99 protein-coding genes and 5 pseudogenes (1 of these 104 only partly in view) are annotated in these 113,904 nt (G+C 71.3%); 59 read left to right on the top strand and 45 right to left on the bottom strand.

Annotation, left to right across the window (positions count from 1 at the left end):
* Nucleotides 1-626, top strand: partial view of a GNAT family N-acetyltransferase gene (locus tag AB0D85_RS35620; RefSeq protein WP_362329391.1) — the 3' portion only. 229 nt of this gene lie to the left of the window's left edge; only the last 626 of its 855 coding nucleotides appear in the window; its start codon lies off the left edge, out of view; the stop codon is at nt 624-626.
* A 50-nt stretch (nt 627-676) separates the two neighbouring features.
* Nucleotides 677-1,465: a GNAT family N-acetyltransferase gene (locus AB0D85_RS35615; protein WP_362329388.1), complete on the top strand. Its 789-nt coding sequence runs from the start codon at nt 677-679 to the stop codon at nt 1,463-1,465.
* 14 nt (nt 1,466-1,479) lie between these two features.
* Here the strand turns inward: AB0D85_RS35615 and AB0D85_RS35610 are convergent, their stop codons facing one another.
* Nucleotides 1,480-1,743, bottom strand: coding sequence for a GlsB/YeaQ/YmgE family stress response membrane protein (locus AB0D85_RS35610; RefSeq protein WP_362329385.1), 264 nt, complete (start codon nt 1,741-1,743; stop codon nt 1,480-1,482).
* A 217-nt stretch (nt 1,744-1,960) separates the two neighbouring features.
* On the opposite strand from AB0D85_RS35610, the gene AB0D85_RS35605 reads away from it, so the two are divergent.
* Nucleotides 1,961-3,412 (top strand): hydrolase, encoded by a 1,452-nt coding sequence (locus tag AB0D85_RS35605; RefSeq protein WP_362329382.1) that lies wholly within the window; start codon nt 1,961-1,963, stop codon nt 3,410-3,412.
* A gap of 42 nt (nt 3,413-3,454) precedes the next feature.
* Here AB0D85_RS35605 and AB0D85_RS35600 read toward each other — a convergent pair whose 3' ends face one another.
* On the bottom strand, nt 3,455-6,193 hold the full coding sequence (locus AB0D85_RS35600; RefSeq protein ID WP_362329379.1) for a sugar-binding domain-containing protein: 2,739 nt from the start codon (nt 6,191-6,193) through the stop codon (nt 3,455-3,457).
* A 123-nt stretch (nt 6,194-6,316) separates the two neighbouring features.
* A complete protein-coding gene (locus tag AB0D85_RS35595) occupies nt 6,317-7,504 on the bottom strand; it encodes an ROK family transcriptional regulator (RefSeq protein ID WP_362329376.1) in 1,188 nt (395 codons plus the stop codon).
* A gap of 140 nt (nt 7,505-7,644) precedes the next feature.
* On the opposite strand from AB0D85_RS35595, the gene AB0D85_RS35590 reads away from it, so the two are divergent.
* The 3 genes from AB0D85_RS35590 (at nt 7,645) to AB0D85_RS35580 (ending at nt 10,571) form a co-directional block, all read left to right on the top strand.
* Nucleotides 7,645-9,114 carry an APC family permease gene (locus AB0D85_RS35590; protein WP_362329373.1) on the top strand — a complete coding sequence of 490 codons (1,470 nt, stop codon included), beginning with the start codon at nt 7,645-7,647 and terminating at the stop codon, nt 9,112-9,114.
* Between the two features lie 62 nt (nt 9,115-9,176).
* Complete coding sequence (locus AB0D85_RS35585) at nt 9,177-9,689, top strand: GNAT family N-acetyltransferase (protein ID WP_362329370.1); 513 nt, start codon at nt 9,177-9,179, stop codon at nt 9,687-9,689.
* Between the two features lie 114 nt (nt 9,690-9,803).
* Nucleotides 9,804-10,571 carry a metalloregulator ArsR/SmtB family transcription factor gene (locus AB0D85_RS35580; RefSeq protein WP_362329367.1) on the top strand — a complete coding sequence of 256 codons (768 nt, stop codon included), beginning with the start codon at nt 9,804-9,806 and terminating at the stop codon, nt 10,569-10,571.
* Nucleotides 10,572-10,642: 71 nt separating this feature from the next.
* On the opposite strand, the gene AB0D85_RS35575 is transcribed toward AB0D85_RS35580, so the two are convergent.
* Complete coding sequence (locus AB0D85_RS35575) at nt 10,643-11,083, bottom strand: SPW repeat protein (RefSeq protein ID WP_362329364.1); 441 nt, start codon at nt 11,081-11,083, stop codon at nt 10,643-10,645.
* 120 nt (nt 11,084-11,203) lie between these two features.
* Nucleotides 11,204-12,577 (bottom strand): deoxyribodipyrimidine photo-lyase, encoded by a 1,374-nt coding sequence (locus AB0D85_RS35570; protein WP_362329361.1) that lies wholly within the window; start codon nt 12,575-12,577, stop codon nt 11,204-11,206.
* Between the two features lie 153 nt (nt 12,578-12,730).
* Between AB0D85_RS35570 and AB0D85_RS35565 the strand changes: the two genes are divergently transcribed.
* Nucleotides 12,731-12,898, top strand: a complete 168-nt coding sequence (locus AB0D85_RS35565) for a hypothetical protein (protein ID WP_362329358.1) — start codon at nt 12,731-12,733, stop codon at nt 12,896-12,898.
* Nucleotides 12,899-12,918: 20 nt separating this feature from the next.
* Here AB0D85_RS35565 and AB0D85_RS35560 read toward each other — a convergent pair whose 3' ends face one another.
* Entirely contained in the window at nt 12,919-15,342 is a 2,424-nt protein-coding gene (locus AB0D85_RS35560) for a SpoIIE family protein phosphatase (RefSeq protein ID WP_362329355.1), read from the bottom strand.
* 245 nt (nt 15,343-15,587) lie between these two features.
* Between AB0D85_RS35560 and AB0D85_RS35555 the strand changes: the two genes are divergently transcribed.
* From AB0D85_RS35555 to AB0D85_RS35535, 5 genes are all read left to right on the top strand, one after another.
* Nucleotides 15,588-16,700: an S-(hydroxymethyl)mycothiol dehydrogenase gene (locus AB0D85_RS35555; RefSeq protein ID WP_362329352.1), complete on the top strand. Its 1,113-nt coding sequence runs from the start codon at nt 15,588-15,590 to the stop codon at nt 16,698-16,700.
* On the top strand, nt 16,697-17,332 hold the full coding sequence (locus AB0D85_RS35550) for an MBL fold metallo-hydrolase (protein ID WP_362329349.1): 636 nt from the start codon (nt 16,697-16,699) through the stop codon (nt 17,330-17,332). Before AB0D85_RS35555 ends, AB0D85_RS35550 begins: the two co-directional genes overlap by 4 nt.
* A 254-nt stretch (nt 17,333-17,586) precedes the next feature.
* On the top strand, nt 17,587-17,949 hold the full coding sequence (locus AB0D85_RS35545) for a bifunctional 3-phenylpropionate/cinnamic acid dioxygenase ferredoxin subunit (protein ID WP_362329346.1): 363 nt from the start codon (nt 17,587-17,589) through the stop codon (nt 17,947-17,949).
* Nucleotides 17,946-19,109 carry an FAD-dependent oxidoreductase gene (locus AB0D85_RS35540; RefSeq protein WP_362329344.1) on the top strand — a complete coding sequence of 388 codons (1,164 nt, stop codon included), beginning with the start codon at nt 17,946-17,948 and terminating at the stop codon, nt 19,107-19,109. Before AB0D85_RS35545 ends, AB0D85_RS35540 begins: the two co-directional genes overlap by 4 nt.
* Before the next feature lie 52 nt (nt 19,110-19,161).
* The gene (locus AB0D85_RS35535; RefSeq protein WP_362329341.1) at nt 19,162-20,295 is read left to right on the top strand and encodes an aromatic ring-hydroxylating dioxygenase subunit alpha; all 1,134 of its coding nucleotides are present in this window, start codon (nt 19,162-19,164) and stop codon (nt 20,293-20,295) included.
* A gap of 71 nt (nt 20,296-20,366) precedes the next feature.
* Here AB0D85_RS35535 and AB0D85_RS35530 read toward each other — a convergent pair whose 3' ends face one another.
* Entirely contained in the window at nt 20,367-21,164 is a 798-nt protein-coding gene (locus AB0D85_RS35530; RefSeq protein ID WP_362329338.1) for an IclR family transcriptional regulator, read from the bottom strand.
* 150 nt (nt 21,165-21,314) lie between these two features.
* On the opposite strand from AB0D85_RS35530, the gene betA reads away from it, so the two are divergent.
* The 8 genes from betA to AB0D85_RS35490 all read left to right on the top strand — a co-directional run bounded on the left by betA (nt 21,315) and on the right by AB0D85_RS35490 (nt 33,138).
* Nucleotides 21,315-22,985, top strand: a complete 1,671-nt coding sequence (gene betA / locus AB0D85_RS35525) for a choline dehydrogenase (RefSeq protein WP_362329334.1) — start codon at nt 21,315-21,317, stop codon at nt 22,983-22,985.
* Nucleotides 22,986-22,988: 3 nt separating this feature from the next.
* Nucleotides 22,989-23,879: a 5,10-methylenetetrahydrofolate reductase gene (locus tag AB0D85_RS35520; RefSeq protein WP_362329332.1), complete on the top strand. Its 891-nt coding sequence runs from the start codon at nt 22,989-22,991 to the stop codon at nt 23,877-23,879.
* A gap of 86 nt (nt 23,880-23,965) precedes the next feature.
* Nucleotides 23,966-25,435 carry an aldehyde dehydrogenase family protein gene (locus AB0D85_RS35515; RefSeq protein ID WP_362329329.1) on the top strand — a complete coding sequence of 490 codons (1,470 nt, stop codon included), beginning with the start codon at nt 23,966-23,968 and terminating at the stop codon, nt 25,433-25,435.
* A gap of 19 nt (nt 25,436-25,454) precedes the next feature.
* A complete protein-coding gene (locus tag AB0D85_RS35510; protein ID WP_362329326.1) occupies nt 25,455-26,546 on the top strand; it encodes a glycine betaine/L-proline ABC transporter ATP-binding protein in 1,092 nt (363 codons plus the stop codon).
* Entirely contained in the window at nt 26,546-28,522 is a 1,977-nt protein-coding gene (locus AB0D85_RS35505; protein WP_362329323.1) for an ABC transporter permease subunit, read from the top strand. Before AB0D85_RS35510 ends, AB0D85_RS35505 begins: the two co-directional genes overlap by 1 nt.
* 13 nt (nt 28,523-28,535) lie before the next feature.
* On the top strand, nt 28,536-29,501 hold the full coding sequence (locus AB0D85_RS35500) for an ABC transporter substrate-binding protein (RefSeq protein WP_362329320.1): 966 nt from the start codon (nt 28,536-28,538) through the stop codon (nt 29,499-29,501).
* Nucleotides 29,502-29,719: 218 nt separating this feature from the next.
* Nucleotides 29,720-32,158 carry an FAD-dependent oxidoreductase gene (locus AB0D85_RS35495; RefSeq protein ID WP_362329317.1) on the top strand — a complete coding sequence of 813 codons (2,439 nt, stop codon included), beginning with the start codon at nt 29,720-29,722 and terminating at the stop codon, nt 32,156-32,158.
* 119 nt (nt 32,159-32,277) lie between these two features.
* Nucleotides 32,278-33,138 carry a bifunctional methylenetetrahydrofolate dehydrogenase/methenyltetrahydrofolate cyclohydrolase gene (locus AB0D85_RS35490; protein WP_362329314.1) on the top strand — a complete coding sequence of 287 codons (861 nt, stop codon included), beginning with the start codon at nt 32,278-32,280 and terminating at the stop codon, nt 33,136-33,138.
* A 31-nt stretch (nt 33,139-33,169) separates the two neighbouring features.
* Here AB0D85_RS35490 and AB0D85_RS35485 read toward each other — a convergent pair whose 3' ends face one another.
* The 3 genes from AB0D85_RS35485 to AB0D85_RS35475 form a co-directional block, all read right to left on the bottom strand.
* The gene (locus AB0D85_RS35485; RefSeq protein ID WP_362329311.1) at nt 33,170-33,967 is read right to left on the bottom strand and encodes an IclR family transcriptional regulator; all 798 of its coding nucleotides are present in this window, start codon (nt 33,965-33,967) and stop codon (nt 33,170-33,172) included.
* 128 nt (nt 33,968-34,095) lie between these two features.
* On the bottom strand, nt 34,096-34,968 hold the full coding sequence (gene purU, locus AB0D85_RS35480; RefSeq protein ID WP_362329308.1) for a formyltetrahydrofolate deformylase: 873 nt from the start codon (nt 34,966-34,968) through the stop codon (nt 34,096-34,098).
* A 186-nt stretch (nt 34,969-35,154) separates the two neighbouring features.
* A complete protein-coding gene (locus tag AB0D85_RS35475) occupies nt 35,155-36,195 on the bottom strand; it encodes an acyl-CoA dehydrogenase family protein (RefSeq protein ID WP_362329305.1) in 1,041 nt (346 codons plus the stop codon).
* A 127-nt stretch (nt 36,196-36,322) separates the two neighbouring features.
* Between AB0D85_RS35475 and AB0D85_RS35470 the strand changes: the two genes are divergently transcribed.
* From AB0D85_RS35470 to AB0D85_RS35455, 4 genes are all read left to right on the top strand, one after another.
* Nucleotides 36,323-36,673: a YciI family protein gene (locus tag AB0D85_RS35470; protein ID WP_362329301.1), complete on the top strand. Its 351-nt coding sequence runs from the start codon at nt 36,323-36,325 to the stop codon at nt 36,671-36,673.
* On the top strand, nt 36,673-37,866 hold the full coding sequence (locus AB0D85_RS35465) for an RNA polymerase sigma factor (RefSeq protein WP_362329298.1): 1,194 nt from the start codon (nt 36,673-36,675) through the stop codon (nt 37,864-37,866). The genes AB0D85_RS35470 and AB0D85_RS35465 overlap by 1 nt, the downstream gene beginning before the upstream one ends.
* A gap of 115 nt (nt 37,867-37,981) precedes the next feature.
* Complete coding sequence (locus tag AB0D85_RS35460) at nt 37,982-39,328, top strand: aldehyde dehydrogenase family protein (protein ID WP_362329295.1); 1,347 nt, start codon at nt 37,982-37,984, stop codon at nt 39,326-39,328.
* A 166-nt stretch (nt 39,329-39,494) separates the two neighbouring features.
* Entirely contained in the window at nt 39,495-40,400 is a 906-nt protein-coding gene (locus AB0D85_RS35455) for an oxidoreductase (RefSeq protein ID WP_362329292.1), read from the top strand.
* Between the two features lie 9 nt (nt 40,401-40,409).
* On the opposite strand, the gene AB0D85_RS35450 is transcribed toward AB0D85_RS35455, so the two are convergent.
* Entirely contained in the window at nt 40,410-40,868 is a 459-nt protein-coding gene (locus tag AB0D85_RS35450; protein WP_362329289.1) for a pyridoxamine 5'-phosphate oxidase family protein, read from the bottom strand.
* Between the two features lie 204 nt (nt 40,869-41,072).
* Between AB0D85_RS35450 and AB0D85_RS35445 the strand changes: the two genes are divergently transcribed.
* The 4 genes from AB0D85_RS35445 (at nt 41,073) to AB0D85_RS35430 (ending at nt 44,033) form a co-directional block, all read left to right on the top strand.
* Entirely contained in the window at nt 41,073-41,453 is a 381-nt protein-coding gene (locus AB0D85_RS35445) for a BlaI/MecI/CopY family transcriptional regulator (RefSeq protein WP_362329286.1), read from the top strand.
* The gene (locus AB0D85_RS35440) at nt 41,453-42,382 is read left to right on the top strand and encodes a M56 family metallopeptidase (RefSeq protein WP_362329599.1); all 930 of its coding nucleotides are present in this window, start codon (nt 41,453-41,455) and stop codon (nt 42,380-42,382) included. The genes AB0D85_RS35445 and AB0D85_RS35440 overlap by 1 nt, the downstream gene beginning before the upstream one ends.
* Nucleotides 42,383-42,531: 149 nt before the next feature.
* Nucleotides 42,532-42,924 carry a VOC family protein gene (locus AB0D85_RS35435; protein ID WP_362329282.1) on the top strand — a complete coding sequence of 131 codons (393 nt, stop codon included), beginning with the start codon at nt 42,532-42,534 and terminating at the stop codon, nt 42,922-42,924.
* 38 nt (nt 42,925-42,962) lie between these two features.
* Nucleotides 42,963-44,033: an adenosine deaminase gene (locus tag AB0D85_RS35430; protein ID WP_362329279.1), complete on the top strand. Its 1,071-nt coding sequence runs from the start codon at nt 42,963-42,965 to the stop codon at nt 44,031-44,033.
* On the opposite strand, the gene AB0D85_RS35425 is transcribed toward AB0D85_RS35430, so the two are convergent.
* Both AB0D85_RS35425 and AB0D85_RS35420 read right to left on the bottom strand, forming a co-directional pair.
* The gene (locus tag AB0D85_RS35425; RefSeq protein WP_362329276.1) at nt 44,015-44,530 is read right to left on the bottom strand and encodes a DUF664 domain-containing protein; all 516 of its coding nucleotides are present in this window, start codon (nt 44,528-44,530) and stop codon (nt 44,015-44,017) included. The two genes, AB0D85_RS35430 and AB0D85_RS35425, sit on opposite strands and share 19 nt — an antisense overlap.
* Nucleotides 44,531-44,632: 102 nt before the next feature.
* The gene (locus AB0D85_RS35420) at nt 44,633-45,547 is read right to left on the bottom strand and encodes a LysR substrate-binding domain-containing protein (RefSeq protein ID WP_362329273.1); all 915 of its coding nucleotides are present in this window, start codon (nt 45,545-45,547) and stop codon (nt 44,633-44,635) included.
* A gap of 111 nt (nt 45,548-45,658) precedes the next feature.
* Between AB0D85_RS35420 and mgrA the strand changes: the two genes are divergently transcribed.
* Nucleotides 45,659-46,651, top strand: coding sequence for an L-glyceraldehyde 3-phosphate reductase (gene mgrA / locus AB0D85_RS35415; RefSeq protein ID WP_362329270.1), 993 nt, complete (start codon nt 45,659-45,661; stop codon nt 46,649-46,651).
* Nucleotides 46,652-46,777: 126 nt separating this feature from the next.
* On the opposite strand, the gene AB0D85_RS35410 is transcribed toward mgrA, so the two are convergent.
* Nucleotides 46,778-47,161 (bottom strand): nuclear transport factor 2 family protein, encoded by a 384-nt coding sequence (locus AB0D85_RS35410; RefSeq protein ID WP_362329267.1) that lies wholly within the window; start codon nt 47,159-47,161, stop codon nt 46,778-46,780.
* Nucleotides 47,162-47,472: 311 nt separating this feature from the next.
* On the opposite strand from AB0D85_RS35410, the gene AB0D85_RS35405 reads away from it, so the two are divergent.
* The 3 genes from AB0D85_RS35405 (at nt 47,473) to AB0D85_RS35395 (ending at nt 50,850) form a co-directional block, all read left to right on the top strand.
* Nucleotides 47,473-47,883: a hypothetical protein gene (locus AB0D85_RS35405; protein ID WP_362329264.1), complete on the top strand. Its 411-nt coding sequence runs from the start codon at nt 47,473-47,475 to the stop codon at nt 47,881-47,883.
* Nucleotides 47,884-47,953: 70 nt separating this feature from the next.
* Nucleotides 47,954-50,293, top strand: coding sequence for an FHA domain-containing protein (locus AB0D85_RS35400; RefSeq protein ID WP_362329261.1), 2,340 nt, complete (start codon nt 47,954-47,956; stop codon nt 50,291-50,293).
* Nucleotides 50,294-50,301: 8 nt separating this feature from the next.
* Entirely contained in the window at nt 50,302-50,850 is a 549-nt protein-coding gene (locus AB0D85_RS35395; RefSeq protein WP_362329258.1) for a hypothetical protein, read from the top strand.
* 244 nt (nt 50,851-51,094) lie between these two features.
* Here AB0D85_RS35395 and AB0D85_RS35390 read toward each other — a convergent pair whose 3' ends face one another.
* Nucleotides 51,095-52,384, bottom strand: coding sequence for a streptophobe family protein (locus tag AB0D85_RS35390; RefSeq protein ID WP_362329255.1), 1,290 nt, complete (start codon nt 52,382-52,384; stop codon nt 51,095-51,097).
* Nucleotides 52,385-52,539: 155 nt separating this feature from the next.
* On the opposite strand from AB0D85_RS35390, the pseudogene AB0D85_RS35385 reads away from it, so the two are divergent.
* Nucleotides 52,540-53,445 (top strand): annotated as a pseudogene (locus AB0D85_RS35385) (DUF6777 domain-containing protein); the annotation flags it as partial.
* A 721-nt stretch (nt 53,446-54,166) separates the two neighbouring features.
* Complete coding sequence (locus tag AB0D85_RS35380; protein ID WP_362329252.1) at nt 54,167-54,619, top strand: ATP-binding protein; 453 nt, start codon at nt 54,167-54,169, stop codon at nt 54,617-54,619.
* Nucleotides 54,620-54,723: 104 nt separating this feature from the next.
* Here the strand turns inward: AB0D85_RS35380 and AB0D85_RS35375 are convergent, their stop codons facing one another.
* Together AB0D85_RS35375 and AB0D85_RS35370 are read right to left on the bottom strand one after the other, a co-directional pair.
* Complete coding sequence (locus AB0D85_RS35375) at nt 54,724-55,611, bottom strand: RNA polymerase sigma factor SigF (RefSeq protein WP_362329249.1); 888 nt, start codon at nt 55,609-55,611, stop codon at nt 54,724-54,726.
* 225 nt (nt 55,612-55,836) lie between these two features.
* Nucleotides 55,837-56,649, bottom strand: coding sequence for a methyltransferase domain-containing protein (locus tag AB0D85_RS35370; RefSeq protein ID WP_362329247.1), 813 nt, complete (start codon nt 56,647-56,649; stop codon nt 55,837-55,839).
* A gap of 98 nt (nt 56,650-56,747) precedes the next feature.
* Here AB0D85_RS35370 and AB0D85_RS35365 point away from each other — a divergent pair, with 98 nt between their 5' ends.
* Entirely contained in the window at nt 56,748-57,074 is a 327-nt protein-coding gene (locus AB0D85_RS35365; protein ID WP_362329596.1) for a helix-turn-helix transcriptional regulator, read from the top strand.
* Nucleotides 57,075-57,081: 7 nt separating this feature from the next.
* Here the strand turns inward: AB0D85_RS35365 and AB0D85_RS35360 are convergent, their stop codons facing one another.
* A complete protein-coding gene (locus tag AB0D85_RS35360; protein ID WP_362329245.1) occupies nt 57,082-58,284 on the bottom strand; it encodes an epoxide hydrolase family protein in 1,203 nt (400 codons plus the stop codon).
* Between the two features lie 88 nt (nt 58,285-58,372).
* Between AB0D85_RS35360 and AB0D85_RS35355 the strand changes: the two genes are divergently transcribed.
* A complete protein-coding gene (locus tag AB0D85_RS35355; protein WP_362329243.1) occupies nt 58,373-58,855 on the top strand; it encodes a VOC family protein in 483 nt (160 codons plus the stop codon).
* A 60-nt stretch (nt 58,856-58,915) separates the two neighbouring features.
* On the opposite strand, the gene AB0D85_RS35350 is transcribed toward AB0D85_RS35355, so the two are convergent.
* The 4 genes from AB0D85_RS35350 to AB0D85_RS35335 all read right to left on the bottom strand — a co-directional run bounded on the left by AB0D85_RS35350 (nt 58,916) and on the right by AB0D85_RS35335 (nt 63,598).
* Nucleotides 58,916-59,800: a geranyl diphosphate 2-C-methyltransferase gene (locus AB0D85_RS35350; RefSeq protein WP_362329241.1), complete on the bottom strand. Its 885-nt coding sequence runs from the start codon at nt 59,798-59,800 to the stop codon at nt 58,916-58,918.
* 49 nt (nt 59,801-59,849) lie between these two features.
* On the bottom strand, nt 59,850-60,902 hold the full coding sequence (locus AB0D85_RS35345) for a family 2 encapsulin nanocompartment cargo protein terpene cyclase (protein WP_362329239.1): 1,053 nt from the start codon (nt 60,900-60,902) through the stop codon (nt 59,850-59,852).
* A 17-nt stretch (nt 60,903-60,919) separates the two neighbouring features.
* Nucleotides 60,920-62,362 (bottom strand): family 2B encapsulin nanocompartment shell protein, encoded by a 1,443-nt coding sequence (locus tag AB0D85_RS35340; protein WP_362329237.1) that lies wholly within the window; start codon nt 62,360-62,362, stop codon nt 60,920-60,922.
* A gap of 228 nt (nt 62,363-62,590) precedes the next feature.
* Complete coding sequence (locus AB0D85_RS35335; protein WP_362329593.1) at nt 62,591-63,598, bottom strand: zinc-binding alcohol dehydrogenase family protein; 1,008 nt, start codon at nt 63,596-63,598, stop codon at nt 62,591-62,593.
* 147 nt (nt 63,599-63,745) lie between these two features.
* Between AB0D85_RS35335 and AB0D85_RS35330 the strand changes: the two genes are divergently transcribed.
* Nucleotides 63,746-64,540: a VOC family protein gene (locus tag AB0D85_RS35330; RefSeq protein ID WP_362329235.1), complete on the top strand. Its 795-nt coding sequence runs from the start codon at nt 63,746-63,748 to the stop codon at nt 64,538-64,540.
* A 90-nt stretch (nt 64,541-64,630) separates the two neighbouring features.
* Nucleotides 64,631-65,350 carry a ribonuclease H gene (locus tag AB0D85_RS35325; protein WP_362329233.1) on the top strand — a complete coding sequence of 240 codons (720 nt, stop codon included), beginning with the start codon at nt 64,631-64,633 and terminating at the stop codon, nt 65,348-65,350.
* Nucleotides 65,351-65,360: 10 nt separating this feature from the next.
* Here AB0D85_RS35325 and AB0D85_RS35320 read toward each other — a convergent pair whose 3' ends face one another.
* Both AB0D85_RS35320 and AB0D85_RS35315 read right to left on the bottom strand, forming a co-directional pair.
* A complete protein-coding gene (locus tag AB0D85_RS35320; protein WP_362329231.1) occupies nt 65,361-66,182 on the bottom strand; it encodes a tyrosinase family protein in 822 nt (273 codons plus the stop codon).
* A gap of 35 nt (nt 66,183-66,217) precedes the next feature.
* A complete protein-coding gene (locus tag AB0D85_RS35315; RefSeq protein WP_362329229.1) occupies nt 66,218-66,619 on the bottom strand; it encodes a tyrosinase cofactor in 402 nt (133 codons plus the stop codon).
* Between the two features lie 343 nt (nt 66,620-66,962).
* Here AB0D85_RS35315 and AB0D85_RS35310 point away from each other — a divergent pair, with 343 nt between their 5' ends.
* The 3 genes from AB0D85_RS35310 to AB0D85_RS35300 all read left to right on the top strand — a co-directional run bounded on the left by AB0D85_RS35310 (nt 66,963) and on the right by AB0D85_RS35300 (nt 70,328).
* The gene (locus AB0D85_RS35310; protein ID WP_362329590.1) at nt 66,963-68,153 is read left to right on the top strand and encodes an FAD-dependent monooxygenase; all 1,191 of its coding nucleotides are present in this window, start codon (nt 66,963-66,965) and stop codon (nt 68,151-68,153) included.
* Nucleotides 68,154-68,250: 97 nt separating this feature from the next.
* On the top strand, nt 68,251-69,744 hold the full coding sequence (locus AB0D85_RS35305) for an MFS transporter (protein ID WP_362329227.1): 1,494 nt from the start codon (nt 68,251-68,253) through the stop codon (nt 69,742-69,744).
* Complete coding sequence (locus AB0D85_RS35300) at nt 69,741-70,328, top strand: TetR family transcriptional regulator (protein WP_362329225.1); 588 nt, start codon at nt 69,741-69,743, stop codon at nt 70,326-70,328. The genes AB0D85_RS35305 and AB0D85_RS35300 overlap by 4 nt, the downstream gene beginning before the upstream one ends.
* Before the next feature lie 34 nt (nt 70,329-70,362).
* On the opposite strand, the gene AB0D85_RS35295 is transcribed toward AB0D85_RS35300, so the two are convergent.
* Nucleotides 70,363-72,078, bottom strand: coding sequence for a cholesterol oxidase substrate-binding domain-containing protein (locus tag AB0D85_RS35295; protein WP_362329223.1), 1,716 nt, complete (start codon nt 72,076-72,078; stop codon nt 70,363-70,365).
* Nucleotides 72,079-72,217: 139 nt separating this feature from the next.
* Between AB0D85_RS35295 and AB0D85_RS35290 the strand changes: the two genes are divergently transcribed.
* Both AB0D85_RS35290 and AB0D85_RS35285 read left to right on the top strand, forming a co-directional pair.
* Nucleotides 72,218-73,201, top strand: a complete 984-nt coding sequence (locus tag AB0D85_RS35290) for an aldo/keto reductase (RefSeq protein WP_362329221.1) — start codon at nt 72,218-72,220, stop codon at nt 73,199-73,201.
* Between the two features lie 98 nt (nt 73,202-73,299).
* Nucleotides 73,300-73,785, top strand: coding sequence for a DUF6328 family protein (locus AB0D85_RS35285; protein ID WP_362329218.1), 486 nt, complete (start codon nt 73,300-73,302; stop codon nt 73,783-73,785).
* On the opposite strand, the gene AB0D85_RS35280 is transcribed toward AB0D85_RS35285, so the two are convergent.
* From AB0D85_RS35280 to AB0D85_RS35245, 8 genes are all read right to left on the bottom strand, one after another.
* Complete coding sequence (locus tag AB0D85_RS35280; RefSeq protein WP_362329216.1) at nt 73,770-74,438, bottom strand: DUF2238 domain-containing protein; 669 nt, start codon at nt 74,436-74,438, stop codon at nt 73,770-73,772. The genes AB0D85_RS35285 and AB0D85_RS35280 overlap by 16 nt on opposite strands.
* Before the next feature lie 68 nt (nt 74,439-74,506).
* Nucleotides 74,507-74,932 (bottom strand): SsgA family sporulation/cell division regulator, encoded by a 426-nt coding sequence (locus AB0D85_RS35275; protein WP_362329214.1) that lies wholly within the window; start codon nt 74,930-74,932, stop codon nt 74,507-74,509.
* Between the two features lie 63 nt (nt 74,933-74,995).
* Nucleotides 74,996-76,045: a hypothetical protein gene (locus tag AB0D85_RS35270; protein ID WP_362329212.1), complete on the bottom strand. Its 1,050-nt coding sequence runs from the start codon at nt 76,043-76,045 to the stop codon at nt 74,996-74,998.
* A 106-nt stretch (nt 76,046-76,151) separates the two neighbouring features.
* On the bottom strand, nt 76,152-77,765 hold the full coding sequence (locus AB0D85_RS35265; protein WP_362329211.1) for a serine/threonine-protein kinase: 1,614 nt from the start codon (nt 77,763-77,765) through the stop codon (nt 76,152-76,154).
* 199 nt (nt 77,766-77,964) lie between these two features.
* Complete coding sequence (locus tag AB0D85_RS35260) at nt 77,965-78,924, bottom strand: threonine/serine dehydratase (protein ID WP_362329210.1); 960 nt, start codon at nt 78,922-78,924, stop codon at nt 77,965-77,967.
* 86 nt (nt 78,925-79,010) lie between these two features.
* Nucleotides 79,011-79,688 (bottom strand): AIM24 family protein, encoded by a 678-nt coding sequence (locus AB0D85_RS35255; RefSeq protein WP_362329209.1) that lies wholly within the window; start codon nt 79,686-79,688, stop codon nt 79,011-79,013.
* 55 nt (nt 79,689-79,743) lie between these two features.
* Nucleotides 79,744-81,087, bottom strand: a complete 1,344-nt coding sequence (locus tag AB0D85_RS35250; RefSeq protein ID WP_362329207.1) for a CAP domain-containing protein — start codon at nt 81,085-81,087, stop codon at nt 79,744-79,746.
* Between the two features lie 105 nt (nt 81,088-81,192).
* Nucleotides 81,193-82,419: a serine hydrolase domain-containing protein gene (locus AB0D85_RS35245; protein ID WP_362329205.1), complete on the bottom strand. Its 1,227-nt coding sequence runs from the start codon at nt 82,417-82,419 to the stop codon at nt 81,193-81,195.
* Between the two features lie 310 nt (nt 82,420-82,729).
* Between AB0D85_RS35245 and AB0D85_RS35240 the strand changes: the two genes are divergently transcribed.
* Entirely contained in the window at nt 82,730-84,502 is a 1,773-nt protein-coding gene (locus AB0D85_RS35240) for a M4 family metallopeptidase (protein WP_362329203.1), read from the top strand.
* Between the two features lie 54 nt (nt 84,503-84,556).
* Here the strand turns inward: AB0D85_RS35240 and AB0D85_RS35235 are convergent, their stop codons facing one another.
* Nucleotides 84,557-85,300 carry a hypothetical protein gene (locus tag AB0D85_RS35235; protein ID WP_362329201.1) on the bottom strand — a complete coding sequence of 248 codons (744 nt, stop codon included), beginning with the start codon at nt 85,298-85,300 and terminating at the stop codon, nt 84,557-84,559.
* A gap of 158 nt (nt 85,301-85,458) precedes the next feature.
* Between AB0D85_RS35235 and AB0D85_RS35230 the strand changes: the two genes are divergently transcribed.
* The 4 genes from AB0D85_RS35230 (at nt 85,459) to AB0D85_RS35215 (ending at nt 92,165) form a co-directional block, all read left to right on the top strand.
* Complete coding sequence (locus AB0D85_RS35230; RefSeq protein ID WP_362329199.1) at nt 85,459-86,649, top strand: ROK family protein; 1,191 nt, start codon at nt 85,459-85,461, stop codon at nt 86,647-86,649.
* 31 nt (nt 86,650-86,680) lie between these two features.
* A complete protein-coding gene (locus AB0D85_RS35225) occupies nt 86,681-88,477 on the top strand; it encodes a CBM35 domain-containing protein (RefSeq protein ID WP_362329197.1) in 1,797 nt (598 codons plus the stop codon).
* 113 nt (nt 88,478-88,590) lie between these two features.
* Nucleotides 88,591-90,936 (top strand): glycoside hydrolase N-terminal domain-containing protein, encoded by a 2,346-nt coding sequence (locus tag AB0D85_RS35220; protein WP_362329195.1) that lies wholly within the window; start codon nt 88,591-88,593, stop codon nt 90,934-90,936.
* The gene (locus AB0D85_RS35215) at nt 90,933-92,165 is read left to right on the top strand and encodes an SGNH/GDSL hydrolase family protein (RefSeq protein ID WP_362329193.1); all 1,233 of its coding nucleotides are present in this window, start codon (nt 90,933-90,935) and stop codon (nt 92,163-92,165) included. The genes AB0D85_RS35220 and AB0D85_RS35215 overlap by 4 nt, the downstream gene beginning before the upstream one ends.
* Before the next feature lie 13 nt (nt 92,166-92,178).
* Here the strand turns inward: AB0D85_RS35215 and AB0D85_RS35210 are convergent, their stop codons facing one another.
* The 4 genes from AB0D85_RS35210 to AB0D85_RS35195 form a co-directional block, all read right to left on the bottom strand.
* Nucleotides 92,179-95,070, bottom strand: a complete 2,892-nt coding sequence (locus AB0D85_RS35210; RefSeq protein ID WP_362329191.1) for an AAA family ATPase — start codon at nt 95,068-95,070, stop codon at nt 92,179-92,181.
* Between the two features lie 138 nt (nt 95,071-95,208).
* On the bottom strand, nt 95,209-95,562 hold the full coding sequence (locus tag AB0D85_RS35205) for a UBP-type zinc finger domain-containing protein (RefSeq protein WP_362329189.1): 354 nt from the start codon (nt 95,560-95,562) through the stop codon (nt 95,209-95,211).
* Complete coding sequence (locus tag AB0D85_RS35200) at nt 95,559-97,031, bottom strand: ATP-binding protein (RefSeq protein WP_362329187.1); 1,473 nt, start codon at nt 97,029-97,031, stop codon at nt 95,559-95,561. The genes AB0D85_RS35205 and AB0D85_RS35200 overlap by 4 nt, the downstream gene beginning before the upstream one ends.
* On the bottom strand, nt 97,028-98,701 hold the full coding sequence (locus tag AB0D85_RS35195) for an FAD-dependent oxidoreductase (RefSeq protein WP_362329185.1): 1,674 nt from the start codon (nt 98,699-98,701) through the stop codon (nt 97,028-97,030). Before AB0D85_RS35195 ends, AB0D85_RS35200 begins: the two co-directional genes overlap by 4 nt.
* 44 nt (nt 98,702-98,745) lie before the next feature.
* Here AB0D85_RS35195 and AB0D85_RS35190 point away from each other — a divergent pair, with 44 nt between their 5' ends.
* Nucleotides 98,746-99,378, top strand: a complete 633-nt coding sequence (locus AB0D85_RS35190; protein ID WP_362329183.1) for a recombinase family protein — start codon at nt 98,746-98,748, stop codon at nt 99,376-99,378.
* A gap of 250 nt (nt 99,379-99,628) precedes the next feature.
* Here AB0D85_RS35190 and AB0D85_RS35185 read toward each other — a convergent pair.
* Together AB0D85_RS35185 and AB0D85_RS35180 are read right to left on the bottom strand one after the other, a co-directional pair.
* Nucleotides 99,629-100,668 (bottom strand): annotated as a pseudogene (locus AB0D85_RS35185) (Hsp70 family protein); the annotation flags it as partial.
* Nucleotides 100,655-101,293: pseudogene (locus AB0D85_RS35180) on the bottom strand (IS5 family transposase). The pseudogenes AB0D85_RS35180 and AB0D85_RS35185, both read right to left, overlap by 14 nt.
* 171 nt (nt 101,294-101,464) lie before the next feature.
* Between AB0D85_RS35180 and AB0D85_RS35175 the strand changes: the two are divergent.
* On the top strand, nt 101,465-101,872 hold the full coding sequence (locus tag AB0D85_RS35175; protein ID WP_362329181.1) for a hypothetical protein: 408 nt from the start codon (nt 101,465-101,467) through the stop codon (nt 101,870-101,872).
* Between the two features lie 681 nt (nt 101,873-102,553).
* Here AB0D85_RS35175 and AB0D85_RS35170 read toward each other — a convergent pair.
* The gene (locus AB0D85_RS35170; protein ID WP_362329179.1) at nt 102,554-103,447 is read right to left on the bottom strand and encodes a LysR family transcriptional regulator; all 894 of its coding nucleotides are present in this window, start codon (nt 103,445-103,447) and stop codon (nt 102,554-102,556) included.
* A 150-nt stretch (nt 103,448-103,597) separates the two neighbouring features.
* Between AB0D85_RS35170 and AB0D85_RS35165 the strand changes: the two genes are divergently transcribed.
* Both AB0D85_RS35165 and AB0D85_RS35160 read left to right on the top strand, forming a co-directional pair.
* Complete coding sequence (locus tag AB0D85_RS35165; RefSeq protein ID WP_362329177.1) at nt 103,598-104,887, top strand: nucleotide disphospho-sugar-binding domain-containing protein; 1,290 nt, start codon at nt 103,598-103,600, stop codon at nt 104,885-104,887.
* Between the two features lie 149 nt (nt 104,888-105,036).
* Nucleotides 105,037-105,681 carry a TMEM175 family protein gene (locus AB0D85_RS35160; protein WP_362329175.1) on the top strand — a complete coding sequence of 215 codons (645 nt, stop codon included), beginning with the start codon at nt 105,037-105,039 and terminating at the stop codon, nt 105,679-105,681.
* A 66-nt stretch (nt 105,682-105,747) separates the two neighbouring features.
* Here AB0D85_RS35160 and AB0D85_RS35155 read toward each other — a convergent pair whose 3' ends face one another.
* Nucleotides 105,748-106,404, bottom strand: coding sequence for a TetR/AcrR family transcriptional regulator (locus AB0D85_RS35155; RefSeq protein WP_362329173.1), 657 nt, complete (start codon nt 106,402-106,404; stop codon nt 105,748-105,750).
* A 121-nt stretch (nt 106,405-106,525) separates the two neighbouring features.
* Here AB0D85_RS35155 and AB0D85_RS35150 point away from each other — a divergent pair, with 121 nt between their 5' ends.
* The 5 genes and pseudogenes from AB0D85_RS35150 to AB0D85_RS35130 all read left to right on the top strand — a co-directional run bounded on the left by AB0D85_RS35150 (nt 106,526) and on the right by AB0D85_RS35130 (nt 109,728).
* Nucleotides 106,526-106,984: a cupin domain-containing protein gene (locus tag AB0D85_RS35150; RefSeq protein WP_362329171.1), complete on the top strand. Its 459-nt coding sequence runs from the start codon at nt 106,526-106,528 to the stop codon at nt 106,982-106,984.
* 147 nt (nt 106,985-107,131) lie between these two features.
* A complete protein-coding gene (locus tag AB0D85_RS35145; RefSeq protein WP_362329169.1) occupies nt 107,132-107,959 on the top strand; it encodes an alpha/beta hydrolase in 828 nt (275 codons plus the stop codon).
* 108 nt (nt 107,960-108,067) lie between these two features.
* Nucleotides 108,068-108,562 (top strand): cupin domain-containing protein, encoded by a 495-nt coding sequence (locus tag AB0D85_RS35140; RefSeq protein WP_362329167.1) that lies wholly within the window; start codon nt 108,068-108,070, stop codon nt 108,560-108,562.
* A gap of 101 nt (nt 108,563-108,663) precedes the next feature.
* A pseudogene (locus AB0D85_RS35135) lies at nt 108,664-109,265 on the top strand (alpha/beta hydrolase fold domain-containing protein).
* 286 nt (nt 109,266-109,551) lie between these two features.
* Complete coding sequence (locus AB0D85_RS35130; protein WP_362329165.1) at nt 109,552-109,728, top strand: hypothetical protein; 177 nt, start codon at nt 109,552-109,554, stop codon at nt 109,726-109,728.
* Between the two features lie 281 nt (nt 109,729-110,009).
* On the opposite strand, the gene AB0D85_RS35125 is transcribed toward AB0D85_RS35130, so the two are convergent.
* Genes AB0D85_RS35125 through AB0D85_RS35115 form a run of 3 tightly spaced genes read right to left on the bottom strand, consistent with a single transcriptional unit; the run spans nt 110,010 to nt 112,704 of the window.
* The gene (locus AB0D85_RS35125) at nt 110,010-111,242 is read right to left on the bottom strand and encodes a cytochrome P450 (protein ID WP_362329163.1); all 1,233 of its coding nucleotides are present in this window, start codon (nt 111,240-111,242) and stop codon (nt 110,010-110,012) included.
* 49 nt (nt 111,243-111,291) lie between these two features.
* Complete coding sequence (locus AB0D85_RS35120; RefSeq protein ID WP_362329161.1) at nt 111,292-111,486, bottom strand: ferredoxin; 195 nt, start codon at nt 111,484-111,486, stop codon at nt 111,292-111,294.
* Between the two features lie 18 nt (nt 111,487-111,504).
* Nucleotides 111,505-112,704, bottom strand: coding sequence for an FAD-dependent oxidoreductase (locus AB0D85_RS35115; RefSeq protein WP_362329159.1), 1,200 nt, complete (start codon nt 112,702-112,704; stop codon nt 111,505-111,507).
* A 261-nt stretch (nt 112,705-112,965) separates the two neighbouring features.
* On the opposite strand from AB0D85_RS35115, the gene AB0D85_RS35110 reads away from it, so the two are divergent.
* Complete coding sequence (locus AB0D85_RS35110; RefSeq protein ID WP_362329157.1) at nt 112,966-113,106, top strand: hypothetical protein; 141 nt, start codon at nt 112,966-112,968, stop codon at nt 113,104-113,106.
* A 446-nt stretch (nt 113,107-113,552) separates the two neighbouring features.
* A pseudogene (locus AB0D85_RS35105) lies at nt 113,553-113,696 on the top strand (ABC transporter substrate-binding protein); the annotation flags it as partial.
* Nucleotides 113,697-113,904: the final 208 nt, after the last annotated feature.

Below are 113,904 nucleotides of genomic sequence, written 5' to 3'. Positions count from 1 at the left end.
ACCTGGTCCGCCCCGACCTGCGCGGCCGCGGCCACGGTCTCACCACCTGGAAGACCGCCCTCGCCCACGCGGGCGACCGCACCGTCGGCCTGGACGGCGTGGTGGCCCAGCAGGACAACTACCGCCAGTCCGGCTTCGAACTCGCCCACCGCACCGTCCGGTTCATGGGCGAGGCCCCCGCCGCCGAAGCTCCTGGCCGGGTCCGCCCCGCCCGCGCCGCCGACCTGGCGGCCCTCACGGCGTACGACAGCGCCTGCTGCCCGGCCGACCGGCCGCGCTTCCTCGCCGCATGGCTCACCGCTCCCGGTCACCGGGCGATCGTCCGCCACGACGGCGACCGCCTCACCGGCTACGGCGTGCTCCGCCCCGGCCGCGACAGCCTGCGCATCGGCCCCCTCTTCGCCGACACCGCCGAGGACGCCCAGGCCCTCTTCGCCGCCCTGACCGCCGAGGCGGCCGGCGGCCAGGTCGCCATCGACGTGCCCGAGACCAGCGCGGCGGGCATCGCCCTCGCCGAAGAGGCCGGATTCACGGCCTCGTTCGAGACCGCCCGCATGTACACGGGCCCGGTCCGCGACCACGCCCGCGAGCGGGTCTTCGGGGTCACGACACTCGAACTCGGCTGACCCCGGGTAAATGCGTTGCCGCCGTGGGGCCGGGATGCTGAAGTGCGGGGATGGATCACCAAGCAGTGCTCGCCCTGTACGACCGTGAGATGCGCGAGGGCGCCCGCCCCGACGGCCCCGGCGCCCGGATCGAACGCGTCGGTGGGGTGGTGCGACAGAGCGCGGACGCCGAAGGAGGGTGGAACGGGGTCCTCTGGTCGGACCTCGACGAGACGACCGCGGATCGCGCGATCGCCGAGCAGATCGACTTCTTCGAGCGGCAGGGACGCGAGTTCGAGTGGAAGGTCTACGGCCATGACCGGCCCGCGGACCTCGGCACGCGGCTCGTCGCGGCCGGGCTGCGGCCGGAGCCGGAGGAGACGCTGATGGTCGCCGAGGTCGCCGGACTGCAGTTGGACGCCGAACTCCCGGACGGCGTACAGGTGGTGCCCGCCACGGACGCGGCGGGCGTCGACCTCGTGGTGGACGTGCACGAGAAGGCCTTCGGCACGGACGGTTCGCAGCTGCGGCACCGGCTGCTGGGGCAGCTGGCCGAGCGGTCCGCCACCGTCGTCGCGGTCGTGGCGCTGGCCGGGGACGAGCCGGTGAGCGCCGCACGGATGGAGCTGGTGCCGGGGACGCGGTTCGCCGGGCTGTGGGGCGGCGGCACGGTGGAGGGGTGGCGGGGGCGGGGCGTGTACCGCGCCCTGGTCGCTCACCGCGCGCGTGTCGCCGCGGACCACGGGTATCGGTATCTGCAGGTGGATGCGTTGCCGACTAGCCGGCCGATTCTTGAGCGGCTCGGTTTTCATGCGTTGAGTACGACAACGCCGTACATCAGATGCGCCCCGCGCCCCTGACGGGGCGCTCTGAGTCACCGGCGTGATTTCATTCGGTCCAGGGCCGACACCCCCACCGCCGCCAGCGCGATCTGGATGAACCACTCGATCCAGTCGGGGCCCTTCGTGTCGGCCACGCCGAAGCCCGCCGCGAGCGCCGAGCCCAGCAGCGCCGCCACGATGCCGACGACTATGGTCCACAGCAGGCCGATGTGCTGGCGGCCGGGGACGACCAGGCGCCCCAGAACACCGATGATGGCGCCGATGACGATGGCACTGATGATGCCCGAGATCTCCATGTCCGCCCCTCTTCGTCGGTACCCCGCTGCTGTCCAATCTGCCCGCTCAACCGGGAGCCAGTCCCGTCCGGTTGTTACAGCGCTTTTCTGTTCACCGGCCAGACATGCCATGTACCTTTCAATGAGTTGACGCGTGTAGAAATCTCAAGCAGGTTCTACGCGCGCAGAGTTGGCGCCCGCACCGCCTCTACCCCACCCCCTCATGGAGGTTCGCCGGATGCTTGGATCCAGCAGATCCCGCCACAGACTCACCACCGCCCTGGCCGGGTTCGGACTGCTCGTCTCGGGAGCCGCCCTCCAGGTCGGCACCGCGGCCGCTCCCGCTCACGCGGCCACCACCTACCGCGTCCTGTTCGACGACGGCCATGCCGAGGAGGCCGGCAACGCGGACTGGATCATCTCCACCAGCAAGCCCGACCCGCTGGCCGAGGACTCCTCCCCGTCCTCGGAGACGGACTGGACCGGTGCGCTCTCGTCGTGGGGCGTAGACCTGCAGAAGACCGGCAGCTACAGCCTCAAGACCGCCACCAGCGCCCTCACGTACGGCGGTTCGTCGACGACCGACCTGTCGAACTTCGACGCCCTGGTCCTGCCCGAGCCCAACACGCTGTTCACGACCGCCGAGAAGACGGCGATCATGAACTTCGTGAACAACGGCGGCGGCCTGTTCATGATCTCCGACCACACCGGCGCCGACCGCAACAACGACGGCTACGACGCGGTCGAGATCCTCAACGACCTGATGACCAACAACAGCGTCGACTCGTCGGACCCGTTCGGCTTCTCGATCGACTCGCTCGACATCAGTTCCGGCTACCCGGCCGCGATCAGCGACAGCAGCGACCCGGTGCTGAACGGCTCCTACGGCACCGTCACCAAGAGCCTGATCGCCGACGGCACCACCGCCACCCTCAAGCCCTCCGACAACTCCAACGTCAAGGGGCTGGTGTACCGCAGCGGTTACTCGGGCAACACCGGGGCCTTCTTCCTGACCAGTACCTTCGGCAGCGGGCGCGTCGCCTTCTGGGGTGACAGCTCACCGATCGACGACGGCACCGGCCAGTCCGGCAACACGCTGTACGACGGCTGGAACGACTCCGGCGCCACCAACGCGGCCCTCGCCCTGAACGCCACCGCCTGGCTCGCCGGCGCGAGCAGCGGCAGCAGCGGAGGCGGCGGTGGCGGTACCGGCACCTGCACCTCCGCCCAGCTCCTCGGCAACAACGGCTTCGAGTCCGGCAACACCACCTGGAGCGCCACCAGCGGTGTCATCACCAACTCCAGCAGCGAGTCCGCCCGCACCGGCTCGTACTACGCCTGGCTCGACGGCTACGGCTCCGCCCACACCGACACGCTCTCCCAGTCGGTGACCATCCCGTCCGCCTGCACCACCGCCGCCCTGAGCTTCTACACGCACATCGACACGGCGGAGACCACCACCAGCACGGCGTACGACACGCTCAAGGTCCAGGTGCTCAACAGCTCCGGGACCGTACTGAGCACCCTGGCGACGTACTCCAACCTCAACGCCGCCAGCGGCTACACCCAGCGCAGCTTCAGCCTGGCGAGCTACGCGGGCCAGACGGTGACCCTCAAGTTCACCGGCACCGAGGGATCCACCCTGCAGACGTCGTTCGTCATCGACGACACGGCCCTCAACGTGAGTTGAGGCCCTGGGGCCCGGCCGTCTCCCCGGCCGGGCCCCGTCCGCTCACCGCGCGGTGAACGTCCGTTCCCGCGCGTTCCAGCCGGAGACCCGCACCTGGGGTGCGGAGCCGTGCAGGTCGGCGGTCCGGTAGTCGGCCGTGAGGGTCGCCGACTCGCCCGGCCACAGGCTGACCTCGTTGTCCGACCAGCGCACCGGCAGTACCGGCCTGCCCTTCGAGTCGACCAGGTGGACGTCCGTTAGCAGGGACGGGGTCCTGCCCGTGCCCGTGTTGCGGACGGTGACCGTGGTGGTCGACATGCCGTCCGCCTCCGTCGTCGACGCCGTCGCCGTGACCGGGACCGAGGCCATCGACGAGAGTCCCGTCAGGTCCGCGTAACTCGTCGTCGGCGTGTGGTACCAGTCGGACTTCGCCCAGTCGAGGGTGTCGGGCCTGGTGGAGAGCCAGTAGACGTTGCGGCTCACCTCCCTGCCGTCCGCGTCGGTCAGCACCAGCCGTGCCAGATACGTCGACGACAGCCCGCTCACCGAGGCCGGCAGGGTGAGGGCGGTGGTGTGCGCTCCGTCGCCCGCGACCGTCAGACCCGTGACGGTCCTGTCGTACTTCTGGGTGCCGTCGGGGTTGAACAGGGTCGCCCGGGCGGTGAGCCGGGAGGCGGGCGTGTGCCGGTTGCCGACCACCTCGACCGAGCGGTCGTCGTAGGAGTACTGGATGTGCAGGGGCTCGTTGGCCTTCTTCGCGCCGAAGTAGGCGCCGCCCTGGTCGAGGTAACGGTCCATCAGCTGCCAGTGCAGCGACGTCCAGCCGCTGTTGAACATCCAGTAGACGACCCCGGTGGAGGGCTTCGAGGCGTCGGTCTGGTTGCGTCCGTACGCCTCGTACTGGGCGCGGACGTTCTCGTACTGGGCGAGCTGGGCCTTCCTGACGTAGTCGGTGAGGCTCTGCGGGGCGCCGTAGCGGCCGGTGAGGGCGGCGTCGTAGATCTTCAGGGTGCCGAAGGTCGCGGACGGCGAGCGGTGGTACTGCTTGGCGTCCGGGTTCTTCCAGAGGGTGTCGAGTTCGGCCGGGGTCATCATCCGGCGCAGGGTGTCGAGCGTGGGGATGTCCGGTCCGGCGCTGGTCTCGGAGTTGAAGCCGGTGGCGCCGCCCTCGCGCTTGGCGTACCAGTAGCCGGGCGGGACCCAGTCGTAGGGGCCGGTCATCTTCATGCCCGAACGGCCCAGCTGGGGAGCCGACTTGTCCGAGGCGGCGGGCACCACCGGGACGGCCCAGTCGGCGGCGTCCAGAGCGTCCAGATAGTGCTTCTCGATCTTCGCGTCGGGCGCGGCGTCGCTGCCGATCAGGAAGGAGATCACGCTCGGGTGGTCACGCAGCCGGGCGGCCTCGGCGGCCATCGAGGCCCGGGCGACCGAGTAGTCGGCGGCGGTCCACTTCTCGCCGCTCTCGCCGGGGTTGGTCTGCCCCTCCCACTTGTCGCAGCACTCCCAGCCGGGCAGGGTGAGGACGCCGAGTCTGTCGGCGAGGCCGAAGAACTCGTCGGGCTCGATGTGGCCTTCCAGCCGGATGGCGTTCAGGCCCAGGTCGAGGGCGTACTTCAGACGGTCCTCGGCATAGGTGCGGTCCCAGCGCAGGAACTCGTCCGGTGACCAGCCGCCGCCCTTGATCAGCAGCCGGCGGCCGTTGACCGAGTACTGGCGGGCGCCGTCGGAGTTCAGCGGGGCCCTCACGTCCCGGATGCCGAAGCTCTCGTGGGCGGTGTCCGAAACCGTCCCGGCGACGGAGGCGGTGAGGCCGAGGTCGTAGAGGGGCTGGCCGCCCATGCCCGCGGGCCACCACACCTTGGGGGAGGTCAGGTGCAGACCGGGGGTGTCGGCGGGGGTGAAGGTGACGGTCCTGGCCTCGTGGGCGGCGAGCGCGACCGACCTGGTGAAGGTGGTCCCGGCGACGGTGCCGGAGACCTCGGCGGTGACGGCCGTGTCCGAGTCGTTGCGGGCCTGCGCCTTCACGGTCAGGTCGGCCGCCGCGAGGGAGGGCACCGCGAGCTTCGTGACGACGTGCGCGTCGCGCAGCGCGACCGGGCCGCCGCGCCGGACCAGGACGTCGCGGACGATGCCCATGTTCTGGTCGGGCGGCGGCTGGAGCCAGTCGAGCCAGCCCATGGTGAGGTTCTTGTTCGGGTTGTTGGGCTGGATGCGGAAGGCGACCGTGTTCGGGCCGGCCGTCACCAGGGCGGTGACGTCCAGTTCGTGGTGGGTGTAGGCGCCGGCGACGTCGGCGGCCGTTGCCACCAGATGGCCGTTGACGTACACGTCGGCCGCCGAGACGACCCCGCTGAAGTCCAGGTAGGTGCGGTGCGAGGTGTCCTTCACGGTGAAGTCGCTGCGGTACCACCAGGGCACCTGGAAGGGCGACTTGGGGATCTTCTGGAGGTTGGTGGAGACGAACGGGTCGGCGTACCCGCCGTCGGCGAGGAGCGCGGCCAGGACCGTGGAGCGGGGGCCCGCCGGATACCAGCCCCTGGCCGGGTAGCCGGGGGAGGAGACCGCCGTCGCGGAGTCGCCCACCTCGGCCGTCGACCGGATCGCGAAGCCCGACAACGGGGTGGCGGAGCCCGCGGCGGACGGCACCCGGGTGACCCGGGCGTGGCCGTGCGAGGGGGAATCGGCCGCGGCCCCGGCCGGGTTCCTGGCGCCGGCCCAGGCGCTCGTGTTGAGTGAACCGAGCAGGCCGAGGGCCACGGCTGCCGCGGCGAGGCGGTGTCCGGGGGCGGGGCGAGGGAACACATGGTCTCCAGGCTCGTAAAGTTAGGAAACTTTACTAACCTGCCTCAAGCTAAGGTCCCGAGAAGGGCGTGTCAATCACCGTGGTGCCCGCGCGAGTTGGCGCCGCCGGGTCGGGAGCCGGTCTCAGGACGCGGCCGACCGGCGCTCGAAGACCAAGTCACGGGCGGTTCCCAGGGCCGTGGCCACCGCGCCGAGCAGCACCGCGTCCTCGCCCAGCCGGCTGGGCGCGAGCTTCGGGCGCAGCGGCGACAGCGTGCGCAGGTGATCCCGTACCGGGCGCAGGAGGAGATCGACGCTGTGGCCGACCCCGCCGCCCAGCACCACCAGGTCCGGGTCGAGCACGGCCGCGGCCGCCGCCACCGTGTGCGCGATCCGCTCGCCCTCCAGACGTACCGCCGCCACGGCGGCCTGATCACCCTGCCGTGCCGCGTCGAACACGGACTTCGCGGTGAGCTGCCCGGTCATCCCGAACCGGCGTGCCGCCTCGACCACGGCCACCCCCGACACCGCGTCCTCCAGCCGCTCGGGCTCGGGCCGCTGCCCCGGCCAGGGCAGGAAGCCGATCTCCCCGGCGAGCCCGTGGGCCCCGGTGAACAGCCGCCCCTCGCTGACCACGCCCATGCCCAGACCGGTGCCGATCATGATGTAGGCGAACAGCCGGCTGCCCGCCCCGACGCCGTAGGTGTACTCGCCCAGCGCCGCGAGATTGGCGTCGTTGTGCACCTCCAGCGGGACGCCCAGTTCCTCGCGCATCCGGTCGAACAGCCCGGCGCGCCCCCAGCCCGGCAGATGCATCGCGTACCGCACCCGCCGCTGCCGCTCGTCGTACACACCCGGCGTGCCCACCACCCCGTGCACCACCTCGGCCGGGTCCACCCCCGAGTTGGCGACCACCTGCCGTGCGGTGGAGACCAGCAGATCGGCCATCGCGCCCGAGCCGCGGGCCCGGTTGCGCACGTCGGAGCGGGCGACCAGGGTGCCGTCGAGATCGGCGACCGCCACCCGCAGCCAGCCGCGGCCGACGTCGATCCCGAGCGCGTACCCCGCCGCCGGGTCCGGCGCGTACAGGACGGCCGTGCGGCCGCGCTCCGGGGCGTGGGTACCGACCTCGTGGACCAGCCCCGCCGACTCCAGCGACGCCAGCGCGCTGGAGACCGTCGGCTTCGACAGGCCCGTCTCGCGGGCCAGTTGGGCCCGGGACGCGGACCCGAGCGCGCGCAGCCGGTCCAGCAGCAACCGCTCGTTGGTGCTTCGCAGCCGCTGCCTGCTCCAGGGCTGTTCCTGCTGCTCTACGACGTCGCCGGCGGCCATCGGACCATTCTCACCGATTCCTCTCGCATACTTGACGCATCTAGTAAGGCTCCTTAACTTTATCGGCCATCCCGCCGAGTCGGCCCCGCCCGTCGTTCGCGCCTCACTTCCTTCCCTCAGTGCCTCGCTCAGGAGCCCCCATGTCCGGTAGTCCCGGTAGTCCCCTCGGTCCCGGCAGCCCGCCGCCCGAAGGCGGTTTCGTCCGTCGCGTCGGCCTGTTCCAGGCCACCGCCATCAACATGAGCCAGATGTGCGGCATCGGCCCGTTCGTGACCATCCCGCTGATGGTCGCCGCGTTCGGCGGCCCGCAGGCGGTGATCGGCTTCGTGGCCGGCGCGGTGCTCGCCCTCTGCGACGGCCTCGTCTGGGCCGAACTCGGCGCCGCCATGCCCGGCTCCGGCGGCAGCTACGTCTATCTGCGCCAGGCCTTCCAGTACCGCACCGGACGTCTGATGCCGTTCCTGTTCGTGTGGACGGCGATGCTCTTCATCCCGCTGATCATGTCCACCGGCGTGGTCGGCTTCGTGCAGTACCTGGGCTATCTCGCCCCCGGCCTCGGCCAGACCTCCGGCGACCTGACCGGGCTCGGCATCATCGCCCTGGTGGTGCTCCTGCTCTGGCGCGGTATCGAGCACATCGCCCGGATCACCGCCGTCATGTGGGCGGTGATGATCGCCTCGGTGCTGCTGGTGATCGCCGCCGCGGCCAGCGACTTCAGCCCGCACCTGGCCTTCACCTACCCGGCGCACGCCTTCGACCTGACCGGCGACCACTTCTGGCTCGGCTTCGCCGCGGGCCTGACCATCGGCATCTACGACTACCTCGGCTACAACACCACCGCCTACATGGGCGCCGAGATCAAGGACCCCGGCCGCACCCTGCCGCGCTCCATCCTCTTCTCGATCCTCGGCATCATGGCGATCTACCTGCTGCTGCAGATCGGCACGCTCGGCGTCATCGACTGGCACCGCATGACGAACCCCGACGACATCGCCTCGACCTCCGTGGCCTCGGCGGTCCTCGAGAAGACCTGGGGCAAGGGTGCCGCCGACACGGTCACCGTCCTGATCCTGATCACGGCCTTCGCCTCCGTCTTCACCGGACTGCTCGGCGGCTCCCGGGTGCCCTACGACGCGGCCCGCGACCGGGTCTTCTTCCGGCCGTACGAGAAGCTCCACCCCAAGCACCGCTTCCCGACGCTGGGCCTCGCGACCATGGGCGTGATCACCGCCGTCGGCTTCCTGATCGGCCGTCACACCGACCTGGCCACGCTCATCCAGCTCCTCACCACCGTCATGGTGATCGTCCAGGCGCTGGCCCAGATCGTGGCGCTCACGGTGCTGCGCCGCCGGCAGCCGGTGCTGAAACGGCCGTACCGGATGTGGCTCTACCCCGTGCCGAGCGTCATCGCCTTCGCCGGCTGGTGCGTGATCTACGGCTACGCCGACAAGAACTCCCCGGGCCGCCATCCCATCGAGTGGTCCCTGGCCTGGGTCGCCCTCGGCTGTGTGGCGTTCCTGATCTGGGCGCGGCTGGAGAAGGTGTGGCCGTTCGGGGAGAGGGAGATCAGTGAGGCGTACGTGACACCCGAGAACGCCGCGGTGGGATAAACTCACTCCCGTACGTCAGCCTCATCCGGCGCGGTCGACTCCCGCCGGGTGAGGCTTTTTTCATGACCGAGATCACTGCACCGGACGTATTCGCCCGCCCCGCCGGACCCGAGGACCGCCCCGTCGTCGAACGGCTGTGGCTCATGTTCCGTCACGACCTGTCGGAGTTCCGGGGCATCCTGCCCCACCCCGACGGAACCTTCCGCGGCGACCGCGTCGAGGCCGCCTTCTCCGCACCGGACTGGGCGGCCTATCTGCTGGTCCGGGGCGAGCGCCCGGTCGGCCTCGCGTTCGTGCGGGGGCTGGGCGGGCCGACGCGGGTGCTCAACAGCTTCTTCGTGGTGCGCGGTGCGCGGCGGTCCGGCATCGGGCTGCGCGGGGTCCGCGAGATCCTCGCCCGGCACCCGGGCCGCTGGGAGATCGCGTTCCAGTACGAGAACCCCGGCGCGGTCGCCTTCTGGCGGCGCGTCGCGACGGAGGCCGCCGGAGACGCCTGGACGGAGGAGCCCCGCCCGGTGCCGGACCGGCCGGAGCTGCCGCCGGACGTCTGGATCTCCTTCGAGGTGGCGGGGTGACGGGGCGCACGCGTCCGCCTAGGAACCGGGTCGGTGTGCGCCGGCCCGGCCTTCCTTGACATGCAGGTAATTGCCTGCATAACGTTGAGTGTGCGATCAGAGGACGACAGTGCGATGGACAAGGTCTTCAAGGCGCTGGCCGACGACACGCGCAGACGGTTGCTGGACCGGCTGCACGAGCAGAACGGGCAGACGCTGGGCGAGTTGTGTGAGCGCATCGCGATGGCCCGCCAGTCGGTGACCCAGCACCTGGCCGTCCTGGAGGCCGCCAATCTGATCAGCACCGTGCGGCGGGGGCGGGAAAAGCTGCACTACCTCAACCCCGTGCCGCTCCACGAGATCCAGGAGCGGTGGATCGACAAGTTCGAGCGCCCGCGCCTGCGCGCGCTCGGCGACCTGAAGCGACGAGCCGAGGAAGCCATGAGCGACAAGCCCAGCCATGTCTACGTCATCTACATCGCCAGCACGCCCGAGAAGGTCTGGGACACCCTCACGGACGCCGACCTGACCGCCGTCTACTGGGGCCACGCCAACGTCTCCGACTGGCGGCCCGGCTCCCGCTGGGAGCACCGGCGCACCGACGGCTCCGGCATCGCCGACGTGGTCGGCACCGTCGTGGAGAGCGAGCGTCCGACCCGGCTGGTCACCACCTGGGCCGCGCCCGAGGACGAGGGGGACCCGGACCGGTACTCCCGGGTCACCTTCGACATCCGGCCGCACGCCGACATCGTCAAGCTCACCGTCACCCACGAGGACCTCAACGACGAGGGCGAACTGCGCGACGTGTCGTCCGGCTGGCCGGCCGTGCTGTCCAACCTGAAGTCGCTCATCGAGACCGGCAGCCCGCTCCCGCAGGAGCCCTGGCTGGTGCCCGGCCACTGACCGCGCGACGGGGCCGGCCCGCCGTCACCGGACCGGCCCCGCGTCCTCCCTTCCGGGGGCGCTCGGTGTGCCTACGTCATGGGCGTTCGCCTGGCCGTCGTGACGGCGCACAGCAGCCCGAGGCAGAGGGCGAGCCCGCCGATGACGACGTTGTTGATGATGACGCCAGTGTCCGGGCTGCGGCCGACGATCCAGGGTGCGATGATCAGCCAGATACCCATGGCGCACATGGCCCAGCTGAGGCCGTACATGCGTTCCGGGGCCCTGGTGAATCCGAGTGCCAGCAGGCCTATCGCTATCCCCATGATCAGGTTGTGGGTCGCGAGCGCGGGCTGGCTCGTCGTGTAGTGGACGATCCACGGGGACGCCGCGCAGTACAGACCGAGCAGGAACACCGGTCCGTCCACGAGCGCCACATCACGACCGCCGAGCATGCGGGCGTAGCGCTCCCGCATTTCGGAGACATCGGGGTGGCTTGTTATGTCACTTCTGCCGTGCGAGACGTTGGCCATGACTCGTCTCCTTTGACTTGCAGGCCTGACCGCGTCTGAAGCGTGCGGTATACGCCGCTTACTAGCATTCTGCTCTTATTTTGTCTTTATGTGTAGCTCTGCGCACGGCTTCGGGTGTCCTCAGCCGCGCTCCCGGGCCCGCCGGAACCGGTCGAGGCCCTCGGCCAGGTCGACGATCGGCTCCGGATAGCCGAGCGCCGCCCGGTCCGCGCCGCGCAGCTTCCACGGCTCGTGCACCGACGCACCCGCCAGCGCCGCCAGCTCGGGCACCCAGCGCCGGACATAGCCGCCGTCCGGGTCGTAACGCCTCGCCTGGGCCACGGGGTTGAGGACCCGGTTGGGGCGGCTGTCCGTGCCGGTGCCCGCCACCCACTGCCAGTTGAGCTGGTTGTTGGCCACGTCCCCGTCGACCAGCAGCTCCAGGAAGTGCCGGGCGCCCACGCGCCAGTCGACGTACAGCGTCTTGGCCAGAAAGCTCGCCGTCAGCAGCCGGCCGCGGTTGTGCATCCAGCCCTCGTGGCGCAACTGGCGCATCGCCGCGTCGACCACCGGATAGCCGGTACGGCCCGCCCGCCACGCCTCGACGTCCGCGCGCGCGGTGCGCCCGTCGCGCCAACGGTCGTGTCTCGTACGGTAGTCGGCCGTCGCCGCCGCCGGACGCGCGGCCAGCACCTGCCGGTGGAAGTCCCGCCACGCCAGCTGCCGTACGAACGCCTCCGCGCCCGGGCCGCCCGCCCGCCGGGACCGCTGCGCCAGCTCGACGGGGGAGAGCGTGCCGAAGTGGAGGTGCGGCGAGAGCCGGGAGGTCGCGTCGCCGGCCAGGTCGTCGTGACGCTCCTCGTACGACGCGATGCCCGCGCGCAGCCAGGCAGCGAGCCGCCTGCGGCCCTCCGTCTCGCCGCCGGCCGCCAGGCCCTCCGACACCCCGGACAGCGTGTCGCGGCGCGGCAGCGGCTCGGATCCGACGCCGTCCGGGACGCGTACCGTGCGCGGCGCGGCCAGGGCGGCCCGCAGCGGCTGCCGCGACCACTGGCGGAAGTACGGTGTGAACACCGCGTAGTGGTCCGAGCCGGCCGGGGTCACCGCACCCGCCGGGACCGCCGCGGTCACCGCGTCGTGGACGTGCAGCCGCCGCCCGTCCGCCTCCAGGGCACGGCGCAGCCGCTCCTCCCGGCGCTGCGCGTGCGCGCTGACGTCGGCCGCCAGGTGCACCTCGCCGGCATCCGCCTCCGCGGCCACCTTGCACACCTCGTCCACCAGGTCACCGGAGCGCACCACCAGCCGGCCGCCGCGCTCGCGCAGCTCCGCGTCGAGGTCGCGCAGACAGTCGGCGAGGAACGCCAGCCGGTTCGGCACGGCGAAGCCGGCCCGGTCCACCGCCCGGTCCCGTACGAACAGCGGCACGACCTCGCCCGCGCCGTCCAGGGCCGCCCGTAGCGGCGGATGGTCGTGCAGGCGCAGATCGGCGGTGAACAGGACGACCGAGACGTTCATGGTGCGACTCCGTGCGGTACGGCGCTGGTTGCGAGCACCGCTACTTCTACGCGGCGGCCCGGCCCGATGCACGTCCCCCGCCCCGGCATGTCCGCGCCGGTCGGGGGCAGACGCAGAGGAGGGAGGACGTCGACGCGGGAGGTGACGGGCCGTATGGGCGCGAAGGTGTTGGAGCGGTTTCCCGCCGGGGCCCCTCGGGGGTCCTGGCCGGCGGAGGAGTACGCGGCGGCCCGGCGAGCCGAGGGCGAGCCCGCCACGGTGGTCATGGATCTGCGCACGGACGCCTTCCTGGTCGTCGTCCCCGGCCCGGAGGACGACTGACCCCCTCGACGGTGTGCGCCTCAGCCGGGCAGCGACTGCTCGGCCCAGATGGTCTTGCCCCGGGCGCCGTACCGCGTCCCCCAGTTCTGCGTGAGCCGGGTGATGAGATAGAGACCGCGGCCGCCCTCGTCCGTGTCCTGGGCGCGGCGCACATGGGGAGAGGTGCTGCTGCCGTCCGACACCTCGCAGATCAGGCTCCGGTCCCGGATCAGGCGCAGGGTGATCGGCTCGCCGCCGTACCGCAGCGCGTTCGTCACCAGCTCGCTGACGATCAGCTCGGTGGTGAACGACTCCTCCGCCAGCCCCCACAGCGCCAGCTGCCGAGCCGCCAGTTCGCGGGCCCGGCCGACCATCCGGTCCGCGGCCTCGATCTCCCAGGTGACATGGGAGTCCGGCGCCAGAGTGCTCATCCGGGCCACCAGGACGGCCACGTCGTCCTGGTGGCCCGGCGGCACCAGTTCGCGCACCAGCGTGTCGCACACCTCCTGCGGTGCGGCCGACACGGGAGTGCGGGCGAGGGTGTCGCGCATCCGGCGCAGCCCGGTGCCGAAGTCCTGCGCACGGGACTCCAGCAACCCGTCGGTGTAGAGGACCAGGAGGTCGCCGTCGGCCAGGGTGATCTCGCGCTCCTCGAAGACGACACCGCCCAGGCCCAGCGGCGGCCCGCCGGGCAGGTCGACGAGGTCGACGCCCCCGCCGTCCGCCGACACGAGCGCCGGGGGCGGATGACCGGCGCGCGCCAGCTGGCAGCGGCGCGACACCGGGTCGTACACCGCGTACAGGCAGGTCGCCCCCGTCACCAGGGACATCTCGTCGTCGCGCTCGTCGAGGAAGCGGCTCATCTGGTCGTCCAGGTGGGCGAGGAGCTCGACGGGGGACAGATCGAGGTCCGCGAGGGTGCGTACGGCCCCGCGCAGCCGGCCCATGGTCACGGCCGACTGCAGACCGTGCCCGACCACGTCGCCCACCACGAGCGCCACCCGGGTGCCGGACAGCGGGATCACGTCGAACCAGTCACCGCCCAGCCCGGTGTGCTCGCCGGCCGGCAGGTAGCAGGACGCGGTCCGCACCGCCGACGGCGACGGCAGCCGCTGGGGGAGGAGACTGTGCCGCAGGATCCGTGCCGTCGTCCGCTCCCGGTGGTAGCGGCTGGCGTTGTCGACGCACACCGCCGTGCGGGTCACGATCTGCTCGGCCAGCAGTACGTCGTCGGGCTCGAACCGGCGCGGGTTGCGGGAGCGCATGAACGCGGCGGTGCCGAGGACGCCCCCCTGGGCGAGCAGCGGGACGAGCAGCCGGGAGTGGACCTCCGGTCCCGCGCCCGGCGAACGGCGGGAGCGTACGGCGTCCGGGCCGGTGCGCAGCTGCTCGTCCGTGCGCAGGACGGACACGCCCTTGGCCAGGACGTCGAGGAACGGCGAGCCGGGCGCCGTCGCCGCCGTGTCCGGGTCGCCCACCCGGACCGGGCCGGCCGCGCCCGGGTCCTTCGCCGCTCCGGCGCATGCGGCCCGGCGCAGGAGCGGGTGGCCCGGCTGTCCTTCGTCGGCGCGCTCCCCGTCGGAGAGGACGGAGTCCAGCAGGTCGACCTGGCAGACGTCGGCGAATTCCGGCACCGCGACCTCGGCCAGTTCCCGGGCCGTCTGCCAGAGGTCGAGGGTGGTGCCGATCCGGGTGCCGGCCTCGTTCGCCAGCACGAGCCGCTCGCGTGAGCGGACCCGCTGGGTCACGTCGGAGACCACATGGGCCAGCGCGATCACCGTTCCGGACGGGTCGTGCAGCGGCAGGATGGACTCCGACCACACATAGGAGCCCGGCGAACCGGGTACCGGGTCGCCGGCGACCTCGGTGTCGATGAGGGCCTCGCCGGTCTCCAGCACCTGCCGCTGCCGCGCCTCCAGCGCGTCGAGGTCGAGCAGGCCGGGCGGGGCCATCTCGCGCATGGTGTGCCCGGCGTACGGGGTCCCCCGGAACACCCCGGCGCGCCGCCGCGCGAGGTTCTGGGCGATGAACCGCTGGTCCGTGTCGAAGAGGTCGATGTGGAAGGGGGTGTCGGTGAAGAGCCCCGCCAACAGGGCACGGCCGAACTCGTAGGTGCGGAACGTCTCCTTGCCCACCGCCTGCACGAGCCACTGACGCCCACCGTGCGCGCAGGTGAGGGCGCGGGCCCAGACCTCGACCTGCAGCGCCGCCCCGTCGCGCCGGCGCAGCACCAGCGGCCGCCGGTGAGCGCCCTCCTCCCACTGCCGGAGGACGTCCGCCGCCTCGGAGCGGTCGTGGAGGAGCTGGTCCGCGCGACGGCCGAGAACCTCCCGCGCCGGGTAACCGAGCAGTTCCTCGGCTCCCGGCCCCCAGCCCGTAACTCGGGCGTGGGCGTCCAGCAGGGCCTCCGCCTCGCCCGCGGGCTCGGGGAGCTCGCTGACGTCACGGAAGGTGATGTCGCGCATCCTCACCTCGAGCACTTCCGTGCCGGACTAGGGATGTGGGTTTTTTGTCGTGATTGCGCAATAGATGATACCTGCGGATGTGGTGGCCGCTCCGGGTGTGCCGGGCGGATGCGCGGCCTTGCGTGGACCGGCGGCCGGACGGATCCTTGACCGCCGCTTCGGCCTCCGCGATGCTGTGTTGCGAAACACGAGATGCGTGCCGCATTGGGCAACTTCTCGCCACCTCTGTCAGCCGAGGAGTGGCCATGTCTCAGCAGGTCCGTGCCGTTGTCGCGCGGAGCAAGGGCGCCCCCGTCAGCCTGGAAACGATCGTCGTGCCCGATCCCGGGCCGGGCGAGGCGGTGGTGAGGATCGAGGCCTGCGGGGTCTGCCATACCGATCTGCACTACCGCGAGGGCGGGATCAGCGACGACTTCCCGTTCCTGCTGGGGCACGAGGCGGCCGGGGTGGTCGAGACGGTCGGCGACGGGGTCACCGACGTGGCGCCCGGCGACTTCGTGATCCTCAACTGGCGTGCCGTGTGCGGCAACTGCCGGGCCTGTCTGCGCGGACGGCCGTGGTACTGCTTCAACACCCACAACGCGAAGCAGAGGATGACCCTCACTGGGGGCACCTCCCGGACGAAGTCTGGGGGAGGTACGGAACTCTCGCCGGCCCTCGGGATCGGCGCCTTCGCGGAGAAGACGCTGGTCGCCGCCGGGCAGTGCACCAAGGTGGACCGCGCCGCGTCCGCGGCCGCCGCCGGACTGCTGGGCTGCGGGGTGATGGCCGGCCTCGGCGCCGCCATCAACACCGGCGGCGTCGGACGCGGCGACAGCGTCGCCGTCATCGGCTGCGGAGGCGTCGGCGCCGCGGCGATCCTCGGCTCGAACCTGGCCGGAGCGGCGAAGATCATCGCGGTGGACATCGACGACCGCAAGCTGGCCACGGCGAAGAAGCTCGGCGCGACGCACACGGTCAACTCCAAGGAGGCCGACGCGATCGACGCGGTCCGCGAGCTGACCGGCGGCTTCGGCGCCGACGTCGTGATCGAGGCGGTGGGCCGCCCGGAGACGTACCGGCAGGCCTTCTACGCCCGGGACCTCGCCGGAACCGTGGTGCTGGTCGGCGTACCCACCCCGGAGATGAAGCTGGAGCTGCCGCTCCTGGACGTCTTCGGCCGGGGCGGCGCGCTCAAGTCCTCCTGGTACGGGGACTGTCTGCCCTCCCGCGACTTCCCGATGCTCATCGACCTGTATCTGCAGGGCCGCCTCGACCTGGACGCCTTCGTCACCGAGACCATCGCCCTGGACGAGGTCGAGAAGGCCTTCGAGCGCATGCACCACGGTGACGTCCTGCGCTCGGTGGTGGTCCTGTGACGAGCGGCGTCCGCATCGAACGCCTCGTCACCTCGGGGACGTTCTCGCTGGACGGCGGCACCTGGGACGTCGACAACAACGTGTGGATCGTGGGGGACGACGAGGAGGCCGTCGTCGTCGACGCCGCACACGACGCCGACGCGATCCTCCGGGCCCTCGGCGGGCGCACCCTGCGCGCGATCGTGTGCACCCACGCGCACAACGACCACATCGACGCCGCTCCCGGCCTCGCCGCCCGGACCGGCGCCCCGATCCTGCTGCACGCCGACGACCTGCCGCTGTGGAAGCAGACCCACCCCGACCGGCTGCCCGACGCCGAACTGGCCGACGGGCAGCGCATCGAGGTGGCCGGCACCGAACTGACCGTGCTGCACACCCCCGGCCACGCGCCGGGGGCCGTCTGCCTGTACGCGCCCGGGCTCTCCGCGCTGTTCAGCGGCGACACGCTGTTCGCCGGCGGGCCGGGGGCGACGGGACGGTCGTACAGCGACTTCCCGACCATCGTCGAGTCGATCGGGGAGCGGCTCCTCACGCTCCCCGGCGACACCGTCGTACACACCGGCCATGGCGACACCACCACCGTCGGCGCCGAGGCGCCGCACCTCCAGGAGTGGATCGACCGCGGCTTCTGACCGCCCCCGCGACCCGCCCCGCGACGCAGCGGCCCTGCCCCGGTGAAGGCACCGGGGCAGGGCCGCTGCGGCACCCGACGGGATGCCTGTTTCCCCTGTTCACCCGCGCTGTCGAGGGCACTTCGGCGTGCCCGGGGAACGGCCGCCGCGGCCCGCGCAAACCGGCGGGTGAACGCCTTGACAACGCTTCGGAACCGCCCCCAAACTGTCGTTGCGCTAATCGCAATCCGTTTCGCTATACGCACCGAGGTGTCATGATGATTCCCGCGTGCCGTCTCGCGGATCTGCCGCGAGGCGAGGCCCACCGGCTCGACATCGAGCCGCCCGTGTCGGTGTTCCACACCGACGACGGCGAGCTCTTCGCCATCGACGACACCTGCACCCACCAGGACGCCTCGCTCGCCGACGGCTGGCTGGAGGGCTGCGAGGTGGAATGCCCCCTGCACGCCTCGAAGTTCGACCTGAGGACCGGCACCGTGGACGCACCCCCGGCCAAGCGCCCGGTCCGCACCCACGAGGTCGTCGTCGAGGACGGCATGGTCTACGTCCGGCTGTCCGCCGCCGCCCCCAACCTGCCGCCGTGCGTCAGCGCCCGCCTCACCGGAGGCGCCGCGTGAGGACCGTGGCCGTGGTGGGCGCCTCGCTGGCCGGGCTGTCGGCCGCGCGCTCGCTGCGGCAGCAGGGGTACGACGGCCGGCTGGTCGTCATCGGCGACGAACCCCACCGCCCGTACGACAGGCCGCCGTTGTCCAAGGAGTTCCTGGCCGGCACCGTCGGCGAGGCGGACCTCGCCCTGGAGCGCGACGACGAGGAACTCCACGCGGAGTGGCTGCTCGGGGCCCGCGCCACCGGGCTCGACCGCACCGCGCGGGCGATCCGGCTCGCCGACGGCCGGGAGGTCCGCGCCGACGGCGTGGTCATCGCGACCGGGGCCGCCGCCCGAACCCTGCCCGGCACCGAGGGCCTCGCCGGGGTCCACTCGCTGCGCACCCTCGACGACGCCCGCGCCCTGCGCGAGGACCTCGCCCGGGGCGGCCGCCTGGTGGTGATCGGCGGCGGGTTCGTCGGCGCCGAGGTCGCCGCCACGGCGTACGCCCTCGGCCTCGACGTCACCGTGATCGAGGCGGCGCCGACCCCGCTGGCCGGACCGCTCGGCGAGACCATGGGCCGCGTCGTCTCCGCCCTCCACTCCGACCACGGCGTACGGCTGCTGTGCGGAGTGGGCGTCAAAGGGCTGAGCGGGGAGCGCCGGGTCGACGCCGTCCTGCTGGAGGACGGCCGCAGCGTGCCCGCCGACACCGTCGTCGTCGGCGTGGGGGCGCGCCCCTGCGTCGAGTGGCTGGAGGGCTCCGGCATCACGCTCGACAACGGCGTGAAGTGCGGCTCCGACGGGCGCACCGACGTGGCCGGGGTGGTCGCGGTCGGCGACTGCGCCAACTGGTACGACCCGCGCACCGGCGGCCACCGCAGGGTCGAGCACTGGACCGGCGCCCTGGAGCGGCCGGCCGCCGCCGTCGCCACGCTGCTCGCCCACGGCGCGACGGAACCGGGCACACCCAGGCCCCCGTACTTCTGGTCCGACCAGTACGGAGTGAAGATCCAGTTCGTCGGCAACGCGGCCGGGGCCGACAGTGTGACGGTCGAGGAGGGCTCCACCGACGACCGCAGCTTCCTCGCCGTCTACCGGCGGGCGGGCCGGCAGGTCGCCGTGCTCGGGATGAACCAGCCGCGGCTGTTCACCCGCGCGCGCAAGCAGTTCACGGCCGCCGCGTCCTGACCCGGCGGCCACGCCACCCCACCGATCCACGACGTTCCCCGAGGAGTGCACCGTGACCTCGACCAGTCTGCCGGACAGCCTGATCGCCACCCTCCCCGGCTCCGCCTACACGGATCCCGGGATCTTCGCCCAGGAACAGGAGCGCATCTTCGAGACGATGTGGTTCTGCGTCGCCCGCGCGGCCGACCTGCCGAAGCCCGGCGCGTTCCGCACCGTGGACGTGGGCCGCGAGAGCATCCTCGTCACCCGGGCCAGGGACCACTCGATCCGCGCCTGGTTCAACGTCTGCCGGCACCGCGGAGCCAAGCTCTGCACGGAGGAGTCCGGCGAGGTCAAGCGGGCGTTCCAGTGTCCGTACCACGCCTGGACCTACGGGCTGGACGGCAAGCTGGTCGCCGCGCCGAACCTGACCTCGATGCCCGACGTCGGCCGCACCGAGTACGGCCTGGTGGGCGTGGCCGTCCGGGAATGGCTGGGCTATGTGTGGGTGTGCCTGGCGGAGAACCCGCCCTCCTTCGAGGAGGACGTGATCGGGGCGGCGGTCGAGCGCCTCGGCGACGTGGAGTCGATCGACCGCTACGACATCGCGAACCTCTCGGTGGGCCGGCGGATCGTCTACGACGTCAAGGCGAACTGGAAGCTCATCATCGAGAACTTCATGGAGTGCTACCACTGCGCCACCATCCACCCCGAACTCACCGAGGTGCTGCCGGAGTTCGCCGACGGCTACGCCGCCCAGTACTACGTGGGCCACGGCGCGGAGTTCGGCGAGGAGATCCAGGGCTTCACCGTGGACGGCTCCGAGGGCGTGGACCGGATACCGGGTGTCTCCGAGGACCAGGACCGGCGCTACTACGCGATCACCGTCAAACCGCAGGTGTTCATCAACCTGGTGCCCGACCACGTGATCTTCCACCGGATGTACCCGGTCGCCGTGGACCGCACGATCGTCGAGTGCGACTGGCTCTACCTGCCGCACGTCGTCGAGAGCGGCAAGGACGTCACCCGGTCCGTGGAGCTCTTCGACCGGGTCAACCGCCAGGACTTCGACGCCTGCGAACGCACCCAGCCGGGGATGAGCTCACGGCTGTACGCCAAGGGCGGGGTGCTGGTGCCCAGCGAGCACCACATCGGCGCCTTCCACGACTGGGTGCACGAGCGGCTCGGAACCCGGCAGCCGGAGTGACGCGCGGGCGGGACGCCCGTGGCCCGCGCGGAACGCGGACGCGGGCCGTACGGCGGTCGTCCGGTGGGCGCTCAGCCCAGGTACCCCATGCGGTGGCTGATCTCCTCCGCGCCCTTGACCAGCACCGGAGCCAGCTCGTGCATACGCTCCTCGGTGAACCGGTAGGAGGGCCCGGAGGCGCTGATCGACGCGATGACCACGCCGTCCCGGTCGCGGATCGGCGCGGCCATGGCGTGCAGCCCGATCTCCAGCTCCTCCAGCGTCCAGGCGTAACCGCGCTCCCGGGCCTCGGCGAGGTTCTTCTCCAGCTTCGCCTTCGAGGAGATGGTGTGGGGGGTCAGCTTCTTCAGGCCCCCGTCCGAGATCAGCGCGGCGCGCTCCTTGGCGGGCACATGGGCCAGCATGATCTTGCCGCTGGAGGTGGCGTGCAGCGGGGTCAGCTGGCCGACCCAGTTGTGCGCGGTGACGGCGGCCGTACCCCGCACCTGGTACAGGTTGATCGCGTAGTGCTCCTGCATCACGGCGATGTTGACCGTCTCGCCGATCTCCTCGGCCAGCCGCTCGCACACCTGCCGGCCCTGCTGGGTGACATCGATGCGTCCCGTGACGGCGCCGGCCAGGCGTACGATGCCGAAGCCGAGCGCGTACTTGCCGCGCTCGCCCGCCTGCTCCACGAGACCGCGTGCCTCCAGGGCGCCGAGCAGTCGGAACGCGGTCGACTTGTGAACATCGATCTCCGCGGCCACCTCGCTCACGCCGGCCTCGCCGCGCTGGGCCAGGATCTCGAGGACGCTGATGGCGCGGTCCACGGACTGCACCCCGCCAGAAGATGAGCCGTTCGATTCGGTATCCGGACTGTAGTTGCTCATAGCGGAACTATACGCACAGTAAACAACAGCGCCCAAGTAACGAGATGTGAACAAAGATCTTACAAGTTGCGTGGTTCGCAACCTGGTGCGCATAGCGATACCCGTACTAGCATGCCGCGCAAATCGACGGCCCGAGCGAGACGAGGCACCATGGCTCCCTTGCAGTACGACTTCGTCATCGTCGGCGGTGGATCAGCCGGCAGCGCCCTGGCGAACCGGCTCTCGGCCGATCCCGGCAACCGGGTGCTCGTCCTCGAGGCAGGCCGCCCCGACTACCCCTGGGACGTCTTCATCCACATGCCCGCGGCGCTGACCTACCCCATCGGCAGCCGGTTCTACGACTGGAAGTACGAGTCCGAGCCCGAGCCCCACATGGGCGGCCGCCGCGTCTACCACGCCCGCGGCAAGGTGCTCGGCGGCTCCAGCAGCATCAACGGCATGATCTTCCAGCGCGGCAACCCCCTGGACTACGAGCGCTGGGCCGCCGACCCCGGCATGGAGACCTGGGACTACGCCCACTGCCTGCCCTACTTCCGCCGGATGGAGAACTGCCTGGCGGCCGACCCGGACGACGAGTTCCGCGGCCATGACGGCCCCCTCGTCCTGGAGCGCGGCCCGGCCACGAACCCGCTCTTCTCCGCCTTCCTCAAGGCCACCCAGGAGGCGGGCCACGCGCCCACCGACGACGTCAACGGCTACCGGCAGGAGGGCTTCGCCAAGTTCGACCGCAACGTCCACCGCGGCCGGCGGCTGTCGGCGTCCAAGGCGTACCTCAAGCCCGCCCGCAAGCGCCCCAACCTCACCGTGAAGACCCGCGCCCTGGTCACCCGCGTCCTCTTCGAGGGCAAGAAGGCCGTCGGCGTCGAGTACCGGCGCGGCAAGGGCGCCCTCCAGCAGGTCAGCGCCAAGGAGGTCATCCTCTGCGGCGGCGCGATCAACTCCCCGCAACTCCTCCAGCTCTCCGGTATCGGCAACGTCGAGGAGCTGAGCGCCCTCGGCATCGACGTCGTCCACGACCTGCCGGGCGTCGGCGAGAACCTCCAGGACCACCTGGAGGTGTACATCCAGTACGGCTGCAAGCAGCCCGTCTCCATGCAGCCGTACCTGGCGAAGTGGCGGGCCCCCTTCATCGGCCTGCAGTGGCTCTTCCGCAAGGGGCCCGCCGCCACGAACCACTTCGAGGCCGGCGGCTTCTGCCGCAGCAACGAGGACGTGGACTACCCCAACCTGATGTTCCACTTCCTGCCCATCGCGGTCCGCTACGACGGCTCCGTGCCCGCCGGCGGCCACGGCTACCAGGTCCACGTGGGCCCCATGTACTCCGACGCCCTCGGCTCGGTGAAGATCAGGAGCAAGGACCCGGACGAACACCCGGCGCTCCGCTTCAACTACCTCTCCACCGAGCAGGACCGCCGCGAGTGGGTCGAGGCGGTCAGGGTGGCCCGCAACCTCCTCAACCAGCCCGCGCTCGCCCCCTACAACGACGGCGAGATCTCGCCCGGCCCCTCCGTGGCGACGGACGAGGAGATCCTCTCCTGGGTCGCCAAGGACGGCGAGACCGCCCTGCACCCGTCCTGCACCTGCAAGATGGGCACCGACGAGATGTCCGTCGTCGACCCCGCCAGCATGCGGGTGCACGGCGTGGAGGGCCTGCGGGTGGTCGACGCCTCCGTGATGCCGTACGTCACCAACGGGAACATCTACGCGCCGGTGATGATGATCGCGGAGAAGGCGGCCGACCTGATCCTCGGCAAGGAGCCGCTGGAGCCGTCCAAGGCCGTCTACTACCGGCACCGCGACGCCCAGAAGCAGGCCGGGTAGGGCATGGCGGCCGAGGCCCTGCGGGCGCTGCTCGCCCGCGTCCGCTACGAGGTGCTGCCGGCGAAGGCCACCGAGGAGAAGGTCCTCGCCCAGGTGCCGCGCGACATCGTGGTCACGGTCACGGCGTCGCCGGTCAAGGGCCTGGAGCCGACCCTCGCCCTCACCGAGCGGCTCGCGGCGCAGGGGTACCGCGTCGTCCCGCACGTGCCCGCACGCCTGCTGCGGGACGACACGCACCTGAAGGACGTCACCGAGCGGCTGCGTGCGGCAGGCGTCGACGACGTCTTCGTGCCGGCCGGCGACGCGGACCCGCCGGCCGGGCCGTACGAGGGCGCGCTGCCGGTGCTGCGCCGGCTGGACGAACTGGGCAGGCCCTTCGCGCGGACGGGGATCACCGGCTATCCGGAGAGCCATCCGCTCATCCATGACGACCTCACCATCCAGGCGATGTGGGACAAGCGGGCGCACGCGACGTACATCGTCAGCAACCTCTGCTTCGATGCGCGCGTGCTCGGCGACTGGATCACCCGGATCCGGCGCAGGGACATCACGCTGCCCGTGTACGTCGGCGTCGCCGGGCCCGTGCAGCGGGCGAAGCTGCTGTCCATGGCGACGAAGATCGGGGTGGGGGAGTCGACCCGCTTCCTCACCAGGCACGCCTCCTGGTTCCTGCGCCTCGCGGCACCCGGCGGATACGACCCGGAGCGGCTCCTCGCCCGGGGCGCGCCGGCTCTCACCGCGCCGTCGGCGGGTGTGGCGGGACTGCATCTGTTCACGTTCAACCAGATCGCCGAGACGGAGCGGTGGCGCCGCGCGCTGCTGGACCGGCTGGGCGGCCGACCCCCTGCGGGGAGCCCCGTTTCGCGGCCGAATCGGGATACGCCGACCTCTTGACGCGGTCGGCCCGTTCGACCAGGGTGTTCCACCACAAGCAATCCAATGCACAATGCGCAACGAATACGGGCTCGAAGGGCGCGGCCGTGGCAGATCTGTACATGGATGGAAAATGGCGCGCCGCGGTGGCGGGCGGCCACCGCGAGATCCGCTGTCCGGCGGACGGCACGCTCGTCGCGACGGTCTCGGAGGCGACCCGCCCCGACACCGAGGCGGCGATCGGCGCGGCCCGGCGGGCCTTCGACGAGGGCCCCTGGCCGGGCACCCCCGAGCGGGAGCGCGGCGCGCTGCTGCTGCGCACCGCCGACATCATCGAGCGCGACGCCAAGGAATTCGCCCGCGCGGAGTCCCTGGACACCGGCAAGCGCCTGGTGGAGAGCGAGTACGACATCGCCGACGTCGTCTCCTGCTTCCGCTACTACGGCGGCATCGCCGGCACCAGCGCCGGCCGCGTGGTCGACACCGGCCGCGACGACGCGCTCAGCCGGGTCACCTATGAACCCGTCGGGGTCTGCGGACTGATCACCCCCTGGAACTACCCGCTGCTGCAGGCGAGTTGGAAGGTCGCACCGGCCTTGCTGGCCGGCAACACCGTGATCCTCAAGCCCAGTGAGCTCACCCCCTCCACCTCGATCCTGCTGATGAAGGCCCTGGAGGAGGCCGGGCTCCCGGCCGGCGTCGCCAACCTCGTGCTGGGCGCCGGAGCCGAGGCGGGCGCACCGCTGGCCGAGCATCCGGCCGTCGACATGGTGTCCTTCACCGGTGGCCTGCACACCGGCCGGCACCTCATGGCCACCGCCGCCGCCACGGTGAAGAAGGTCGCCCTCGAACTCGGCGGCAAGAACCCCAACGTCGTCTTCGCCGACGCCGACTTCGAGACCGCCGTCGACTTCGCGCTCACCGCCGTCTTCCTGCACTCCGGGCAGGTCTGCTCGGCGGGCGCCCGGCTCATCGTCGAGGACTCGATCCACGACGCCTTCGTCGACGAGGTCGTGCGCCGGGCCCGCCTCATCCGCCTCGGCGGCCCCTTCGACCCCGAGGCCGAGACCGGGGCGCTGATCTCCGCACAGCACCGCGAGAAGGTCGAGGCGTACGTCGCCGCCGGGATCGCCGAGGGCGCCGTACTGCGCTGCGGCGGTACGCGCCCCGACGACCCGGCGCTGGCGAACGGCCACTACTACCCGCCCACCGTCCTCGACGAGTGCCGGCAGGACATGCGCGTGGTGCACGAGGAGTCCTTCGGACCCGTGCTCACCGTCGAGCGCTTCCGGGACGAGGACGACGCCGTCCGCATCGCCAACGACACGGAGTACGGCCTCGCCGGAGCCGTCTGGACGCAGGACGCGGGCAAGGCCCAGCGGGTCGCCCGCAGGCTGCGCCACGGCACCGTGTGGATCAACGACTACCACCCCTATGTGCCGCAAGCGGAATGGGGTGGTTTCGGGCACTCGGGCGTGGGCCGAGAGCTGGGACCGACCGGCCTGGACGAGTACCGAGAGCCCAAGCACATCTGGCAGAACATCCAACCCCGGCCGCAGCACTGGTTCCGCGGCTGACGCCGAAAAGAGGCCGATCATGACCCCAGCCCAGACCGAGGTGTCGCAGCGGCGCGACACGTCCCAGGACCCGCAGGATCGCACCCCGGTCATCTCCGTGCGCCGGCTGTGGAAGGTGTTCGGGCCGAAGGCCGACGAGGTGCCCGGCTCCGAGGAGCTGTGCGGCCTCACCCGGCGTGAGCTCATGGACCGCACCGGATGCACCGCCGCCGTCCGTGACGTGAACTTCGAGGTGTCGAACGGCGAGGTCTTCGTCGTCATGGGCCTGTCGGGGTCGGGCAAGTCCACCCTGGTGCGATGTCTGACCCGGCTGATCGAACCCACCTCCGGCGAGGTCGTCTTCGAGGGCGAGGACATCCGGGGCGCCGACGCCCGGCGGCTGCGCGAGCTGCGGCGCAGCAAGTTCTCCATGGTCTTCCAGCACTTCGGTCTGCTGCCGCACCGCAAGGTCGTCGACAACGTGGCGTTCGGCCTGGAGATCCGGGGCATGGGCAAGTCCGAGCGGATGAAACGCGCGCTGGAGACCGTCGAACTGGTGGGCCTCGCCGGCTACGAGAACTCCTACCCCGACCAGCTCTCCGGCGGTATGCAGCAGCGGGTCGGCCTCGCCCGCGCCCTGGCCGGCGACCCCGACGTCCTCTTCTTCGACGAGCCGTTCTCCGCGCTCGACCCGCTGATCCGCCGTGACATGCAGAGCGAGGTCATCCGCCTGCACCACGAGGTCGGCAAGACCATGGTCTTCATCACCCACGACCTCTCCGAGGCCCTGAAGCTCGGCGACCGCATCCTGATCATGCGGGACGGCAAGATGGTGCAGTGCGGCACCGGCGACGAACTCGTCGGCGCCCCGGCCGACGACTACGTGAGGGACTTCGTCAAGGACGTGCCGCGCGGCGACGTCCTCACCCTGCGCTGGATCATGCGGCCCGCCACGCCCGACGACGCCCTGGACGGCCCGGAGCTGGGCCCGGACGTCGTCGTACGCGAGGCCACCCGGGCCGTCCTCGCGGCCGAGAAGCCGGTCAAGGTCGTCGAGAACGGCAAGCTGCTCGGCATCGTCGGCGACGAGGAGATCCTCGCCGTGGTCGCCGGACAGGAAGGCGGCGCGTGATGGCCGCCGTCGCCGACGCGACCGCGCCCGTCGCGACGATACGCAACAGGGTCAGCCGCCCCATGGTGGTGGCCGCGATCCTGGTCGCCTGGCTGGTCCTCTTCGCCGTGTTCCGCGGCCGCCAGACGCTGACCCTGGCCGCGGCCGACCTCACCGGTCTGCACCGCTGGCTGAACGACGTCAACGACAGCATCGGCGCCAACCGCAACTCCAACCCGGTCTTCCTCTACTTCTTCAACGAGATCCGGCTGGTCATCGACAACCTGGTGACCTTCGTCCAGTCGCTGATCTCCCAGCCCACCGGCTCCCGCCCGGTCCCGCAGATCGGCTGGCTCGGCGTCGTCGGACTCACCGGCTACGTCTCCTGGGCCGTGGGCAACTGGCGGGTCGCGCTGCTGGCCGTGGCCGGCTTCACCTTCTTCGGGCTCCAGGGCCTGTGGCAGGAGAGCATGGACACCCTGGCGCTGACCCTGTCGGCGGTCCTCGTCGCGCTGCTCATCGGCATCCCGCTCGGCGTCTGGGCCGGGCTCTCCGACCGGTTCAACCGGATCATGACGCCCTTCCTGGACTTCATGCAGACGATGCCGACCTTCGTCTACCTCGCCCCGCTCACCCTGATCTTCCTCATCGGCGGCGCCTCGGCCGTCATCACCACGGTCATCTACGCGGCACCGCCCGCCATCCGCATCACCGCGCACGCCATCCGGTCCGTCCCCGAGACCACCGTCGAGGCGGCGGACTCCCTCGGCACGACACGGACGCAGCAACTGGTGAAGGTGCTGCTGCCGATGTCCCGGCGCACGGTGGTCATGGGCGTCAACCAGACCATCATGGCCGCGCTGGCCATGGTCACCATCGCCGCCCTGATCGACGCGCCCGGCCTCGGCAAGACCGTCGTCCAGGCCCTGCAGTCGCTCGACGTCGGCACCGCCTTCAACGCCGGTCTCGCCATCGTCGTGATGGCCATCGTCCTCGACCGGGTCACCACCGCGGCGGCCGCCCGCACCGAGGCCCGCCGCACCGGCGAGGGCCGGTTCGCCACGTGGCGCCGCCCGCTGCTGGGGGCGGGCGGGGTCGTGGCCCTCGTCCTGGTCTACCTGTCCCACACCTACGTCTGGGCGGCCGAGTTCCCCGGCGACGGCACCGTCGGCAGCCACATCGCGAGCGCGGCCGACACCGCGACCACCTGGATGCAGGACCATCTCTCCGGCCTGACCAACGCGCTGCGGGACGCCCTCACCAACGGACTGCTCAACCCGTTCCAGACGTTGCTCACCGACTCCCCGTGGTGGCTGGTCGGTGTCACCCTGGTCGCGCTCGGCGCGGTGCTCGGCGGCCGGTGGGCCGCGGTGACGGCCGCCGTCTGCGTCGGGCTGCTGGTCGCCACGGGCCTGTGGTCGGACAGCATGACCACCCTCGCCTCGACCGCCGTGGCCACCGTCCTGGTGATGCTGTTCGGCGCCGTCTTCGGGGTGTGGATGGGCCGCAGCGCCCTGGTGGACCGGCTGATCCGGCCCACCCTGGACGCCGCCCAGGTCATGCCGCCCTTCGTCTACCTCGTGCCGTTCCTGGCGCTCTTCGGCGCCACCCGCTTCACCGCGATCGTCGCGGCCGTCGTCTACGCGGCCCCCGTCGCGATCAAGATCATCGCTGACGGGGTGCGGAACGTGCCCGGGTCCACCGTCGAGGCGGCCACCTCGGCCGGGTGCAACACCTGGCAGATCATCACCAAGGTCCAGCTGCCGATGGCACGCAGCGCCCTGACCCTCGCGACCAACCAGGGCCTGATCTACGTGCTGTCGATGGTTGTGGTGGGCGGCCTGGTAGGGGCGGGCGCCCTCGGCTACGACGTCGTGGCCGGTTTCTCGCAGGGCGAGCTGTACGGCAAGGGGCTGGCCGCGGGGCTGGCGATCGTACTGCTCGGAGTCATGTTCGACCGGATCACTCAGGCTGCGGCGCGACGCACCAGGGCATAAGGAGCTCGACACCATGGCACAACACTGGCGAGCCGGCGCGGCCGGCCTGGCCGTTCTCGGCCTCACCCTCACGGCCTGCGGCGGGGCGAAGGTCGGCGACAGCAGTTCCGCCGGCTCGACGTCCTCGGGCGGCAAGTGCGGCACCTTCAACCTGGCCGTCAACCCGTGGGTCGGCTACGAGGCGGACGCGGCGGTCGTCGCGTACGTCGCGCAGCACAACCTCGGCTGTACGGTCAACAAGAAGGACCTCAAGGAGGAGATCGCCTGGCAGGGGTTCGGGACCGGCGAGGTCGACGCCGTCCTGGAGAACTGGGGCCACGACGATCTGAAGAAGAAGTACATCACCGGGCAGAAGACGGCCGTCGAGGCCGGCTCGACCGGCAACAAGGGCATCATCGGCTGGTTCGTGCCGCCGTGGCTGGCCAAGGCGCACCCGGACATCACGAACTGGGAGAACCTCGACAAGTACGCGGCCAGCTTCAAGACGTCCGAGTCGGGCGGCAAGGGCCAGCTGCTCGACGGCGACCCGTCGTACGTCACCAACGACGCCGCCCTGGTCAAGAACCTGAAGCTGAACTTCAAGGTGGTGTACGCGGGCAGCGAGACCGCGCTCATCCAGGCGTTCCGGACGGCCGAGAAGAACAAGCAGTGGCTGATCGGCTACTTCTACGAGCCGCAGTGGTTCCTGTCCGAGGTGCCGCTGGTCAAGGTGGACCTGCCCAAGTACACGACGGGCTGCGACGCCGACGCCGCGAAGGTCGCCTGTGACTACCCGGTCTACGACCTGGACAAGGTCGTCAGCGCGAGCTTCGCCAAGTCGGGCAGCCCGGCGTACGACCTGGTGAAGAACTTCAACTGGACGAACGACGACCAGAACACCGTGGCCAAGTACATCGCGGTGGACAAGCTGTCGGACGACGCGGCGGCCAAGAAGTGGGTCGACGCCAACCCCGACAAGGTGAAGGCCTGGCTGAAGTAGCGGGGTCGCGAGAGGGCCGGTCCGGGACGCCCGGCGGGCGGTGCGCAGCTGTGCGCGCCGCCCGCCGGGCGTCCCCGGTTTCCGGCGCTTTTCCGGCTGTTTTCCGACGTCACCGACCCCTTGACACCCCTCCTCGACGGCAGGCACATTGAGTTGCGCAACCTGAATCACGTTGCGTACAAAGCAACTGCACCGGTCTCAAGTTCGGAGGTTGGGCGATGGCGGGACCCCGAGTGGTCATCATCGGAGCGGGCGTCGTGGGGGCGGCCCTGGCGGACGAGATCTCCGCACGCGGCTGGACCGAGGTGACCGTGGTGGACCAGGGCCCCCTCCCGGCGACCGGGGGTTCCTCCTCGCACGCGCCGGGCCTGGTCTTCCAGACGAACCCCTCGAAGACCATGACGGAGCTGGCGCGCTACACCGTCGAGAAGTTCTGCTCCCTCGACGTCGACGGCAAGCCCTGCTTCCTCCAGGTCGGCGGCCTCGAAGTGGCGACCAGCCCCGAGCGCCTCGCCGAACTCCACCGCCGCCACGGCTGGATCACCGCCTGGGGCATCGAGGCGCGCCTGCTGACCCCCGACGAGTGCGTCGAGCAGCACCCGCTGGTCGACCGCGACCGGGTCCTCGGCGGCCTCCTGGTCCCCACCGACGGCCTCGCCAAGGCCGTCCTCGCCGTCGAGGCCCAGATCCGCCGGGCCACCGAGCGCGGGGTCGCCTTCCTGCCCCGCCACGAGGTGCTGGACGTGCTCCAGGCCGACGGCCGGGTGACGGGCGTCCGCACCGACCAGGGCGACCTGGCAGCCGACATCGTGGTGTGCTGCGCCGGCATCTGGGGTCCGAGGATCGCCCGCATGGTCGGGATGAACCTCCCGCTCACCCCGCTCGGCCACCAGCTCGCCTGGACCGGCCCGGTCTCCGCGCTCGCCGGCCAGACCGAGGAGGCCGTCCGCCCGATCCTGCGCCATCAGGACGCCGACCTCTACTACCGCGACCGCTTCGACGGCATCGGCATCGGCTACTACGGCCACCGCCCCATGCCGATCTCCGCCGACGACATCCTCTCCGTCGACGAGGCCGACCAGATGCCCTCGGTCCTGAAGTTCACCGAGGAGGACTTCGAACCCGCCTGGACCGAGACCCAGTCCCTGCTCCCCGCCACCCGCGAGGCCAAGGTCGAGGAGGGCATCAACGGCCTGTTCTCCTTCACCACCGACGGCTACCCGCTGCTCGGCGAGTCCCCCGACGTCAAGGGCTTCTGGGTCGCCGAGGCCGTCTGGGTCACCCACTCCGCGGGCGTCGGCCGCGCGGTCGCCGAATGGCTGGTCGACGGCCACTGCTCGTCCTTCGACCTGCACGAGTGCGACGTCAACCGCTTCGAGCCGCACCAGCTCGCCCCGGAGTACGTCCTGGCCCGCGACTGCCAGAACTTCGTCGAGGTCTACGACATCCTCCACCCCCTCCAGCCGTCCGGGAAGCCCCGCCCGATCCGCACCAGCCCCTTCCACGCCCGCCAGCAGGAACACGGCGCGTTCTTCCTGGAGGCGAACGGCTGGGAGCGCCCCCAGTGGTACGAGGCCAACGCGGGCCTGCTCGAAGGGCGTTCGATCCCCGCCCCCAACGACTGGGCGGCCCGCTACTGGTCCCCGATCGTCGGCGCCGAGGCCCAGGTCACCCGCGAGACCGTCGCGATGTACGACATGACCGCCCTCAAGCGCCTGGAGGTGAGCGGCCCCGGCGCCGCGGACTTCCTGGAGGGACTGGTCACCGGCAAGGTCGCCAAGTCCGTCGGCTCGGTGACGTACACGCTGCTCCTCGACCACGACGGCGGCATCCGCAGCGACATCACCGTCGCCCGCCTCGCCCGCGACCTCTTCCAGGTCGGAGCCAACGGCAACCTCGACCTCGACTGGTTCGGCCGGCACCTCCCCGCCGACGGCACGGTCCAGGTCCGCGACATCACCCCCGGCACCTGCTGCGTCGGCCTGTGGGGCCCGCTCGCCCGAGAGGTCCTGCAGCCCCTCACCGACGAGGACTTCTCCAACGACGGCCTCAAGTACTTCCGCGCCAAGCGCGCCTACATCGGCTCCGTGCCCGTCACCGCCATGCGGCTGTCGTACGTCGGCGAACTCGGCTGGGAGCTGTACACCACCGCCGACCAGGGCGCGAAGCTCTGGGACACGCTGTGGCAGGCGGCCGAGCCGCTCGGCGGCATCGTCGCCGGCCGCGGCGCCTTCAACAGCCTCCGCCTGGAGAAGGGCTACCGCTCCTTCGGCACCGACATGACCTACGAACACGACCCCTACGAGGCCGGCGTCGGCTTCGCCGTCAAACTCGACAAGGGCGACTTCGTCGGCAAGGCGGCGCTGGAGCGGCGCAAGGCGGACGTACGGCGCCGGTTGAGCTGCCTGACCATCGAGGACCCGGCCGCCGTCGTGATGGGCAAGGAGCCGGTGTACGACGGGGAGCGGGCCGTCGGGTACGTGACGAGCGCGGCGTACGGCTACACGGTCGGCAAGGGGATCGCTTACGCGTGGTTGCCGGGGGAGTTGGCGGTGCCGGGGACGGTGGTGCGGATCGGTTACTTCGATCAGCAGGTGGAGGCCGTTGTCGCTGAGGAGCCCTTGTTCGATCCGTCGATGTCCCGGCTGCGTGGGTGAGTTGTCGGGTGCGGGTGTGATGTGGCTGGTCGCGCCCCGCGGCGGAGCCGCTGATCGACACAGCCCCGCGCCCCTGGAGGGGCGCGCTGCAGCCCGGTCTCTTGGAAGGAGTGCCGTCAGTGAGTGCGCAAGTGCTGGACGGGAAGGCCACTGCCGCCGCCATTCGAGGTGAACTCGCTGAGCGGGTGGCCAAGTTGACGGCTTCCGGCGGTCGTGTGCCGGGGCTCGGGACCGTGCTCGTCGGAGACGACCCGGGCAGCCGTGCCTATGTCGCCGGGAAGCACCGGGACTGCGCTCAGGTCGGGATCGCCTCCATCCGCCGTGAACTGCCCGCCGACGCCGGCCAGCAGCAGGTCGAGGACGTCGTCGACGAGCTCAACGCCGACCCGGCCTGCACCGGTTACATCGTCCAGCTGCCCCTTCCCCGTCACCTGGACGCCAACGCCGTACTGGCCCGCATGGACCCGGCCAAGGACGCCGACGGACTGCACCCCGTCAACCTCGGCCGGCTGGTCCTGGGCGTCGAGGCGCCCCTGCCCTGCACCCCGCGCGGCATCGTCGAACTGCTCCGCCGCCACGAGGTGCCGATCGCCGGAGCGCTGGTGTGCGTGATCGGGCGCGGCATCACCGTGGGACGGCCGATGGGGCTGCTGCTCACCCGGCGCTCCGAGAACGCCACCGTCACCCTCTGCCACACCGGAACCAAGGGGCTGGCCTGGCATGTGCGCGAGGCGGACATCGTCGTCGCCGCGGCCGGCTCGCCCGGACTGATCACCAAGGACATGCTGCGCCCCGGCGCGGCCGTCCTGGACGTCGGCATCACCCGCACCGAACACGGCCTTGCAGGCGACGTCCATCCGGAGGCCGCCCAGGTCGCCGGGTGGGTGGCGCCGATGCCCGGGGGCGTGGGGCCCATGACCCGGGCGATGCTGCTCGCCAACGTCGTCGAGGCCGCCGAGCGGAACGCCGCCCCCGCGTGAGCGCGCCGAGCGCGCCGGCCGCGGGGGCGGCTCAGCCCAGGTAGCCCATCCGGTGGCTGATCTCCGTCGCGCCCCTGAGCAGGGCCGGGGCGAGTGCGTGGAGGCGCTCCTCGGTGAAGCGGTAGGCGGGCCCCGATGCGCTGAGGGCGGCGATGACCTCGCCGTCCCGGGAGCGGATCGGGGCCGCGATCGCGTGCAGTCCGAGCTCCAGCTCCTCCAGCGTCACCGCGTAGCCGCGCTCGCGTGCCTCGGCGAGGTTCTGCTCCAGCCTCGGCCTGGCGGTCAGGGTGTGCGGTGTCAGCTTCCGCAGCCCGGAGGCCGTGAGGACGCGGGTGCGCTCCGCCTCCGGCAGGTGGGCCAGCAGTATCTTGCCGCTGGACGTGGCGTGCACCGGGGTGAGCTGGCCGACCCAGTTGTGGCTGCCGACCGCGCCGGGGCCGCGCACCTGGTAGAGGTTGACCGCGTAATGCTCCTGCAGGACGGCGATGTTGACGGTCTCGCCGATCTGCTCGATCAGCCGCTCGCACACCGGACGGCCCTGCTGGGTGAGGTCGAGGCGGCCCGTGACCGCGCCGGCGAGGCGCACGATCCCGAAACCGAGCCGGTACTTGCCCCGGTCCGCCGCCTGTTCGACCAGACCGCGCGCCTCCAGCGCCCCGAGCAGCCGGAACGCGGTCGACTTGTGGACATCGATCTCGGCGGCGACCTCGCTGACCCCCGCTTCGCCGCGCCGGGCGAGGATCTCCAGGACGCTGACGGCACGGTCGACGGACTGCACCCCGTTCACCGCGGGGCCCGCCGTCTCGCCGTCCGCGGTGTCGTTGCTCATGGCGCAACTATATGCAGGTGCTTGTGGGCGGGGACAGGTCACAGCGACTCGGTACGGGGCCCGGTGGGCACTTGACTCCGATGACTCGGACTGTCCCTCCGTACCCCCGGGGCCGGCCCGTCGTCCGGTCAGCGGAAGACCACCGTGCAGTGGCCGTTGACCAGCACACGGCTTTCGCTGTGCCACCGTACGGCGCGGGCGAGTACCTGGGCCTCGACGTCACGCCCCAGGGCGACCAGCTCGTCCGGGGCGTGCGAGTGGGTCACCCGGACCACGTCCTGCTCGATGATCGGGCCCTCGTCGAGATCCGACGTCACATAGTGCGCGGTGGCGCCGACGAGCTTGACGCCCCGCTGGTGCGCCTGGACGTAGGGCCGGGCCCCCTTGAAGCTCGGCAGGAAGGAGTGGTGGATGTTGATGGCCCGGCCGTCGAGCTGCTTGCACAGGTCGTCGGAGAGGATCTGCATGTACCGGGCGAGCACCACCAGGTCGACGTCGAGCTCGTCGACGAGCCGGAGCAGCCGGGCCTCCGCCTCCGCCTTGGTGTCGGGTGTCACCGGGATGTGGTGGAAGGGGATGCCGTAGTTCCGCGCCAGCGGCTCGAAGTCGCGGTGGTTGGAGACGATCGCCGGGATCTCGATGTTGAGCGTGCCCGTGGACTTGCGGAAGAGCAGGTCGTTGAGGCAGTGGCCGAACTTCGACACCATGATCAGGGTGCGGGTCGGGGTCACCGCGTCCTGCAGCCGCCAGGTGATCCGGTGCGTCTCGGCGACCGGCACGAATCCGGTGCGCAGATCCTCCAGCGAGACGGCGCTGTCCGGGACATCGAAGTGCACGCGCATGAAGAAGCGGTCCTGCAGCCGGTCGTCGAACTGCTGGCTCTCCAGGATGTTGCCGGAGTGGCCGACCAGGAAACCGGTGACGGCGTGGACCAGACCGGCCCGGTCGGGGCACGAAAGGGTGAGGACGAACTCGCGGCCGGGCTGCGGTCGAGGAGACATGCCATCCTCCAGATGCGTGATACGCAACGATGTGAGTGATGCGCAACATGGTCCCGTCAGGACGGCTGACCGGTCAAGAGGCTGTGTTCTTCTTGGTGCATCACACTGCGCGATGCGCAACCATCGGGTGGCGGCGGACGTGTGCACGGGGGCGATACGCGGTCCTCTCCCGCGGCGGTGAACCCACTACCGGGAGTGCTCCGCGAGCCACTGCAGATGCGCCGTGCGCGATGCGCGTGTCTGCCCCTGCACCAGCAGGAACAGCCCCTCCCTGGCCAGGCGCTGGGCGCGGCTGTCCAGGGACATCGCCCGGCCGCCTCCCGTCACCACCGCCGTGGTCGTCGCCGTACGCATCAAGGTGAACGCCTCCGCTCGCACCGCCAGACGCTCCTGCGCGCGCTCGTGCGGCACCGGGTGGTCGGCGAGCGCGTAGGCGCGGCGGCGCACCTCGCCGAGCCGCACCCGCAGCACCCCCGCGTACTCCTCCTCCACCAGCCCCAGCGCCGCCTCCGTGATCCCGAAGACCGCCGGGTTCGTGTTCAGCGTCTTCGGGTGGTCCGCCGCCGCCCAGTCCCCGAACGGCAGCCGGAGCGCCACCGCCTCCTCCGGCACCCGCAGGCCGTCCAGGTCCAGGGACACCGTCCGGGACGCGGTCAGCGCCGCCAGGCGCATCGGCTCCGACGGCCGCAGGCCCGGCTGCTCCCGTGCCTCGACGAAGGCGAACAGCGCCTCGTCGTCCTCGGTCACCCCGGCCAGCAGCAGCACGTCGTTCAGGCCCCAGCCGGTGTACCAGGGGACCGTACCGTGGAAGCGCCGGCCGCCCGCCTCCCGCCGTACCCGCACGGGCACCCGCGGATACGACCGCAGATGCGCGTACGCCACCCCGGACAGCAGCTCACCGCGCGCCAGCGGGCCCAACAGGCGTTCCCGCACCGGCAGTTCGGACCCGGCCAGGGTCAGCACCGGAGTGTGGTGCTGCGTCTGCACGAACCAGGTCGAGCAGCACGCCCCGGCCAGGATCTCCGCCGTCTCGCGTACGACGGCCACGGGCGCCGCAGAGCCGCCGTACACCGCCGGCGCGCTCACCCCGAGCAGTCCCGAGCGCTTGATCGCCTCGATGTGGGTCGCCGGCACTCCCTCCTGGTCGACGCGCTCGGCCGCGGGGGAGAGGAGGTCGTCGGCGAGTTCCCGGGCGCGGGAGACGAGCGGATGTGCGGTGACGGTCATGGACGAGATTCTTTCGACTTCCCGGTGCGAGGTGTCGATCCGGGGGTCTTCCGTTCGTGTAGAAGGCGAGAACACCCAGCGACGCACGCCCCGCGGCGCGCACCCCACGACGATCGAGGAGAACGTCATGAAGCACTACCTGCTCAGCGTGGTCCAGCCGGCCGGCGGCACCCCGCCCCCGCCCGACGCACTCGCCGCGATCATGCGAGACGTCGAGGCGTTCAACGACGAACTCCGCGCCGCCGGCGCCTGGGTCTTCGCCGACGGTCTGCACGGCCCGGAGACGGCCACCGTGCTGCGGCCCAAAGACGGCGACGTGCTGATCACCGACGGGCCCTACGCCGAGGGCAAGGAGTACCTGGGCGGGATCTGCCTGATCCGCGCGGAGGACCTGGACGCCGCCCTGGAGTGGGGCCGCAAGTGCGCCCTCGCCACCACCCTCCCCATCGAGGTACGGCCTTTCGTGGGCCCGGCCTGATGGCGGACGCCGCCGACGTCGAGGCCGCCTTCCGTACCGAGTACGGACGCGCGGTCTCCGGCCTCGTCCGCTTCCTCGGCGACATCGACCTCGCCGAGGAGGCGGTCCAGGACGCCTTCACCACGGCCTTGGACCGATGGCCGGAGAGCGGGGTGCCGCCCAGCCCGGCCGGCTGGATCATCACCACCGCACGCAACCGCGCCCTCGACCGGCTGCGCCGGGAGTCCTCCCGGGACGCCCGGCACACCGAGGCCGCCCGGCTGTACGCGCCCGACCCACCGGCCGAGGAGGGCCCCGTGCGCGACGAACGGCTCCGTCTGATCTTCACCTGCTGCCACCCCGCGCTCGCCCTCCAGTCCCGGGTCGCCCTCACCCTCCGCCTGCTCGGCGGGCTCGGCACCGCACAGATCGCCCGCGCCTTCCTGGTCCCCGAGCCCACCCTCGCCCAGCGCCTGGTGCGCGCCAAGGCCAAGATCCGCGACGCGGGCATCCCGTACCGGGTGCCGAAGGACGCCGACCTGCCCGACCGGACCGACGGCGTCCTGGCCGTCGTCTACCTGATCTTCAACGAGGGGTACGGCGGCGATCCCGCGCTCTGCGCGGAGGCCGTACGCCTGGGGCGGCTGCTGTACGGGCTGATGCCGGACGAGCCCGAGGTCACCGGGCTGCTCGCGCTGATGCTGCTCGTGGAGGCCCGCCGGCCCGCCCGCAACCCGGCCGAGGGGGAGCTGGTGGCGCTGCCCGAGCAGGACCGCGGCCGGTGGGACCGGGAGCTGATCGGGGAGGGGCAGGACCTCGTACGGCGGTGCCTGCGGCGCAACCGGCCCGGGCCGTACCAGATCCAGGCCGCGATCAACGCCGTACACAGCGACGCACCGACCGCCGCGGCCACCGACTGGGGGCAGATCCTGCGGTTGTACGACCAGCTCATGGCCGTCGCCCCGAGCCCGGTCGTCGCGCTGAACCGGGCGGTCGCGGTGGCCGAGACGGAGGGCCCGGGCGTGGCGCTCGACCTGGTCGACGCGCTCGGTCTCGACGGGTACCACGTGCTGCACGCCGTGCGCGCCGATCTGCTGCGCCGCCTGGGCCGCGACGCCGAGGCGGTGACGGAGTACGACACCGCCATCGACCTCGCGGACAGCCCGCCCGAACGGGCACACCTCGCACGGCGGCGGCGCGAACTCACCGGCTGAACGGATGTGACCTTCGTCAAGCGAAGCAGGTTTCGACCTGCCGGAATTTACTTCGGCCCCTGAAAGGTTGCAATATGCATCTTACTGTCGAGACCGCAGTCGGGCCGCCAGGCCCGTGCGCACCACCAGCGAGGCATCCGTGAACCAGTCCACCCCCGAACAGCCCGCCGACGTCGTCGCCAGGCTGCGCGCCACCTTCCGCACCGGCCGCACCAAGCCCGTCGAGTGGCGCACCGGCCAGCTGCGCCGGCTGCGCGCCCTGCTCACGGAACGCGGCGACGAGCTGGCCGCCGCCCTCCACGCGGACCTGGGCAAGAGTTCCGGCGAGGCCTACCGCACGGAGATCGACTTCACCGTCCGGGAGATCGACCACACCCTCGACCACCTGGCGGAGTGGCTCCGCCCCGAGCCCGCCCCGGTCCCGGCGCACCTGGGCGCCGACGCGACCGCCTGGACGCAGTACGACCCGCTCGGCGTGGTCCTCGTCATCGCCCCGTGGAACTACCCGGCCCAGCTGCTGCTCTGCCCGATGGCCGGTGCCCTCGCCGCAGGCGACGCGGTCGTCGTCAAGCCCAGCGAGCTGGCCCCGGCGACCTCGGCCGCGCTGGCCCGGCTGCTTCCGGCCTACCTCGACACCGAGGCCGTCGCCGTCGTCGAGGGCGGCGTCCCGGAGACCACCGCCCTGCTCGCCGAGCGCTTCGACCACATCTTCTACACCGGCAACGGCGCGGTCGGCCGCATCGTCATGCGCGCCGCCGCCGAGCACCTCACCCCGGTCGCCCTCGAACTCGGCGGCAAGTCCCCGGCGTTCGTCGACCGCGACACCGACCTCGCGGTGGTCGCGGACCGGCTGGCGCGCGGCAAGTTCCTCAACGCCGGGCAGACCTGCGTGGCCCCCGACTACGTCCTGACCGACCCCGAGACGGCCGCCGCCCTGGAACCCGCCCTGGCCGAGGCAATCCGGACGCTGTACGGCACCGAGCCCAAGGAGTCCGGCGCATACGGCCGGATCGTCAACGAGCGCCACTTCGACCGGCTCAGCGGACTGCTCGACTCGGGCCGGGTGGTGGTCGGCGGCGACACCGACCGCACGGTCAAGTACATCGCGCCCACCGTGCTCGCCGACGTCGATCCGGAGTCCCCGGTGATGCGGGAGGAGATCTTCGGCCCGGTCCTGCCGATCGTCACCGTCCCGGACCTGGACGGCGCGATCGGGTTCGTCAACGACCGCGACAAGCCCCTCGCCCTCTATGTCTTCAGCGAGTCCGAGGACACCCGGGCGCGGATCGCCGCCGAGACCTCCTCCGGCGGCCTCGGCCACGGCCTGCCCGTCGCCCATCTCACCGTCTCCGACCTGCCGTTCGGCGGGGTGGGGGAGAGCGGCATGGGCAGCTACCACGGCCGCTACTCCATCGAGACGTTCAGCCACCGCAAGGCGGTCCTCGCGACACCGCTGAGCTGACCTTTCAACGGCCCTCGGAGATCGACCGCTTGAACGACCGGTCCACATCCTTGACTGGTACAGACCAAAGCGGTTGAGTGTGCCCAACCCCCCCACCGCGGCCGCTCCCCCTTCGAGGGGTGCGGCCGTGCCCCGTGCCGACGGGGCCGTGTGCCAGACTCCGTCGATGACCTCCGAAACGCTCACCGCGGACGCCTCCGGCACCTGGAAACTCGGCGATCTGCCCGTCCACCGCCTCGGCTTCGGCGCGATGCGGCTGACGGGCAGCGCCGCCTTCCACCACGGCACCCCGAGCGACCGCACCCGCTCGATCGCCGTCCTGCGCAAGGCCGTTGAGCTCGGCGTGAACCACATCGACACGGCGGCCTTCTACTTCTCCGCCCTGCGTTCCGCCAACGAACTCATCAACACCGCCCTGTCCCCGTACCCCGACGACCTCGTCATCGTCACCAAGGTCGGCCCCCACCGCGACTACGCGGGGGAGTGGGCCACCTCCGCCCGGCCCGACCAGCTGCGCGGACACGTGGAGGAGAACCTGCGCCAGCTCGGCCGCGACCACCTCGACGTGGTCAACCTCCGCCGGATGCGCCAGGAGTCGATCGCCGAGCACTTCGGCGCCCTCGCCGAACTCCGCGAGGCCGGACTGATCCGGCACCTCGGCGTCTCCGACGTCGAACCGCGCCATCTCGACGAGGCGCTGGCCATCGCCCCCGTGGTGTGCGTGCAGAACCGCTGGGGACTCGACGCGACGGACCGGGCGACCGACGAACTGGTCCGTATCTGCGGCGAACGGGGCATCGCCTTCGTACCGTTCTTCGCCGTCGCGGGGGACGCCGGCGGCCTCGGCGCGACCGAGAACCACGACGACGAGGTCCTCGCCGTCGCCCGGGCGCACGACGCCACTCCCGCCCAGATCCGGCTCGCCTGGACTCTGCACCAGGGTTCGCACGTCCTCGCCATCCCCGGCACGGGCAACCCGGACCACCTCGCCGAGAACGTGGCGGCGGGCGCCATCCGGTTCACCGAAGCGCAGCTGAACCGGCTGAACGCCCTGCACACCAGGGCCGGTTGACGGACCGGCTCAGACCACCCACACCCCGTCCCGCATCAGATGCCGGCCACGCAGCTCGTGCTCCTCGCACCAGGCCTGCACCGCGTACGGCCGGATCCGGAAGAAGGCGTACGACGGGCTGTCCCCGCGCGGATCCCAGCCCGTCTTCGTCCGCAGCGCCCCGGCCGCCGCCTCCGGCACCTCGCCCGGGGCGAAGGCGGTCACCTCCCCGTCGAGCAGGACGACATCGCGGGTGTCCCCGAGCGCGAGCCGGGTCCGGCCGCCGTCCCGCAGATTGCGGCCGGTCGGACTGGTGATCCGGGTCGACAGCCACACCGCCTCCCCGTGCCACACGAACCAGAGCGGGACGAGACACGGCAGCCCGGCGTCGTCCGCCGTGGCCACCCAGACGTCCGTCTCCCGCTCCAGCCGGGACAGTACGTCGTGCTTGCGCTGCCCGGCGGAACGGGGCGGCTTCGTGATCTTCATGGCCGCGAAGCTACCGGCCGGGGCCGTCCCGTACCTCGGGCCCGCGGCCTAGGTCTCCGGTACCGGTCGCGGCGGGACGCTTCCTCCGCCGGCCACGGCTGCCCACCAAATAATGGGCTCACGGGTGGTGTCCGCCGACCGGCTGACTACACTGCCGTAGACGGTCTGCCGGACTGTGGACGAAGAAGGGGTGAGGAACCTGCCATGGCCGACGCGAAGGACGAACGCCGACCCGCCGGCGAGCTCGAGGCGAGTGTCATGGCGGCCCTGTGGGCCGCCGCTGCCCCACAGACCCCGGGACAGGTGCAGCGCACCCTCAGCGCGGAACTGGCGCGCACGACCGTGACCACGATCCTCACCCGGCTGCACGACAAGGGCGTGGTCGACCGGCACCGGCAGGGGCGCGGTTTCGCCTACTTCCCCGTGCAGGACGCGCAGGGCCTGACCGCGAAGCGGATGCACAGCGAGCTCGACCGGGACGGCGACCGGGAGACCGTGCTCGCCCGCTTCGTCGCCCAGCTCGGCCCCGACGACGAGCGCGTTCTGCGGGAGCTGCTCGAAGCCGACGAGCAGTCCGGCGGATGATGATCGCGCTGCTGATCCTGCCCCTGCTGGTGCCGTTCGCCCTGCCGGCCCTGGCCCGGCGCACACTCGACCGGCTGGCGCCCGCCGTCGCACTCTGGACGATCACCGGCTCGGCCGTCGCCCTCGCGGGGTGCGCACTGGCCGCGCTCGGCGCGTTCGTCCTCACCGGGCTGCTCAGGCTGCCGTTCTTCGCCGCGCTCGGTGATCTGATCCAGCCGCTGCACACCGCCTCGGACAACTGTGTGCTGCCGCTGGCGGCCGTCTCGGTCGGCGGCCTCGCCATATGTGCCTGGACCTGCGCCCGGTCGGCGCGCCGGCAGATCCGGGCGTTCCGCGCGGCCCGCACGGCCGCCGGGCGGGGGCCCGCCGCGGGCGACCTGTGCGTGGTCGACACACCGGGTGCGGACGCGTACGCGCTGCCCGGACGGCCGCACCGGATCGTCGTCACCACGGGCATGCTGCGCAGCCTGGACGGGGCCGAGCGGGAGGCGCTGTTCGCGCACGAGCGGGCGCACAACGCGGGCGGTCACCACTACTTCCTCGCGGCGGCCGAGCTCGCCGCGCACTGCCATCCGGCGTTGCGGCGGGTGCGGGACGTCATCCGGCTGGCCGCGGAGCGGGTGGCCGACGAGGCCGCGGCGAGCGCGGTGGGAGACCGTCGGCTGACGGCCCGCGCGATCGCCCGGGCCGCGCTGGCGGGGCGGGACGGGGGCATCGAACGGCCGGCGTTCGCGCCCGGCGTCGCATCGGGGCCGGTACCGCAACGGGTCGAGGCACTGCTGGCCGCGCCGCGCGGCCGACGCCGTGCCGGGGCGTGGGTCGCGCTGCTGCTCGCGGCGTGCGCCGCGGTCTCGTGTGCCGCCTCCGCGACCGGGATGGCCGACTTCCACCACCGGGTGGAGGTCGCGCAGGGGGAAGCGGAGCGCTGACAGCTCCGCCGGCTGTGCCGATGTGCGGCGCCGTCGTGGCTGGTCGCGCAGTTCCCCGCGCCCCTTCGGGACGCTTCAGCAACCGTGACTGGCGTGCGTGTAGTTTTACGTATAACCTCTCCCGCTAACCACCCCGTCGAAAGGCCCTCATGCGACGCGTCGCCCTGGTCACCCTCGTTGTCGGCGACTACGACGAGGCGATCCGTTTCTACACCGAGGCCCTCGGGTTCCGGCTCGTCGAGGACGAGTCCCGGCCGGACGGGTCCCGATGGGTGGTCGTGGAGCCCGGCGCGCAGGGCCACGGCACCGGACTGCTGCTCGCCCGGGCCAAGGACGACGACCAGCGGGCCCGGATCGGTGACCAGACCGGCGGGCGGGTCGGGTTCTTCCTGCACACCGACGACTTCGCCCGCGACCACGCCCGGATGGCCGCCGCCGGCGTGACCTTCCTGGAGGAGCCGCGGCACGAGCCCTACGGCATCGTCGCCGTCTTCCAGGACCTCTACGGCAACCGCTGGGACCTGCTCCAGCCCGCCGCCTGATCGAACACTCCGAACCAGTTGCCGAGGAAAGCTCCACCATGACCGCTACGCGCGTAGACGCAGATGTGATCCGCCGCCTCCCCAAGGCCGTCCTGCACGACCACCTCGACGGCGGCCTGCGCCCTGCCACCCTCGTCGAACTCGCCGCCGAGGCCGGGCACACCCTGCCCACCACCGACCCCGACGAGCTGGCCGCCTGGTACGTCGAGGCCGCGAACTCCGGCGACCTGGTCCGGTACATCGCCACCTTCGAGCACACCCTCGCCGTGCTGCAGACCGTGGAGGGGCTGCGGCGCGTCGCCGAGGAGTACGTGCTCGACCTCGCCGCCGACGGTGTCGTGTACGGCGAGGTGCGCTACGCCCCCGAGCTCAATGTGAAGGGCGGGCTCTCGCTCGACGAGGTCGTGGAGAGCGTGCAGGAGGGGCTCGCCGCCGGCATGGCGAAGGCCGCTGCCGCCGGGACGCCCGTCCGTGTCGGCACCCTGCTGTGCGGCATGCGGATGTTCGACCGGGTCCGCGAGGCCGCGGACCTGGCCGTCACCTACCGGGACGCGGGCGTCGTCGGCTTCGACATCGCCGGCGCCGAGGACGGCTTCCCGGCCGCCGACCACCTCGCCGCCTTCGAGCACCTGCGCCGCGAGAACGTCCCCTTCACCATCCACGCCGGTGAGGCCTTCGGCCTGCCCAGTATCCACCAGGCGATCCAGGTGTGCGGCGCCCAGCGCATCGGGCACGGTGTGCGGATCACCGAGGACATCGTCGACGGCAAGCTCGGCCGCCTCGCGAGCTGGGTGCGCGACCGCCGTGTCGCCCTGGAGATGTGCCCCACCTCCAACCTCCAGACCGGCTGCGCCACCTCCATCGCCGAGCACCCGATCACCGCGCTGAAGGAGCTGGGCTTCCGGGTCACCCTCAACACCGACAACCGGCTGGTCTCGGGGACGACGATGACCCGGGAGATGTCCCTGCTCGTCGAGGAGGCGGGCTGGACCGTCGAGGACCTGCGCACGGTCACGGTGAACGCCCTGAAGAGCGCGTTCATCCCGTTCGACGAGCGCAGGGCCCTCGTCGAGGACGTCGTCCTGCCGGGTTACGCCGCCGCGCTCTGAAGCAGCCCGCGCAGATAGGCCGCCTGTCCGACGTGCTGAAGGTCGTCGGACAGGACGCTCACCAGCCGTACGCCCAGTGTGACCGGCGGATCCCAGCGGGTGTCCACGATCCGTTCGAGGTCCGTCGCGGGCAGCCCGCGCAGCACCCCCAGGGTCTGCTCGTGCACCGCGTCGTAGTAGCCGGTCAGCAGGTCGCCGGAGTCCACCGTGACCTTGGCGACCTTCGCGGCGGTGTGGCCGTACCCGTGGTCACGGGGCGGCAGGTCGAGGCCGAACCGCTTCTCCCAGCCCTGGGCCAGCCACACCTGGTCGAGGTCGAAGGCGTCGGCGACATGGTCGTCCTGGATCCGGGTCAGGTGCCAGACCAGCCAGGTGAGGGAGTTGGCGTCGGGGGACGGGCGCTTGTTCAGCAGCTCCGGGTCGAGGCCGTCGAGGGCGGCATGGACCTCTTCCCGGATGCGGCCGAAGCCGTCGATGAGGATGTCCCTTGCATGCATACGACCACGATCGCGCATCCCCGGTCGTCATGCGCCCAGAATCCAGCATCCGTGAAAGCCCGGCGGCACCCGCCCCCGGCGGGGACGACCTGGGTGTCGAGGTCAGGAGGGGCAGGCCCCGTCCGGCGGTGTCGCCAGACCTCCTGTCTCCAGGAGGGTGATCAGGGCCCGGGCCGCCGGGCTGGTGGCGGTCTCGGGCGGCAGCAGGGCGACCGTCTCGTACGCGGCCTCGTCCGTGCCCTTCAGCGCGAGCGCGGTGAGCGAGGGGCGCTTGTGCCGGAAGTGACGGGGTACGACGGCGATGCCGAGGTTCTCGTCGACCAGGTCGAGGAGGCTGTGCACATCGTTGACCTCCAGCGCGACCGTACGCCGGACCCCCGCCGAGGCGAAGGCCGCGTCGGTCGAACGGCGCGGGCCCCAGTCCGGGTGGAAGTCCACGAACACCTCGCCGTCGAGGTCCTCCGGCGTCACAGCCGGGCCGGCCGTGGCGAGGCGGTGGCTGGGATGGCACAGCACGGTCAGCGGCTCGCCGGCCAGCGACACCGAGCGCAGCTGGTCGGTGTCGTCCTGGGTGCGGTAGGCGAAGGCCAGGTCGAGCCGGCCCGCCGCCACCTCCTCGGCCAGCGCACCCGAGCCCGCCTGGCGCAGCCGGATCTCCACGTCCGGGTGCCGCCGCCGGAACGCGGCCAGGAGCCCCGCCACGTGCACCCCGGCGATGCACTGCTCGGTGCCCAGCGCCAGCGTCCCGCGCAGCACGCCCTGCACCGCCGCCACCGCCTCGTGCGCCGACCGCACCTGGGCCAGGATCCGCTCCGCCTCGCCGAGCAGCGCGCGGCCCGCCTCGGTGAGGGTCACCCGGCGGGTCGTCCGCACGAAGAGCGGGGCCCGCAGCTCCCGCTCCAGGGCCCGGATGGAGGCGGACAGCCCGGACTGGGACACCATCAGCCGTTCGGCGGCCCGGGTGAAGTGCTGGTCCTCGGCGACCGCGACGAAGTGCTGGAGGTGGCGCAGTTCCATGATTGAGCAGCCTAGCCGCACAATTCCATCGGATTCTTCTGTTGGACCACTGCCCGGGGATCGGGAAAGAGTGGGCTCGGTAGATCCTGTGCCCACCCCTCTGGAGTCGCGTTGTACACCGCACACCCCGACCGCTACGCCGACATGCCGTACCGCCGCAGCGGCCGCAGCGGCCTGAAGCTCCCCGCGCTGTCGCTCGGCCTGTGGCACAACTTCGGGCCCGACCGGCCCGTGACGACCCAGCGCGCCATCCTGCGCCGCGCCTTCGACCTCGGCGTCACCCACTTCGACCTGGCCAACAACTACGGCCCGCCGCCCGGCGCCGCCGAGTCGGCGTTCGGCGAGGCGCTCAAGGCGGACTTCGCGGCCTACCGGGACGAGCTGATCATCTCCACCAAGGCCGGCTATCTGATGTGGCCGGGCCCGTACGGAGAGTGGGGCTCGCGCAAGTACCTGCTGTCGTCCCTCGACCAGTCCCTGACGCGGATGGGCCTGGACTACGTCGACATCTTCTACTCGCACCGCCCGGACCCGGAGACTCCCCTGGAGGAGACGATGGGCGCCCTGCACTCGGCGGTGCAGCAGGGCAAGGCGCTGTACGTCGGCATCTCCAACTACTCCGCGGAGCAGACCCGGGAGGCCGCCCGGATCCTCGGCGAGCTCGGCACCCCGCTCCTCATCCACCAGCCGCGCTACTCGATGCTCGACCGCCGCCCGGAGACCGAGGGCCTCCTGGACGCGCTGGACGAGCTCCAGGTCGGCTCGATCGTCTTCTCCCCGCTGGAGCAGGGCCTGCTCACCGGCCGCTACCTCGACGGCATCCCCGAGGGGTCCCGGGCGGCGAGCGACAGCCCGTTCCTGAACTCGGACGAGGTCACCGAGGACCTGGTGGCCCAGCTGCGGGACCTGGACGAGATCGCCAAGGGCCGTGGCCAGACCCTGGCCCAGCTCGCCCTGTCCTGGGTGCTGCGCGGCGGCCGGGTGACCTCGGCGCTGATCGGCGCGAGCAGCCCGCAGCAGGTCGAGGACTGCGTCGGCGCCATCGGCAACCTCGACTTCGACGCCGAGGAACTGGCCCGGATCGAGGCGATCGTCAACCGGTGACGCGTTCGGCGAGGGGGACGCACACCGCGTCCCCCTCGCTCGTCGCTCATGCCGGTCCTCCCCTCGCGGTGGCCTTCCCTTTTCGGGAGACCACCGCGAGGGGGAGACCCCATGGCGGTCGCCGGCTCAGGCGCTGGCCGGTACCCGGTCCAGGAAGCCCAGTACCTGCCGGATCCTGCCCTCCTCGTCGAGCGTGACCACGTCAAAACCGGCCACCGGAGCCGAGCCGTCGGCCTCGTTCACCAGCTCCCAGCCGAAGCGCGCGGTGTCGTGGTGGCCGTCGACGGCCCCGAGCGGACGGAACACGAACCCCGGGAACTGCTCGTGCGCCGCCGCGATCACGGCCGTGATCTGCGCGTGCCCGGCGACATCCGCGAGCGGATCGGTGTAGGTGCCCTCCGGGGCCCAGGCCTCGGCGACCGCCTTGCTCTGGGCCTCCGGCTCCGTGGCGTTCCAGGCCTCGAAGTAGCGGGCGGCGGCGGTCTGGTGACGGTCGGTGTTCACGGACATGGCGAATCAGCCTCCATCGAGGATCGTCGGTGCTGGTCAGGGTGCGGATCGCGGCTCGCGGCGATCCGTTGCCACCACCATGCCCGGATCCGCGTGACGGGTCGATTACCCCTCGGGTAATGAAGGCTGGCCGGTACAGCACGCGCATTTCGGCCAATTCGCAGGCGGAATATGCCAAGAGACTGGCCGGAAAGGCGTGGTGACAGTGTTTCGAAAGTGAACATACTCGAATGTCAGGAGCACTTCACCGCACAGGAGCCGCACGGAAACCGGCCCGCGACGGCACACCGGCGAGCTACGGGGGAGTGATCGTGCACGACGAATTCCTGTGCCATGTCACGGCATACGGCATCTGCGGCGGGCAGCGCATCGGCGTCCCGTTGGGCACCTACCGTGCGCCGACACTGGCACTGGCGCTGTGGTGGTTACGGGACCGGGCGTCCTGGATCGCCGAGCGGCTCGACCCCTTACCCGAGAACCCCAGATTCCCCCGGGGGGCGCTCGTCCCGGTCGCCGACACCGTGTCCGACGTGCCCGGACTGCTCCGTGCCTGGTGTGCCGACGTGGTCCGGCAGGAGCTGGTCGCCGACGAGCTGGCCGACGGACGGCTCGTGCGGATCGCCGTCCAGGACGACACCACCGAGTACGAACTGCTCGCCGAGTCCATCGACGCCCTCCGTATGCAGCGCACCGTCCCCGCACTCGTCGTACCCGTCGCCTGACCTGTGCCGGCCTCCGCCCGCACCGAACACGGCCGGGCACACAAGGGGGCAGATCGGTAGAATTCTGGCCATGGCGGAGTGGCCGGTCGCCTCGACGGCGCCCGAACTCGTCCTGGAGACCGACACGGGCTCCACGGTGATGAGCCCGGGCCGCGACTACCACGTCGGGCGTGACCCGTACAGCGACATCGTGATCGACGATGCCCGGGTCTCGTGGCACCATGCGGTGCTGCGGCCCGCGGACGGCCACTGGACGCTGGAGGACGAGAACAGCACCAACGGCACCTACGCCGACGGCCGCCGTATCCAGGAGTGGGAGGTCGGACCGGGCACGGTGATCCGCTTCGGCAGCCCCGCCGACGGGCCGAGCGCCGTCCTGGTCGGCCGCGAGCCGCCCGCCCCGGACCGCCCCTCCGCCGTCTCGATGCCCAGCCGGACCGGCACCTTCCGCCGGCCCTCCTCGGTACGACGCCTCCAGGCCCGCACGGTCCGCATCGGCCGAGCCGGCGACAACGACGTCGTCGTCGACGACCTGGTGGTCTCCCGTCACCACGCCGAACTGCGCGCCCACCCCGACGGCAGCTACGAGATCGTCGACCTCGACAGCCACAACGGCACCTACCTCAACGGCCGCACCGTCACCCGCGCCCCGCTCGGACCCCGGGACGTCGTCGGCATCGGCCACTCGGCGTTCTGCCTGGTCGACGGCCAGCTGCAGGAGTACGTCGACACCGGCGAGGTCTCCCTCGACGTCCAGGACCTCACCGTCGCCGTCGACCGCGGCCGCAAGATCCTGCTGGACCACGTCTCCTTCCCGGTGGGCGAGAAGTGCCTGCTCGCCGTGGTCGGACCGAGCGGCGCCGGGAAGTCCACGCTGCTCGGTGCCCTCACCGGGCAGCGCCCCGCCGAGCACGGCACGGTCCTCTACGACGGCCGCGACCTCTACCGCGACTACGCCGAGCTGCGCCAGCGCATCGGCCTCGTCCCCCAGGACGACATCCTGCACGTCCAGCTGACCGTGCGCAGCGCCCTCACCTACGCCGCCGAACTGCGCTTCCCCCAGGACACCGCGAAGGCCGAGCGCCGGGACCGGGTCGAGGAGGTCATCCGGGAGCTGGGCCTCGAACAGCGTGCCGGGCAACCCGTGCACAGCCTCTCCGGCGGGCAGCGCAAACGGGTGAGCGTGGCCCTGGAGCTGCTGACGAAGCCGTCGCTGCTCTTCCTGGACGAGCCGACCTCCGGACTCGACCCGGGCATGGACCGCTCGGTGATGAACATGCTGCGCGGCCTCGCGGACGACGGCCGCACCGTCATCGTCGTCACCCACAGCGTGCTCAGCCTGGATGTCTGCGACCGGCTCCTGGTCCTTGCACCGGGCGGCCGGACCGCCTACTTCGGACCGCCCGGCGAAGCCCTCGGCTTCTTCGGGTTCGACGAGTGGCCCGAGGCCTTCGAGGCGTTCGAGCGGGACACCGACCGGGACTGGGCGGGGGAGTACCGCGCCTCGTCGTACCACCGGAAGTACATCGTGAACTCCAGCGCGCAGCCGGTCGTGCCGCGTACCGGGCCGGTCGCCCCGGCCCCGCCGCCGAGACCGCGCAGCTGGGGAGCGCAGTTCGCCACGCTGGTGCGCCGCTACACGGCGGCGCTCGCCGCCGACCGCACCTTCCTCGCCATCATGATCGGACTGCCGTTCGTCATGGGCGCGATGGCCAGGGCCGTCGCCGGCAGCAGACTCACCTACGACACCGCGACCAACGCGCTGCTCATCCTGTGCGTGGGCGCGGTCCTGACCGGCGCCGCCAACGCCGTGCGCGAGCTGGTCAAGGAACGTGTCGTCTACCGGCGCGAGAGAGCCGTCGGCCTGCCCAGATCGGCGTACGTGATGTCGAAGGTCGTCGTCCTCGGCACCGTCACCGTGCTCCAGGCGATCGTGCTCACCCAGGTGGGCCTGGCCGGCGTGCGCCTCAACGCGCCGGGCGGCAGAGGTGTGCTGATGCCGCCCCTGCTGGAGATCACCGTCGCCGTGGCCGTGCTCTCCTTCACCGCGATGATGCTCGGCCTGCTGATCTCCGCGCTGGTCCGCAAGGAGGAGGTGACGATGCCGCTGCTGGTGCTGCTCACCCTCGTCCAGGTCGTCTTCTGCGGGACCGTGCTGAAGGTGAACGGCGTGCCCGGTCTCGAACAGCTCGCCTGGCTGGCGCCCTCGCGGTGGGGGCTCGGCGCCATGGCCGGCACCGTCGACCTGCACCGGATCGTGCCCGGCAGCCTCACCGCGGATCCGCTCTTCCGGCACTCGGCGGGCGTGTGGCTGCGCAACATGGTCATGCTGGTCGTGTTGGCCGTCGTCTTCGGCCTGGTGCTGTCCCGGCTGCTGCGCCGGCACGAACCCGCCGTCATGCGGAAGTAGGCGAGGCGATGACGACCACCCCAGGATTCCGGCCCACCCACGTCGTCCCGGCCGACGGCATGCCCGCCTGGGAGGCTCCCGACCCGGGCCGGCCCACCGTCCCCCTCGACCCGCTGCTGCCCGTGCAGCTCGTGGAGCGGCTCGGCGACTGGGCCCACATCAGCTGCGCCAACGGCTGGGCCGCCTGGGTCGACGGCCGCTACCTCGTCGCCGTACCCCACGACCCGCCCCTCACCGGTGGCCCGCCCACCGAGGCCACCGACCCGCGCCCCCTGCTGGCCCGCGCGGAACACGCCCTCGCCGACTACCGCGCCGCCGTCGAGGAACTGGCCGGCGGCGGACTCGACGGGGAGTCCTTCCGCGGCCGGACACACGGGCTGCGTATCGGTGTGGTGGTCGACGGGGAGTCCATGTGGCTGTACGACCCCGTCGAGGGGCGCTGGCTGTACGGCGACGGACGGCGGCTGTCGACCTACGTCACCGACCGCCCGGAGCCGGGCGGCGACGGCCCCGGCCACGATCCGACCCGCGTGGTCACCCCGGACGGCGAGCATTGACGGCGGGCGGCGGGCGGCGGGCGGCGGGCGGCGGGCGGCGGGCGGCGGTACGCGTCCGTCGGCCGGCTGGTCGGCACCCTGGCCCACGTGGCCCCGGCGCGGATCGCAGCCCGTCCGGTCGACGACCGCTACGAGTCCCGCCTTGCCTTCCTCACCGCCCTGCGCAGGGCCGCGTCTGAGGACGGTGGGCGGGGGATCCGTGGAGGACCTGCCCACCGCCCCGGGCGGATCCCGTCCTGCGGGGCTACGCAGCCACCTCGCCCCGCCGGTGTACCGGGCCGGCCAGCAGCGCGCCCAGGAAGCCGGTGACCAGACCCCACAGCGCGCCCAGACCCACGGCCGACCACAGCTCCGGCTTCAGCAGCAGCTCGCCCGACAGATTGCCGCCCACATCGCCGATGCCGAGCAGCGAGAGGCCGTAGTGGGCGGAGATCCGGCCGATCAGGCACAGCGTCAGCACCGTCAGCGCGAGGGCGATCGCGAGATGCACGGCGTGCTGCCAGGCGCGGATCCGGGCCGGGGAGCGCGCCGCCATCAGGAACGCGGCGGCCAGCAGCAGCACCGCGGCCACGCAGAGAAGCCACCACCAGCGGCCGTCGTGGGCGGTGATGGTGCGCAGGTTCAGGGCCGAGATGTCCGGGGTGCGCAGCACCTCGGCGAGCACATGCGGCACCGGCAGGCCGAACGGGCCGTCGACCCTGCCGTTCCAGGTGACGCCCAGACCGAGCGTGAGGGCCAGCCACGCCAGGTTGGGCAGCCCGAGCAGGATCACCGCGAGCGTCTCCTTCACATGCCCCCGCGTCACCATCGCGACCAGGGCGATCACCAGGGCCAGGGCGACGTACGACAGCACGAGCACGACCATCGCGTACGCCGCCGGGCGCACCGACGCCTGGAAACGCAGCAGCCGCCCCGGCAGCGGGGCCCAGCGCGACACCAGCAGCGCCAGCAGCAGGATCCCGGCCAGCCACAGCAGCCCGAACACCACCGTCAGCGGCACATCCGTCGTGAACCCCACCTTCGGCGAGGCGTCCAGCAGGTCGGTGAGGTCGCTGAGCACGCCGCTGCCCACGTCGACGGCGAAGGTGTGCCGGGCGCCGAGAGCGAGACCGGTCAGCGCAGGCAGCCACAGCACCGCGATCCGGGCCGCCCAGCCGGCCAGCTCCCGGGCACCGGCCACCGCCCGGTGCCGCAGCGGCCGCAGAAAGCCCCCGGCGACGACCAGCGCCCCGACCAGCGTCACCGACAGCGGTACGACGGTCAGCCCGGCGTTCGTCCTGGCCAGGTCGCCCGCGTTCCCCGACAGTTCGACGGTGCCGCCGACCGCCGTCACCACCGTCGCGAACACCACCGGCAGGAACGCGCCCTTCGGCAGGTCCGACGCCCCCGCCGCCCACAGCCCCACGGCGGCCACCACGACCATGGCGACGATCGCGGCCGCCACCACGGCGAGGGCCAGTGGCCAGCCGTGCCGGGCCACCGCCCGGCCGCTCGCCGCGGCCACCGGCCGCTCGGGGGCGATTCGGGGGCTCACGCTGTCACGCTAGGCAACTCCCGTACGGCCCGCGCGCCGGGTGGGCCGTACGCGTCGGCTTGCGGGCGGTATCGGACCGGCGCACATTTGGCTCGTTGTGCATCAATTGAGGCATTTTTCACATGTGCCGTTCAATGCACCGGGGAGATGAGCGCGTGAGCGTCGAACCGCCGTCGTCCGGCCGCCCCACGGGGCCTCCCTCCGGCCCGCTGTCCGGATCCTCCGGACCGGCCGGACCCTCCGGGCCGCCCGGCGGACCCCCCTCGCAGCCACCCGGAGGCGGCGGCAGCGGGGGCGGACAGCCGCACCGGCCGTGGTGGCGGTCCGCGCCCCTGATCGCGCTGCTCACCACCGCCGTGGTGGTCGCCGCGGCGCTGGCCGTGGTCCTCACCCGTGCGGGCGGCGGCTCCGGCAAACACGGCGAGGTCTTCCTCCAGGCCGCGGACAGCGCCGGCCAGGACCCGTTCACCGAGTCCAGCGCCAGGAAGAGCTCCGTCGCCCCGGTGTCCCCCGCACCGTCCGCCTCCGCTGCCCCGGTCAACGAGGTGCGCGGGGTGGACGGCGGCGCACCCGGCCTCTACAGCGGCACGCGGTACACCGGAAGCTGCGACGTGGAGAAGCAGATCAGGTACTTCCAGGACTCGCCCGAGCGCACCAAGGCGTTCGCCTCGCAGGCCGGAGTGCAGCCTTCGGGCGTCCCCGCCTACCTGCGCTCGCTCACGCCCGTACAACTGCGCGCGGACACCCGGGTCACCAACCACGGCTACCGCGACGGCACCACGACCGGCTACCAGTCCGTCCTCCAGGCAGGTACCGCCGTCCTGGTCGACGGGCACGGCGTGCCCCGGGTGCGGTGCGCCTGCGGCAATCCGCTGACCCCGCCGGTCGCCCAGCAGAGCACCCCGACGGCCATAGGCACCGCATGGTCCGCATACCGGCCCGCGAACGTGGTCGTCGTCACACCCGCCGCGCAGATCGTCAACGTCTTCGTCATCTTCGACCACGAGCGCGACGACTGGTTCGGCCGGGACCGGGGCGACCACACGGGGCACGACGACCGTCCGGTGAAGGCCCCGGCCGACCCGACCCCGATGTACCCGCCGCCCCACCAAGGCTGCCCGCCCACGTCAGGAAAGAGCGGCGCCCCCGGCACCACACCGTGCCCGCCGACCGCCACCGGCCCGTCACGACCGACCGGCCCCGGCACGGGTTCGAAGTCCCCTCCGCCGAACTCGCCATCCTCGAACACACCGCCCTCCAAGTCCCCGGGCACACAGCCGCCCGCCTCGAAGTCGCCGTCCTCGGAATCGCCCTCGTCGGAGTCGCCGGGCGCGAAGTCCCCGTCTTCCGAGTCGCCCTCGTCGGAGTCGCCGAAGACCGAGTCCCCGAACACGGAGTCACCGCAGACCGCATCGCCGAAGACCGAATCGCCGGGGTCCGAGTCGCCGGCCTCCGGGAGCCCGTCTGCCACGCAGCCGCTGTCCCCGGCGTCGTCCGGGCCCGGGGCGTCGGTGACCTCGGCGGGACCGGCCGCCTCCGCCCCGCCGTCCCTGCCCGCCCGGCCCGGCTCGGCCTCCCAGGCGTAGGTCACCCGATCGGCGGAGTCCGCGGAGTCCCCGGAATCCAAGGACCCGGCGGGCCGCCCCTGCTCTCCGTCGGTGTGAGCCATGTGACGTACTTGTGCGCGGTCGGCGAACATTGCCGGGGACTGCCGGACCGCAGTCTGGGTACGAGCATGGGTGCAACAGCGACCGGCCGGACTGGCCTCCGAGAGAGACACGTATGACCGAACACCTGGGCGGGGCAGTGATACCTACTGGCTTCGACGTACCCGTGGAGCCGCTGCGGCGGGCGGCGCACTACACCGGCGAACCCGGCAGCATCGCCGAGGCGCGGTCCTTCGCGGCCCGCTTCCTGGAGCAGCTCAGGACGGAGTGGTGCGCCGCGATCGACCCCCGGGCGGACGGCGAGCTGCTCCTGGTGGTGAGCGAGCTGATCACCAACGCGGACCGGCACAGCAACGGCCCGTACATCCTCGAACTGGAGGGCACGGACAGCGCGGTCCTGGTCTCCGTGTACGACAGCAGCGCCGCCCTGCCCCGGTGCTTCCCGAAGGACCCCGAGCGGGTCGGCCGGCACGGCCTGGAGATAGTCCACGCCCTGGCCACCGAGGTCGTCGTCGAGCGGGTACCGGTCGGCAAGCGGGTGCGCGCACTGCTGCACCTCCCGCAGTGAACCCCGTCCCGGTTCCGGTCCCGCGGTGACTTCCGTTCCGGCGGCCGTACACCGCGGGCGCCGCCCCACGCGCCGGTGCGGGGCAGCGCCCGGGAGTCCCGCCGTCAGGCGCAGCCGAGTTCGCCCAGCATCCCCTGACGCAGGCGCGTGATGATCCGCTTGATCAGACGGGAGACATGCATCTGGGAGCAGCCGAGCCGCTCGCCGATCTCCGCCTGGGTGGCCTCCTCCACGAACCGCAGATGGATGATCTCCCGGTCGCGTTCGCTCAGTTCGGCCATGAGCGGGGCCAGCGACTGGAAGTCCTCGACGAGCCGCAGCCCGTCCTCCTCGACCCCGATGAAGTCGGCCAGCACCGCCTCGCCGTCCTCGGCACCGTCCCCGGTGAGCGCGGCGTCCAGGGAGGAGGAGTTGTAGCCGTTGGAGGCCAGCTGCCCCTCGACCACCTCGTCCTCGGACAGGTTCATGAGCGTGGCGAGTTCGGCGACCGAGGGCTCCCGGTCGAGCCGGCTGGAGAGTTCCTCACGGGCCTTGGCCAGCTCCACGCGCAGCTCCTGGAGCCGGCGCGGTACATGCACCGCCCAGGTGGTGTCACGGAAGAACCGCTTGATCTCGCCGACGATGTACGGCAGCGCGAAGGAGGTGAACTCGACCTCGCGCGACAGCTCGAACCGGTCGATGGCCTTGATCAGGCCGATCATCCCGGTCTGGACGATGTCCTCCATGTCGTCGCCCCGGTGGCGGAACCGTCCGGCCGCGAACCGCACCAGCGACATGTTCATCTCGATGAGCGTGTTGCGGGCGTACTGGAACTCCGGCGTCCCCTCCTCCACCTCGGTGAGCCGCTGGAAGAACTGGCGCGACAACTCCCGCGCGTCCCGCGGTGCGACGGCCCTCGGGTCCTCGATTCCCGGCAGTGCGCTCCCGGCCGTGCACTCCTCGGCGGCCTGCGCGGTGTCCACTGCTTCCGACCGGATCCCGGCGGTTTCCATTACCTCTCCCAAGTCACGGTTCGGCGTCTGCCTCTTCGGCCTGTGTCGTTCCGGCCCTGTCCAGGTGATCGCCTGGCGCGGGTACCCGGAATCGGACGTCCCATGCGTGCTTCGACGGTTCGGGTACCCGCGGTGACGCGACGCATGCGTCCCGTCCCCGTCCGTGGCGGAAAATCGGTGGGTGCGATGGCCGCGGGCGGACCGACGGGCGCGTCGGCCGGCGGCTCACTCCGCGACGCGTACGGCGGTGATCAGCTCGTGCCAGTACCGCTTGGTGACGACGCCGTCGTACCGCGTGTCGATCAGTTCCCGGATGTCCGCCAGCAGCCCGTTCCGGGCGGGCTCGGGGAGGGCGCGGTGGTTCGAGTACGTGAGGAGTACGTCCAGGTACGCGCCGGTCGAGTACGTGATCTCCTGGGCGTGGCCGTGCACGGTGACGTCCGTGAAGTGCGGGGAGGCGGTGAACTCGGCGGTGTCGGGGGCGAGGCCGGACTCGGGGGTCTGCCGCAGCCCGGGCGGGGTGGCCGGATCCCAGCGTTCGTAGCACTCCTGGACCTCGGCGAAGAAGTCCTCGGTGCCGCCCGCCACATGGTGGGTGGTGACGACCGCGAGCAGTCCGCCGGGGCGCAGCGCGCGGGCCGGCCCGGTCACCCGGAGCGCCGGGTCGAGCCAGTGGAACGCGGTCGCGCACACCACCGCGTCGAACGGCTCCGACGGCAGCTCCCACTCCTCGAAGTCCGCGGTCACGACGTCCACGGCAGGGAACCCCGCCAGTTGCCTGCGGGCCACGGCGGCCAGGGACGGGCCGAGCTCCACGGCGGTGATCGCACAGCCGAACCGGGCCAGGTCGACGGTGAGTTTGCCCGTGCCCGGAGCGATCTCCAGTACCCGGACACCGGGGGCCGCGCCGATGACCCGGCCCAACTCCTCGACGAGAGAAGGGGGATAGCGGGGCCGTGCTCGCTCGTACAACTCGGCGTCCTCGTCGAAGGTGCCCCGCAACTCCGGCGCGTTTCCGGTGAACTCATCGGCTTCCATGCGGGGCAGAATGCCGATCCCGCTCCCCCGCGGGCCACTGCTTTTAGGCTGAGAGGGTGAGCAGCCAACCGACGCACCACGCCCCCGTCGCCCCCGTCATCCCCTTGCGCCCGCAGGAGCCGGCCGCCGCGCCCAGGGAACCGCTCTGGCGCGACCTGGTCGGAGACGTCCTGCGGCGCGAGCGGCTGGCCCAGGAACGCACCCTCAAGGACGTCGCCGACACGGCCCGGATCTCCCTGCCGTACCTGTCGGAGATCGAGCGCGGCCGCAAGGAGGCCTCCTCGGAGGTCCTCGCGGCCGCCGCCCACGCCCTCGGCCTCGACCTGGGCGGTCTGCTGTCCCTGGTGGGGACCGAGTTCACCCGGAAGACCGCTGCCGGCCGACCGGTGCCGGGGCCCTACAACGGCCTGTGCCTGGTCGCCTGACGCCGGCTCAGGCCTCGTCCCCCTCCCGCAACTGCCGGAAGAACGCCCGGACGTCGCCCACCAGCAGGTCCGGCTCCTCCATCGCCGCGAAGTGCCCGCCCCGGTCGAACTCCGTCCAGCGCACGATGTTCTCCGTGCGCTCCGCCCGGTGCCGCAGCGGACGCTGGATCTCGGCCGGGAACACGGCGACGGCGGTCGGTGCCGTCGACGGCTCGGCGGGCCTGGCGGTGCGGGGGCCGGTGGCATGCGCCCGCTCGTAGTAGATCCGGGCGGACGAGGCGGCCGTACCGGTCAGCCAGTACAGCATCACGTCGGTGAGGAGGCGGTCCCGGTCCACCGCCTCCTCCGGCAGCTCCTCGGAGTCCGTCCACGCCTGGAACTTCTCGACGATCCAGGCGAGTTGGCCCACCGGCGAGTCCGTCAGCGCGTACCCGAGCGTGTGCGGGCGGCTGCCCTGCAGGATCGAGTACCCGGTGCCCTCCTTCGTCCATTGCCTCCAGCGGTGCCATGACGCGAGGACAGCGGCCTGTTCCTCGGGGCCGAGCGCGGCCAGCTCCTCGGCCGTGGGCTCGGTGGCCTGCTGCGCGCCCGGCAGCAGATTGAGGTGCACACCGATCACCCGCTCGGGACGGGCACGGCCCAGCTCGCGGGAGATGATCGCGCCCCAGTCACCGCCCTGCGCGCCGAACCGCTCGTAGCCCAGCCGGTGCATCAGCTCGACCCAGGCGTGTGCGATCCGCCCCGGCTCCCAGCCGGGCTCGGCCGTCGGACCGGAGAGGCCGAAGCCGGGGATGCTCGGCAGCACCACATGGAAGGCGTCGGCCGGGTCGCCGCCGTGTGCCACCGGGTCGGTGAGCGGGCCGACCACGTCCAGGAACTCCACGATCGAGCCCGGCCAGCCATGGGTGACGACCAGCGGGGTGGCCTCCGGCTCGGGGGAGCGGATGTGGGCGAAATGGACGTCGGCGCCGTCGATGGTGGTGGTGAACTGCGGCCACGCGTTCAGCTGCGCCTCGGCCGCCCGCCAGTCGTACTCGTGCCGCCAGTACCGGGCCAGCTCCCGCAGATACGGCGTGGGAACGCCGTACGCCCAGCCGGCACCGGGCAGCTCGGCCGGCCAGCGGGTGCGGTCCAGGCGGTCGTGGAGGTCGTCGAGGTCGCTCTGCGGGATCGAGACACGGAACGGACGGATGCCTGGCGAAGAGGTCATGGTCGGGATGGTAAGGCGGCGGCCGATGAGTTTCGCGGTGTATGCCGGTCGGTACAGATGACCCCGTTCCACGCTCCAGGAGGTGCCCATGACCACCGACGGATTCACCACGTGTCTCTGGTTCGACGGCCAGGCCGAGGAGGCCGCCCACTACTACGTGTCCATCTTCAAGAACTCCGGCATCGGGCGGGTCGGCCGCTACACCGAGGCCGGACCCGGCCCCGCCGGCTCGGTGATCGCCGTCGACTTCACGGCCAACGGGCACAAGTTCGTCGCCCTCAACGGCGGCCCGCAGTTCACGTTCAACGAGGCGATCTCCTTCCAGATCTACTGCGACGGCCAGGAGGAGATCGACCACTACTGGGCCAAGCTCACCGAGAACGGCGGCGAGCCCGGCCCCTGCGGCTGGCTCAAGGACAGGTACGGCGTGTCCTGGCAGGTCATCCCCGACGGGCTGATCGAGATGATCGGCGACGCCGACCAGGAGAAGGCGGCGCGCACCACGCGGGCGATGTACGGCATGGGCAAGCTCGACATCGCCGCGCTGCGGAAGGCGTATGCCGGCGAGTGACCCGCACGGGGACGAGGGGCGGTGTCCCGGGACACCGCCCCTCGCGCCCGCTCCGCCGGATCAGACCCGGTCGGCCACGATCAGCAGGTACTGGAAGCTGCCGTTCTTGTACGCGGTGAGGAACGCGTCCTCGACCCCCGTCACCAGGTGCTCGGCCTGCTTGCGCAGCTCCCAGTACGGGATCGTCGCCGCGGTGAGGTCCTCCACATGGACCGGCACGAGCCGGTTCCTGGCCATCGCCCGGAAGTACTCCGACCGGGGGTGGATGTCGCAGATGTAGTGCGCGTTGATCAGGGACACCTCGCGCGAGGCCCGGCCGTAGGTGTCGTTGTAGCAGCCGGTGACCGTCACATAGCGGCCGCCGCGGCGCAGCAGCCGGGCGTGCTCGGCGAACAGCAGCTCCAGCTCGACGTACATCGTGGACTCGTTGTTCCACGAGGCCGCGTACGCGCCCGTCTCGAAGCCGGTGTCCAGCATGTTCCGGTGGTGGTAGCGGACCTTGTCACCGACCTCCCGCTTGCGGGCCATGTCGTTGGCGAAGTCCGCCTGCTTGGCGGAGATGGTGACCCCGTCGGAGTGGCAGCCGTAGCGCAGGTTCGCCACGATGCTGCCGCCGCCCCGGCCGCAGCCGGCGTCGAAGACCCGGTCGGCGGGCGTGAGCGGGCCGAGGTGAGAGGCCAGCAGCTCGGCCTGGGCGTGCTCCAGCCGGTGCAGTTCACCGGTGATCCGTTCCTTGCGCAGACCGGGATCGGTCTCGTCGAGCACCGACCAGTCGGCCTCTCCGATGCCGTAGTGGTGGTGGTACAGGTCGTCGATCTTTCCGAGTTCGAGGTTGACCGGGTTCTCCTCGGCGTTCCAGTACTCCGCGACGCTGTTCTGGTACCTGGACTGGGTCGGCACCGGGGCTGACGTGGTGGTCTTCCGAGTGGTGGGGGCGGTGGTCAACAGTTGCTCCTCGACGTGGTTCTGACGGTGTTTCGGGTGGGTCCTGGGGCTACCAGTAGTCGGGCAGGTGGTAGCGGTTGGTGTTGGTGGAGTGCCATTCGTGGTTGCCCGAGACCCAGGCGGCCAGGCCTTCGGCGTAGCGCGCCACGACGGGCGAGGTGGCGGCCAGGGCGGCCGACTCCTCCTCGAAGGCCTCCATGACCCGGTTGTGGATGTCGACGGACTTCAGATAGGCCGCCTTCAGCCCGCGCCGGTCGTTGGCCGCCACCACCTGGGGCAGGTTCAGGTGGTCAGGGTCGCTGGCCAGCTCCTTGGTGAAGGAGTACAGGTCGTTGACGATCGTGGTGGCGTTGGAGGCGAGGGCGGTGATCCGCTGGATCTCCGGGCGGGAGTAGACCTGCTCGGGCAGTTCGTAGCCGTCCACCGCGTCGACGAGCGACAGACAGGGCCGGAAGTTGTTGAACTGCCGCATCACCAGGTACTCCCAGACCCGCGGCACGTACCCGGTCTCCATCCACGCGGCCTCGCCCAGATACCCGAGGTGCAGCCGGGCGATGTCGTGCACGAAGCGGGTGACCTGGCTGGACGAGGCGAAGCCGGCGTAGTCCTCCAGGGCGAAGTGGTACGAGCGCAGCGGACCGTCGGCCCGGATGCCCTCGCGCCACTCCTCCTCCAGCTCCGGGACGCCGTGGAAGGGGTCGAGCGCCGACTGGGCGATGATCAGCGGGCCGCCGAGCCCGCGCCGGGATCCGCCCCGCCCCTCGTCCTCCTCGCAGTAGCAGGAGTCCACGATGTTCTCGGCGAGCAGCAGCTTGCCGGCGGCGGTGAGGCGGTCCAGATCGAGCCCGCCCGGGTGCTGGAGCACGACGGCCCGGCCGAACTGGAAGCCCGAGAAGTCCCCGTTCCAGGCCTCGGGGAACAGGTCCAGTTCCCGGGCCCAGGCCTCCAGCCGGCGGTCGAGCTCGGCGGCCTTCTCGGGGTCGGCGGGCACGGCCGGCCGGTAGTGCAGTCCGGGGACCGCCCCGGTGCGCCGGGACGGGCGCAGGCTCTGCGCGATGTTGGGCGGACCGGGCAGGGCGTAGGAGGTGGTGGTCGTGGTCATGGATGTGCTCCAGGCCGTCAGTCGGCGGTGCGGCCGAGCTGGACGTTCTCCAGGATCCCGGCCGCGTCGGGGACCAGGATGGCCATCGAGTAGTAGGCGGTGACCAGGTAGTTGACGACGGCCTGCTCGTTGATGCCCATGAAGCGGACATTGAGCCCCGGCTGGAACTCCTCCGGGATGCCGGTCTGGTAGAGGCCGACGACACCCTGGTCGGCCTCGCCGGTGCGCAGCGCGATGATGCTGCTGGTGTGGTCGTCACTGATCGGGATCTTGCTGCACGGATAGATCGGGACCCCGCGCCAGGCCGGGATCTCGTGCCCGTCGACGTTCGCGGAGGCGGGCACGAGACCGCGCCGGTTGCACTGCCGGAAGAAGGCCGCGATCGCCTTGGGATGGGCCAGGAGGACCTTGGTCTTGCGGCGCATGGAGATCAGCTCGTCCATGTCGTCCGGGGTCGGCGGGCCGGTGAAGGAGCTGATCCGCTGCCCGTAGTCGATGTTGTGGAGAAGCCCGAACTCCCGGTTGTTGACCAGCTCCCACTCCTGGCGCTCGCGGATCTCCTCGACCGTGAGGCGCAGCTGCTGCTGGGTCTGGTCCATCGGGTTGTTGTAGAGGTCGGCCACCCGGGAGTGCACCCGCAGCACGGTCTGGGTGAGGGACAACTCGTACTCGCGGGGCGCGAGTTCGTAGTCCACGAAGCCGCCCTGCAGGGTCGGTTCGCCGCTGTGGCCCGCCTGCACGGGGACCTCGGCCTCGCCCTTGCGGTTCATCGGCAGCCGCTGCCGGTCGACATGGGCCTGCAGATGGGCGCCCAGCGACGGCACCCGGCCGATGATCTCCTCGGCGACCGGCCAGGGCAGCGCCAGCACCACCCCCGCGGTCTCCGCCCGGACCGAGGTGAGCCAGAGCGGGTCGGTCTGGCCGACCGCCTCGTCGCCCATCTGGTCGCCGTCGGTGACGACCCCGACGATCTCCTCCTCGCCGTACTTGCCGGCCGCGTACCGGGTGAACCGGCCGTGCACCACCAGGTAGGTCTCGGTGACCGGCTGCCCGGCCTCGAACAGCACCTGCCCGGCGCGCACCTCGCGGGGCTGGAACCGTCCTGCGAGCTCGGCCAGCGTGTCCAGGTCGTCGTAACCGCGCAGGATCGGCAGTTCGGTGAGGGTGTGCGGGATGACCCGGATGTCGTTCCCGCCGTTCTGCTCGAAGCTCACCCGGCCGCGTCCGGTGCGCAGTTGGAGGCGCCGGTTGACCCGGTAGGCGCCGCCCTTGACGTCCACCCACGGCAGCGTCTTCAGCAGCCATCGGGAGGTGATGGCCTGCATCTGCGGTTCGGACTTGGTGGTCGTGGCGAGCTGGCGTGCCGCCCGGGTGCTCAGACTGGTGAGCTGCCCGTCGGCGCTCGGATCCGGCTCGGGCTCGTCGACGGCGGAACCGATGACGCTGTCCGGTGTGGACACATTCCCTCCAGCAGAGCGGTGAACAGAGGTGACCCGCAAGGTCGGTGGTGTGCGAGGTGGTGGTGCGCACCGACAAGCCAAACAGCCCTGGTGATCTCCGGATACGGCGCACACGGGGCGGCTGTTTGCCTTGGTTGCGCAAACCCGGTGCCTGGTGCGGAAAGGGGCGCTCCGCATGATCGCGCGCCGGTCGCCCGCTCTTGTGCCCGGGTGCGCGGAGGGTTGGATTCAGGAGAGGTCGTTCACCAGCACCGCAGCCCCGTCGAAACGCCCCGCCTTCAGGTCCCGCAGCGCCCGTGGGGCCTCGGACAGGGGGTAGGTGTGGGTGGTCGCACGGACGCCGTGCCGCTCGGCGAGGGCCAGGAACTCCCTCCCGTCGGCACGGGTGTTCGAGGTGACACTCCTCAACTCGCGTTCGTAAAACAGTTCGCGTTCGTAATTCATCGGAGGTACGTCACTGAGGTGGATGCCCGCGACCGCCAGCACCCCGCCGCGGTCCAGGGCGCGCAGCGCGACCGGGACCAGATCGCCGACCGGCGCGAACAGGATCGCGCTGTCCAGCGGCTCGGGCGACTGCTCGTAGGCGTCCCGCGCCGAGGCCGCGCCCAGCTCCAGCGCCAGCCGCCGGGCCTCGGCACCCCGGGTCAGCACATGCACGGTCGCGCCCTGGGCGAGGGCCACCTGGGCGCAGAGATGGGCGCTGCCCCCGAAGCCGTAGAGCCCGAGCCGGCCGCCCGGCGGGAGCGACGCCCGCCGCAGTGCGCGATAGCCGATGATCCCGGCGCACAGCAGCGGCGCCAGGGCCACGTCATCGAGCGTGCCGGGCAGCCGGTAGGCGAAGCCGGCCGGCACCGTCGTGTACTCCGCATAACCGCCGTGGGCGTCCCAGCCGGTGTACTCGGAGAGCGGGCACAGGTTCTCCGCGCCCCGTCGGCAGTAGGCGCACTCCCCGTCCGTGTGCCGCAGCCAGGCCACCCCGACCCGGTCGCCGACCGCGAAGTCCGTCACTCCGGCGCCCATGCCCGCGACCTCGCCGACCACCTCGTGCCCCGGCGTCACCCCGGCCCGGTGCACCGGCAGATCCCCCTCCGTGACATGCAGATCGGTGCGGCACACCCCGCAGGCCCGCACCCGGACCAGCAGCTCGTCCGCCCCGGGCACCGGCACCGGCCGCTCGACGAGCCGGAGCGGATCCGCCTCGACCGGTCCGGGCCGCTCCACCGACCACGCCCGCATCACGTCCGCCATACCGCGCCCCGTCCGCCGAAGGCCGTCGCCCCCCACCCAGTGTCCGCCGGAGTCCGGCGTTCGGCGCGCGGGCGCTCCGCCGGGTGACTAGCGTGAGGAACCGGGAGAATCCGCACGATCGGAAGGGCCGCGGCCATGGCGGTACAACCTGAAGGCACCCCCTGTTGGGCCGACGCGATGTTCAGCGATCTGGAGGGGGCCAAGAGCTTCTACGGCGAGGTCCTCGGCTGGACGTTCGGCGAGTCGTCCTCCGAGTACGGCAACTACACCCAGGCCTACGCGGACGGCAAGGCCGTCGCCGCCGTCGTACCGCCCATGCCCGGCCAGGAGGGGCAGTCGCAGTGGTGCCTCTACTTCGCCTCGCCGGACGCGGCGGCCACCGCCGCACGGATCCGGGAGAGCGGCGGCGAGGTGCTGATGGAGCCGATGCAGGTCGGCGAGTTCGGCACGATGTGCCTGGCCCGTGAGCCCAGCGGCGCGGTGTTCGGCATCTGGCAGGGCGGGGTCCACGAGGGCTTCGAGGCGACGGCCGTGCCCGGCGCCTACTGCTGGGCCGAGGTCTTCACCCGCGAGCCCGAGAAGGCCGACCCCTTCTTCAGCGCCGTCTTCCCCTACACGGCCAGGCAGATCGAGGACGACAACGTCGACTTCCGTATGTTCAACCTGGGCGAGCAGACCGTCCTCGGCCGGATGCGGATGACCGACGACTTCCCGCCCGAGGTGCCCTCGTACATCAACCTGTACTTCACCGTCGCCGACTGCGACGAGGCCGTCGCCAAGGCCACCAAGCTCGGCGCGGTACTCCGCTTCGGTCCGATGACCAGCCCCTTCGGCCGGTTCGCGGCGCTCAGCGACCCGCAGGGCGCCAACTTCTCGGTGATCGACATCACGACCACCGAGGGTGACATGCCCTCGTCCAAGGACGTCTGAGCAGGACGGACGCGAGACGGACGCGGGACGGACGCGCGACGGTCGCGGGCCGGACGCGGGCCACGGCCGGGCACCGCGCCCGGCCGTGGCATGATCGGGCCCATGCGTGAACGAGTGGTGGCCGCGTGCGACGGGGCTTCTAAGGGAAACCCGGGACCGGCGGGCTGGGCCTGGGTGGTGTCCGACGACGCGGCGACCCCGGCCCGCTGGGAGGCCGGGCCGCTCGGCAAGGCCACCAACAACGTGGCCGAACTGACCGCCCTGGAGCAGCTGTTGGCGGCCACCGACCCGGACGTGCCGCTCGAGGTGCGGATGGACTCGCAGTACGCGATGAAGGCGGTCACCACCTGGCTGCCCGGCTGGAAGCGCAACGGCTGGAAGACCTCCGCGGGCAAGCCGGTCGCCAACCAGGACCTGGTCGTCCGTATCGACGAACTCCTCGACGGCCGCGCGGTCGACTTCCGGTACGTCCCCGCCCACCAGGTCGACGGCGACCCCCTGAACGACTTCGCCGACCGCGCGGCCAGCCAGGCGGCGAAGGTCCAGGAGGCCGCGGGCAGCGCCCTCGGCTCCCCGGTACCCCCGCCGTCCCCGACACCCGCGGCCTCCGCCGGGGCCCCGCGCCGCAAGACGGCACCCCGCAAGGCGGCGGGCGGCAAGGCGGCGGGCGGCTCCGCTGCCGCGTCCCGCACCATCAAGGCCAAGTTCCCCGGCCGCTGCCTGTGCGGCCGCTCCTACGCGGCGGGCGAGTCCATCGCCAAGAACGCGCAGGGCTGGGGCCACCCGGAGTGCCGTACGGCGGAGGCCTGATCACGGCGTCTCAGACGTCGAACGTGTAGAACCGCGTGTGGTCGAGCAGGTCCGCCGGCCGCACGTCGTTCCACGGCTTCATCGTCTCGTCCAGATCGACCACGTCCGGCGTCCCGCCGCCCGGCACATAGGCCGCCTCCGGGTGCCGGCGCTGCCACTGCGCCCACAGCTTGTCGACGAAGGCGTGGTGCAGCCAGAACACCGGGTCGTTGGGGGAGACCCCGGTGGCCATCTGCCCGCCGACCCAGACATGGACCCGGTTGTGCAGATTGACCCCGCGCCAGCCCTCCAGGTGGTTGCGGAAGCCGTCCGAGGCGCTGTTCCAGGGCGCCATGTCGTACGTCGCGATGTTCAGCACCGAGTCGACCTCGGCCGGGGTCGGCAGCTCGCGCACGCCCGTGCCGAGCGACCTGCGCAGATAAGTACGGCCGTCCACGCGGACGTTGACCGGCCAGTTCCCGCCCGCCGCGGCGAACGGCCCGTCCGTCACCCGCCCGTCCGAACTGCGCCCGGTGCCGCCCAGGAAGTCCGGCGCCCACAGCGAGGCGCGGACCGTGCGGTCGGCGCTCCAGTCCCAGTAGGGGAGTGCCACGGCGGAGTCCACCGACTGCAGCGCCTGCTCGAAGTCGAGCAGGAATCTGCGGTGCCAGGGCAGGAACGACGGCGAACGGTGGCCCGTGCGCTCCGAGTCGTCCGTGTCGGACATGATGAAGGCGTTGTGCGTGCGCACGAAGTCGTCGTAACGCCCGCTGCGCTTCAGCTCGATGACGGCGGCGACGAACCGCCGCTTCTCGTCGGCGGTCAGAGTGGCCTGGTTCTTGCGTACGGTCATGTGCTTCGAGGCTCCGGAAGTCCTTGCGGGGGCGGTCAGTTGGCGGGGAACGGCAGCAGCGCGGCGCCCTGCAGCTCGTCGACCGCCGCGCGGGCGGCGGCGCGCGGGGTGGCCACCGGGTCGTAGTGACTGACCACGCTGATCCAGCTGCCGTCCGCGTTCCGCATCACGTGCAGCTCCACTCCGTCGACGAACACCGCGTATCCGGCGCCGTGTTCGTGGTGGTGACCGCCGCCCGTACCGCCGCCCATGCCTCCCATGTCGGCCGGGCGGCCCTGTATCCGGCGGCCCTTGTAGACCTCGTCGAAAGGTTCGAGGGATCCCCCGTGCCGGTGGGGCGTGGCGGTGGCCGCGGGTGCGACGAGGCTCTGGGCGCCGGCCGCGGCGGCGAGGGCGGCCGCCGCGGTGAGCGCGCGACGGCGGGTGAGGTCGGGCATACGGATGCTCCTGTGGTGGGTGCGGGTGATGACCCCGTATGCCTATCCGCCGGTTCCGGAGCAGGAGAAATCGCCCGGATCGGGTTGGCTGCGATCAGGACAATTGACTACATGTCATACAAGATTGAACGAAGATGATCTTGCTGTGGCGGTGGGCCGACCGACCCCGGAACGGGGAATTCCTTGCCCGGACGTGGCGGTGTCCGTCGATCTTTCGCGGCGGTCCGCCGTCCGGGTGCCGTGGATCACGACGTCAATCTGGCGCGATTCGAAAACCCGGCCGGACCCGCGTGCGCTGCTACCCTGCGGTGCCAATTGACCACGTTCGGTGAATCCCAGGGGTGTGTGCGTGAAGGTCGTCTGCGTCGGAGGCGGGCCCGCCGGCCTGTATCTCGCGATCCTGCTCAAGCGGCAAAGCCCGTCCCACGACATCACCGTCCACGAACGCAACCCCGAGGGCTCGACCTACGGCTGGGGCGTCACCTACTGGCGCGCCCTGCTCGACAGGCTCCACGCGCACGACCCCGAGTCGGCCCGCGCCATCGAGGAGAGCTCGGTGCGCTGGAACCAGGGCGTCGCCCATGTCCGCGACCAGGTCACCCGGCAGCCCGGCGACCCGGGCCACGGCATCGGCCGCCACCGCCTCCTCGAGATCCTCGCCGAGCGCGCCCGGTCCCTGGGGGTGCGGCTGGAGTTCGAGGACGAGATCACGCCCGAGAAGCTCCCCGAGGCCGACCTGGTGGTGGCCGCGGACGGCATCCACAGCCTCCTGCGCACCCGGCGCGCCGACGACTTCGGCGCCCATGTCACCGAGGGCCGCAACCACTACGTCTGGCTCGGCACCACCCAGGTCTTCGACTCCTTCACCTTCGCCTTCGCCGAGACCGAGCACGGCTGGGTCTGGTGCTACGGCTACCCGTACGACGCCGGGCACAGCACCTGCGTCATCGAATGCGCCCCCGAGACCCTCACCGGCCTGGGCCTCGACGCGCTGGGCGAGGCCGACCAACTGGCCCTGCTGGAGAAGCTGTTCGCCGGCATCCTGGACGGACACGCCCTGCTGGGCGGCTCCTCGGCGGCCTGGCCCACCTTCCGCACCCTCACCAACGACAACTGGCACCACGGCAACCTCGTCCTGCTCGGCGACGCCGCCCACACCACCCACTACTCCATCGGCGCCGGGACCACCCTCGCCCTGGAGGACGCGATGTGCCTCGCCGACGCCCTGCGCGAGCACGACACCCTGCCGCAGGCCCTGGCCGCCTACGAGCACCGGCGCAGGGCCGAACTGCTCTCCGCCCAGAGCGCCGCCCGCCTCAGCGCCCAGTGGTACGAGAACCTCCCCCGCTACATCGGCCTGCCCCCGCACCGCATGTTCGCCCTGCTCGGCCAGCGGCACTCGCCCCTGCTGCCGTACGTCCCGCCGCAGCTCTACTACGGGATCGACAAGGCGGCCGGGCGGCTCGAGGTGCTGCGCCGGTTCAAGCGGTGGCTCGGACCGCGGGCGGCGCGGGCTCTGCACGCCCGGTCGTAGCGGCCCGGTGGCGACGGCCCGGGCTGGTGAAAGGTAATTCACCCGATAGGATGAATTCGAATTCACCTACATATCCGTGCCGCCCGCAGGAGTGCCGATGGACCAGCCCGCCCCGACCGCCGGCCCCGCGGATCCGCCCGCCGCGGCTCCGCTGTTGCGGCAGCGGCTGACCATCCCGGTACTGGCCTTCGGCGGGATCCTGATGGCCGTCATGCAGACGGTGGTCGTCCCCCTGCTGCCGGACCTGCCCCGGCTCACCCACTCCTCGGCCGGCACCGTCTCCTGGACGGTCACCGCGACCCTGCTCGCCGGGGCCGTCCTCACCCCGGTGCTCGGCCGGGCCGGTGACATGTACGGCAAGCGCCGGGTGCTCACCGGGGCCCTCGCCCTGATGACCGTGGGCTCGGTGATGTGCGCCCTGTCCTCGGACATCGCCGTGCTCATCGCCGCCCGTGCGCTCCAGGGTGCCGCCGCCTCCGTCGTCCCGCTGTCGATCAGCATCCTGCGCGACGAACTCCCGGCCGAGCGCCGGGGGTCGGCGGTGGCGCTGATGAGTTCCACCGTCGGCATCGGCGCCGCCCTCGGCCTGCCGCTGGCGGCGCTGGTGGTGCAGTACTACGACTGGCACACCATGTTCTGGCTGACCAGCCTCCTCGGCGCGCTCGGTGTGGCGGCCGTGTGGTGGGCGGTCCGGGAGTCCCCGGTGCGCGAGCCCGGCCGGTTCGACGTGCTCGGCGCGCTCGGGCTGGCTGTCGGCCTGACCTGTCTGCTGCTCGGTGTCTCCCAGGGCGGCCAGTGGGGCTGGGGCAGCCCGCGCATCCTCGGCCTGTTCGGCGCCGCGATCCTCGTCATGGCCCTGTGGTGGTGGCAGCAACTGCGCACCGAGCGGCCCCTGGTGGACCTGCACCTGGTCTCCAGGCCGCGCGTCGGCCTGTCGCATGTCGCCGCTCTGCTCACCGGTTTCGCCTTCTACGCCAACTCCCTGGTCACCGCCCAGCTGGTGCAGGCCCCCAAGGCCACCGGATACGGCCTCGGCCTGTCCATCGTGGCCACCGGCCTCTGCCTGCTCCCCAGCGGCATCATCATGCTGGTGTTCTCCCCGGTCTCCGCCCGGATCTCGGCCGCGCGCGGACCGCGCGTCACCCTCGCCCTCGGCGCCGCCGTCATCGCCTGCGGATACGTCGTCCGCATCGCCGACAGCCGCGACCTCTGGATGATCGTCCTGGGCGCCACCGTCGTCGCCACCGGCACCACCCTCGCCTACTCCGCCCTGCCCACGCTGATCCTGCGGGCCGTCCCCGCGCGGCAGACCGCGTCCGCCAACGGCGTCAACGTCCTCATGCGCACCATCGGCCAGGCCACCTCCAGCGCCGCCGTGGCCGCCGTACTCACCCACCACACCAGCCTGGTCGGCGGCACCCCGATCGCCACCCTGCACGGATACCAGCTGGCGTTCGGGATGGCCTGCGCCGTCGCGCTCGCGGCCAGCGCCGCCGCCCTGTCCATACCCGGCGACCGGGCTCCGGACGACACCCTGCGCGCCGGGGGCCGCACGCAGGGCGCCCGCGACGACGCGCTGGAGGGAGCATGAGCGGTGTGAGCACCCGACCCCCCACCGCAGCCGCGCCCGCCCGCCGGGACGCGGAGGCCACCAAGGCGGCCATCCTCAAGGCCGCCCGCCACCTCCTCGCCCGCCACCCGCACGCCGACATCACCCTCAAGGACGTCGCCGAACGCGCCGGTGTCAGTGCGCCGTTGGTCCTCAAGTACTTCGGCAACAAGGACGGCCTGTTCGCCCGCGTGATGTCCTTCGACGCCGACGCGGCCGCTCTGCTGGACGCCCCGCTGGACGACCTCGGCCGCCACATGGTCCGGCATGTCCTGGAGAGCCAGCGCGACCGCGGCGCCGACCCGCTGCTGCGGATCGTCTTCGCGCCCCTGCACGGCGACCACGGCGACGTGCTGCGCGCCAACTTCCGCGCCCACGTCGTCGACGCCCTCGCCGCCCGGCTCGCCGGACCGGACCCCGGCCTGCGCGCCGAACTCGCCGTCGCCCAGCTCATCGGCCTGGGCGTGATGTACGGCATCGCCCGCGGCCCACGACTGCGCGACTCCGTGATCGACGACATCGCCGACCGCTACGGCCCGGCCCTCCAGGCCCAGTTGACGCTCTAGACGTGGGAGAGGGCTACTGCTTCCGAGTGCCCCTCTACCGAGCCACGAGCAGCCCGTCCAGGAACCCGTTGCCGAACACGCGGTGCGGGTCCAGGCGGTCCAGCGTCCCGACCGCCGCATTCCACACCGCTGCACCGAAGGACGCCGGAATCGTCGTACCGAGCACCTCCGTATCACTCCACACACCGGACTCCGTATAGGCCCACCCTTTGGACCACTCGACACGAGTCCCGTCGAACCGCTCGAACAGGAACCTCTCCAACTCCCGCAGGAACGCCTCCGCGTAGGGTGTCCCCGGCAGCGTCAGCACATCCAGCCACACAGCCGTGTCGGCCCCATCCTCCGGCCGCAGCGCGGACAGCAACGGCACTTGGGCGCCGGCCACCCCGACATCCCCCGGGTCGTCCAGTCCCGTCACCCGTATCTCCACCGATCCGTTCACGGGGAACCGTCCCAACGCCGCGTACGCGGCGAGCCGTTCGCGATAGAACGACGTGAACTCGTGCACCACCCGTTGCACTTCACTGCGCTCGGTGAGCACCGCGTACCCGTTCGCGTTGATCCGCAGCGTGGTCGGTTTGATGTACAGCAGCGTGTTCTTCGACGCCCCCCAGATGTCCGAGGACAGCGTCGTCACCAACCCGAGCGCCGCCACGTCCAGTTGCGCGTTGCCCAGCACCGGCGCCAGATACCAGGCCGCGTCGGACACCATCCGCCCCACCAGGTCGGCGACCACGGTCGGGACGTTGTCGGAGAAGGGGTAGTTGTACGGCGAGGTGACGTGCCGTGAGGTGAGCGGCTTCGTCGGAGCGACGCTCCACTCCTTCAGCCACGGGTACTCGGTGAAGGCGAACCAGATCGCCTCGACCCGCCCGGACCGCGTCAGGAAGCCGTCGAAGGTCCGCCCGCCGGAACCCGGCGCCGCGAACAGCTCGCCGGCCGGGATGTCGGTCCGGCTGACGCACCGCAGACCGCGGTCGGCCCCGGCCCGCAGCACGACCTCGGTCACCAGGGCCCGGCCGAGATGGGTGAGCAGGGCCGCGCAGTCCGCCTCGTCGCGCCGGAACGTCCGCAGGACGTACGCCCCGGCGTCCTCGTCCCACACCACCGCCGTCAGCGACAGCACCAGGTTGCTCAGGGAGCCGTAGGTGTGACCGGGCAGCGGCTCCTCGCCGTCGGCCGGTACGGCGGTGCCGTGCGCGTCGATCGCCAGCGCCCCGCCCAGCGTCAGATCGCCGGGTGCGGGCGTGGCGGTGAGCCCGAGGCCGTGGCCCTCCAGGAAGGTGAGCAGCGCCTCCAGGCCGACGCCGGCCCCGGCCCGTACCGCCGGGCCCTCCCCACCGGAGTCCAGGGCGAGCCCCGTGAGATGCGTCGCGGTGTCGACGAGCAGCACCTTGTCGTCGGCGGCCGTCCCCTCCGTGACCGTCAGGGGCGACCACCCGTGCGAGGAGCCACGCGCGCGTACCCGCCAGCCGTTGCGCCAGGCCCAGTCGACGACTGCCGGCACCTGCTCGGCGTCGGCCGGGGCGCAGGCCCACAGCCCGTCCGCGGTGATCTCGCCGACCCAGTTGCGGTAGGCCGAGCGGTACAGGGCGACCTCCGGCGGGAAACCGGGCAGTTCGGCGGCGGCCACGGCCGGGTCCGCCGCGAGCAGCACGGGTACGGCGGCCAGCACGGCGGCCGACCGGAGGAAACCCCGACGGCTCCAGCCGTCGTTCCAGGACTTGTTGTTCGCTGAACCATCAGTCACGCCGACACGCTAGGGGCCGGGTTGACGCACTCCTGATTTCTGTCGAACGCAATCACCCGTGTGAGTGAAGGATTCACAGGTGGGCGGGGTGGCCCCGGGCCATGACACCGTTGTCGGTGGCGGATGACAGACTGGCGCCATGGACGAACGCGTAATCGACAGGTCGGGACAGCGGGCATCGATCGTCGGCCTCGGCACATGGCAGCTCGGCGCCGACTGGGGCGAGGTGGACGAGAAGGACGCCCTCGCCGTCCTGGAGACGGCGGCCGAGTCGGGGGTGACCTTCTTCGACACCGCCGACGTGTACGGCGACGGGCGCAGCGAGCAGACCATCGCGACCTTCCTGCGCGGCAGGCCGGACCTCCATGTGCTGGTGGCCACCAAGATGGGCCGCCGGGTCGACCAGATCCCGGAGAACTACGTCCTGGACAACTTCCGCGCGTGGAACGACCGGTCGCGCCGCAACCTCGGCGTGGACCGCCTGGACCTGGTGCAGCTGCACTGCCCGCCGACCCCGGTCTACTCCTCCGGCGAGGTGTACGACGCCCTCGACACGATGGTCGAGGAGGAGCGCATCGCGGCCTACGGGGTCAGCGTCGAGACCTGCGCGGAGGCGCTCACCGCGATCGCCCGCCCGGGCGTGGCCGGCGTGCAGATCATCCTCAACCCGTTCCGTATGAAGCCGCTCCTGGAGGTGCTCCCGGCCGCCAGGGAGGCCGGCGTAGGCATCATCGCGCGCGTGCCGCTCGCCTCCGGCCTGCTGTCCGGCAAGTACACCAAGGACACCGTCTTCGCGGCCGACGACCACCGCACCTACAACCGGCACGGCGAGGCCTTCGACCAGGGCGAGACCTTCTCCGGCGTGGACTACGCGACGGGCGTCGAGGCCGCCGCCGAGTTCGCCGCCCTCGCCCCCGAGGGATACACCCCGGCCCAGCTCGCCCTGCGTTGGATCATCGAGCAGCCCGGTGTGACCACGGTGATCCCGGGCGCCCGCAACCCCGGGCAGGCCCGCGCCAACGCGGCCGCCGCGAAGCTCCCGCAGCTGCCCGAGGAGACGGTCACCGCGATCCGCGAGCTCTACGACCGGCGGATCAAGGACCAGGTCGAGAACCGCTGGTAGCCCGCACCGCCGGGAGCGGAGCGGATGCCACCGCTCCCGGCGGCCGGGCCCCCGCGCCCCCTTGTTTGAACGGTCTTCCGCCTGGTTACACGCATCGCATGAGCGAGCCGGCGCGGCGGACGGGACGCGACGAGACGGAGGAAGAGCGCGCCGACCGGATGTGGACCGAGCTCATCCAGGAGGTGCGCGTCGCCCAGACCGGCGTGCAGATCCTCTTCGGCTTCCTGCTCACCGTGGTCTTCCAGCAGAAGTACGCCCAGCTGTCCGACGCGGACCGGACGATCTACATCGTCACCGTCGTCCTCGGCGCCTGCGCCACGGGCGCCCTCATCGGCCCGGTGTCCCTGCACCGGATGGTCGCCGGGCAGCGGGTGAAACCGGAGGCGGTCCGGCTGGCGGCCCGGCTGACCTCGATCGGCCTCTTCCTGCTGCTGGCCACCATGACCGCCTCACTGGTGCTGATCCTCCGGGTGGCCACCGACGGCGGCTACGTGACCTGGGCGGTCTCCGCCGTCGTCGTCTGGTACCTGGTGTGCTGGTACGCCGTGCCGCTGTGGGCCCGGCGCCGTCACACCGTCCGCTGAGCCGCCTCCAGCGTCCGCAGCTGCCGGTCGTGCACCCGGCTGAGCAGCAGCAGTGACACCGTCGCCCCGATCAGCGCGCAGAACATGTCCCACTGGGTGTCCCAGGCATCGCCCTGCGTGGCCAGGAAGGCGTCCGCGCCGTGTCCGCCGATCTCCGCCGCCAGCCACTCCAGCAGCTCGAAGAACGCGCTGAACGCGAGGCACGCGCACACGGTCAGCGGAGCCGGCCAGCGGCTGCCGCGCAGCGGGGAGGTACGGACGAGCAGCTCCCGGACCAGGATCGCGGGCACGAAACCCTGCATGAGGTGGCCGAAGCGGTCGTACGGATTGCGGTCCAGGCCGAAGGTGTCGCGCACCCAGTCACCCACCGGCACCTCGGCGTAGGTGTAGTGGCCGCCGACGGCGAGCACCAGCGCATGGGCCGAGAGCAGCCCGGCCAGCAGCCCGGTGAGGGGGAATCGCCGCCAGGTCAGCACCACCAGCGGCAGCCCCGCCAGCACCCACACCGTCTCCAGGAACCAGGTCGTACGGTCCCGTGCTCCCCACGCCGACACGGCCATGCCGGCCACCACCACCCCGGCGAACAGGGCGGGCGGCACACGGCGCGCCACCTCGTGGCGGACGGGACGCGGGGCGGGGTGCACTGCGGTCATCGCGGACTCCTTGTCGTGGGAGCCCCATCGTGGCCGCAGCGCTTGGGCATGGACATGAGTACGGCTACTCAGCCGGTGGCGAGGATCTCCGCGAGTACGTCGTCGACAGGGACCTCTTCCCGGCCGGGCGGCACCGCCATGTACGTGTCGCTCAGGAAGGAGGCCAGCGCGGGAGCCCACACGAACACCACCGCGTGGTGCCGCTCACCGCCGGGCAGCGGGTCGCCGAGGAAATCCATGCGCACTTCCCTCCAGCGCCCCTGCCGTACCGGCCGCAACCGCACGTCCCCGACCCCGACCGGCTCTCTCAGGGAGTCGTTCAGCATCTCGCGGTCCAGCCGCCACCGGGCGAGCACCCTGCCGTCCAGGGCGAACACCGCGGTGACGGCGAACGGGTCACCGGCGTCGTACGACAGATGGGCGAGGACGGGGCAGCGGCCCGTCCCGTCCGCCCGGAGCTGTACCACCAGGGTCCTGTGCACGATGGGGTTCACGCGAGTGGCCTCCGAGAACGATCGGCTTGGTGCCCTCTAGTACCCCTCCCGCGTGAAAAACGCTCAATCCTGAACGGAATTGCCCTTGGTGCCGCGCAGCGCGGCCAGGCAGGAGCCGATGGCCTGCTGGAGTTCCTCCAGGCGCTGGACCATGTCGTCCTCGTAGAAGTCCTGGGCGTCGTCGAAGGTCAGCTCCTCGAACGCCTTGGTCGCCTTCTGCAGGCTGCTGTAGAACTTGGTGCGCTGTTCCTGGACGCGGAGTTCGGGGTCGGCCTCGACCGCCTCGACCACCAGGTTCTTCATGGTGTCGTAGGCCTCGGTCGCCCACTCGCCGGTGTCCTCGTCCTCGTCCAGCTCGTCGAGGAGCGAGAGATGGCGCTCGGCCTCCTGGCGCAGCTCGACGGGTGCGTCGACGGTCTGCCCGGCCGGGGTCTTGATCTGTCCGGACTCGGCGATCTGCCGGACATAGCCGATGCGGTCGGCCGAGCGGCTCGCGGTGGCCACGGCCTTCTTCAGGTCGGCGGTGCGGACCACGTCCCGGGCCAGCACGGTCTGCAGGTCCGGGTCCTCCTTGATGCGGTCGAGGAGGGCCGTGCGGGCGGCGCTGGCGGTCGACGGGTCGGCGAGGATCGCGGCGCGCAGCGCGGTCGGGTTCTCCGCGACCTCGAGGGCCTTGGTGGGCCGGATGCCCTCGGCCTCGGCGGCCTCGGCGATGGCGGTGCCGCGCTCGGAGGTCGCGCTGTTGCGGGAGACGTAGTAGGTCAACCACGCGTCGGAGTCCGGGAGTTCCACCTCCTGGCCGGGGGCCAGTGCCTCGAAGTGCGGGACGAGGCCGTCGTCCGCGGCCCGGTCCCAGGCCTTGTAGTAGCGCATGACCCGCTCCGGGGAGCAGCCGGCCAGCTCGGCGAACTCCTTCGCCGACACCTTCGGCGTCTCCTCCGCGCCCTGTCCGCCCGGCCGCACACTGCGGGCCACCATCAGCCCGAACGTCCAGCCTCCGGTCCGCACATAGGCACCGAACTCCCGGGCGTCCCGCGCCACGAGGTCGGAGAGGGGAGCCGGGGACGGGGCGGACGGGGTGGACGTCTCGGACGGGTCGATCGCTAGGGTCACGGAGGACACTCCTGAAGGCTGCCGGACTGCATGCGTACAGTCCGGCAGCCTATATCGGCGCATTGACGCGGGTTTGCCAGCCCGTCGACGAAGTCGCGACGGAGTCCTACGACTCCCGGAACGTCGCCAGGAAGGTCTTCATCGCGAGCTGGTTCGCGGCGTCGTCCCAGGTGCCGGCCGACGTCGTGATGCGCAGCGAGAAGCTGCGCCCGCCGCCGAGCAGGAAACCGCGGCCGAAGGTGTGCACCCGGTCGGCGCCGGTTCCGGACAGCCACTCCATGTCGGCGCCCTTGTAGCCCTGGTAGGTGGTGGCCTTGATCTGGCCGATCCGCTGGTATCCGTCCAGCTTCTCCAGCTGCGGCTCCACGTCGGTCCGCCAGACGGCGACCGGGTCGGGGCCCGCCGTGGTGCTGTAGGTGATCGCCAGGGTCCGCAGGTCGTCGCCGCCCGGGCCGAACGTGACCCGGTAGGCACCGGTCTCCCGCGCGGTCTCCAGGCGCTTCCAGCCGCTCGGGAGCGCCACGGAGAACCCCTCCGGGGCGGTGTAGCGGTGGAAGCCGGCCGGGAGGGCGCCGGCCGTGGCCGAGGCGGAGGCCGACGGGCTGGGACCGGGCGACGCCGACGTCCGGGAAGCGGAGGGGGAGGGGGATGCGCTCGGTGTGCCGCCCCTGCCGTCCGTGCGGTTGCCCGGGTCCGGGGCCGTCGCGGACGCGGTCGGACCCGAACTCGCGGAGTTGCTGCCGGGCAGCCCCTGGGTCGCGGCCAGGACGGCGACCGACACGGTCACCACGGCCAGCGCGGTCCCGCCGATCATGGTGGTCCTGCTCCAGCCCGACGCCCGCGCGGCCACATAGGCACCGCGCAGCCGGGGCACGGGGGCGGGCTCCGCCGTCGCGTCCGGGTCCTCGTCCAGCACCCGTGTCAGCGCGTCGCGCACCACCGGCCGGCTCAGCCGTTCCCGCGAGTTCTTCCGCAGCAGCCCCTGCACCACCTGGGTCAGCGGCCCGGCGCGCAGCGGGGTGCGCAACGGCAGCCGGTCCACACCCTTCAAGGTGGCGTCGGGCTTGCCCCGGTCCCGGAACGGCGGCCGCCCCTCGACCATCGTGTAGAGGATCGCGCCGAGCGCCCACAGGTCGGCCGAGGGGCCGATGCGCTCGTCTCTGGCCTGCTCCGGTGACGCGTACGACGGTGCGGTGACCCTGGGCGCCAGGGTCGCGCCCGCGAGGCCGAACCCGGTGATCACGACCGGGCCCTTGTCGCGGACGAAGATCTGGCCGGGGCTGAGCTCGCCGTGCGTGTAGCCGTCGCCGTGCGCGGCCTCCAGCACGTCGAGCACTTCCAGGCCGATCCGGGCGGCCCGCACCCAGTTGAACGTGGTCCCCCGGGCGAGGAGTTCACTGAGCGGGGTGCCGTCGATCAGCTCCGTGACCGTCCACAGCGCGCCCGCCTCCTCGAAGGCGTCGATCACCATGGCGACGCGGCCGGGCCGCAGCGCGCTCATGACCTCGGAGGAGCGCAGGACGCGGGCGGTGGCCCGGCGCACGATGTCGTCGGTGAGGACCCCGGGGAGCACGATCTGGGTCACCAGGCGAGGTCGCTCGGCCTGCACGTCCTCCGCGTACCAGCTGATGCGGTTCGGCTCGCGGTCGGCGACTTCGAGGAGCCGGTACCTTCCGGCGACCAACTCTTGTGCGGAGACATGCGCCTTGACCATTGTCATCCCTCGCTGAAACCCCTGCCTCGTCTTGACCAGGAGTACGGGGGGCGCGCCCGGGTTTGTTCAAAGGATCTGCAACTCCGAGCCCCTTCTTGCCTTTTATTCAACCAGCGCCAGTGGTGCGGGACTTGAGGAAAACAATGCATGGCCGGGCCCCGACCTGCGGGTAACCGACGGTAAAAGCCCGGATGCGGTCCGCTGGTCAGCCGAGACCGAAGCGCTCGGTCCACTCCGCGATCTCCCGGTGTGTCACATTGCCCCCGCACACCACGAGCCCGATCCGTGCTCCGTCACCGACCCGTTCCCGCACCTGACGGGCGGCGGGCAGCAGACACCCGGCGGCCGGCTCGGTCCACACCTTGGCGTGCTCGGCGAACTCCAGACTGCCCCGTACGGCCTCCCGGTCGGGGACGACGAGGACCTCCTCCACCAGCGCCGACACATGGTCGTACGTCAGCTGCGACACGGTCGGCGCGGTGAGCGTCGTCACGATCGACGACACCGCGACCGGCAGCGGGCCGCCCGCCGCCAGCGCCTCGGACATGGCCTGCGCGCCCTCGGTCTCCACACCCCACACCCGCACCCCCGGGCGCTCGGCGCGCAGGGCCGCCGCCACGCCCGCGATCAGGCCCCCGCCGCCGATGCTGACGATCACATCGGTCAGGTCGTCCGCGTCCTCGGCGAACTCCAGGCCCACCGTGCCCTGTCCGGCGATCACCACCGGGTCGTCGAACGGGTGGACCAGGGTCAGCCCCTCGTCCCGCAGCCGGGTCACCAGCTCGAACGCCGTGCCCATGCCGTCGGTCAGCCGCACCGACGCCCCGGCCGCCTCGACCAGCCCGATCGACCGTGCGGGCGCCGTACGGGGCATGACCACCGTCGCCTTCACCTGGAGGTCCGCGGCCATCACGGCGAGGGCGATGCCGTGGTTGCCGCCGCTGACGGCCACCACGCCGGCCGCCCGCTCGGCCTCGCTCAGCGACAGCAGTTTCGCCGTGGCACCGCGCGCCTTGAACGAGCCGGTGCGCTGCAGCAGTTCGAGCTTCGCGGTGACCGGAGCGCCGAGCAGTTCCGACAGACCGGGGCTGGGCACGGTCGGTGTGCGTACCACGTGTCCGGCGATGAGCTGTGCCGCGGCTTCGATGTCCGAGATGCCGATCAAGACGGTTCACCCTTTCGGCGCGGGGGTGGGAGTCCGCGCCGATCGCACCCTGACCCGCCGGGACGCCCCTGGTCAACACGGGGCTGTCAGTGCTGCTGCGCCTTCTGCGGGGTCAGCTCGCTCGGGCGTACCACCACGAACCCCTCGCCCTGGAGCATCAGCTGGACCGCTTCGCCCGAACCGCCGCGCAGCATCGAGCCGATGGACTGCGAGCGGTGCAGCGAGGTCCCGAGCTGCGCGGTCCAGCCCACCACCGCGTCCGTGTCGACGTACACCGGGGACTGCGGCGAGACCGGTATCACCAGCGGGTTGCCGTCGCAGATCAGCCCGAGCCTGCCGTACCCGGTGAACACGCTGTTGAACAGACCGCCGCCGGTGACACCCGACCCCTTCACGGTCTTGATCTCGTACGACAGCGAGGCGTCGAAACACAGGACGTTGCGGCCGTTGACCGTGAACTGGTCGCCGGGCTCGATCTCGACGATGAAGCAGTTCTGCGCCTCGTGCGCGAACCATGCCTCGCCCTGGCCCTGCACGGACATCAGCGGCAGTCCCTCACCGGTGACCGCGCGTTTGAGCATGCCGCCCACGCCCTGGCCCTTGCGCTCGAACCGCAGACTGCCGCGGTGCGCGATCATCGCGCCCTGGCGGGCGTACATCTCGCCGTTCACCGTGTACTTGACGCACTTCGCGTTCTCGACCGTCATGCCCGGTTCGACGGCCGGTGCCACCATGTGCCGACTGGAAAAGAGATCACCCTTCATGTCGGGCATGGTGTCCCGGACGGACCCGTTCCGCCAAGATCGCGGACGTCTCGGTTCAGGCACCGAACAGCTGGGTCCAGTAGGTGCCCGCCCGGCCGCCGCCCGCGAAGCCGATGCCTATGTGGGTGAAGTCGGGTTTGAGGATGTTGGCCCGGTGGCCGGGGCTGTTCATCCAGCCGTCCACCACCTCGGCGGCCGAGCGCTGCCCGCAGGCGATGTTCTCGCCGATGGTGCGGCGCCGGGAGCCCGCGGCGGCGGCCCGGTCCCAGGGCTGGGTGCCCTCGGGGGAGGTGTGCGAGTAGAAGTCGCGGGTCGCCATGTCCGTGCTGTACGTCTGCGCGGCGGTCGCCAGCTGCGGATCCACCGCGAGTGCGCGCAGCCCGGCCCGGGTGCGCTCCCGGTTGGTGAGGTCGACGACCTCGGTGCGGGTGCGGGCCAGTTCGGCCTGGGTGAGGGGTCTGGCCCACAGCGCGGTCCAGTAGGTGTCCCCGTCCCGCGGGGCGCGGACGTGGGCCAGGCCGGCGTGGGTGAAGGCCGGGTCGAGCAGGGTGCGCCGGGCGTCCTCGGTGCGCAGGCAGTAGTCGACGAACTCGGCCGGGGTGCGCGGGCCGGAGACGAGGTGTTCGCCGACCGTGACGTACCCGAAGCCGGTGTCGCTGATCCGCTGGTGGACCGAGACGCCGTCGCGGCCCTCGGTGGCGAGCCGGCCGGCGTCGGCCATCGCGCCGGCGTGGGCGAGGGCGGCGGAGGTGAGCCGGGCGTCCGGCGCCACCGGAGGGCGGCCGGCCCGGGCGCGGGCGGAGTTGACCAGACCGAGCAGGCCGTCCGGATCGGGGAGCGAGCCGGTCGAGGGACGGGGCGGCCCGGTCGCCGTGCGCTGCGAGGGGATGGTGGGGCGGAAGCCGGCCGGGGGCTGCTGATCCTCGACGACCTCGACCCCGAAGTCCCGGGCCAGCCCGGCCAGCCCGTCCGCGTACCCCTGCCCGATCGCGCGCAGCTTCCAGCCGGTGCCCCGGTGGTAGATCTCGGCGAGCAGCAGGAGCGTCTCGGTCCCCGGGCGCGGCGGGGCGAAGCGGGCCACCGTGCGGCCGAGGCGGTCGGTGACGTGCAGGGCGGAGGCGGGGAGCCGGCCGAGCGGGGTGCCGGGCTCGGCGGCGGTGACGGTGAGGGTGACACGCTCGGCGCCCGCGCGCAGCAGGGCCGGTTCCACGGTCAGCGTGTCGCCGCGCAGCCGGATGCCAGGCGCGTCGGGCTGGTTGTAGAACACGAAGTCGCCGTCGCCGCCGACCTTGCCGCTCTCGCCGGTGATCAGGGCCGACATGTCGAAGGGACCGGGCACCCGCAGCGTCAGCGCGCCGCCCGGCAGGGGCAGATTGCCCCCGGGGACCAGCTCGCTCATCGCGCCGCCTCCGCGAGGTCAGGGGGCCGAACACCGCGCCCGGTGGGGGAGTCGCCGGTAGAACGTCCGGCCCGGGCGCGAGGTTCCCTCCTGAGGGTCGGAACGCTACTGCTCCCGCGGCGCGGCCGGTGCCACGTCCTCCCGCTCGATCGGCGTCCCGGTGCTCCGCGGCGCCGCCCGCCTGCCGCAGAACGCCGACTCCAGCGTGTCCGCCAGCGTGTTGAGCACCGCCGAGTTGTTGGAGGCGTTGGCGAGCGCGGTGAGGCTGCGCCCGCCGTCCTTGGTGGTGAAGGCGTACGTGTAGTAGCCCTGGACGGCGCCCGTGTGGCCGTACACCGAGATCCCGCAGGACAGGTCTCGGCGGCGCAGGCCCAGGCCGTAGGAGGTGGTGGAGTTGACGCGGCTGAAGCGCTCCATGTCGGCGAGGCGCGCGGCGGACGTCAGCTTTCCGCGCGCCAGTGCCGAGTAGAAGGTGTCGAGGTCGCGGGCGCTGGAGATGATCGCGCCCGCGCTCTGCGCCCAGGACACCGTCTGGTCCGTGGCGTCGACCGGGTCGGCGCCCGCCTCGTCCGCGGTGAGGTAGCCGTTGGCGTGCTGCCCGGGGATCTTCGTGTCGGGGTGGACGTAGAAGGTGTCGCTCAGCTTCAGCGGCCCGAGGATGCGGTTCTGGTACTCGGTCCGCACGCTGTGCCCGGTGAGCTTCTCGATGAGCATGCCGGCGACCACGAAGTTGGTGTTGGAGTACGAGTAGGCGGCGCCCGGCGCGTTGGTGCGCGGCTTCTTCAGGGCGAGATCCACCAGCTGGCGGTAGGTGAAGACCTTGTTCCGCACCGCCTCGAAGCCGGAGACGCTGTCGGCGAACAGGTCGTCGGTGTAGTCGTACAGACCGCTGCGGTGGCTCAGCACCTGGCGCACGGTGATGCGGTCGTCCGGCAGCAGTCCCGGGAGATAGTCGTTGACCGAGGTGTCCAGGTCGAGCTTGTGCTCGTCCACCAGCTGCAGCAGGACGACCGCCGAGAACGTCTTGGTGACACTGCCGATGCGGAAGCGGTCGGCGGTCGTGAGGGCGCGTCCGGTGCTCCGGTCGGCGATGCCGCGCGCGGTCCTGTAGACCTGCGTGCCGTCGTCGACACGGGCCATCGCGCCGGGCGCCCCCTTCGCCACCACCGAGTCCAGCACCGCGGCCAGCCCCGCGGTGTCGGGTGCCGGCAGGGCGGCGGCCGGCCGGGGTTCCGCTCCCGCCCTTCCGGGCGCCGCCTGGGCCGGGACCCCGAGCAGCGACAGCGCCACCGCCCCGAGTACCGCGCATCTGCTCACCGTTGCCGAGACCATCCGGACCCTGCTCCTCTCCGTGCCGTGTCCGATGCGAGATGGGTCACATTCGGTGCGGGGAACCTTCTCGCATCCCGTCACATCTCCACAGTCGACGCACAGTTGGTCATCCGCTGATCACTGTGCGGTGCGCTTTCGCAAAGTATTGCCACGAAACGCAAGAAAAGCGACGAACTGCGCTTTACATGGACATGACTTGTCCGGAAGGGTTGCGGCCCGGGGCCCGACCAGCCCCCTTGGCGCCCGACAGCGCCATGCCGCACGGCGGTCGGCGACCCCGATCGCCGTCTGAACGAAGGAACCCTGATCAGTGCGTAGCGCGCACATACGCAGCGTGGCGGTCGCCGTCGCAGTGGTGGCGGTCGCCACGGGCCTGGCCGACACGGCCCTGGCCGGTCCTGCCACGGGGGCACAGCAGACGGCCGCCACCACGGCCGAGCAGGTGGTGGTGGCGGCGCGGGCCGCGGCCTTCGCCCATGCGACGGCGACCGGAGTCGGCGCGGGCGACGAGCTCCAGCCGCAGGACGTGATGATCGACCCCGAAGGGGCGCGCCATGTCCGCTTCGTCCGCACCCACCGGGGCATGCCGGTACTCGGCGGCGACCTCGTCGTCCATCTTTCCCGTCGGTTGGCCTACACCGGTGTCACCCGTGCGGCCGACCACACCGTGCGGCCCGCCACCACCGAGGCGAAGCTGACGGCCCGGCAGGCCGAGGAGAAGGCAGCCTCGGCCGCCGACGGCGACGCCGGCACCGCACAGCTCGTGGTGGACGCCCGCGACGGCGCCGCCGCCCTCGCCTACCAGGTGACGGTCGACGGCGACAGCGGCTCCAGCACGGTCGTCGTCGACGCGCTCACCGGCAAGGTGCGCAGCAACACGCCCGACAGCGACCAGTTCCTCTCGCCCAAGGTGCTGGAGACCCTCCGCCGGCGCGGCGAGACCGTCGACCCGGCCACCGGCATCGGCACCCGGGCCGACGCCTTCGCCGGCGCGTCCGTCTCCGCCGCCCCCCACTACCCGGTGACCGCGCACGGCTCCGGCAGGTCCCTCTTCGTCGGCAAGGTCGCGCTCACCACCACGCAGACCGCCCGCACGAGCTTCCTGCTCAAGGACCCCACCCGCTACGGCACCGAGACCCGGGACGCCAAGGGCAAGGAGACCGAGAGCTTCGCCCAGGGCACCAAGTTCACCAGCACCACCGACAGCTGGGGCAACGGCACCACCACCAGCCGGGGCAGCGCCGCCGCCGACGCCCAGTACGGCATCACCGAGACCCTGGACTTCTACAAGAAGGCCTTCGGCCGCAAGGGCATAGCCAACAACTCCAAGCCCGCCCGCGCCATGGTCCACTGGGGCAGCAAGGTCGGCAACGCCTTCTGGGACTCGACCTGCGGCTGCATGCTGTACGGCGACGGCGACGGCGACGAGATCAAGAAGCCGCTGGTCGTCCTCGACGTCACCGGCCACGAACTCACCCACGGCGTGGTGGACGCGACCGCCAAGCTCGAACCGACCTATGTCGACAACGACGGCAACCAGTTCGGCGAGCCCGGCGCGCTCAACGAGTCGCTGGCCGACGTCTTCGGCTCCAACGTCGAGTTCTTCGCCAACAACCCGAAGAACCCGCCGAACTACCTCCTCGGCGAGAAGCTGGGCCTGGCACAGAAGTTCCTGCGCCGGCTCGACCATCCCTCGCTCGACAAGCTCGAAGGCACGGTCGACTACTGGTCGCCCGAGGTGGCGGACGCGGAGGTGCACGCCGGCTCAGGTGTCTCCTCGCACGCCTACTACCTGCTCGCCGAGGGCAGCGGCCGCAAGACCATCGGCGCCACCACCTACAACTCGCCGACCTACGACGGTTCCACGGTCACGGGCATCGGCCGCGCCAAGGCCACGGCGATCTTCTACCGCGCCCTGACCCGGTACATGGTCTCCTCGACCGACTTCCACGACGCGCGCGTCGCGACGCTGAAGGCGGCCACGGACCTCTACGGCGCGAGCAGCGTCGAGTACCGGACGGTCGACCAGGCCTGGGCCGCGGTCGACGTCACCGCCGCCAACACGCCGGCCGCCCGCCACTGACGGACGCGCCGCACCGCCGGTCCGGGTGCCCTGCCGGGGGGCCGGGCACCCGGATCAGACCCACTGCTCCGCCACCAGCTCGGCCACCGCGAACACCGTGTCGCAGGACGGACAGCGCCCCTGCCCGAAGACATGGGTCAGCGTCTCGGCCACCTCCGGCTGCCCGGCCCGGACCGCCTCGCCGTACAGCCGCGCACCGAGCCCCGTCAGCCGGTCCGGCCGGGCGGGTACCAGCTCGCCCAGGCCCGCCGCGGACCGGGCCGCCCCGGGCCCCGTCACATGGTCCCCGGCGGACACGAACGTGCCGTACCGGCCGAACGCGACGAACAGCCCCTCCGCGCACCGCGGGCACTCCAGCTCGTACTCCTCGCTGTTCACCCCCTCCAGCGCCTCGGACCAGACACCGGCCCCCTCGAAGGCCAGCACGGACTGGAGGAGGTTCACGAACAGGGCCGAGGGGAGCCCGGGGGCCGCGAGCAACTCGCGGCCGACGGCGAGGAGTTCGCCGATCTCCCGCTCGTACTCCACGCGGCCCGGGTCCTCGGCGTACGCGGTGATCGCCCCCGCCAGCACCACCGCCTCCACCGGCCCGCCCGGCGCCCGGCCGTGTGCGATGCCGGCCAGCGTCGGCAGCGCGGCCCAGCTCGCCTCGTACACCGAGCCCTGGTGGCACAGCGCCGACCACAACTCGCCCCACACCGTGTCGTCCTCGGTGCCGCCGAGCCGGGCGAAGAGGCCGGGGATGTCGTCCGCCGGACCGTAGGCGTGGGTCAGCTCGTGCCAGTCGATCGTCGTCATACGGCGATTGTGCGGCCCGGCACCGACAACGCCGGATCCCGTGGCAACCTCCCCTCCACACCCGCCATTTGAAGGCCACTGGAACCTCACAGTCAACCTTCAGGTGATTCCTGTTTCTTTTATTGACAGCGGAAAATAAGCCACCTAAGTTCCCGGCCATGCGCTCCACCACCCGTGCCGAGACCTTTCCGGCCCACACGCCGGCCGTCTCGCAGATCTTCACCACGGTCCTGTCCCACGGCCCCCTCACCCGACTGGAGGCGGCCCGCCGGGCCGGCCTGTCCGCGGCGGCCGTGACCAAGGCCGTCCGGCCACTGCTGGCGGCCGGATATCTCGCGGAGGACGCCGACGGCGAGGCCCGGCCCGCGCTCGGACGCCCCGCCAACCTGGTACGGGTCGACGGCGGACGCGCACTGTTCATCGGGGTCAAGGTGACCGGCGACGAGGTGATAGCGGTCCTCACCGACCTGTGCTGCCGGATCCGCCTGGCCCGACGGCTGCCGGTGACCGACCGCGCCGCCAGGGCCGTCCTGACCTCCGTCGCCGAGCTGACCCATGAACTGCGCACCGAGGCCGAGGACTTCGGCGCCCCCGTGCTGGGTCTCGGCATCGCCGTGTCCGGCGACGTGGACCGTGCCGAAGGGGTCGTGCGCTACTCGCCCTTCCTCGACTGGCGGGACGTGGCCCTCGCCGAACTCGCCGCCATGACCACCGGGTTGCCGGTCGTCGTCGAGAACGACGTCCGCGCCCTGACCGTCGCCGAGCAGTGGTTCGGCGCCGGGGTCGGGCTCTCCGACTTCGCCGTGGTCACCGTCGGCGCCGGCATCGGCTGCGGACTGGTGGTCCACGGCCGGGTGGTGTCGGGCGCGCACGGGGTAGCGGGGGAGATCGGGCACGTGGCCATCGACCCGGCCGGGCCCCTCTGCCACTGCGGCAACCGCGGCTGTGTGGAGGCGATCGCCGGGGACGCCGCGATCGTCACCCGCATGCGTGAGGTGACGGGCCGTCAAGTGGCCGACTCCGCCGAGGCGGTGGCCCTCGCTCACGAGGGCGTGCCCGGGGCGCGGGAGGTGTACGCCCGCGCGGGCGAGGCGATCGGCCGGGGCATCGCCACCGTCGCCAACCTCTTCGGCCCCGAACGCGTGATCATCTCCGGCGAGGGACTCGCCGCCCACGACCTCTTCGCCGAGCAAATCCTCGACTCGTTCACCGCGGCCGCCTTCGGCTCCGCCGCGCGGTGCGACGTACAGACCCGCCCGCTCCCCTTCGAGGAGTGGGCACGCGGGGCCGCGGCCGCCGCGATCCAGTCCTTCATCACCTCTTCTCCCACCCCAGCGGGCAAGGGCTGAGCCGCCCGAGACCCCGATCCCTGGAGGGCCCATGCGGTCACCTTCGTATTCCGTCCTGCCCGCACGCGGGCTGAGAACCGTCCTCGTACTGGCGCTCACGGCCGCTTTCGCGGCCGCCGTGCCCGCCGCGCAGGCCGACACCCCCGCCCCGATCGCCGCCAAGCCCTACATGGGCTGGTCGAGCTGGAGCATGCAGTCGTCCAAGTACCCGGGCCTCAACGACCAGGGCGACTACAGCTACCTGACCGAGGCGAACGTCCTCAAGCAGACCGACGCCCTGGCGAGCAAGCTGAAGAAGTACGGCTACGACCACGTCAACATCGACGCCGGCTGGTGGATGGACTGGAACTGGAAGCAGGGCTACGACCAGTACGGCCGTCAGAAGGCCGACCCGGCCCGCTTCCCCAGCGGCATGAAGGCCGTCGCCGACCACATCCACGCCAAGGGCCTCAAGGCCGGCATCTACCTCCCCGTCGGCCTGGAGAAGGGCGCGTACGGCGACGGCAGGACCGCCGTCTGGAACGCCGACGGCTGCACCACCGCCGACATCGTCTACGACGACCTGCGCACCACCAACGGCTGGGACAGCGCCTACAAACTCGACTTCGACAAACCCTGCGCGCAGAAATACATAGACTCCCAGGCCCAGTTGATCGCCGACTGGGGCTACGACTTCCTCAAGCTCGACGGCGTCGGCCCCGGCTCCGGCAAGAGCGGCGACCAGTACGACAACATCGCCGACGTCGCCGCCTGGCACCAGGCGATCGCCGCCACCGGACGGCCGATCCACCTGGAAGTCTCCTGGTCCCTGGACTTCGGGCACGCAGCCGACTGGAAGAAGTACACCAACGGCTGGCGCATCGACACCGACGTCGAGTGCTACTGCAACACCCTCGTCAGCTGGGAGAACTCCGTCGACGACCGCTGGGACGACACCCCGGCCTGGACCGGCACGGCGGGCCCCGGCGGCTGGAACGACCTCGACTCCCTCGACGTCGGCAACGGCGCGATGGACGGCCTCACCAAGGCCGAACGGCAGAGCTACGCCACGCTCTGGGCCGTCGCCAAGTCGCCCCTGTTCACCGGCGACGACCTCACCGAGCTCGACGACTACGGCGTCTCCCTGCTGACCAACCGCGAGGTCATCGGCATCGACCAGAGCGACAACCCGCCGGCCCGCCCGGTCACCCCGTCCGACCCGCAGCAGGTCTGGGCGGCGAAGAACGCCGACGGCACGTACACGGTCGCGCTGTTCAACCTCGCGGACTCGCCTGCGGCGGTCACCGCCGACTGGACGGCACTGGGCTTCACCGGCAAGGCGTCGGTCCGGGACCTGTGGAACCACGAGAACCTCGGCGGCTTCCAGAACAAGATCACCGAGGCGCTGCCGGCGCACGGCTCGCGGCTGTTCACCGTGACACCGAAGGGCACCGCGTTGACGGCCACCGCCTATGAGGCCGAGGCGAGCGGCAACACGCTCAGCGGCAACGCGTCCGTCGCCGGGTGCGACGCGTGCTCCGGGCAGAAGAAGGTCGGGAACCTGTACCAGGGCGGGAAGTTGACCTTCAACAACGTTGTCGTCGACAAGGCGGGGACGTATCTGGTGAAGGTCGCCTACATCAGCGGTGACTCCCGGTCCGCCACGATCTCGGCCAACGCCGGGGCCGGGACCAGCCACAAGTTCCCGTCGACCGGGGACTGGGGGACCGTGACGTCGGTGAGCGTGCCGGTGGTGCTGAAGGCCGGTGCGAACACGATCAGCTTCGACAGCGGGTCGGGGTACGCGCCGGACGTCGACCGGATCGACGTTCCCAAGTCGCCTCGGTAGTCGGTCGCTTCGGAAAGTGCGTTGTTGGGGAACTGCGGGCCGGTGGGGGCTGGTCGCGCAGTTCCCCGCGCCCCTGGCGGGGCGCCCCCTCACGGACGTTGGATTGGAACCCCATGGACAACCACCCCAGCAGACGCGGCTTTCTGGCGCTCGCCGCCGCCACCGGAGCCCTCGCCTCGCTTCCCTCCTTCACCGCCTCCGCCGCCCCGCAGCGTTCCACCGAACCGCTCACCACGCCCCGTCACCAGCTCTGGTGGCAGGCGCCCGCCGACGACGGGTCGATGATCGCGCAGGGGCTGCCCGTCGGCAACGGCCGGCTCGGTGCCCTCGCGGGCAACGACTCCGGCCGTGAACTCCTGCTGATCACCGACGCCACCCTGTGGACCGGCGGTCTCAACGACACCCTCGACTCCGACGGCCAATTCCCCTACGGACGCGCCGACTTCGGCTCGCTTACCCTGCTCGCCCGGCTCACCGTCGAGATCCCCGACCACGACCTGGGCGCCGTCTCCGGCTACCGCCGCACCCTCGACCTCGACAACGGTGTCGTGACGGCGTCGTACGTCCGCTCCGGAGTGACCTACCGGCGGCAGGTGTTCGCCAGCCGCCCCGACGACGTGCTCGTGCTGCACTTCGGCCAGGACGGCGGCGGGCGCTACACCGGGACGGTCACCCTCGAAGGCACCCACGGGGAGACCGGCGGCACGGCCGAGTCGTTCGCCGGAGCCTTCGCCAACGGGCTGACCTACGGCGCCGCCGTCGAGGCGTACGGCAGCGGCGGCAGCGTGCGGGTGAGCGGGTCGCACATCAGCTTCACCGACTGCCGGGAACTGACCGTCGTGGTGGGCGGCGGCACGAACTACGCGCCGGACGCCGCCGCCGGTTACCGCGATCCCTCCCTCGACCCGCGGGCCCTGGCCCGCACCAAGGTCGGGGCGGCCGCCCGGCACCCGGTGGACGCACTGCTGCGCACCCACGCGGCCGACCACCGGGCGCTGTTCGGGCAGTTCGACCTCGCGCTCGGCACCTCGACGGCCGAGCAGCGCGAACTGGACACCTGGGCCCGCGTCCAGGCGCGCGCCGACACCGGCGAACCCGACCCCGAACTGGAGGCCGCCTACGCCCAGTTCGGCCGCTACCTGATGATCGCCGGGTCGCGCGGCAGTCTGCCGATGGGTCTCCAGGGCGTCTGGCTGGACGGCAACGACCCGGACTGGATGGGTGATTACCACACCGACATCAACATCCAGATGAACTACTGGATGTCCGACCGGCTGGGCCTGTCCCAGTGCTTCGACGCCTTCACCGACTACTGCGTCGACCAGTTCCCGTCCTGGACCGACACCACCCAGCGGCTCTTCCAGGACCCCCGCAACCGCTACCGCAACTCCCGTGGGAAGGTCGCCGGCTGGACCGTCGCCATCTCCACCAACCCCTTCGGCGGAGGCGGCTGGTGGTGGCACCCGGCGGGCAACGCCTGGCTGTGCCAGAGCCTCTGGGAGCACTACGAGTTCACCCGGTCCCGCGCCCACCTGGAGAAGATCTACCCCCTCCTCAGGGGCGCCTGCGAGTTCTGGGAGGCGCGGCTGCTCACCACCACCCTGGACGACGGGAAGGAGGTGCTGATCGCGGACAGCGACTGGTCGCCGGAGCAGGGGCCGCTGGACGCCAAGGGCATCACCTACGCCCAGGAATCGGTCTGGACCCTGTTCGGGAACTTCCGCACTGCGGCCGCCGAGCTGAAGAGGGATGCTGGATACGCGGGCACCATCGGCGGTCTCCGCGAACGCCTCTACCTGCCGGTGGTGAGCCCGAAGACCGGCTGGCTGGAGGAGTGGATGTCCCCGGACAACCTCGGCGAGACCACCCACCGCCACCTCTCGCCGCTGATCAACCTCTTCCCCGGCGACCGGATCCGCCCCGACGGCTCCACCCCCGCCGACCTCGTCAAGGGCGCCACCGCCCTGCTCACCGCCCGCGGCATGGACAGCTTCGGCTGGGCCAACGCCTGGCGCGCCCTGTGCTGGGCCCGGCTGAAGGACGCCGACAAGGCCTACCAGCTCGTCGTCCGCAACCTGCGCCCGTCCTCCAACGGCAGCAACGGCACCGCAGCCAACCTCTTCGACATCTACGAGGTCGGGCAGGGCCGGGGCATCTTCCAGATCGACGCCAACTTCGGCACCCCGGCGGCGATCCTGGAGATGCTGCTGTACTCCCGCCCCGGCCACCTGGAACTCCTGCCCGCCCTCCCCGACGCCTGGGCCGCCTCCGGCTCGGTCACCGGGGCCGGGGCACGCGGCGGCTTCGTCGTCGACCTGCGCTGGCGGGACGGCAGGCCCACCGAGGCCCGCATCCGCAGCGTCGGCGGCCGTACGACCACCGTCGAGTACGGCGGCACGGCACGCACGGTCACGCTGAAGCCGGGCCAGTCCGTCACCCTGAAGGACTTCACGCGGTGACCGGCCGGTTCGCACGGGTGCCGATCCTCGCCGCCGTTCTCCTGGCGACGGCCGCCTGCCAGACCGGGACCGCCCAGGCGGCCCTCATACGGGAGCCCGCCGACAGGGCCGCCGCCGCCCGGCACGACGTCGTCACCTGGGGGGCCAGCGCCGACCAGATGGGAGAGGGCACCGCCGACCGCGGCTACCGGCTGGTCGTGCACACCAGCGCCGCCGGCAGCGCCCTGCGGGTGCGCCTCTCCAACGCGTTCGGCGACCGCCCGCTGACCCTGGACAGCGTCTACGTCGGCCTGCAGAGCCAGGGCGCCGCCCTTAGGCCCGGCAGCAACAGGCGGCTCACCTTCGACGGCGCCCGCACGGTCACCGTGCCGGCCGGCGCCACCGCGTGGAGCGACCCGCTGCCCGGCAGGCTGGCCGCTGGCAGCGATCTGGTCGTCAGCCTGCACAGCCCGGACGCGGCGGGCCCGGCCACCGGCCACTGGATGGCCATGCAGACCTCCTACACCGACCAGGGCGACCACACCGCCGAGGAGAGCGCCGCCAACTGGACGGAGACCACCGGCTCCTGGTGGTACCTGGACTCCGTCTCCGTACGGCCGTCCGCCCCGGCCACCGGGGCCGTGGTGGCGCTCGGCGACTCCATCACCGACGGCTGGGCGTCCACCAGCGACCAGAAACGCCGCTGGCCCGACTACCTCGCCCGCCGCCTCCAGAAGGCGCACACCGAGGTCGAGGGCGTGGCCGACGAGGGCATCTCCGGCAACAAGGTCCTCGCGAACGGCGCCGGACAGTCCGCCCTCAACCGGCTGGACCGCGATGTCCTCGGCCAGCCCGGCGTCCGTACCGTCTTCCTCTTCGAGGGGGTCAACGACATCAAGGCCCACACCGGGGTCACGGCGGCCGACCTGATCGCCGGGTACCGCGAGATCGTCCGGCGGGCGCACGCGGCCGGGAAGTGCGTGGTCGCCTCGACCGTAGGGCCGTTCGAAGGCTGGTCGGAGTGGGACCCGGCGGGCGAGGCCGTCCGCCAGGAAGTGAACCGGTACATCCGCACCAGCGGGGAGTTCGACGGGGTCGCCGACTTCGACCGGATCCTGCGCAGCCCCTACGACCAGGCCCGGATGCTGCCGTTCCTCGACGGCGGCGACCACATCCACCCCAACGACAAGGGGATGCAGGCCATGGCCGACTCCGTCGACCTGGCCGGCCTGGACTGCGACAACCGCTGAAGAACCCTCCTGATCACCCCTGGGCCGTCGGCTCCGGGGTGATCAGGCCCTCGCGATAGGCGATCGCCACCGCCTCCGTACGGCTCGCCGCGCCCAGCTTCGCCAGGATGTTGGAGACATGGACGCTCGCCGTCTTGCCGGTGATGAACAACTCCTCGCCGATCCGCCGGTTGCTGCGGCCGAGCGCCAGCAGCCGCAGCACGTCCTGCTCGCGGGCGGTGAGCGGGACGACCCGGTCGGCCGGCGCGACCCGGTCGTCGTCCCGCGCGGTCCGCCGTATCAGCGCGTCCAGCCGCTCCAGCAGGGGCAGCGCGCCCAGGGCCACGGCCGTCTCCCGCGCCGCGCCCGCCTGTTCGGCCGCCTCCGCACCCCGGCCGTCGGCCAGCAGGGCCTCGGCATACCGCAGTCGCACGCGGGCCCGCTCGTACACATCGCCGTACGCGAACGCGGCCACCGTCTTCTCCCAGGCCGCCGTGTCCGGTCCGGACACGGCCCTGGTCCACTCCGCCTCCGCGCGGGCCAGCCAGGCCTGCCCCTCCGGTCCCTGCCGGGCGGCCGTGGCCCGGGCCAGCTCCACCAGTTCGTCGGCGAGCTCCGTCCACCGGCTCCCGCCCTCGGTGCCGCGTAGCGCCGTGGTCCGGTCCGCGACCGCCGCCAGCGCGAGCGCCGCGAGCCGGACCGCCACGTCCGGTGCCCGCCCCGACTCGTCGGTCAGCGCCGCGACCGACGCCCGCATCCGCGCCACGGCCTCCTCCGCGTCACCCCGCAGCGCGGCCGCGTCGGTGAGCACGACGCCCCCGACGAGCGAGCCCATCCAGTCGAACGGCTCCCCGAGCAGCGCCCGGGCCCGCTCGACCACATCCGCCTCGCCCCGGGCCAACGCGAGGTACAGCACAGGTCCCTTCGCGAATCCGGGCGCGGTGTCCGCCTCGGCCGCGCGTACGCACGCGTCCCACTGCCCCAGCGTGTACAGCACCAGCAGCCGCAGATACCGCATCTCCGAGGCGTACGGGGAGGACAGCAGCCCCGAACGGCGGGCCCGGTCGAGCCCCTCGGCGATCCACGGCAGGCACTCCTGGAACTCGCCGGACTCGAAACAGCCGACGGCGAGATTGAACAGCGCCCGCATCTCCACCGAGGTGTCCCCGGCCGACCGGGCCAGCTCCAGCGCCTCCCGCAGCTGTTCACGCCCCTCCCCGGTGCCGCGGCCGCCGCCCTCCAGCCGGGCCAGGGAGATCAGCAGGTCGGCCCGGGCCGCGGTGGCGCCGATCCGGTCGGCGACCTCCAGGGCCTGCCGGGCGACCCGCAGCGCCGTCGCGTCGTCCCCGACCTGCCGGGCCGCCATGACATGGGTGGACGCCGCCCACACCCAGGTCCGCGACGGCGGATCGGCGGGGATCAGGGCGAGCGCCTCGCTGCTGTAGGCGAACGCGGCCGCGAGGTTGTCGACGGTCATCAGGTTCCCCGCGAGGGTGTACCGCACCCGGGCGGCGAGTTCGGGATCCGCGTCCTGACCGGTGCCGGCCAGCGCGGACCGGGTCAGGGACACCGCCCGGTGCACCTCACCGGCGTGCGCGGCCGCCGCCGAGGCCCGCAGCGTCAACGTCACCGGGTCGAGCCCCTCACCCGAGGGCCGTGCGCCGCACGCCACCGCAGGCCAGAGGTCCAGAGCCGTCTCCAGATGCCGGAGCTCCTCGGCGGGCGCGCCCACCCGCCGCGCGTGATCGGCGGCCTCCAGCGACGCGGCCAGCGCCTCGGGCAGATCATGGCTCTCCCGGTAGTGGTGCGCCCGCTCGGCCGCCGTCTCCGCGCCGCCCCCGCGGGCGGCGAGCAGCCTCGCGAACGTGCCGTGCAGCCGCGACCGCTGCCCGGGCAGCAGATCGGCGTACACCGCCTCACGCGCGAGGGCGTGCCGGAAGGCGTACGTGTCCCCGTGCCCCGGAGCCAGCAGCTGCCGCCCGACGGCCTCCCGCAACGCCGACTCCAGCTCCTCCTCCGGCAGCCCGACCGCGTCCCGCAGCAGATCGTGCCCGACCCGGCGCCCGGCCACCGCGGCCGTCCGCAGCACCTGCTGGGCCGTCTCCGACAGCTGCTCGACCCGGATGAGCAGCAGATCGGCGAGCCCGGTGGGCATGCCGTCCGTGTCGGAGGCGGCCACCAGCTCCTCGGCGTAGAAGGCGTTCCCCTCGGCCCGCTCCACGATGTCGCGCACGGTCGCCTCGGGCAGCGGCCGCTCCTCCAGGGCCCGCACCAGCCGTGCCACCTCGGCATCCGGCAACGGCCGCAGCTCCAGCCGCTCCACGGCGGGCAGCCGTACCAGCTCGGCGAGCAACGGCCGCAACGGATGGCGCCGGTGCAGATCGTCCGCGCGGTACGAAGCCAGCACCGCGAGCCGCCGGGGCAGCACACCCCGGCTGAGCAGGAACCGCAGCAGATCCCGGGAGGACTGATCGGCCCAGTGCAGATCCTCCAGGATCAGCAGCAGGGGCGCGGCAGCGGCCAGATCGGCGCACAGCCCGGCGACCCCTTCGAAGAGCCGCAGCCGGGCATCCGCGTCCCGGCCCCGGTCCGACGCGGCGCCGAGGAGCCGCTCCACCACCGGATGCGCGGCGAGGACGTCCGCGTACCGCCCATCGGCGGCCAGCACCCCGAGGATCTCGGTGAAGGGCAGATACGGCAGCCCCACATCACCGAGATCGACACAGTGCCCGGTGACGACGGTGATCCCGCCCGCGCCCGCCCGAGCCGCGACCTCGTCCAACAACCGGGTCTTCCCGACCCCCGCGTCCCCGGCGACCAACAGGGCCCGCCCCCGCCCACTCCGGGCACCCTCCAGCACTCCACCAAGTCGGCCCAGTTCCTCATCCCGCCCGATCAGGGGGGTGTTAAACGATCTCTGTGACACGCCCCCATCCTGACAAGGGCTCAGCCGAGATACCAGGGGCGCGGGGCTGTGTCGATTTGCGGCTCCGCCGCGTGGGCGCGACCAGCCACAACGCACCCGCAGCAGCCGATGTCACAGAACCCCCCACCCCTTGGGTACTCAACCCCGCAACACCCGGGCCCAGTCCTTCGGCACCCGCCCCGCAGGCCCCGGCGTAGGCTGATCCGCCGGATGGCTCACCGGCGGCGCCAACTCCGGCCCGGCCTCGAACAATTCCTCCGTCTCGTAGTTCCAGAACCACCCCTCGCCCGGTTCGTAACTACGGATCACCGCATGCCCGGTGGAACGGAAATGCGCCGTCGCATGCTTCGCGGGCGAGTCGTCGCAGCACCCGATGTGCCCGCACTGCGCACACCGCCGCAGATGGAACCACCAGCCACCCGCCGCGTCGCACTCCACACAGCCGTCGCCGCTCGGCGGAACGTCCGGGTCGATCGGGGTGTCGCCACTCATACCGTCTCCACAGTTGTCTCGGATGCCTCGGCGGTCAGGGGAAGCAGCACCTGGAACCGGGTGTCGCCCGGCACCGACTCCACCCGCATGCTGCCGTGATGCTTGTTCACGACGATCCGCCAGGAGATGTCCAGCCCCAGACCCGTACCCTGGCCCACCGGCTTGGTCGTGAAGAACGGATCGAAGATCCGGTCCTTGATCTCCGGCGCGATCCCGCTCCCGGTGTCCCGGAACTCGACCAGCAACTGGTCGTGGTCGAGGGCGGTCCGCACGGTCAGCGTGCCGCGTTCACCGCCGCTGTCGCCGTCGCCGTCCTTCATCGCACAGACCGCGTTGTCGATGAGGTTGGTCCACACCTGGTTGAGCTCGGCCGGGTAGCCGGGAACGGCCGGGACCGTACGGTCGTACTCCTTGACCACCGTGATGTCCTGCCCGATCTTCCCGGACAGCATCAGCAGCGTGCTGTCGAGGAGTTCGTGCACGTCCACGACCCGGTACGGCGCCCGGTCCAGCTGGCTGTACTGCTTGGCCGCGTCGACGAGATGCGAGATCCGGGTGGTCGAGTCCTCGATCTCGTTCATCAACAGCTCGGTCTCGACGGTGTAGTTGAGCCAGCCGATGGAGTTCGGCAGGATCTCCTCGTCCACGGCCGCCGCGACCTGCTCCAGCCAGTCGACGTCGAGCCCGGCCTGGACGAAGGTCGGCGCGAGCTGCCAGCCGTTGTCGCAGCCGTGGTCCTCCAGCCAGTCGGTGAGCGCGTCCTCGCGGTCGGAGGCCTCCAGCGGACTGAGCGTGAGCGCCTTGGCGACCCGCTCCGCCGTGCGCTCCTGGATCTCGATCAGACCGGCCAACTGCTCCCGCGAGAACGGACTTTCGGCGATGATCGCGAGCTTGTGCCGCATCTTCGCCACCCGCTCGCGCAGCGTGGACGTGGCCCGCACGGCCGCCGCGGCCGGGTTGTTGAGCTCGTGGGTGAGCCCGGCGGACAACGAGCCGAGCGCCAGCAGCCGTTCGCGCTGCCCGATCGCCGCCTGGGTGTTCTTCGACCCGAAGAACAGGCCCTCCAGGAGGTGCACGGCCATCGGGAACCAGTCCTGCATGATGTCCGCGAACGTGTCCGCCGGCAGCACGAAGAACCGCGTCGGCTCGGTCACCCGCATCGAGTTGTTGTACGCCTGCCGCACCCGGTCCCCGAGGTAGGCCTGCATGGCGCCCGAGTACACCCCGGGCTGCGAGGTCCGGGTGACCTCGACGTCGTCCCCGGCGACCCGGCGGGAGAGCACCACGGTGCCCTCGATCATCACGTAGAAGCAGGTGGCCGGGTCACCCTCGGTGTAGACCGGACCGGGCTGGAACAGCTCCACCCGGCCCGCGGCGCACAGCCGCCCCAGCTGTTCCGGTTCCAGCTTCTCGAACAGGAACAGCGCGCCGATCTCCTGCGGACTGCACGGCATCGGCCGCCCGCTCATGACTGCTCCAGGTACCGGTGGACGAGCATCACTGCCATGGCTCCTTCTCCGACGGCGGACGCGACACGCTTGGCGGACTCGGCGCGTGCGTCGCCCGCCACGAACACGCCGGGAATGCTGGTCTCCAGGTGGTACGGCGGCCGGTCCAGCTCCCAGCCCGCCGGCGGCCGTCCGTCGACGGTCAGGTCGGGCCCGGCCAGGATGAACCCGCGCCCGTCCCGCAGCACGGTGTCGCCGAGCCAGTCGGTCAGCGGCGCCGCCCCGATGAACACGAACATCCACTGGGCCTCGACCTGTTCCCGGTCCCCGGTCTCCACATGGCGCAGGGTGAGCCGCTCCAGACGCTCGGCGCCGTGCGCGGCGTCGACCACGGTGTGACTGCGCACCGAGATGTTCGGGGCCTCGCCGATCTGCTGGATCAGGTAGTACGACATCGAGGCCGACAGGTCGGCGCCGCGCACCAGGAGCGTCACCGACTTGGCGAAACGGGACAGGTACATGGCCGCCTGGCCGGCCGAGTTGGCGCCGCCGACGATGTACACGTCGTGGCCCTGGCAGGCGGTCGCCTCGGTGAGCGCGGAGCCGTAGAAGACGCCGCAGCCGGTCAGGTCGACGCAGCCGGTCGCCTCCAGCTGCCGGTACTGCACACCGGTCGCCAGGATCACACTGTGCGCCGCGACCGCCGAGCCGTCCGCGAACCGCACCACCCGTGCGCCGCCGTTGATCTCCAGTCCGGTCACCTCGCGGGCGGTCAGGATCTCCGCGCCGAACTTGTGGGCCTGCCGCCGGGCCCGGTCGGTGAGCTGGGCCCCCGACACGCCGTCCGGGAAGCCGAGGTAGTTCTCGATCCGGGAGCTCTGCCCGGCCTGTCCGCCGGTCGCCGACCGCTCCACGAGGACGGTCCGCAGCCCCTCCGACGCCCCGTACACCGCCGCGCCGAGCCCGGCCGGCCCGCCGCCGATCACCACCAGGTCGTAGAAGTCCGCCGTCGGCGTCGTCGCCAGCCCCACGCGCGCGGCCAGCTCCGGGGCCTCCGGCTCCACCAGGGGCGTGCCGTCCGGTGTGATCACCAGCGGCAGCCGCTCCGCGTCGGTGCCGGCCGCGGCCAGCAGCCGCTGCCCCTCCGGTTCCTCGACCGAGTACCAGCGGTACGGCACCTGGTTGCGGGCCAGGAACTCCCGTACGTCCGAGGACCGCGCCGACCAGCGGTGCCCGACGACCTTGGTGATCGGCACCGCCTTGTAGTCACTGGCCCGCCACGCGTCCAGCAGGTCGTCCAGGACCGGGTAGAGCTTCTCCTCCGGCGGATCCCACGGCTTGAGCAGATAGTGATCGAGATCGACGACGTTGATCGCGTCGATCGCCGCGTTGGTGTCCGCGTACGCGGTCAGCAGCACGCGCCGGGCGCCCGGGTACACGTCCAGGGCCTGTTCCAGGAACTCGATGCCGTTCATCTGCGGCATCCGGTAGTCGGCCAGGATCACGGCCACCAGATCGCCGCGCAGCTTCAGCTCCCGCAGCGCGTCCAGCGCCGACTCCCCGGACTCCGCGCGCACGATCCGGTACGACGCGCCGTAGCGGCGCCGCAGGTCCCGGGCGACGGCACGGGAGACCCCGGGGTCGTCGTCCACGGTCATGATTACACCTACGGTTGACTGTGAAGGTGACATAACGCGACCGTAAGGGACGGGGAGGGGCCCTGGCCACGGGAACCGTGACAGGGGCAGCACGCGAGTACCTGCGTGTGTCCAAAGGCAAGGTCAAGACCGCGCGCAGCATCACTGACCAGCACCGCGACAACATCGCCGCCGAAGCCGATCACGGTCCGTGGACGTGGGGCGAGCCGTACAGGGACACCGGCTCGGCCTCCAAGTTCGCGACCAAGGTGCGCGACGACTTCGAGAAGCTGCTGGCCGACCTGACGTCCGGCGCCTTCGGCGAACCCGGCGACGTGCTGGTGCTGTGGGAGGTGTCCAGGCTCGCCCGTGAGACCGGCCGGGGCGTGGCCCTGGTCGACGCGGCGGAGGCGGGCGGATACCTGATCCACGTGACCAGCCTGGACCGCACCTTCACCCCACGCAACTACGGTGACCGGCACTCCTTGATCAGTGGCATCAACGACGTGGAGAAGGAGGCCAGACTCCTGTTGGTGCGTACGCTGCGTGGTGTGAACTCCGCAGTCGGCGAGGGCCGCCCCCACGGCAAGATCCCCTTCGGCTATCACCGCACGTACGAGCTGATCGACGGTCCCCCCGCGTCCGGTGTCGCAGGAGGCCGACCCGGCCGAGGGGCCGCACGTGGTCGAGCTGTTCGAGCGTGTGGCGGGCTGGAACAGCCGGAGGCGTGAGTCCGTCCGCGCCGTGGAGCAGGACTGGCTCAGGCACGGCGTCACCAGCCGCGACGGCGTGCCGTTCACGGCCTTGGTACTGGTGTGATCGCATGGTGAGGTGTCGCGTATTCGTGGGTAACGCCTGCTGCTTCATGACGGTGAGTGAGCAGTCAGAGGTCTTCGATCGTGGGCAGGGATTGCCCCGCAGTGATGAACGGGCGGACGCCGATGCACCGAGTACAGGCAGCCGAGCAACCCCGGTGGTATCTCAACGGTGCAGCTTCCGGGCGATGATTCTGGCCTTCTTTGTGGTCTCGCGGATGACTGTGTCGTCCCCGTTCTTCAGGGCCTCTTTGAGCTCGCCGACCACGACCTCAGCCTCGGCCTGGGGGCCTCGTCGCGAATCTCGGCGGATGTGCGGCGCTGACGTTCCTGTTCCTCGTACCGTGCCGACTCACCCTTCATGCGATCAAGGACAGGCTTCGGCAGGGCAGATCCGCCGGTGACCGTTACGCGTTGTTCCTTGCCGGTGCGCAGGCCTTGGCGGAGACGTGTATGACGCCGTTGGCGTCGATGCCGAACGCGACCTCGATCTGGGGAATGCCGGCCGTCGCCGGAGGCAGACCGGTGAGTGTGACCGTGGCGATCTTCTTGTTGTGGGCCGTGCGCTCGTGCTCACCCTCGTAGACCTTGATCTCCAGCTCCGTCTGGTTGTCCCGCGCCGTTGTGAAGATCTCGGACCGCTTGGTCGGAATTGTGGTGTTGCGTTCGATGAGCTTGTTCATGATGCCGCCCTTGGTCTCGACACCGAGAGATAACGGGGCGACGTCGAGCAGCGGGACGTCCTTGGCCTGGCCTTTGCGAATACAGGCTTGGAGGGCTGCACCGACGGCGACCGGGTCGTCCGAACGCACGCGTTGGCGTTCCTTTCCGCCGGTTAGTTCGTCGACCAGCTTGATGACCGCGGGCATACGTGTCGAGCCGCCGACGAGGAGGACGTAGTCGACGTCCTTGAGTTCTACACCAGGAGAGTTCGACCTTCGCCCTCTGCGCGGCCTCGCGCAGGCGTCGAAGCGCTGTCCTGTCCTTGGCGAGGTCTACGCCGTGGTCATCGGCAAATCGCTTGACGAGATCGTCGACGATGCGCTGGTCCCAGTCGTCTCCGCCGAAGTGGATGACGATAATTGTCTGGTCGTCCTTGTCGAAGCCGTAAGCGAGAGCGGCGGCGGTCGGCTCGCTGATGATGCGCAGAACTTCCAGCCCCGCGATCTGGCCAGCTTTCTTAGACGTCATTTCAGTTGGTGAGTCGGCGGTGGCATATGAGGGTCGCGGCGATGGCGGTGAAGGCGAGGAAGTGTTCCGGTTTTCGTTCGTAGCGGCGGTGGAGGCGTCGGCAGCCGGACAGCCAGGACACGGTCCGTTCCACGACCCAGCGGTGTCGGCCCAGGCGTCGGGACGACTCGATGCCCTTGCGGGCGAGGCGGTGCCGGTAGTCGTAGCCCTTGTCCCCGTGCAGTTTGGCTGTCGTGGAGGTTCGCGGCGGAGATGCCGATCGACAGGGGCAGGCCGCTGCGGTCGACGATGAGGTGGACTTTCGAACCCCTCTTGCCTCGGCCGGCCGGATTCGGTCCCGTCAGCTGCCCCCTTTGAGGGCCCGGACGCTGACGGAGTCGATCGTGCAGCGCGACCAGTCCAGCCCGCCGCGGGAACCGAGTTCGTCGAGGACCAGGCGGTGAAGCTTGGCCCACACTCGGGCCTCGCTCCATTCGGTGAACCGGCGGAAGGCTGTCACGCCCGACAGGCCGAAGCCCGGTGGCAGTTGGTTCCAGGTGCACCCCGAGGCGGCCACGAAGATGATCCCGGCCGGCACCTCACGGTTCCCCCGCCGACGATGTCCTCCGCCCTGCGGGCGTTCCGGAGCCGGCGGGACCACCCGCTAAAACAGGTCCCACAGGTCTTCCGGCGCCAACCGTTCGACAAGCGCGGCAGTCATCACCTCAGACTGCCGCAAGATCACACCAACTGAAATGGCGTCTGAGGCAAGGCTGCACCGGGTTGGAGGGGTATCGACAGACCTTGCGGCGGGTGCCACGATGAGCCTGGCGTGTGGATGGGGCCGGGGGAGGCCGCCGTGCGAAAAGATCCCGATCAGCAGGTGCGTTGGATCTTTCACGGCCGCACCGGCAGGCTCTGGCACATCAGGCCGGAGGGCTACATTCTCCGGCACGTCGCCGACCGGGCCGGTGTCACATACAGGGTGCATTACGGCTACAACTACCCCGTCGGCGGCCGTGGCTCCCCGATGTACTCCTTCGATGCCGCGGACGCCCGCCGCGTCGCGCCCGACGTCATCGACGGCGTGATCGAGGTCGATCCCGCCTGGCGCACCGACACCCCCGAGGGCCGCCGGATTCACCGCCGGAACCGGCTCAAGCTCTTTCTCAGTGTGACCGCGTACGCCGCCCCGTTGATCGCCGCTTTCGTGTTTCTCATCATCGCCTTCGTCCAGTGATCCCACGCGCTTGACGGCCTGGGCCCGGGGTCACCCTCCTGGATGAGGTCGACACCGGTGGACGCGACGGCACCGAGGACGTGAGCATCTGACCGATGTCAGTTCTCTGTTCTGGCACAGATCTTGGGGAGCGTCGCGGAGGGTGACGGTGGCGTTCGATTGAGGGCGCGGGTTCGAGGCTCATCAGCGTTCTCGCATTCTGGTCCACCACCAGCCGAACACCGCCAACTCAATATTGTTGGGGTCGGGCAGGGTACGGCGCTCGAATTCCTCATCGATGCGTGTGATCAGTCGGCCCAAGTCCCGTTGCGCTCCGGGAGGAAGGTGCCGCATCGCCCGCTGGAGGTCATCACGGGCATCTCCCGACTATGTCGATGTCCAGGGCGAGGGCTACGGCCCTCTGACCAACGTCATCGCCGGAACCAACCCTGTCGGCTGAGACGGCAGACGAACAGCGGGGTCGCTTGCAGGCTGGGATGCAAGCGGCCCCGCTGTTCCTGCCTTTGCTCCCTCCCGAGGACGAGCAGGACATTCCAGAGCGGGTGACGCGACGGAGGCCGTCGTATGGCCATCCCGCCGTGAGAGCCCGAACGTCCGGACCGGCAAACGTCCCTGAACGGCGGGATGGCGTGGCATGGTCGATTGGAGAGTGGCTCAACCGGCGAACAGGTGAATGTCCATCTACCTCGCGGCCTCGGACAGCTCCCGGGCCGTTCGGATCAGGGCCCTGGCGGGGGCGCTCACGGCCTGTCCCGCGGGCACGGCCAGTGAGAGCGTGAGGCTGGGCGCGTCGGAACCGAGTGGGACCGCCCGGATCTCGTCCTCGGGATGCATGAACGACATCGGGCCGATGGCTACTCCGAGGCCGTGTTTGACGAGGGAGGCCAGACCGCCGGCGTCGCCGATCTCGTAGGCGATCTTGCGGGTGAGTCCGGCGCGGGCGAAGGCCGCGTCGGTCGCGAGCCGGTTGCCCCAGGTGGCCGGGGTGTCGATGAACGGCTGGTCCACCAGCTCCACCAGCTCCACCTGGTCGCGTCCGGCCAGCGGGTGGTCGGCGTGGCACAGCAGCTGCAGTTTCTCCGACGTCAGGACGTACATGTCGAGTCCGGGCGTGGCCTCGGGCGGGAGGATCACAAAGGCGACGTCGAGGCGCTTCTTGCGGAGGTCTTCGGCGTGCTTGACGCTGCCGGCGGCTTGTATGGACACGGTCACGCCGGGGTGTGTGGCGCGGAATTCCGAGATGAGCAGGGCTGGTTGGGCGACGATATGCCGGGGGGTCTGTATCACGCCGAGTCGGACCTCGCCGCGCAGTCCGCCCCGCAACTGCTCGATCACGTGCTGGGCCTCTTGCGCGGCGGCAAGGGTCCGCCTGGCCTCGGGCAGGAACAGCCGGCCTGCCTGGGTCAGATGCACGTGGTGGGTCGTGCGTTCGAACAGCTCCACCCCCAGGTGCCGTTCCAGGTTCCGTACCGCGGCCGAGACAGCCGACTGCACCAGGTTCAGCCTGGCCGCCGCGCGCGTGAAGCTGGCCTCGTCCGCGACGACGACGAACGCCCTGATCTGCCGTAGCTCCACCGTCCGCCTTTCATCGCAATGTGCGATAAGCAAAAGCAATTTCATTCGCTACCGATGCCGTCCGAACTGCCTGATCATGGTGCGGGAGAAGCTCAATGGGGCCCGGCCTGACGGAATGGCCGTGGCCTTTCACAGGAAGAGGCTCTTTGCATGACGCGAGTTGTTGTCGCTGCGTCGCCGATCTACGGGCACTTCACGCCGATGCGTGCGATCGCCGCCGATCTGGTGCGGCGCGGTCATCAGGTCACCGTGACCACCGGTTCGCATTACCGCGGTGCGGTGGAGGCGGTCGGCGCTCGGTTCGCGCCGTTGCTGGGTGCTGCCGACTTCGACGGCGACAACGTGCCGGCGCTGTTCCCGGAGATCCTCTCCATAGCGCCGGGGCCGGAGCAGTTGGGTTTCGGGCTGCGGCACCTGTTCATCGATCCGGTGCCGGATCAGCACCGCACGGTCCAGGAACTGCTCGCGGCGGCCGAGGGGGAGCCGGTGGTGCTGTTCCACGAGACGGGTTTCCTCGGAGCGTGGCCGGTGCTGCTCGGGGCGGCGGGGGCACGGCCGGCCGCGGTGGTCGGGCTCGGGGTGGTGCCGTTGACGATCAGCAGTGAGGACACCGCGCCGTTCGGACTCGGTCTCGCCCCGGACAGCTCGCCGGAAGGCAGGGAGCGTAATCGGGCAGCGAACACGATGGTGCAGGAAGCGCTGTTCGGTTCGACGCAGGAGCACCTGGTGAAGGTGCTCGCCTCCTGCGGGGTGACGGAGCAGGCGCCGTTCATCATGGACGGGATGCCGTGTGTTCCGGACCGGTTTCTGCAGCTGTCGATCGCGCAGCTGGACTATCCGCGCGGCGACCTGCCGGACTCGATCCGCTATGTCGGCGCGTTGCCTCTCGGGTCGGGCCGGAAGTCGCAGCTTCCGACGTGGTGGGACGAGGTCGCGTCGGCGCCCCGCGTGGTCGTGGTGTCCCAGGGGACCGCGTCGAACGTCGATTTCACCGAGCTGGTCCAGCCGACGCTCGATGCCCTGGCCGACCTGGACGTGCTGGTGGTCGCGACGCTGGGACGCGACGCCGAGCTGGAGCGGGTGCCGGCGAACGCCCGAGTGGCCGAGTTCATCCCCTTCGACGACCTGCTCCCGTACGCCGACGTCCTGGTGAGCAACGGCGGCTACGGCGGGGTGCAGCAGGCACTCGGCCACGGTGTTCCCATGGTGCTGGCCGGCCAGACGGAGGACAAGACCGAGGTGACGGCGCGTGCCGCGTGGGCGGGCGCGGCGATCAACCTGGCCACCCAGCGCCCGAAGGCACAGGATGTGCGTGCGGCGGTGGAGCGGGTGCTGACCGAGGCGGCCTATCGGGAGCGCGCCACGGAGCTGGCGGCGGAGTACGCCCGGCATGATGCGCTGACCGCGATCCACGAAGCTGTGGTCGAACTCGGCCGGTAGACATACGGATCCGACATGCACGCCGGGCCCCCTGTCTCCGCCGGGGCGAGCCGTGACATGCCGCCTGGCCCACCGTCCAGCCCTTGTCCGTTCAGTTGGAGAAGGCATGTGCGGACTGTCCTTCCGTCCTACCGTGGAGTCCCTCTGTCATGACGACTGTCCCGACCGAGCGTGAACCGTCCGAGGAAGTGGAGATCCGGACGGCCGCGGCCGAGCGGCTCACGTTCTTCGGCGACGCGGTGATCGCTATCGCACTGACGCTGCTGGCACTCGAACTGCCGGTTCCGGAGGGCTCGACGAACAGTGCGCTGCTGCGGTCGGCGGCGGACCACCGCGCCGGCTATATGGCGTTTCTGATCAGTTTCGTGGTGATCGCCGCGCACTGGCGGGCCCACCACCGGGTGTTCCGGCATGTTGCGGCCGTGAGCGGCCGGTTGACCAACTTGACCGTGTACTGGCTGCTCCTGCTGGTGGTCACTCCGTTCGCGACCGACGTGATCGGCGGCGACGGTGCGTTCCAGGTCCGGTTCGGCTTCTACGCCACGGTGCAGTTCTCCGCCTGCGCACTGTTCCTGCTGATGATCCGGGAGATCCGTCGCGCCGGCCTGAGCCGGGCGGGCACTACGCCGGAGGTGTTCTCCCAGGCGACCAGGGGAGTCGGCGCAGCCGCGGTGGCCTTCCTGGTATCCGTCCCGGTCTCGTTCCTCACTGCGTACGCGTACCTGTGCTGGATCCTGATACCGGTGCTCGGGCCTCTGGCCCTCACCCGCCTACGACGCCACGGGCGAAGCTGAGGGTACGGGCTGCACGCGCTTCCGCCTCTGGTCAGCGGCGGTCGGGGTGCGATGCCGCCGAGTACCTCAGGCATCCGTTTGAGGAGGGGGCGTGGCGTCCGGTCCGGCACGGCCGTCGGCGAGCTCGCTGTCCCGTAGCGCGGCCCGGGTGAGGGTCGTCGCGGTATGCACGAGGCTGGCGATGGCCTGCTCCGGGTCCAGTCCGTTCAGGTCGGTCAGACTGAAGAGTGCCTCGGCGCTGATGACGACCGAGAGGTCGCGCTTGAGCTGGTCCAGCGCGGCGGGTTGCAGCGTGTCGCTGTCGACGGCCGGCGCCAGCGCGTGGTCGATCAGTCCGAAGCGCAGCCCGGGGCGGGCGGAGGCTTCCGCGGGCCGCACGATGGTGGCCGCGATCATGGCGCGGACCACGCCCTGGCGGCTCAGTATGTGGCGCAGCAGCGCCTCGGTCGCGGCGGCCACCCGCTCCACCGGGTCGGTGGAGTCGGTGACGGGCTGCAGTGCCTCGGCGGCGGTGGGCAGCTGCCCGGTGACGGCCTCGCGCAACAGGCTGAGCAGGTCGGGGAAGTGGCGGTAGGCGGTGGCCTCGGAGACCAGGGCCGCCTTGGCCACCTCGGGCATGGTCACTTCGCGGCCGGTGCGGCTGAGCTCGGCCGCTGCCTGCACGATCGCGGTGCGGGTGCGCAGTTTCTGGTTGGCACGCCCTGTCGTGCTTGGTGTTCCCACCGGTCCACCTCTCGTTGTCCGCGGCTCGGGCGGGTTGAACCCTGATGAGGGAAGGCCTGCATCCCATGAAGCGAGCGCTCTACCCTCACGAGAGAATACTCTCACGAAAGAGGACGGCTCCGTGAACAAGGTCTCGGTCGTCGGGCCGGAGGGTGGCGAGGTCATCGACCTGGGCCCGGCCCGCATCCGCATCCTGGAGGACGGCGGGACGGCCGTGCACCGGCTGGGGGTCGCCGAGATCACCCTCGCCCCGCGCGGAGAAGGCCCGCCGCAGCATCGGCCTGCCGGCCATGACGAGGGCTTCTGCGTCATATCGGGCGCTGCCGTGATCACCGTCGGGGGCGCCGTTCACGAGGCCCCGGCCGGCACGTCGGTGATGGTGCCGCCCGGCGCCCCGCACACCTTCGCCAATCCGGGCGACGAGCCACTGGTCATGCTCAACACCTTCACGCCGGATCGGTCCGTGCAGTACTTCCGGGACCTGCGGGACGTGATCGCCGGTGGCGGGGAGGCGGACGCGCGGACCGTCGCGGAGGTGATGGGCCGTTATGAGACGACCCCGGCCGATGACTTCGCCTGAGTCCCCGCAGGTTCGCCGTGCCGTCCTCGGAGCCCGGCGATCATCCCCTTGATGAGCGTCAACTCTCTTCATGAGAGTCAACTTGCATAAAGTGGCGGGCTCGTCTAGCTTCATGCGAGTCAGCTCTCACGAATGGGGACCACTGCTGTGAACGCTCCGACCGCTGCCTCCACCACACGCACCGTCGACCTCGCCGACGGCCTGTCCGTCACCATCGACGAGTACGGCGCCCGCACCGAGGGAACCGGTGTCCTGCTCCTGCACGGCGGTGCCGGCCCCCGCACGATGACCGGCCTGGCCACCGCCCTCTCGGAGCACGTCCACGCGGTCACCCCGACCCACCCCGGCTTCGACGGCACGCCGCGTCCCGAGTGGTGCGACTCCGTCGCGGACCTGGCGGTGGCCTACCTCGATCTGCTGGACAGCCTGGACCTGACCGGTGTGATGGTGATCGGCAACTCGATCGGCGGCTGGATCGCCGCCGAGATGGCTCTGCGTGACACCAAGGGCCGTATCGGCGCCCTCACCCTCCTCAACGCCGTCGGTATCCACGCCAACATGCCGGCCAACCAGGTCATCGACCCCCGCACCCTGCCGCCCCAGGCGGTCACCAAGCTCTCCTTCGCCAACGCCGCCTTCCGCCCCGACTTCTCCACCTTCACCGACCGGCAGCGCGCCGCCGCAGCGGCCAACCAGCAGACCCTCGCCGTCTACGGCGGCCCCGGCTTCACCTACGACCCCAAACTCCGCGGCAGGCTGCGCCGCGTCACCCTCCCGGTCCTGGTCGCGTGGGGTGAGGAGGACGGCATCGCCAACCCCGTCTACGGCCGCGGCTACGCCGACTCCTTCCCCAACAGCCGCTTCGTGCCCATCCCCGACGCCGCCCACTTCCCGCAGATCGAACAGCTCAAAGCGACCCTTGCGGCCATCGGCGACTTCGTCGACACCGTCGTCAAGCCGGGCCCGGCCGACTGACCCCAGGACCTCGTCCCGCCCCACGCCGCCGCCGGCGGCCAGGACCGCCGACGGCGGGCGGGCTGGTCGCCACCGCAGCCCGCTCTCTGCCGTCGCTGAACCATTCGCATGCCGATCAACAGGACGGACTCCGCCGTGAGCATGGCCTATCTCGCACAGCCCGATCAGCAGCAGAAACTCGAATGGCTCGACGGCGGCCAGTTCGCCGTACTCCTGGACAGCGCGGCCACCGAGGGCCGGCTGACCGTCGGGCGGTTCAGCGTCGCCAAGGGCGAGGCGCCGCCGTACCACATGCACACCCGCGAGGACGAGATCTTCATGCTCATCAAGGGCACGGCCCTGCTGTGGTCGGACGACCGGGAGATGGAGCTGACGGAGGGCGGCATCGTCTACCTGCCCAGGAACGTCCCCCACGGCTACCGGATCACCTCCGACACCGCCGATCTGCTGATGATCTGCACCCCGGGCGGCATCGAGGGCATGTTCCAGCACGCCGGACGCGACCTGTCGACCCCCCGGCCCGAGGGGTTCGAGATATCCAAGGACCGGATGGCGGAAGCCGCCGACCTCTACGGCCAGATCATCCTCGGCCCGCCCCGCTGAACACCGACACAACCACCCTCCGGATCCGCACCCCTTGCACGAGAGGCACCACCGGCGGTCGTGGTGACGTCGGGCGGCAGCGGTATCGAGGTCATCATCTCGTGGAACAGGGCGCGTGCTCGGTGACGTCGCCTCCGACGTCGAGCGGGCCGTGGCGGGGCAACTCGGCGACGTCCCCGTCGTCACCGCCAGCACCCCCAGCAACGATCCGTCCCGGATGCTGCTGTACTTCCACGGTGGTGCGTACGCCATCGGTTCCGCGGCCGACGCGGCGGGCCTGGCCGCGGACGTGTCCCGGCGCTGCGGTGGCCGCGTACCGCGCGCTGCTCGACCAGGCGATCCCCGCCGACCGGATCGCCTTCGTCGGCGAGTCCGCGGGCGGCGGCCTGACCGTCGCGACACTGGTCGCGGCCAGGGAGGCGGGCCTGCCCCAGCCTGCGTCGGCCACGGTGTTCTCGCCCTGGGCCGACCTCACGGTGTCCGGCGCCAGCGCGACCGGCAAGGCCCACCTCGACCCTTCACTGACCCCACGGGCCTGCCCCCGCTGCTCATCCAGGTGGGCTCGCACGAGATCCTGCTGGACGACGCCGTACGACTGGCCGCCCGCGCCGCCGACCACGACGTACCCGTCACACTCCACGTCTGGCCCCAAGTCCCCCACGCCGCCTTCACTCGCGTCCGCTGGAACCCCACCAAGCAGTGACAGGACAGAGGTTCGCGAGGTCGCCGGTAACTCAGTGACATCGCCGCGCCGTTCTGACCTTGGCGGTGTACTAGCCGGAGCTCTCGACGAGTGCCATACGGTCGATCGCAAATGATCGGCTATCGAGTGCGGGTCGGCAATGGTTGCTGCGCCCGCCCGACTGCGGCAGACCGTGCATCGTGGTGAAGACGTAGTCCGGGATTTGCCATATCCGAGGAATCGAAACGGACGTCCGCCGAGGTGGCAGCAGTACGACGGGGCGTCGCGACAGTCGAGGTCCAAGTCGGTGAGGAGCACGACGAAGCTGGGCCAGTACGACGTCGAACCGACATCGGGCGTCGCCCTCACCACCGCCGTCAGCGGTCAGAACCTCGCAGGCAGGAGCTGGCCCGCGGACGAGTACGGCGCCACGGCAGAGCGGCGCAGGAGACACCGGAAGCCAGGACGGCGGGCCATGCCGTGATCCGCGCGTCGTGGGCCTCGAACAACCCCGGGCATGCCAGGAGAGAACACGCGAAGAGGGCCAGAGCGAGCCCCGCGTCGACGGCGCAGGGCCGACGACGGGCGTATCGCAGCAAAGTGTCGATCACGGGTCTTCCGTTCAGGCGAGCGGGCGGGACGGCTACAGCCGACCTGCGTTGGGTGCTGCCTCGGCAGTCGCGTCTCGAAGGGGTACGGAGCCCGCAACGCGGTCCGGAGAGCGTCCCTCGACTCGACACAGATCGAAGGAGTTTGGTGCCCCGGTCACCAGGTGACCGGAAGCTCGTAGATGCCGTAGGCGAGCGAGTCGCCCTTGAACTCGAGTGCGTCCGGGCCCACCGCGAGACGCAGGTCTGGGATGCGGCGGAAAAGGGTGCCGAAGACGACCTGGAGTTCGATACGGGCAAGTTGCTGGCCCACGCACTGGTGGATTCCCCAGCCGAAGGTGTGGTGATGGCTCGCCTTGCGACCGAGGTCGAGCCTCTCCGGCTCGGGGAACGCCTCAGGGTCCCAGTTGCCCGCGGGCAGCGGGACGACGATGCCCTCGCCGGCCCGGATCGTCTCGCCCTCGATCTCGATGTCCTCGCGGGCGATCCGCCGCTGGCCGAGGTGGGGGACGGTCAGGTAGCGCAGCAGTTCCTCGACGGCGTTCGCGAGGAACGCGGGGTCGTCGCTCTCGCGCAGCCGCGCCAGCTGGTCCGGGTGCTCGACCAGGAGCGCGGTACCCAAGGTGATCATGTTCGCGCTGGTCTCGTGGCCGGCGATCAGCAGGATCGTGCACAGCGTGACGGCGTCGGCGAGCGTGAGCTCGCCCGCCTCGACACGCGTGGCGAAGTCAGAGAGCACGTCGTCGGAGGGCCCGGCCATCCGGGCGCGGAGCAACTCGGCCAGATAGCCGCCGAGGGCCTCGGACGCCCGCCGGTCGTCCTCGGCGGTCTTGAACCGCCTGGTCGCGACGGACGCGTGCTCCTGGAAGAAGTCGTGGTCCTCGTAAGGCACGCCGAGCAGTGCGCAGATCATCAGCGAGGGCAGCGGCAGCGCCAGTGCGGTGACCAGGTCGACCGGGTTGGGGCCTGCGAGCATGTTGTCGATGAGGCCGTCGGTGATCCGCTGGATGTCCGGCCGGAGCTGCTCCATCCGCTTCCGGGTGAACGGACTCGTCAGCGTCCGACGGATTCTGGTGTGGTCGGCGCCGTCGGCGTTGAAGACGGTCAGCGGGTGGTGTGGGGCGTTCTCGGCCTGGGCCCGGGTGGGGTGCGGGAACCCCGGTCGTTTGTCGTCCGAACTGACCCGCGGGTCGGACAGGAGAGCGCGCTGGGCGGCGTGACCGGTGACGAGCCAGGGAGTACTGCCGTCCCAGATCCGCCCCCGGGACAGGGGCTTGCCCTGGTGCAGGGCCAGCAGTTCCGCCGGCGGTGCGAACGGGCACCGGCCGGACCTGGTACCGGGATACTCGGTGGGCGGTGTGGTGGGGGTGGTCTGCGTCGACTCGGTCATGGTGTACCTCCAGGAATGGCGTGGGGGGGGTGAGGAGGGAAGGGGAGATTCAGCCCTCGATGCGGATGGCCAGCGCGGGGCAGACGGCCGCCGCCTCGCGGACGGCGTCGGCCAGCTCGGCTGGCGGGTTCTCGTTCAGCACGACGACGATGCCGTCCTCCTCGCGCTGGTCGAAGACGTCCATCGCGGCGGAGACGCACTGTCCGGCGGCGACGCACTTGCTCTCGTCGATCACGATCTTCATGGCTCTTCTCCTGCTCTTTCAGCGGGTGGGGGTAGGGGTGGGGGCGGCGATCGTGTCGACGATCTCCTGGCGGCGCAGCCGGGTCTGTTTGGGCATGTTCCAGCCGAGGACGCCGGTGACCCGGCCCGCGCTCTGGTATCGGACGACGAACCGACGGGCTGTCAGATCGCCCTCCACAATCTCTGCTTCGGCGTCCGAGGGCACGAATCCGTGGACCTGGAGCTTGGCGTCGTACTGGTCGGTCCAGAAGTACGGCACAGGGGTGTACGGCCGTTCGTCGCCGAGGACGGCTCCGGCGACCGCCATCGCCTGCTCGGTTGCGTTGGTGCGGTTCTCCAGGCGGATCAGCCGGCCGAGCCCTTCGTGGTGCCAGCGGGCCACGTCACCTACGGCGTAGATCCCCTCGGCCGCCCGGCACCGGGAATCGCACACCACGCCGTTGTCGAGGTCGAGCCCGCTGCCCTCCAACCACTGGGTCGCAGGGACGGCTCCGATGGAGACGGCCACCACGTCGGCGGGCAGCACCTCGTCGGTGGCGAGCCGGACACCGGTCACCCGGCCACGGTGGCCGGTGAGTCCGATCACGCCGTCGCCGAGCCGGAGCCGGACACCCCGCTCGGTGTGCAGGCAGGCGAGGACACCGGACACCAGCGGGCCCACCTGCAGGGCCATCGGCGCCGCCAGCGGGCCGGCCAGCGTGACGTCCAGGCCTAGGGTGCGTGCGGTGGACGCGATCTCGGAGCCGAGCACGCCCTCGCCGACGACCACGAGCCGCTGGGCGGCCAGCAGGTCGGCACGGAGCGCCAGTGCGTGATCGAGAGTGCGCAGGGTATGGACGCCCGCCAGCTCGCTCTGTCCGGGCAACGCTCGAGCGTGTACCCCGGTGGCGATCACGACGGTGTCAGCCGTCAGTTCCCTTCCGGAGCGAGTGCGCACGGTCCGTGTCGCCGTGTCCAGTGCGACCGCCGGGTCACCCAGCACGAACTCGGCTTCGAGCTCCGACAGCGCCTCTCGGGTGCGCAGTGCCGCCCGCTCGGGTTCCCAGGCGCCGGAGAGTACCTGCTTCGACAGCGGCGGCCGGTCGTAGGGCGCGTGCGGCTCGTCACCGAGCACGGTGATCGGACCGGTGTGGCCCTTCCGTCGGAGCGCCTCCGCCGTGGTGAGTCCGGCCGCGGACGCGCCCACGACCAGTACGCGGGAGAGATGTGGTGCCTGCACGGCTGTCCCCTCCTCGGGGTCGGCTCACCGGAGTGAGCGTGGAACGACTGACGAGTTCGAGGATCTCGGTCGAAGGGCTGCCGCATCGAGGGGGTGCGCTCCCCAACCGGGGGTGTAGTGGGCTGCACCCCCCGTCTGCAGCGACGCTCCGACCGGGTGCCATGGTGTAGTCCGCTACACCATGGATCGGAGAGGTCCCGGAGCGCAGGGATCCACCGGCCGCGTCGGCCCCGCTCCTCCCTCATCCCGAAGGACGTCACCATGAAGTTCCTCGCCCGCGTGAAGGCATTCGTCGCCGACCAGGTGCTGTGGGCGTGCTTCGTTGCCGGACTCGCCGCGAGCTCAGCGTCCGGCGTCGTCCTTGACGGCACCCGGAAGGACGTCGCCACCTATGCCGGGTGATGTACTTCGCCGTCGACGAGGTGAAAGGGATCATGGGTGCCGTGTTCATGGGCCTGGTGTCCGTGGGCGCCCGCCGGCGGTCTCGTCGACAGCCACCGCAGGTCGGCTCCGATCCCTACCACTGAGCAGCCTCTGTCCTGACCGCTGCGCGGGCCGGGTTGATGCAGCCTGGAAGAACCCCGTGAGCAGCAACGGCGGGATCATGGTCGGCCGTCGGCCGTCGGCTGCGTGCTGCGGTCGCGTGTGCGACGGCCGATAGCGATCACCGTGCTGGCTGACATCGCGCTGGAGTACCGGTGTGATCAGAGTGCGCTCGATGCCCTCCACGACGCAGTCGCGCGCTGCCTGGACGACCCTGCCCACAGGTCCGGCGTGCGGCTCTGCGCTCTCAGGGGCCGCTCGTCCAGCGAGCTGCGGCTCCGCGTCATCCGCGTCGGCACGCCTGTCCGAACGGCAACCTCGACGGCTTCCCCCGCTTCATGGCCGACCGCGCGGCGATCGAGCGCTGGAAACACACCTTCGCCCTGTACTTCGGTGAGGTGAAGGGCGACCCGTCACCGGGCTGGCTCGGTCTGCGTCCGGGAGCCTGACCCTCGGCGCCCGGCGCGCTCCAACGCGCAGGGCACCGTTGTCTGTGGGTGCTCAGTCCTCGCTGGGCGCCGCGGGCAGCTTCGCCTGGATGAGGTCCATGACGGTGGAGTCCGTCAGGGTGGTGACGTCACCGAGCTGGCGGTTCTCGGCGACATCGCGGAGCAGTCGGCGCATGATCTTGCCGGAGCGGGTCTTGGGCAGCTCCGC

This window comes from Streptomyces sp. NPDC048277, assembly GCF_040652235.1.
In the GTDB taxonomy this organism is placed as follows: Bacteria; Actinomycetota; Actinomycetes; order Streptomycetales; family Streptomycetaceae; genus Streptomyces.
Note: the sequence above shows the minus strand (reverse complement) of the source record. Positions and strands in the feature narration are given on the sequence as shown.

Excerpts from the sequence above, each read along its gene's own strand:
- AB0D85_RS35315 (WP_362329229.1), bottom strand. The coding sequence starts at position 66,619 with ATGCCCGACCTCACCCGCCGTCGCGCGCTCACCGCGGCGGCCGCCCTC.
- AB0D85_RS35505 (WP_362329323.1), top strand. The coding sequence starts at position 26,546 with ATGGCCGCCGTCGCCGACGCGACCGCGCCCGTCGCGACGATACGCAAC.
- AB0D85_RS35225 (WP_362329197.1), top strand. The coding sequence starts at position 86,681 with ATGCGGTCACCTTCGTATTCCGTCCTGCCCGCACGCGGGCTGAGAACC.
- AB0D85_RS35610 (WP_362329385.1), bottom strand. The coding sequence starts at position 1,743 with ATGGAGATCTCGGGCATCATCAGTGCCATCGTCATCGGCGCCATCATC.
- AB0D85_RS35445 (WP_362329286.1), top strand. The coding sequence starts at position 41,073 with ATGGCCGACGCGAAGGACGAACGCCGACCCGCCGGCGAGCTCGAGGCG.
- AB0D85_RS35125 (WP_362329163.1), bottom strand. The coding sequence starts at position 111,242 with ATGACCGAGTCGACGCAGACCACCCCCACCACACCGCCCACCGAGTAT.
- AB0D85_RS35285 (WP_362329218.1), top strand. The coding sequence starts at position 73,300 with ATGAGCGAGCCGGCGCGGCGGACGGGACGCGACGAGACGGAGGAAGAG.
- AB0D85_RS35330 (WP_362329235.1), top strand. The coding sequence starts at position 63,746 with ATGGCGGTACAACCTGAAGGCACCCCCTGTTGGGCCGACGCGATGTTC.
- AB0D85_RS35510 (WP_362329326.1), top strand. The coding sequence starts at position 25,455 with ATGACCCCAGCCCAGACCGAGGTGTCGCAGCGGCGCGACACGTCCCAG.
- AB0D85_RS35360 (WP_362329245.1), bottom strand. The coding sequence starts at position 58,284 with ATGACCTCTTCGCCAGGCATCCGTCCGTTCCGTGTCTCGATCCCGCAG.
- AB0D85_RS35165 (WP_362329177.1), top strand. The coding sequence starts at position 103,598 with ATGACGCGAGTTGTTGTCGCTGCGTCGCCGATCTACGGGCACTTCACG.
- AB0D85_RS35325 (WP_362329233.1), top strand. The coding sequence starts at position 64,631 with ATGATCGGGCCCATGCGTGAACGAGTGGTGGCCGCGTGCGACGGGGCT.
- AB0D85_RS35435 (WP_362329282.1), top strand. The coding sequence starts at position 42,532 with ATGCGACGCGTCGCCCTGGTCACCCTCGTTGTCGGCGACTACGACGAG.
- AB0D85_RS35195 (WP_362329185.1), bottom strand. The coding sequence starts at position 98,701 with ATGTCACCTTCACAGTCAACCGTAGGTGTAATCATGACCGTGGACGAC.
- AB0D85_RS35470 (WP_362329301.1), top strand. The coding sequence starts at position 36,323 with ATGAAGCACTACCTGCTCAGCGTGGTCCAGCCGGCCGGCGGCACCCCG.
- AB0D85_RS35595 (WP_362329376.1), bottom strand. The coding sequence starts at position 7,504 with ATGGCCGCCGGCGACGTCGTAGAGCAGCAGGAACAGCCCTGGAGCAGG.
- AB0D85_RS35455 (WP_362329292.1), top strand. The coding sequence starts at position 39,495 with ATGACCTCCGAAACGCTCACCGCGGACGCCTCCGGCACCTGGAAACTC.
- AB0D85_RS35160 (WP_362329175.1), top strand. The coding sequence starts at position 105,037 with ATGACGACTGTCCCGACCGAGCGTGAACCGTCCGAGGAAGTGGAGATC.
- AB0D85_RS35545 (WP_362329346.1), top strand. The coding sequence starts at position 17,587 with ATGATGATTCCCGCGTGCCGTCTCGCGGATCTGCCGCGAGGCGAGGCC.
- AB0D85_RS35560 (WP_362329355.1), bottom strand. The coding sequence starts at position 15,342 with ATGCGCGACATCACCTTCCGTGACGTCAGCGAGCTCCCCGAGCCCGCG.
- AB0D85_RS35305 (WP_362329227.1), top strand. The coding sequence starts at position 68,251 with ATGGACCAGCCCGCCCCGACCGCCGGCCCCGCGGATCCGCCCGCCGCG.
- AB0D85_RS35475 (WP_362329305.1), bottom strand. The coding sequence starts at position 36,195 with ATGACCGTCACCGCACATCCGCTCGTCTCCCGCGCCCGGGAACTCGCC.
- AB0D85_RS35440 (WP_362329599.1), top strand. The coding sequence starts at position 41,453 with ATGATCGCGCTGCTGATCCTGCCCCTGCTGGTGCCGTTCGCCCTGCCG.
- AB0D85_RS35575 (WP_362329364.1), bottom strand. The coding sequence starts at position 11,083 with ATGGCCAACGTCTCGCACGGCAGAAGTGACATAACAAGCCACCCCGAT.
- AB0D85_RS35265 (WP_362329211.1), bottom strand. The coding sequence starts at position 77,765 with ATGACAATGGTCAAGGCGCATGTCTCCGCACAAGAGTTGGTCGCCGGA.
- AB0D85_RS35250 (WP_362329207.1), bottom strand. The coding sequence starts at position 81,087 with ATGAGCGAGCTGGTCCCCGGGGGCAATCTGCCCCTGCCGGGCGGCGCG.
- AB0D85_RS35290 (WP_362329221.1), top strand. The coding sequence starts at position 72,218 with ATGGACGAACGCGTAATCGACAGGTCGGGACAGCGGGCATCGATCGTC.
- AB0D85_RS35335 (WP_362329593.1), bottom strand. The coding sequence starts at position 63,598 with ATGCGGGCGTGGTCGGTGGAGCGGCCCGGACCGGTCGAGGCGGATCCG.
- AB0D85_RS35255 (WP_362329209.1), bottom strand. The coding sequence starts at position 79,688 with ATGAAGGGTGATCTCTTTTCCAGTCGGCACATGGTGGCACCGGCCGTC.
- AB0D85_RS35400 (WP_362329261.1), top strand. The coding sequence starts at position 47,954 with ATGGCGGAGTGGCCGGTCGCCTCGACGGCGCCCGAACTCGTCCTGGAG.
- AB0D85_RS35345 (WP_362329239.1), bottom strand. The coding sequence starts at position 60,902 with ATGACCACGACCACCACCTCCTACGCCCTGCCCGGTCCGCCCAACATC.
- AB0D85_RS35140 (WP_362329167.1), top strand. The coding sequence starts at position 108,068 with ATGCCGATCAACAGGACGGACTCCGCCGTGAGCATGGCCTATCTCGCA.
- AB0D85_RS35615 (WP_362329388.1), top strand. The coding sequence starts at position 677 with ATGGATCACCAAGCAGTGCTCGCCCTGTACGACCGTGAGATGCGCGAG.
- AB0D85_RS35220 (WP_362329195.1), top strand. The coding sequence starts at position 88,591 with ATGGACAACCACCCCAGCAGACGCGGCTTTCTGGCGCTCGCCGCCGCC.
- AB0D85_RS35300 (WP_362329225.1), top strand. The coding sequence starts at position 69,741 with ATGAGCGGTGTGAGCACCCGACCCCCCACCGCAGCCGCGCCCGCCCGC.
- AB0D85_RS35485 (WP_362329311.1), bottom strand. The coding sequence starts at position 33,967 with ATGAGCAACGACACCGCGGACGGCGAGACGGCGGGCCCCGCGGTGAAC.
- AB0D85_RS35410 (WP_362329267.1), bottom strand. The coding sequence starts at position 47,161 with ATGTCCGTGAACACCGACCGTCACCAGACCGCCGCCGCCCGCTACTTC.
- AB0D85_RS35320 (WP_362329231.1), bottom strand. The coding sequence starts at position 66,182 with ATGACCGTACGCAAGAACCAGGCCACTCTGACCGCCGACGAGAAGCGG.
- AB0D85_RS35420 (WP_362329273.1), bottom strand. The coding sequence starts at position 45,547 with ATGGAACTGCGCCACCTCCAGCACTTCGTCGCGGTCGCCGAGGACCAG.
- AB0D85_RS35110 (WP_362329157.1), top strand. The coding sequence starts at position 112,966 with ATGAAGTTCCTCGCCCGCGTGAAGGCATTCGTCGCCGACCAGGTGCTG.
- purU (WP_362329308.1), bottom strand. The coding sequence starts at position 34,968 with ATGTCTCCTCGACCGCAGCCCGGCCGCGAGTTCGTCCTCACCCTTTCG.
- AB0D85_RS35205 (WP_362329189.1), bottom strand. The coding sequence starts at position 95,562 with ATGAGTGGCGACACCCCGATCGACCCGGACGTTCCGCCGAGCGGCGAC.
- AB0D85_RS35425 (WP_362329276.1), bottom strand. The coding sequence starts at position 44,530 with ATGCATGCAAGGGACATCCTCATCGACGGCTTCGGCCGCATCCGGGAA.
- AB0D85_RS35555 (WP_362329352.1), top strand. The coding sequence starts at position 15,588 with ATGTCTCAGCAGGTCCGTGCCGTTGTCGCGCGGAGCAAGGGCGCCCCC.
- AB0D85_RS35570 (WP_362329361.1), bottom strand. The coding sequence starts at position 12,577 with ATGAACGTCTCGGTCGTCCTGTTCACCGCCGATCTGCGCCTGCACGAC.
- AB0D85_RS35230 (WP_362329199.1), top strand. The coding sequence starts at position 85,459 with ATGCGCTCCACCACCCGTGCCGAGACCTTTCCGGCCCACACGCCGGCC.
- AB0D85_RS35395 (WP_362329258.1), top strand. The coding sequence starts at position 50,302 with ATGACGACCACCCCAGGATTCCGGCCCACCCACGTCGTCCCGGCCGAC.
- AB0D85_RS35605 (WP_362329382.1), top strand. The coding sequence starts at position 1,961 with ATGCTTGGATCCAGCAGATCCCGCCACAGACTCACCACCGCCCTGGCC.
- AB0D85_RS35370 (WP_362329247.1), bottom strand. The coding sequence starts at position 56,649 with ATGGAAGCCGATGAGTTCACCGGAAACGCGCCGGAGTTGCGGGGCACC.
- AB0D85_RS35450 (WP_362329289.1), bottom strand. The coding sequence starts at position 40,868 with ATGAAGATCACGAAGCCGCCCCGTTCCGCCGGGCAGCGCAAGCACGAC.
- AB0D85_RS35245 (WP_362329205.1), bottom strand. The coding sequence starts at position 82,419 with ATGGTCTCGGCAACGGTGAGCAGATGCGCGGTACTCGGGGCGGTGGCG.
- AB0D85_RS35375 (WP_362329249.1), bottom strand. The coding sequence starts at position 55,611 with ATGGAAACCGCCGGGATCCGGTCGGAAGCAGTGGACACCGCGCAGGCC.
- AB0D85_RS35355 (WP_362329243.1), top strand. The coding sequence starts at position 58,373 with ATGACCACCGACGGATTCACCACGTGTCTCTGGTTCGACGGCCAGGCC.
- AB0D85_RS35500 (WP_362329320.1), top strand. The coding sequence starts at position 28,536 with ATGGCACAACACTGGCGAGCCGGCGCGGCCGGCCTGGCCGTTCTCGGC.
- AB0D85_RS35120 (WP_362329161.1), bottom strand. The coding sequence starts at position 111,486 with ATGAAGATCGTGATCGACGAGAGCAAGTGCGTCGCCGCCGGACAGTGC.
- AB0D85_RS35580 (WP_362329367.1), top strand. The coding sequence starts at position 9,804 with ATGGACAAGGTCTTCAAGGCGCTGGCCGACGACACGCGCAGACGGTTG.
- AB0D85_RS35200 (WP_362329187.1), bottom strand. The coding sequence starts at position 97,031 with ATGAGCGGGCGGCCGATGCCGTGCAGTCCGCAGGAGATCGGCGCGCTG.
- AB0D85_RS35520 (WP_362329332.1), top strand. The coding sequence starts at position 22,989 with ATGGCGGCCGAGGCCCTGCGGGCGCTGCTCGCCCGCGTCCGCTACGAG.
- AB0D85_RS35280 (WP_362329216.1), bottom strand. The coding sequence starts at position 74,438 with ATGACCGCAGTGCACCCCGCCCCGCGTCCCGTCCGCCACGAGGTGGCG.
- AB0D85_RS35235 (WP_362329201.1), bottom strand. The coding sequence starts at position 85,300 with ATGACGACGATCGACTGGCACGAGCTGACCCACGCCTACGGTCCGGCG.
- betA (WP_362329334.1), top strand. The coding sequence starts at position 21,315 with ATGGCTCCCTTGCAGTACGACTTCGTCATCGTCGGCGGTGGATCAGCC.
- AB0D85_RS35380 (WP_362329252.1), top strand. The coding sequence starts at position 54,167 with ATGACCGAACACCTGGGCGGGGCAGTGATACCTACTGGCTTCGACGTA.
- AB0D85_RS35585 (WP_362329370.1), top strand. The coding sequence starts at position 9,177 with ATGACCGAGATCACTGCACCGGACGTATTCGCCCGCCCCGCCGGACCC.
- AB0D85_RS35565 (WP_362329358.1), top strand. The coding sequence starts at position 12,731 with ATGGGCGCGAAGGTGTTGGAGCGGTTTCCCGCCGGGGCCCCTCGGGGG.
- AB0D85_RS35430 (WP_362329279.1), top strand. The coding sequence starts at position 42,963 with ATGACCGCTACGCGCGTAGACGCAGATGTGATCCGCCGCCTCCCCAAG.
- AB0D85_RS35530 (WP_362329338.1), bottom strand. The coding sequence starts at position 21,164 with ATGAGCAACTACAGTCCGGATACCGAATCGAACGGCTCATCTTCTGGC.
- AB0D85_RS35465 (WP_362329298.1), top strand. The coding sequence starts at position 36,673 with ATGGCGGACGCCGCCGACGTCGAGGCCGCCTTCCGTACCGAGTACGGA.
- AB0D85_RS35590 (WP_362329373.1), top strand. The coding sequence starts at position 7,645 with ATGTCCGGTAGTCCCGGTAGTCCCCTCGGTCCCGGCAGCCCGCCGCCC.
- AB0D85_RS35495 (WP_362329317.1), top strand. The coding sequence starts at position 29,720 with ATGGCGGGACCCCGAGTGGTCATCATCGGAGCGGGCGTCGTGGGGGCG.